Source organism: Bacillus tequilensis KCTC 13622, assembly GCF_000507145.1.
In the GTDB taxonomy this organism is placed as follows: Bacteria; Bacillota; Bacilli; order Bacillales; family Bacillaceae; genus Bacillus; species Bacillus tequilensis.
In genome coordinates this window covers 230,687-346,029 of sequence record NZ_AYTO01000041.1, presented here as the reverse complement: position 1 = coordinate 346,029, position 115,343 = coordinate 230,687, and the positions used below count along the sequence as shown (strand labels likewise).

At 43.9% G+C, this 115,343-nt stretch carries 117 protein-coding genes, 2 pseudogenes, 2 riboswitches and 1 other annotated feature (2 of these 122 running past the window's edge); of the genes and pseudogenes, 95 read left to right on the top strand and 24 right to left on the bottom strand.

What is annotated here, in order from left to right; translation table 11 throughout:
• On the bottom strand, nt 1-1,431 hold the 5' portion of the coding sequence (gene rnjA, locus V756_RS0119890) for a ribonuclease J1 (protein ID WP_024716208.1). The gene continues 237 nt to the left of window position 1, outside the view; only the first 1,431 of its 1,668 coding nucleotides appear in the window; the start codon lies at nt 1,429-1,431; its stop codon lies off the left edge, out of view.
• 5 nt (nt 1,432-1,436) lie between these two features.
• Nucleotides 1,437-1,646: an RNA polymerase subunit omega 1 gene (gene rnpZA, locus V756_RS0119885; protein WP_024716207.1), complete on the bottom strand. Its 210-nt coding sequence runs from the start codon at nt 1,644-1,646 to the stop codon at nt 1,437-1,439.
• A gap of 382 nt (nt 1,647-2,028) precedes the next feature.
• Between rnpZA and V756_RS0119880 the strand changes: the two genes are divergently transcribed.
• Nucleotides 2,029-2,802, top strand: a complete 774-nt coding sequence (locus tag V756_RS0119880) for a Cof-type HAD-IIB family hydrolase (protein ID WP_024716206.1) — start codon at nt 2,029-2,031, stop codon at nt 2,800-2,802.
• A 29-nt stretch (nt 2,803-2,831) separates the two neighbouring features.
• On the opposite strand, the gene def is transcribed toward V756_RS0119880, so the two are convergent.
• Together def and V756_RS01000000122820 are read right to left on the bottom strand one after the other, a co-directional pair.
• Entirely contained in the window at nt 2,832-3,386 is a 555-nt protein-coding gene (gene def, locus V756_RS0119875) for a peptide deformylase (protein ID WP_024716205.1), read from the bottom strand.
• A gap of 109 nt (nt 3,387-3,495) precedes the next feature.
• On the bottom strand, nt 3,496-3,654 hold the full coding sequence (locus tag V756_RS01000000122820; RefSeq protein WP_032682171.1) for a YjcZ family sporulation protein: 159 nt from the start codon (nt 3,652-3,654) through the stop codon (nt 3,496-3,498).
• A 214-nt stretch (nt 3,655-3,868) separates the two neighbouring features.
• Here V756_RS01000000122820 and V756_RS0119865 point away from each other — a divergent pair, with 214 nt between their 5' ends.
• The 5 genes from V756_RS0119865 (at nt 3,869) to lpdA (ending at nt 9,914) form a co-directional block, all read left to right on the top strand.
• Complete coding sequence (locus V756_RS0119865) at nt 3,869-4,540, top strand: YkyA family protein (protein ID WP_024716204.1); 672 nt, start codon at nt 3,869-3,871, stop codon at nt 4,538-4,540.
• A 418-nt stretch (nt 4,541-4,958) separates the two neighbouring features.
• Nucleotides 4,959-6,074 (top strand): pyruvate dehydrogenase (acetyl-transferring) E1 component subunit alpha, encoded by a 1,116-nt coding sequence (gene pdhA / locus V756_RS0119860; protein ID WP_024716203.1) that lies wholly within the window; start codon nt 4,959-4,961, stop codon nt 6,072-6,074.
• Between the two features lie 3 nt (nt 6,075-6,077).
• A complete protein-coding gene (gene pdhB, locus V756_RS0119855) occupies nt 6,078-7,055 on the top strand; it encodes a pyruvate dehydrogenase complex E1 component subunit beta (RefSeq protein WP_024716202.1) in 978 nt (325 codons plus the stop codon).
• 113 nt (nt 7,056-7,168) lie between these two features.
• A complete protein-coding gene (gene pdhC, locus V756_RS0119850; RefSeq protein WP_024716201.1) occupies nt 7,169-8,497 on the top strand; it encodes a pyruvate dehydrogenase complex dihydrolipoyllysine-residue acetyltransferase in 1,329 nt (442 codons plus the stop codon).
• 4 nt (nt 8,498-8,501) lie between these two features.
• Complete coding sequence (gene lpdA / locus V756_RS0119845) at nt 8,502-9,914, top strand: dihydrolipoyl dehydrogenase (protein ID WP_024716200.1); 1,413 nt, start codon at nt 8,502-8,504, stop codon at nt 9,912-9,914.
• Nucleotides 9,915-9,958: 44 nt separating this feature from the next.
• Here lpdA and slp read toward each other — a convergent pair whose 3' ends face one another.
• Nucleotides 9,959-10,333, bottom strand: coding sequence for a peptidoglycan-associated lipoprotein Slp (gene slp / locus V756_RS0119840; protein ID WP_024716199.1), 375 nt, complete (start codon nt 10,331-10,333; stop codon nt 9,959-9,961).
• Nucleotides 10,334-10,743: 410 nt separating this feature from the next.
• Here slp and V756_RS1000000123740 point away from each other — a divergent pair, with 410 nt between their 5' ends.
• Nucleotides 10,744-10,863, top strand: coding sequence for a GapA-binding peptide SR1P (locus V756_RS1000000123740; protein ID WP_015383564.1), 120 nt, complete (start codon nt 10,744-10,746; stop codon nt 10,861-10,863).
• A gap of 32 nt (nt 10,864-10,895) precedes the next feature.
• Here V756_RS1000000123740 and speA read toward each other — a convergent pair whose 3' ends face one another.
• Nucleotides 10,896-12,368: an arginine decarboxylase gene (speA, locus tag V756_RS0119830; RefSeq protein WP_024716198.1), complete on the bottom strand. Its 1,473-nt coding sequence runs from the start codon at nt 12,366-12,368 to the stop codon at nt 10,896-10,898.
• 183 nt (nt 12,369-12,551) lie between these two features.
• Between speA and V756_RS0119825 the strand changes: the two genes are divergently transcribed.
• The gene (locus V756_RS0119825) at nt 12,552-12,818 is read left to right on the top strand and encodes a UPF0223 family protein (protein ID WP_014663837.1); all 267 of its coding nucleotides are present in this window, start codon (nt 12,552-12,554) and stop codon (nt 12,816-12,818) included.
• A gap of 32 nt (nt 12,819-12,850) precedes the next feature.
• Here V756_RS0119825 and V756_RS0119820 read toward each other — a convergent pair whose 3' ends face one another.
• Nucleotides 12,851-13,489: a YktB family protein gene (locus tag V756_RS0119820; RefSeq protein WP_024716197.1), complete on the bottom strand. Its 639-nt coding sequence runs from the start codon at nt 13,487-13,489 to the stop codon at nt 12,851-12,853.
• A gap of 239 nt (nt 13,490-13,728) precedes the next feature.
• On the opposite strand from V756_RS0119820, the gene V756_RS0119815 reads away from it, so the two are divergent.
• From V756_RS0119815 to V756_RS0119805, 3 genes are all read left to right on the top strand, one after another.
• A complete protein-coding gene (locus tag V756_RS0119815) occupies nt 13,729-13,917 on the top strand; it encodes a YkzI domain-containing protein (RefSeq protein ID WP_024716196.1) in 189 nt (62 codons plus the stop codon).
• Nucleotides 13,918-14,054: 137 nt separating this feature from the next.
• A complete protein-coding gene (gene suhB, locus V756_RS0119810; RefSeq protein ID WP_024716195.1) occupies nt 14,055-14,852 on the top strand; it encodes an inositol-1-monophosphatase in 798 nt (265 codons plus the stop codon).
• A gap of 25 nt (nt 14,853-14,877) precedes the next feature.
• Nucleotides 14,878-15,306 (top strand): GNAT family N-acetyltransferase, encoded by a 429-nt coding sequence (locus tag V756_RS0119805; RefSeq protein WP_081719948.1) that lies wholly within the window; start codon nt 14,878-14,880, stop codon nt 15,304-15,306.
• Nucleotides 15,307-15,368: 62 nt separating this feature from the next.
• Here the strand turns inward: V756_RS0119805 and V756_RS0119800 are convergent, their stop codons facing one another.
• The 3 genes from V756_RS0119800 to nprE all read right to left on the bottom strand — a co-directional run bounded on the left by V756_RS0119800 (nt 15,369) and on the right by nprE (nt 18,211).
• The gene (locus V756_RS0119800) at nt 15,369-16,283 is read right to left on the bottom strand and encodes a class I SAM-dependent methyltransferase (RefSeq protein WP_024716193.1); all 915 of its coding nucleotides are present in this window, start codon (nt 16,281-16,283) and stop codon (nt 15,369-15,371) included.
• Nucleotides 16,284-16,385: 102 nt separating this feature from the next.
• On the bottom strand, nt 16,386-16,511 hold the full coding sequence (locus tag V756_RS1000000124640; protein WP_255210053.1) for a hypothetical protein: 126 nt from the start codon (nt 16,509-16,511) through the stop codon (nt 16,386-16,388).
• 134 nt (nt 16,512-16,645) lie between these two features.
• Nucleotides 16,646-18,211, bottom strand: coding sequence for a neutral metalloprotease NprE (nprE, locus tag V756_RS0119785; RefSeq protein WP_024716192.1), 1,566 nt, complete (start codon nt 18,209-18,211; stop codon nt 16,646-16,648).
• 283 nt (nt 18,212-18,494) lie between these two features.
• Here nprE and V756_RS0119780 point away from each other — a divergent pair, with 283 nt between their 5' ends.
• From V756_RS0119780 to V756_RS0119765, 4 genes are read left to right on the top strand one after another with little or no spacing between them, the layout of a single operon-like run.
• Nucleotides 18,495-20,429: a hypothetical protein gene (locus V756_RS0119780; protein WP_081719931.1), complete on the top strand. Its 1,935-nt coding sequence runs from the start codon at nt 18,495-18,497 to the stop codon at nt 20,427-20,429.
• Nucleotides 20,419-20,688, top strand: coding sequence for a hypothetical protein (locus tag V756_RS0119775; RefSeq protein WP_024716190.1), 270 nt, complete (start codon nt 20,419-20,421; stop codon nt 20,686-20,688). The genes V756_RS0119780 and V756_RS0119775 overlap by 11 nt, the downstream gene beginning before the upstream one ends.
• Nucleotides 20,688-21,209 (top strand): sigma-70 family RNA polymerase sigma factor, encoded by a 522-nt coding sequence (locus V756_RS0119770; protein WP_024716189.1) that lies wholly within the window; start codon nt 20,688-20,690, stop codon nt 21,207-21,209. Before V756_RS0119775 ends, V756_RS0119770 begins: the two co-directional genes overlap by 1 nt.
• Nucleotides 21,206-21,499, top strand: coding sequence for a zf-HC2 domain-containing protein (locus tag V756_RS0119765; protein WP_024716188.1), 294 nt, complete (start codon nt 21,206-21,208; stop codon nt 21,497-21,499). The genes V756_RS0119770 and V756_RS0119765 overlap by 4 nt, the downstream gene beginning before the upstream one ends.
• Before the next feature lie 41 nt (nt 21,500-21,540).
• On the opposite strand, the gene V756_RS0119760 is transcribed toward V756_RS0119765, so the two are convergent.
• Together V756_RS0119760 and V756_RS0119755 are read right to left on the bottom strand one after the other, a co-directional pair.
• Nucleotides 21,541-22,152: a hypothetical protein gene (locus tag V756_RS0119760; protein WP_024716187.1), complete on the bottom strand. Its 612-nt coding sequence runs from the start codon at nt 22,150-22,152 to the stop codon at nt 21,541-21,543.
• A gap of 275 nt (nt 22,153-22,427) precedes the next feature.
• Entirely contained in the window at nt 22,428-22,616 is a 189-nt protein-coding gene (locus tag V756_RS0119755; RefSeq protein WP_024716186.1) for a YlaF family protein, read from the bottom strand.
• Nucleotides 22,617-22,728: 112 nt separating this feature from the next.
• On the opposite strand from V756_RS0119755, the gene typA reads away from it, so the two are divergent.
• Together typA and V756_RS0119745 are read left to right on the top strand one after the other, a co-directional pair.
• Entirely contained in the window at nt 22,729-24,567 is a 1,839-nt protein-coding gene (gene typA, locus V756_RS0119750; RefSeq protein WP_003232278.1) for a translational GTPase TypA, read from the top strand.
• Between the two features lie 56 nt (nt 24,568-24,623).
• Nucleotides 24,624-24,941, top strand: a complete 318-nt coding sequence (locus tag V756_RS0119745; protein WP_024716185.1) for a YlaH-like family protein — start codon at nt 24,624-24,626, stop codon at nt 24,939-24,941.
• 53 nt (nt 24,942-24,994) lie between these two features.
• Here the strand turns inward: V756_RS0119745 and V756_RS1000000124635 are convergent.
• Together V756_RS1000000124635 and V756_RS0119730 are read right to left on the bottom strand one after the other, a co-directional pair.
• Nucleotides 24,995-25,390: pseudogene (locus V756_RS1000000124635) on the bottom strand (oxidoreductase); the annotation flags it as partial.
• 591 nt (nt 25,391-25,981) lie between these two features.
• Nucleotides 25,982-26,614: a helix-turn-helix domain-containing protein gene (locus tag V756_RS0119730; protein ID WP_024716183.1), complete on the bottom strand. Its 633-nt coding sequence runs from the start codon at nt 26,612-26,614 to the stop codon at nt 25,982-25,984.
• 147 nt (nt 26,615-26,761) lie between these two features.
• On the opposite strand from V756_RS0119730, the gene ytaF reads away from it, so the two are divergent.
• Entirely contained in the window at nt 26,762-27,397 is a 636-nt protein-coding gene (gene ytaF / locus V756_RS0119725; RefSeq protein WP_024716182.1) for a sporulation membrane protein YtaF, read from the top strand.
• A 155-nt stretch (nt 27,398-27,552) separates the two neighbouring features.
• Here the strand turns inward: ytaF and V756_RS0119720 are convergent, their stop codons facing one another.
• Nucleotides 27,553-27,762 (bottom strand): YlaI family protein, encoded by a 210-nt coding sequence (locus V756_RS0119720; RefSeq protein WP_072183306.1) that lies wholly within the window; start codon nt 27,760-27,762, stop codon nt 27,553-27,555.
• 83 nt (nt 27,763-27,845) lie between these two features.
• Nucleotides 27,846-28,475 (bottom strand): YhcN/YlaJ family sporulation lipoprotein, encoded by a 630-nt coding sequence (locus V756_RS0119715; RefSeq protein WP_024716181.1) that lies wholly within the window; start codon nt 28,473-28,475, stop codon nt 27,846-27,848.
• Between the two features lie 154 nt (nt 28,476-28,629).
• Here V756_RS0119715 and V756_RS0119710 point away from each other — a divergent pair, with 154 nt between their 5' ends.
• A complete protein-coding gene (locus V756_RS0119710) occupies nt 28,630-29,958 on the top strand; it encodes a PhoH family protein (protein WP_024716180.1) in 1,329 nt (442 codons plus the stop codon).
• A 2-nt stretch (nt 29,959-29,960) separates the two neighbouring features.
• Here the strand turns inward: V756_RS0119710 and V756_RS0119705 are convergent, their stop codons facing one another.
• Entirely contained in the window at nt 29,961-30,446 is a 486-nt protein-coding gene (locus V756_RS0119705; RefSeq protein WP_024716179.1) for a hypothetical protein, read from the bottom strand.
• A gap of 102 nt (nt 30,447-30,548) precedes the next feature.
• Here V756_RS0119705 and glsA point away from each other — a divergent pair, with 102 nt between their 5' ends.
• From glsA to pyc, 4 genes are all read left to right on the top strand, one after another.
• Entirely contained in the window at nt 30,549-31,478 is a 930-nt protein-coding gene (glsA, locus tag V756_RS0119700) for a glutaminase A (protein ID WP_024716178.1), read from the top strand.
• A 97-nt stretch (nt 31,479-31,575) separates the two neighbouring features.
• Complete coding sequence (locus V756_RS0119695) at nt 31,576-31,857, top strand: Fpa/YlaN family protein (RefSeq protein ID WP_024716177.1); 282 nt, start codon at nt 31,576-31,578, stop codon at nt 31,855-31,857.
• A gap of 199 nt (nt 31,858-32,056) precedes the next feature.
• Nucleotides 32,057-33,268 carry a cell division protein FtsW gene (gene ftsW, locus V756_RS0119690; RefSeq protein ID WP_024716176.1) on the top strand — a complete coding sequence of 404 codons (1,212 nt, stop codon included), beginning with the start codon at nt 32,057-32,059 and terminating at the stop codon, nt 33,266-33,268.
• Nucleotides 33,269-33,342: 74 nt separating this feature from the next.
• Nucleotides 33,343-36,789, top strand: coding sequence for a pyruvate carboxylase (gene pyc / locus V756_RS0119685; RefSeq protein ID WP_024716175.1), 3,447 nt, complete (start codon nt 33,343-33,345; stop codon nt 36,787-36,789).
• Nucleotides 36,790-37,096: 307 nt separating this feature from the next.
• On the opposite strand, the gene ctaA is transcribed toward pyc, so the two are convergent.
• Nucleotides 37,097-38,017: a heme A synthase CtaA gene (ctaA, locus tag V756_RS0119680; RefSeq protein WP_024716174.1), complete on the bottom strand. Its 921-nt coding sequence runs from the start codon at nt 38,015-38,017 to the stop codon at nt 37,097-37,099.
• Between the two features lie 357 nt (nt 38,018-38,374).
• On the opposite strand from ctaA, the gene cyoE reads away from it, so the two are divergent.
• From cyoE to ctaG, 6 genes are all read left to right on the top strand, one after another.
• Nucleotides 38,375-39,292: a heme o synthase gene (cyoE, locus tag V756_RS0119675; RefSeq protein WP_024716173.1), complete on the top strand. Its 918-nt coding sequence runs from the start codon at nt 38,375-38,377 to the stop codon at nt 39,290-39,292.
• Between the two features lie 241 nt (nt 39,293-39,533).
• Complete coding sequence (coxB, locus tag V756_RS0119670) at nt 39,534-40,604, top strand: cytochrome c oxidase subunit II (RefSeq protein WP_024716172.1); 1,071 nt, start codon at nt 39,534-39,536, stop codon at nt 40,602-40,604.
• 32 nt (nt 40,605-40,636) lie between these two features.
• The gene (gene ctaD / locus V756_RS0119665) at nt 40,637-42,505 is read left to right on the top strand and encodes a cytochrome c oxidase subunit I (protein ID WP_024716171.1); all 1,869 of its coding nucleotides are present in this window, start codon (nt 40,637-40,639) and stop codon (nt 42,503-42,505) included.
• Nucleotides 42,505-43,128 (top strand): cytochrome c oxidase subunit III, encoded by a 624-nt coding sequence (gene ctaE, locus V756_RS0119660; RefSeq protein ID WP_024716170.1) that lies wholly within the window; start codon nt 42,505-42,507, stop codon nt 43,126-43,128. The genes ctaD and ctaE overlap by 1 nt, the downstream gene beginning before the upstream one ends.
• A gap of 2 nt (nt 43,129-43,130) precedes the next feature.
• Nucleotides 43,131-43,463 (top strand): cytochrome c oxidase subunit IVB, encoded by a 333-nt coding sequence (gene ctaF, locus V756_RS0119655; RefSeq protein ID WP_024716169.1) that lies wholly within the window; start codon nt 43,131-43,133, stop codon nt 43,461-43,463.
• 26 nt (nt 43,464-43,489) lie between these two features.
• The gene (ctaG, locus tag V756_RS0119650; protein ID WP_024716168.1) at nt 43,490-44,386 is read left to right on the top strand and encodes a cytochrome c oxidase assembly factor CtaG; all 897 of its coding nucleotides are present in this window, start codon (nt 43,490-43,492) and stop codon (nt 44,384-44,386) included.
• A gap of 28 nt (nt 44,387-44,414) precedes the next feature.
• Here ctaG and V756_RS0119645 read toward each other — a convergent pair whose 3' ends face one another.
• Nucleotides 44,415-44,777 carry a YugN family protein gene (locus V756_RS0119645; protein WP_081719930.1) on the bottom strand — a complete coding sequence of 121 codons (363 nt, stop codon included), beginning with the start codon at nt 44,775-44,777 and terminating at the stop codon, nt 44,415-44,417.
• Between the two features lie 139 nt (nt 44,778-44,916).
• Here V756_RS0119645 and V756_RS0119640 point away from each other — a divergent pair, with 139 nt between their 5' ends.
• The 8 genes from V756_RS0119640 to coaD all read left to right on the top strand — a co-directional run bounded on the left by V756_RS0119640 (nt 44,917) and on the right by coaD (nt 49,587).
• Nucleotides 44,917-45,363 (top strand): CBS domain-containing protein, encoded by a 447-nt coding sequence (locus tag V756_RS0119640; protein WP_024716166.1) that lies wholly within the window; start codon nt 44,917-44,919, stop codon nt 45,361-45,363.
• Nucleotides 45,364-45,447: 84 nt separating this feature from the next.
• Nucleotides 45,448-46,488 (top strand): CAP domain-containing protein, encoded by a 1,041-nt coding sequence (locus tag V756_RS0119635; protein WP_024716165.1) that lies wholly within the window; start codon nt 45,448-45,450, stop codon nt 46,486-46,488.
• A 185-nt stretch (nt 46,489-46,673) separates the two neighbouring features.
• Complete coding sequence (locus tag V756_RS0119630) at nt 46,674-47,072, top strand: YlbD family protein (RefSeq protein ID WP_024716164.1); 399 nt, start codon at nt 46,674-46,676, stop codon at nt 47,070-47,072.
• A 15-nt stretch (nt 47,073-47,087) separates the two neighbouring features.
• On the top strand, nt 47,088-47,327 hold the full coding sequence (locus tag V756_RS0119625; RefSeq protein ID WP_024716163.1) for a YlbE-like family protein: 240 nt from the start codon (nt 47,088-47,090) through the stop codon (nt 47,325-47,327).
• Nucleotides 47,328-47,441: 114 nt separating this feature from the next.
• On the top strand, nt 47,442-47,891 hold the full coding sequence (gene ricF / locus V756_RS0119620; RefSeq protein WP_003221370.1) for a regulatory iron-sulfur-containing complex subunit RicF: 450 nt from the start codon (nt 47,442-47,444) through the stop codon (nt 47,889-47,891).
• A 54-nt stretch (nt 47,892-47,945) separates the two neighbouring features.
• A complete protein-coding gene (locus V756_RS0119615; protein WP_003221373.1) occupies nt 47,946-48,218 on the top strand; it encodes a YlbG family protein in 273 nt (90 codons plus the stop codon).
• A 324-nt stretch (nt 48,219-48,542) separates the two neighbouring features.
• Nucleotides 48,543-49,097: a 16S rRNA (guanine(966)-N(2))-methyltransferase RsmD gene (gene rsmD, locus V756_RS0119610; RefSeq protein WP_024716162.1), complete on the top strand. Its 555-nt coding sequence runs from the start codon at nt 48,543-48,545 to the stop codon at nt 49,095-49,097.
• Nucleotides 49,098-49,101: 4 nt separating this feature from the next.
• Nucleotides 49,102-49,587: a pantetheine-phosphate adenylyltransferase gene (gene coaD / locus V756_RS0119605; RefSeq protein WP_024716161.1), complete on the top strand. Its 486-nt coding sequence runs from the start codon at nt 49,102-49,104 to the stop codon at nt 49,585-49,587.
• A 9-nt stretch (nt 49,588-49,596) separates the two neighbouring features.
• On the opposite strand, the gene spoVV is transcribed toward coaD, so the two are convergent.
• Entirely contained in the window at nt 49,597-50,823 is a 1,227-nt protein-coding gene (gene spoVV, locus V756_RS0119600; RefSeq protein WP_024716160.1) for a dipicolinic acid transporter SpoVV, read from the bottom strand.
• Nucleotides 50,824-51,003: 180 nt separating this feature from the next.
• Between spoVV and V756_RS0119595 the strand changes: the two genes are divergently transcribed.
• Nucleotides 51,004-51,786: a patatin family protein gene (locus V756_RS0119595; protein ID WP_024716159.1), complete on the top strand. Its 783-nt coding sequence runs from the start codon at nt 51,004-51,006 to the stop codon at nt 51,784-51,786.
• 1 nt (nt 51,787) lies between these two features.
• Complete coding sequence (gene ddcP, locus V756_RS0119590) at nt 51,788-52,813, top strand: protease DdcP (RefSeq protein WP_024716158.1); 1,026 nt, start codon at nt 51,788-51,790, stop codon at nt 52,811-52,813.
• Nucleotides 52,814-52,828: 15 nt separating this feature from the next.
• Here the strand turns inward: ddcP and V756_RS0119585 are convergent, their stop codons facing one another.
• The gene (locus tag V756_RS0119585; RefSeq protein WP_024716157.1) at nt 52,829-54,076 is read right to left on the bottom strand and encodes a nucleotidyltransferase; all 1,248 of its coding nucleotides are present in this window, start codon (nt 54,074-54,076) and stop codon (nt 52,829-52,831) included.
• Nucleotides 54,073-54,258 (bottom strand): annotated as a pseudogene (locus V756_RS1000000124200) (hypothetical protein). The gene V756_RS0119585 and the pseudogene V756_RS1000000124200 overlap by 4 nt, the downstream one beginning before the upstream one ends.
• 27 nt (nt 54,259-54,285) lie before the next feature.
• On the opposite strand from V756_RS1000000124200, the gene V756_RS0119575 reads away from it, so the two are divergent.
• The 3 genes from V756_RS0119575 to gerR all read left to right on the top strand — a co-directional run bounded on the left by V756_RS0119575 (nt 54,286) and on the right by gerR (nt 55,732).
• Nucleotides 54,286-54,804 (top strand): YceD family protein, encoded by a 519-nt coding sequence (locus V756_RS0119575; RefSeq protein WP_024716156.1) that lies wholly within the window; start codon nt 54,286-54,288, stop codon nt 54,802-54,804.
• Between the two features lie 21 nt (nt 54,805-54,825).
• A complete protein-coding gene (gene rpmF, locus V756_RS0119570) occupies nt 54,826-55,005 on the top strand; it encodes a 50S ribosomal protein L32 (RefSeq protein WP_003154457.1) in 180 nt (59 codons plus the stop codon).
• 145 nt (nt 55,006-55,150) lie between these two features.
• Nucleotides 55,151-55,732 (top strand): sporulation-specific transcriptional regulator GerR, encoded by a 582-nt coding sequence (gene gerR / locus V756_RS0119565; RefSeq protein ID WP_024716155.1) that lies wholly within the window; start codon nt 55,151-55,153, stop codon nt 55,730-55,732.
• A gap of 53 nt (nt 55,733-55,785) precedes the next feature.
• Here the strand turns inward: gerR and V756_RS0119560 are convergent, their stop codons facing one another.
• Complete coding sequence (locus V756_RS0119560) at nt 55,786-56,268, bottom strand: N-acetyltransferase (protein ID WP_024716154.1); 483 nt, start codon at nt 56,266-56,268, stop codon at nt 55,786-55,788.
• Nucleotides 56,269-56,427: 159 nt separating this feature from the next.
• Between V756_RS0119560 and V756_RS0119555 the strand changes: the two genes are divergently transcribed.
• The 53 genes from V756_RS0119555 (at nt 56,428) to sirC (ending at nt 115,101) form a co-directional block, all read left to right on the top strand.
• Nucleotides 56,428-57,324 carry a 2-dehydropantoate 2-reductase gene (locus V756_RS0119555; RefSeq protein ID WP_024716153.1) on the top strand — a complete coding sequence of 299 codons (897 nt, stop codon included), beginning with the start codon at nt 56,428-56,430 and terminating at the stop codon, nt 57,322-57,324.
• Between the two features lie 70 nt (nt 57,325-57,394).
• The gene (bshC, locus tag V756_RS0119550; RefSeq protein ID WP_024716152.1) at nt 57,395-59,014 is read left to right on the top strand and encodes a bacillithiol biosynthesis cysteine-adding enzyme BshC; all 1,620 of its coding nucleotides are present in this window, start codon (nt 57,395-57,397) and stop codon (nt 59,012-59,014) included.
• Between the two features lie 125 nt (nt 59,015-59,139).
• Nucleotides 59,140-59,571 carry a division/cell wall cluster transcriptional repressor MraZ gene (mraZ, locus tag V756_RS0119545; RefSeq protein WP_010328053.1) on the top strand — a complete coding sequence of 144 codons (432 nt, stop codon included), beginning with the start codon at nt 59,140-59,142 and terminating at the stop codon, nt 59,569-59,571.
• A gap of 69 nt (nt 59,572-59,640) precedes the next feature.
• The gene (gene rsmH / locus V756_RS0119540; RefSeq protein WP_024716151.1) at nt 59,641-60,576 is read left to right on the top strand and encodes a 16S rRNA (cytosine(1402)-N(4))-methyltransferase RsmH; all 936 of its coding nucleotides are present in this window, start codon (nt 59,641-59,643) and stop codon (nt 60,574-60,576) included.
• A gap of 39 nt (nt 60,577-60,615) precedes the next feature.
• A complete protein-coding gene (gene ftsL / locus V756_RS0119535; protein WP_024716150.1) occupies nt 60,616-60,969 on the top strand; it encodes a cell division protein FtsL in 354 nt (117 codons plus the stop codon).
• Between the two features lie 5 nt (nt 60,970-60,974).
• The gene (gene pbpB / locus V756_RS0119530; RefSeq protein WP_024716149.1) at nt 60,975-63,116 is read left to right on the top strand and encodes a penicillin-binding protein 2B; all 2,142 of its coding nucleotides are present in this window, start codon (nt 60,975-60,977) and stop codon (nt 63,114-63,116) included.
• Nucleotides 63,117-63,232: 116 nt separating this feature from the next.
• On the top strand, nt 63,233-65,173 hold the full coding sequence (locus tag V756_RS0119525; protein ID WP_024716148.1) for a stage V sporulation protein D: 1,941 nt from the start codon (nt 63,233-63,235) through the stop codon (nt 65,171-65,173).
• Nucleotides 65,174-65,348: 175 nt separating this feature from the next.
• Nucleotides 65,349-66,833 carry a UDP-N-acetylmuramoyl-L-alanyl-D-glutamate--2,6-diaminopimelate ligase gene (locus tag V756_RS0119515; RefSeq protein ID WP_024716147.1) on the top strand — a complete coding sequence of 495 codons (1,485 nt, stop codon included), beginning with the start codon at nt 65,349-65,351 and terminating at the stop codon, nt 66,831-66,833.
• Between the two features lie 111 nt (nt 66,834-66,944).
• Nucleotides 66,945-67,919, top strand: a complete 975-nt coding sequence (mraY, locus tag V756_RS0119505) for a phospho-N-acetylmuramoyl-pentapeptide-transferase (protein ID WP_003238695.1) — start codon at nt 66,945-66,947, stop codon at nt 67,917-67,919.
• The gene (gene murD / locus V756_RS0119500) at nt 67,920-69,275 is read left to right on the top strand and encodes a UDP-N-acetylmuramoyl-L-alanine--D-glutamate ligase (protein ID WP_024716146.1); all 1,356 of its coding nucleotides are present in this window, start codon (nt 67,920-67,922) and stop codon (nt 69,273-69,275) included.
• A gap of 60 nt (nt 69,276-69,335) precedes the next feature.
• Nucleotides 69,336-70,436, top strand: a complete 1,101-nt coding sequence (gene spoVE / locus V756_RS0119495; protein WP_024716145.1) for a stage V sporulation protein E — start codon at nt 69,336-69,338, stop codon at nt 70,434-70,436.
• Between the two features lie 122 nt (nt 70,437-70,558).
• Nucleotides 70,559-71,650 carry an undecaprenyldiphospho-muramoylpentapeptide beta-N-acetylglucosaminyltransferase gene (gene murG, locus V756_RS0119490; RefSeq protein ID WP_024716144.1) on the top strand — a complete coding sequence of 364 codons (1,092 nt, stop codon included), beginning with the start codon at nt 70,559-70,561 and terminating at the stop codon, nt 71,648-71,650.
• 31 nt (nt 71,651-71,681) lie between these two features.
• Nucleotides 71,682-72,593 carry a UDP-N-acetylmuramate dehydrogenase gene (gene murB, locus V756_RS0119485; protein ID WP_024716143.1) on the top strand — a complete coding sequence of 304 codons (912 nt, stop codon included), beginning with the start codon at nt 71,682-71,684 and terminating at the stop codon, nt 72,591-72,593.
• Nucleotides 72,594-72,722: 129 nt separating this feature from the next.
• Nucleotides 72,723-73,514 carry a cell division protein DivIB gene (gene divIB, locus V756_RS0119480; RefSeq protein WP_024716142.1) on the top strand — a complete coding sequence of 264 codons (792 nt, stop codon included), beginning with the start codon at nt 72,723-72,725 and terminating at the stop codon, nt 73,512-73,514.
• Entirely contained in the window at nt 73,511-74,206 is a 696-nt protein-coding gene (locus V756_RS0119475; protein ID WP_024716141.1) for a DUF881 domain-containing protein, read from the top strand. Before divIB ends, V756_RS0119475 begins: the two co-directional genes overlap by 4 nt.
• 22 nt (nt 74,207-74,228) lie before the next feature.
• The gene (locus tag V756_RS0119470; RefSeq protein WP_024716140.1) at nt 74,229-74,936 is read left to right on the top strand and encodes a DUF881 domain-containing protein; all 708 of its coding nucleotides are present in this window, start codon (nt 74,229-74,231) and stop codon (nt 74,934-74,936) included.
• A 17-nt stretch (nt 74,937-74,953) separates the two neighbouring features.
• Nucleotides 74,954-75,319, top strand: coding sequence for a small basic family protein (locus tag V756_RS0119465; protein WP_024716139.1), 366 nt, complete (start codon nt 74,954-74,956; stop codon nt 75,317-75,319).
• A gap of 173 nt (nt 75,320-75,492) precedes the next feature.
• Complete coding sequence (gene ftsA, locus V756_RS0119460; RefSeq protein ID WP_024716138.1) at nt 75,493-76,815, top strand: cell division protein FtsA; 1,323 nt, start codon at nt 75,493-75,495, stop codon at nt 76,813-76,815.
• A gap of 35 nt (nt 76,816-76,850) precedes the next feature.
• Nucleotides 76,851-77,999, top strand: a complete 1,149-nt coding sequence (gene ftsZ / locus V756_RS0119455) for a cell division protein FtsZ (protein ID WP_024716137.1) — start codon at nt 76,851-76,853, stop codon at nt 77,997-77,999.
• Between the two features lie 302 nt (nt 78,000-78,301).
• On the top strand, nt 78,302-82,603 hold the full coding sequence (locus V756_RS0119450; RefSeq protein ID WP_024716136.1) for a S8 family peptidase: 4,302 nt from the start codon (nt 78,302-78,304) through the stop codon (nt 82,601-82,603).
• Nucleotides 82,604-82,796: 193 nt separating this feature from the next.
• Complete coding sequence (gene spoIIGA / locus V756_RS0119445) at nt 82,797-83,726, top strand: sigma-E processing peptidase SpoIIGA (protein ID WP_024716135.1); 930 nt, start codon at nt 82,797-82,799, stop codon at nt 83,724-83,726.
• A 62-nt stretch (nt 83,727-83,788) separates the two neighbouring features.
• Nucleotides 83,789-84,508 (top strand): RNA polymerase sporulation sigma factor SigE, encoded by a 720-nt coding sequence (gene sigE, locus V756_RS0119440; protein ID WP_024716134.1) that lies wholly within the window; start codon nt 83,789-83,791, stop codon nt 84,506-84,508.
• A 139-nt stretch (nt 84,509-84,647) separates the two neighbouring features.
• The gene (sigG, locus tag V756_RS0119435) at nt 84,648-85,430 is read left to right on the top strand and encodes an RNA polymerase sporulation sigma factor SigG (RefSeq protein WP_024716133.1); all 783 of its coding nucleotides are present in this window, start codon (nt 84,648-84,650) and stop codon (nt 85,428-85,430) included.
• A 138-nt stretch (nt 85,431-85,568) separates the two neighbouring features.
• Nucleotides 85,569-86,360, top strand: a complete 792-nt coding sequence (locus V756_RS0119430) for an ABC transporter ATP-binding protein (protein WP_024716132.1) — start codon at nt 85,569-85,571, stop codon at nt 86,358-86,360.
• 12 nt (nt 86,361-86,372) lie between these two features.
• Nucleotides 86,373-86,474: riboswitch (TPP riboswitch) on the top strand.
• 84 nt (nt 86,475-86,558) lie between these two features.
• On the top strand, nt 86,559-87,845 hold the full coding sequence (gene ylmB, locus V756_RS0119425) for an N-formyl-4-amino-5-aminomethyl-2-methylpyrimidine deformylase (protein ID WP_024716131.1): 1,287 nt from the start codon (nt 86,559-86,561) through the stop codon (nt 87,843-87,845).
• A 77-nt stretch (nt 87,846-87,922) separates the two neighbouring features.
• Complete coding sequence (locus V756_RS0119420; RefSeq protein WP_024716130.1) at nt 87,923-88,168, top strand: YlmC/YmxH family sporulation protein; 246 nt, start codon at nt 87,923-87,925, stop codon at nt 88,166-88,168.
• Nucleotides 88,169-88,330: 162 nt separating this feature from the next.
• Entirely contained in the window at nt 88,331-89,167 is an 837-nt protein-coding gene (gene pgeF, locus V756_RS0119415; RefSeq protein ID WP_024716129.1) for a peptidoglycan editing factor PgeF, read from the top strand.
• A gap of 6 nt (nt 89,168-89,173) precedes the next feature.
• Entirely contained in the window at nt 89,174-89,866 is a 693-nt protein-coding gene (locus tag V756_RS0119410; RefSeq protein WP_024716128.1) for a YggS family pyridoxal phosphate-dependent enzyme, read from the top strand.
• A complete protein-coding gene (gene sepF / locus V756_RS0119405; RefSeq protein ID WP_024716127.1) occupies nt 89,863-90,318 on the top strand; it encodes a cell division protein SepF in 456 nt (151 codons plus the stop codon). The genes V756_RS0119410 and sepF overlap by 4 nt, the downstream gene beginning before the upstream one ends.
• 6 nt (nt 90,319-90,324) lie before the next feature.
• Nucleotides 90,325-90,597, top strand: a complete 273-nt coding sequence (locus tag V756_RS0119400) for a YggT family protein (RefSeq protein WP_003221463.1) — start codon at nt 90,325-90,327, stop codon at nt 90,595-90,597.
• 61 nt (nt 90,598-90,658) lie between these two features.
• Nucleotides 90,659-91,432, top strand: coding sequence for a YlmH family RNA-binding protein (locus V756_RS0119395; RefSeq protein ID WP_024716126.1), 774 nt, complete (start codon nt 90,659-90,661; stop codon nt 91,430-91,432).
• Between the two features lie 93 nt (nt 91,433-91,525).
• Nucleotides 91,526-92,020 (top strand): septum site-determining protein DivIVA, encoded by a 495-nt coding sequence (gene divIVA, locus V756_RS0119390; RefSeq protein ID WP_003221468.1) that lies wholly within the window; start codon nt 91,526-91,528, stop codon nt 92,018-92,020.
• Between the two features lie 62 nt (nt 92,021-92,082).
• Nucleotides 92,083-92,309: a binding site (T-box leader), on the top strand.
• A 52-nt stretch (nt 92,310-92,361) separates the two neighbouring features.
• Nucleotides 92,362-95,124, top strand: coding sequence for an isoleucine--tRNA ligase (gene ileS, locus V756_RS0119385; RefSeq protein WP_024716125.1), 2,763 nt, complete (start codon nt 92,362-92,364; stop codon nt 95,122-95,124).
• A 148-nt stretch (nt 95,125-95,272) separates the two neighbouring features.
• Nucleotides 95,273-95,647, top strand: a complete 375-nt coding sequence (ylyA, locus tag V756_RS0119380) for a sporulation-related RNA polymerase-binding protein YlyA (RefSeq protein WP_024716124.1) — start codon at nt 95,273-95,275, stop codon at nt 95,645-95,647.
• A 102-nt stretch (nt 95,648-95,749) separates the two neighbouring features.
• A complete protein-coding gene (gene lspA / locus V756_RS0119375) occupies nt 95,750-96,214 on the top strand; it encodes a signal peptidase II (RefSeq protein WP_024716123.1) in 465 nt (154 codons plus the stop codon).
• A gap of 1 nt (nt 96,215) precedes the next feature.
• Entirely contained in the window at nt 96,216-97,127 is a 912-nt protein-coding gene (locus tag V756_RS0119370) for an RluA family pseudouridine synthase (protein ID WP_024716122.1), read from the top strand.
• A 181-nt stretch (nt 97,128-97,308) separates the two neighbouring features.
• Nucleotides 97,309-97,854, top strand: a complete 546-nt coding sequence (gene pyrR / locus V756_RS0119365; RefSeq protein WP_024716121.1) for a bifunctional pyrimidine operon transcriptional regulator/uracil phosphoribosyltransferase — start codon at nt 97,309-97,311, stop codon at nt 97,852-97,854.
• 180 nt (nt 97,855-98,034) lie between these two features.
• Entirely contained in the window at nt 98,035-99,348 is a 1,314-nt protein-coding gene (pyrP, locus tag V756_RS0119360) for a uracil permease PyrP (protein WP_024716120.1), read from the top strand.
• 145 nt (nt 99,349-99,493) lie between these two features.
• The gene (locus V756_RS0119355; RefSeq protein WP_024716119.1) at nt 99,494-100,408 is read left to right on the top strand and encodes an aspartate carbamoyltransferase catalytic subunit; all 915 of its coding nucleotides are present in this window, start codon (nt 99,494-99,496) and stop codon (nt 100,406-100,408) included.
• Entirely contained in the window at nt 100,392-101,678 is a 1,287-nt protein-coding gene (gene pyrC, locus V756_RS0119350) for a dihydroorotase (protein ID WP_024716118.1), read from the top strand. The genes V756_RS0119355 and pyrC overlap by 17 nt, the downstream gene beginning before the upstream one ends.
• Nucleotides 101,675-102,769, top strand: a complete 1,095-nt coding sequence (locus tag V756_RS0119345) for a carbamoyl phosphate synthase small subunit (protein WP_024716117.1) — start codon at nt 101,675-101,677, stop codon at nt 102,767-102,769. The genes pyrC and V756_RS0119345 overlap by 4 nt, the downstream gene beginning before the upstream one ends.
• Nucleotides 102,754-105,969 (top strand): carbamoyl-phosphate synthase (glutamine-hydrolyzing) large subunit, encoded by a 3,216-nt coding sequence (gene carB, locus V756_RS0119340; RefSeq protein ID WP_024716116.1) that lies wholly within the window; start codon nt 102,754-102,756, stop codon nt 105,967-105,969. The genes V756_RS0119345 and carB overlap by 16 nt, the downstream gene beginning before the upstream one ends.
• On the top strand, nt 105,966-106,736 hold the full coding sequence (pyrK, locus tag V756_RS0119335; RefSeq protein WP_024716115.1) for a dihydroorotate oxidase B electron transfer subunit: 771 nt from the start codon (nt 105,966-105,968) through the stop codon (nt 106,734-106,736). Before carB ends, pyrK begins: the two co-directional genes overlap by 4 nt.
• Nucleotides 106,736-107,671 (top strand): dihydroorotate dehydrogenase, encoded by a 936-nt coding sequence (locus V756_RS0119330; protein WP_024716114.1) that lies wholly within the window; start codon nt 106,736-106,738, stop codon nt 107,669-107,671. Before pyrK ends, V756_RS0119330 begins: the two co-directional genes overlap by 1 nt.
• Entirely contained in the window at nt 107,640-108,359 is a 720-nt protein-coding gene (gene pyrF, locus V756_RS0119325) for an orotidine-5'-phosphate decarboxylase (protein ID WP_024716113.1), read from the top strand. The genes V756_RS0119330 and pyrF overlap by 32 nt, the downstream gene beginning before the upstream one ends.
• Nucleotides 108,356-108,988: an orotate phosphoribosyltransferase gene (gene pyrE / locus V756_RS0119320; protein ID WP_024716112.1), complete on the top strand. Its 633-nt coding sequence runs from the start codon at nt 108,356-108,358 to the stop codon at nt 108,986-108,988. Before pyrF ends, pyrE begins: the two co-directional genes overlap by 4 nt.
• 144 nt (nt 108,989-109,132) lie before the next feature.
• A riboswitch (SAM riboswitch) is annotated at nt 109,133-109,238 on the top strand.
• Between the two features lie 154 nt (nt 109,239-109,392).
• Nucleotides 109,393-110,094: a phosphoadenylyl-sulfate reductase gene (locus V756_RS0119315; RefSeq protein ID WP_024716111.1), complete on the top strand. Its 702-nt coding sequence runs from the start codon at nt 109,393-109,395 to the stop codon at nt 110,092-110,094.
• Nucleotides 110,095-110,105: 11 nt separating this feature from the next.
• The gene (cysP, locus tag V756_RS0119310) at nt 110,106-111,170 is read left to right on the top strand and encodes a sulfate permease (protein WP_024716110.1); all 1,065 of its coding nucleotides are present in this window, start codon (nt 110,106-110,108) and stop codon (nt 111,168-111,170) included.
• A gap of 48 nt (nt 111,171-111,218) precedes the next feature.
• A complete protein-coding gene (gene sat, locus V756_RS0119305; RefSeq protein ID WP_024716109.1) occupies nt 111,219-112,367 on the top strand; it encodes a sulfate adenylyltransferase in 1,149 nt (382 codons plus the stop codon).
• 12 nt (nt 112,368-112,379) lie between these two features.
• Nucleotides 112,380-112,973, top strand: coding sequence for an adenylyl-sulfate kinase (gene cysC / locus V756_RS0119300; protein ID WP_024716108.1), 594 nt, complete (start codon nt 112,380-112,382; stop codon nt 112,971-112,973).
• A 98-nt stretch (nt 112,974-113,071) separates the two neighbouring features.
• Nucleotides 113,072-113,845, top strand: a complete 774-nt coding sequence (cobA, locus tag V756_RS0119295; RefSeq protein ID WP_024716107.1) for a uroporphyrinogen-III C-methyltransferase — start codon at nt 113,072-113,074, stop codon at nt 113,843-113,845.
• A gap of 1 nt (nt 113,846) precedes the next feature.
• Complete coding sequence (gene sirB / locus V756_RS0119290) at nt 113,847-114,632, top strand: sirohydrochlorin chelatase (RefSeq protein ID WP_024716106.1); 786 nt, start codon at nt 113,847-113,849, stop codon at nt 114,630-114,632.
• Nucleotides 114,613-115,101 carry a precorrin-2 dehydrogenase gene (gene sirC, locus V756_RS0119285; RefSeq protein ID WP_024716105.1) on the top strand — a complete coding sequence of 163 codons (489 nt, stop codon included), beginning with the start codon at nt 114,613-114,615 and terminating at the stop codon, nt 115,099-115,101. The genes sirB and sirC overlap by 20 nt, the downstream gene beginning before the upstream one ends.
• Nucleotides 115,102-115,139: 38 nt before the next feature.
• On the opposite strand, the gene rqcH is transcribed toward sirC, so the two are convergent.
• A protein-coding gene (gene rqcH / locus V756_RS0119280) for a tRNA modification protein RqcH (protein WP_024716104.1) crosses the window boundary here: on the bottom strand, nt 115,140-115,343 show its end. Its footprint extends 1,509 nt past the window's final position; only the last 204 of its 1,713 coding nucleotides appear in the window; the start codon falls outside the window, past its right edge; its stop codon occupies nt 115,140-115,142.

Here is a 115,343-nt window from a genome sequence, read left to right as displayed (position 1 = left end):
GCCATCCATGTCAATGCTTACAACCACGATGACAAGTCCTTCTTCAGAAAGAATTCTGCGGTCGCGAAGTACGATGTTGCCAATATCACCAATGCCGCTTCCGTCAATGTAGACAGAACCGGACGGGATTTTGCCGGCGACTGAAGCTTCATCGCCTTTAAGCGCCAATACTTCACCATTATCCATGATAAAGCAGTTTTCTTCAGGGATGCCGCAATCTGTTGCAAGTTTAACATGCATCTTTTGCATTCTGTACTCACCGTGAATCGGCATGAAGAATTTAGGCTTGATTAAACGAAGCATCAGCTTCTGTTCTTCCTGTCCGCCGTGACCGGATGTATGAATATCGTTTAGAGGTCCGTGAATAACCTCTGCCCCTGCGCGATACAGCTGGTTAATCGTCCGGCTCACGCTGATTGTGTTGCCTGGGATTGGAGATGAAGAAAATACGACTGTATCCCCGGGATTGATTGAAATCTGACGGTGTGTGCCGTTTGCAATTCTTGATAACGCCGCCATCGGTTCCCCTTGGCTTCCTGTACATAGGATCGTTACTTTATTGGCAGGTATGCGATTGATTTCGTTATGCTCAATAAACGTATTTTTAGGACAGTTAATATATCCGAGAGTTTGTCCGATTTCGATAGCCGATTCCATACTGCGTCCAAATACGGCAACTTTTCTTCCATTTAATACAGCGGCCTCAATTACTTGCTGCAAGCGGTGGATATTCGACGCAAATGTAGCGAAGATAACTCGGCCGTCTACCTTGCGGAAAATGTCATGAATGCTTTCTCCAACTCGGCGCTCAGACATAGTGAACTCAGGGTTTTCACTATTTGTGCTGTCAGAAAGGAGGCACAGAACGCCTTCTTTTCCGATTTCGGCCATTTTCGTCAAGTTTGCCGGCTCGCCGACTGGAGTAAAGTCGAATTTAAAATCTCCAGTATGTACAATGTTTCCTGGCGGTGTTTTTACAACAATACCGTAGGAATCAGGAATACTATGTGTAGTTCTGAAGAATGACACAGCCGTTTTGCGGAACTTTACGATATCATCTTCACCGATAATATTCAGTTTCGTCTGTCTTAATAATCCATGCTCTTCAAGTTTATTCCGAAGTAAGCCGATCGCGAGTTTACCGCCGTAAACAGGAATATTCACTTGTCTGAGCAGGTATGGTATACCACCGATGTGGTCTTCGTGTCCGTGGGTGATAAAAAGCCCTTTAATTTTATCTTCATTTTTGACTAAATACGTGTAATCAGGGATAACGTAGTCAATACCGAGGAGTTCGTCCTCGGGGAACTTGATCCCTGCATCAATCAGCACAATTTCATCCTGAAATTGAACTGCATACGTATTTTTACCGATTTCGCCCAAACCTCCGAGGGCGAAAACAGCAGTCTGATCATTTTTTACAAATTTCATACCGCTCATAACTCCAATACTTTAAAATTTTCGCTCTGTTGTTCATATTCTAAATATGCACCATCAACAGGTGTGATAAACTCAATATTAAATTTCTTTTCTTTCAGTTTTGTTCTGACGTCACGTTCAGATACGCCTTCAATAAAAAGTGAATCTGTCTTTTCCCGAACAGGTACTTCAGCAGCCTTTTCTTGATAAAATACCTTATAAATCATCCAAATCTCTCCTTAAATGCCGTATGTTAGACTCGCTTCCTCTATTATATTCGAAAACGGAATATAAGGAAAGCCTTGAGCAAAATAAGGGCCTACCGAAAAGTGAAGAATCCCTTGTCAGGCAATCGCTTTCTTGCGGAGCATTCCGTTCCATTGTCTTCTGAGTTTCTTTCTTAATTTGCGCAGCATTTGCCTTTCCTCCTTTAATAAACATTTGTCCAGAGTTCTTTTATACACATAGTATACGGAGATTGAGGAAGACTTTTCGTGGTTATTAATGGAATATAATATGATTTTTTGAATGAATGAGTTTGCTGAAAGACAATCTTTTTGTATGATGGGGGTGGGAATTGCAGACCAAGACGATAAAGGGGAAGTTGCGATGGATTCTAAATTAATCTTTTTTGATATTGACGGTACGATATATGATCATGACAAGAATATACCGGAAAGTACGAGAAAAGCGGTGGCGGAGCTGCAGCGCCAAGGTCATCATGTGTTTATCGCAAGCGGGCGGTCTCCGTTTTTGGTTAAGCCGATTTTGGAAGAATTGGGTATACACTCATTCATTTCCTATAATGGGCAGTATGTTGTTTTTGAAAATCAAGTGATTTATAAAAATCCACTCCCTGAAGAGGCAATCAGACGATTACTAAAGCAGGCAGGAGAGGGCAAACATCCTGTTGTGTTTATGGCAGAGGATACGATGAAAGCGACTGTGGCGGATCATCCTCATGTTCTGGAGGGAATCGGCAGCCTTAAAACTGATTATCCAGAAACCGACGAGCTTTTTTATGAAGGAAAAGAAATTTTCCAGCTCCTTTTATTTTGCCAGGATGAAGAAGAAAAAGCTTATGCCGCTTTTCCTGAATTTGATTTAGTGCGCTGGCACGAGTTTTCGACTGATGTTCTGCCGCACGGAGGTTCGAAAGCGGAAGGGATTAAAAAAGTCATCGAGCGTCTCCCGTTTGATATCAGTGAGACATATGCTTTTGGCGACGGATTAAACGATCTGCAAATGATTGAATATGTCGGGACAGGCGTAGCTATGGGAAATGCTGTTCCTGAATTGAAAGAAATCGCAGACTTTGTAACAAAGCCGGTAGACGAGGATGGAATTGCGTTCGCTGTCAAAGAACTGGGCCTTTTAAAATGAAACGGCTGGCACTGTGCCAGCCGTTTTTTTTAGCGATCAATCGCGATTGCATTCTCAGGTTCTTTGAAAGGATTCTCCTTATCGATATGATCATAAAACATAACACCGTTCAAATGATCAATCTCGTGCTGAAACACAATAGCCGGAAATCCTTTTAAACGGATGTCAATGCTTTCGCCTTCAAGCGTTGTTGCCTTTACTCGGATTCGAGCATAGCGGGGAACATAGCCGGGAATGGCTTCGTCGACAGACAGGCAACCTTCACCGCTTGTTAAGTAGCTTTTTTCAACAGAATGGCTGACGATTTTCGGATTAAACAGAGCATAGCTGTATAACTTACCGGAAGCATCCTCAGCATGAACGGCGATCATTCGTTTTTTAATATTAATTTGAGGGGCAGCGAGCCCTACGCCCGGGCGTAAATTGTGTTTTTCGGCTAATTCAGGATTTTGGCTGTTCTTCACAAATTCGATCATGTCGGCCAGCTGCTGTTTTTCTGCATCGGTTGCAGGCAGCTCAACAGGTTTGGCTGTCTCTCTTAGGGCTGGATGGCCGTCACGTACGATGTTTTCCATAGTAATCAAGAAAATTCACTCCTAAAGCTTAATATGTAAATTATATCGGATTTGTTCACAGTGGTGCAACGAAATGAATGACCAGCCGTAGATGGCTGGTCAATTTCATGCTGTGTGGTTAGCAACAGCCTCCGCCTAAATAAGCAGCTCCGACAATGATTAACAGAATGAATAAAACAACGATTAACGCAAAGGTGCGGCCATGTCCGTAACCGCAACCGCCATATCCGTAACCACCATAACCGCAGCATCCTCCGCCGAAACCATATCCAAACATATTGCATTACCTCCTCTTTTAATTACGCCAGAGCCTTTAGAAGTAGGCATAGCGTCTACTATAACCTATGTAAAAACAAAAAAGTTGTATGGTCATCTGCCCTGATTTTTCACTATTTTTGATTTGATTTTAACGTTGCATTCATAAAGTACATCTATTGCCAAATGTGCTTTTGGATTCTATAGTAGAAATTGTCAAGATTGGGGGATTTAACGTGAAAGACGCAATAAAACGGCGGTTCGGAATGAAAATCGGAGCTTTTTGTGCGATGACACTGATGATTACAGGATGCACGGGACAGGACCCGGTTGATTCTCTTCATCATTCATTAGAAAAAGCCGCAGAATCGGAAAAGCCGTTTCAAGAGGAACAGAAAACACTCGAGGATTTAGAGGCGAAAGAAAATCAGCTTTATGGTGATGTCATGAAGCTCAACATGGATGATTATAAGAATATCGTTGCTTTATCTAACGAGGCGCTTGAAAATGTCAATAAGCGCGAAGAACATCTAAAGATTGAAAATGACAGCATGAAAAAATCAGAATCGGAATTTGAGGAAGCAAAAACGTCAGCTGAACATATTAAGGATGAAAACATAAAAGAAAAGGCTGATGCCGCAGCAAGCCATATGGAGAAAAGATATACATCATATGGGTCCATGTATGAAGAATATAAAAAAGCGCTTCAGTTTAATAAAAAGCTGTATAATCAGCTGAAAGACAAAGACTTGACACGAGATGACCTGGAGCGGCAGATCGATAAAGTCAACGCCTCTTATGAAAAGGTCCTCAAATACAGCGGTGAATTTAATGAACAAACAGAAAAATATAATAAAGCCCGGAATGATCTTTATGATGCCGCCGGCTACCACGTGAAAAAGAGCTGATTGATCAGCTCTTTTTTTAATAAACACGATGCCAATTTAGTTCAAAATTTTGAATTCTATTGTAGTACAGTATATCGGTGTATACTAGTACAGTTTTGACTGCCGTCAGCATCTGTTTTTTTTGTAAAAATGTAAAGCGAATACATTTATTTAAAATCAACGATGAAAACGATTGACGGTTCTTCTTGATCTGGTGTAAACTAATCCATGTTAAGCGGTGTTGTATTAGTTTTTTACAACTTCGAAATAATACAGTTCAAAGCAGAGTGTAACCATCCTACATAAAAGGTTTTGGCAAACTGGGGATCGGCTAAATATATACGACTTACTGCTGATACTTTAGGGTACCCTAAGTTTGTATGTATAAAAGGAATGCACGTCTAATGACTGTTTAAAAGAAAGGAAGAGGTGACTTAGTATGGCTGCAAAAACGAAAAAAGCTATCGCTGACAGTAAGAAGCAATTTGATGCCATTAAAAAGCAGTTCGAAACGTTCCAAATTTTAAATGAAAAGGGAGAAGTCGTGAATGAAGCGGCAATGCCTGATTTATCTGATGATCAATTAAAAGAGCTCATGCGCCGCATGGTATTTACGCGTGTGCTTGATCAGCGCTCTATCTCATTAAACCGTCAAGGACGTCTCGGATTTTACGCTCCTACTGCGGGTCAAGAAGCTTCTCAGATCGCAACGCATTTTGCGCTTGAAAAAGAAGACTTTGTTCTTCCAGGATATCGTGATGTGCCTCAGTTAATTTGGCATGGTCTCCCGTTATATCAAGCGTTCCTTTTCTCTCGCGGACATTTCAGAGGAAACCAAATGCCTGATGATGTGAATGCCCTTTCTCCACAAATCATTATCGGTGCTCAATACATTCAAACTGCCGGTGTTGCGCTAGGTCTTAAAAAACGCGGTAAGCAAGCTGTCGCAATCACTTACACTGGTGACGGCGGAGCTTCACAAGGGGACTTCTACGAAGGAATTAACTTTGCCGGCGCTTATAAAGCACCTGCAATCTTCGTGGTACAAAACAACCGCTACGCGATTTCAACTCCGGTTGAAAAACAATCAGCGGCTGAAACAATTGCACAAAAAGCTGTAGCTGCAGGTATTGTCGGCGTACAAGTAGATGGAATGGATCCGCTTGCTGTATACGCTGCAACTGCTGAAGCACGCGAGCGCGCAATCAACGGCGAAGGCCCGACACTGATTGAAACACTTACTTTCCGTTACGGTCCGCACACAATGGCCGGCGACGATCCGACTAAATATCGCACAAAAGAAATCGAAAATGAATGGGAACAAAAAGACCCGCTTGTACGTTTCCGCGCGTTCCTTGAAAACAAAGGCTTATGGTCTGAAGAAGAAGAAGCAAAAGTAATTGAGGATGCGAAAGAAGAAATTAAGCAAGCGATCAAAAAAGCTGATGCTGAGCCGAAGCAAAAAGTAACTGATTTAATGAAAATCATGTACGAAAAAATGCCTCACAACCTTGAGGAGCAATTTGAAATTTATACACAGAAGGAGTCGAAGTAAGCCATGGCGCAAATGACAATGATTCAAGCAATCACGGATGCGTTACGCACAGAACTGAAAAATGACGAAAATGTCTTAGTTTTCGGAGAAGACGTTGGTGTTAACGGCGGCGTATTCCGTGCGACAGAAGGATTGCAAAAAGAATTCGGTGAAGACCGTGTGTTTGACACGCCACTTGCTGAATCTGGTATCGGCGGTCTTGCCCTTGGTTTAGGCTTAAACGGCTTCCGTCCGGTTATGGAAATCCAATTCTTCGGATTTGTTTACGAAGTAATGGATTCAGTTTCCGGCCAAATGGCTCGTTTGCGCTACCGTTCTGGCGGACGCTGGACTTCACCTGTAACAATTCGTTCTCCATTCGGCGGCGGTGTTCACACTCCTGAGCTTCACGCTGACAGCTTAGAAGGTCTTGTTGCACAGCAGCCTGGTATCAAAGTTGTTATTCCATCAACTCCTTACGATGCCAAAGGACTTTTAATTTCTGCGATCAGAGACAATGATCCAGTTGTTTTCTTAGAGCACATGAAGCTTTACCGTTCTTTCCGTCAGGAAGTTCCTGAAGAAGAATACACAATCGAGCTTGGCAAAGCTGACGTAAAACGTGAAGGTACTGACCTTTCAATCATCACTTACGGCGCAATGGTTCATGAATCATTAAAAGCTGCCGAGGAGCTTGAAAAAGACGGCATTTCTGCTGAAGTTGTCGACCTTCGCACTGTAAGCCCGCTTGATATCGATACAATCATTGCATCTGTAGAAAAAACAGGTCGCGCGATTGTGGTTCAAGAGGCACAAAAACAAGCCGGTATTGCTGCAAACGTAGTAGCCGAAATTAATGACCGCGCAATCTTGAGCTTGGAAGCACCTGTCCTTCGCGTGGCTGCGCCTGATACAGTATTTCCTTTCTCACAAGCTGAGAGTGTATGGCTTCCAAACCATAAAGACGTTCTTGAAACTGCAAGAAAAGTACTTGAATTTTAATCAAACTGCATAATCGAGAGGGAAGATGAACGTTTTCCCTCTATAATATATCTGTTTTCAATGCTTACGATGTAAACTGTAAAATTGCTTAATCAACTAGGAGGTCGAGAACTGTGGCATTTGAATTTAAACTTCCGGATATCGGGGAAGGTATCCACGAAGGCGAAATCATAAAATGGTTTGTCAAGCCTAACGATGAGGTAGACGAAGATGATGTACTGGCTGAAGTCCAAAATGATAAAGCAGTAGTAGAAATTCCTTCACCTGTTAAAGGAAAAGTATTAGAATTAAAAGTTGAAGAGGGAACGGTTGCAACTGTTGGACAAACGATCATTACGTTTGATGCACCTGGTTACGAAGACCTTCAATTTAAAGGCAGCGATGAGTCTGACGATGCGAAAACTGAAGCACAAGTTCAGTCAACTGCAGAAGCGGGACAAGACGTTGCGAAAGAAGGGCAAGCTCAAGAGCCTGCAAAAGCAACTGGCGCTGGACAGCAGGATCAAGCTGAAGTTGACCCGAACAAACGCGTGATCGCTATGCCTTCTGTACGTAAATATGCTCGTGAAAAAGGCGTAGACATCCGTAAAGTAACTGGTTCAGGCAACAACGGACGTGTTGTGAAAGAAGATATCGACAGCTTTGTAAACGGAGGAGCACAAGAAGCTGCGCCGCAAGAAACGGCTGCACCGCAAGAAACAGCTGCTAAACCGGCTGCTGCTTCAGTTCCAGAGGGTGAATTCCCAGAAACACGCGAAAAAATGAGCGGTATCCGTAAAGCAATTGCGAAAGCGATGGTTAACTCTAAACACACAGCTCCTCACGTAACATTAATGGACGAAGTGGACGTAACAAACCTTGTTGCACATCGTAAACAGTTCAAACAGGTTGCTGCTGATCAAGGAATCAAGCTGACTTATTTGCCTTACGTTGTAAAAGCTCTTACATCTGCACTGAAAAAATTCCCTGTTTTAAACACGTCAATTGACGATAAAACAGAAGAAGTAGTCCAAAAACATTACTTCAATATCGGTATCGCAGCTGACACTGAAAAAGGCTTGCTTGTTCCGGTTGTGAAAAATGCAGATCGTAAATCTGTCTTTGAAATCTCTGATGAGATCAATGGCCTTGCTACAAAAGCTCGTGAAGGCAAGCTTGCTCCAGCTGAAATGAAGGGCGCATCTTGCACAATTACAAACATCGGTTCTGCTGGCGGACAATGGTTTACTCCGGTTATCAACCATCCAGAAGTTGCGATTCTTGGTATCGGACGCATTGCAGAAAAAGCGATTGTTCGTGATGGCGAAATCGTAGCAGCTCCAGTCTTAGCTCTTTCTCTCAGCTTCGACCACCGTATGATCGACGGAGCAACTGCGCAAAATGCTTTAAATCACATCAAGCGTTTACTGAACGATCCACAATTAATTTTAATGGAGGCGTAATGTTATGGTAGTAGGAGATTTCCCTATTGAAACAGATACTCTTGTAATTGGTGCGGGACCTGGCGGCTATGTAGCTGCCATCCGCGCTGCACAGCTTGGACAAAAAGTAACTGTCGTTGAAAAAGCAACGCTTGGAGGCGTTTGTCTAAACGTTGGATGTATCCCTTCAAAAGCGCTGATCAATGCAGGCCACCGTTATGAGAATGCAAAGCATTCTGACGACATGGGAATCACTGCTGAGAACGTATCAGTTGATTTCACTAAAGTTCAAGAATGGAAAACTTCTGTTGTAAATAAGCTTACTGGCGGTGTAGCAGGTCTTCTTAAAGGCAACAAAGTAGATGTTGTAAAAGGTGAGGCTTACTTTGTAGACAGCAATTCAGTTCGTGTAATGGATGAGAATTCTGCTCAAACATATACGTTCAAAAACGCAATCATTGCAACTGGTTCTCGTCCTATCGAATTGCCAAACTTCAAATATTCTGAGCGCGTCCTAAATTCAACAGGCGCTTTAGCTCTTAAAGAAATTCCTAAAAAGCTCGTTGTTATCGGCGGCGGATACATCGGAACTGAGCTTGGAACTGCGTATGCTAATTTCGGTACAGAGCTTGTTATTCTTGAAGGCGGAGATGAAATTCTTCCTGGCTTCGAAAAACAAATGAGTTCTCTTGTTACACGCAGACTGAAGAAAAAAGGCAACGTTGAAATCCATACAAATGCGATGGCTAAAGGTGTCGAAGAAAGACCAGACGGCGTAACAGTTACATTTGAAGTAAAAGGCGAAGAAAAAACTGTTGACGCTGATTACGTACTGATTACAGTAGGACGCCGTCCAAATACTGATGAGCTTGGTCTTGAGCAAGTCGGTATTGAAATGACGGACCGCGGTGTCGTAAAAACTGATAAACAGTGCCGCACTAACGTACCTAACATTTATGCAATCGGTGATATCATCGAAGGACCGCCGCTTGCTCACAAAGCGTCTTACGAAGGTAAAATCGCAGCAGAAGCTATTGCTGGAGAGCCTGCAGAAATCGATTACCTTGGTATTCCTGCGGTTGTCTTCTCTGAGCCTGAACTTGCGTCAGTCGGTTACACTGAAGCACAGGCGAAAGAAGAGGGGCTTGACATTGTTGCAGCTAAATTCCCATTTGCAGCAAACGGCCGTGCGCTTTCTCTTAACGAAACAGACGGCTTCATGAAGCTGATCACTCGTAAAGAGGACGGTCTTGTGATCGGTGCGCAAATCGCCGGCGCGAGTGCTTCTGATATGATTTCTGAATTAAGCTTAGCGATCGAAGGCGGCATGACTGCTGAAGATATCGCGATGACAATTCACGCTCACCCAACATTGGGCGAAATCACAATGGAAGCAGCTGAAGTGGCAATTGGAAGTCCGATTCACATCGTAAAATAATGCTCGTATAAAAAACAGCCCTCGCTTTAAGCGGGGGCTGTTTTTTATTTTGGCAGCACATGCTGCAATGGTTTAATGATGTCTTCTTTCTTTTTCACACATCCCTCGATTTTCACCACGACATGGCGCTGATCTACAACCATAAGGGTAGGGACGGTTTTGATCTCATCTTCCCAGCCTTTTTTGTTATCATAGACCTTCATTTTATCAATTTGCTCGGGATAATCTTTTTCTAAATCCAGCAGGGCATCGTAATATGGCGCTTCCTGATCAATTTGGTTCTCATCAGAAAAAAACAAGATTTGTGTATGATGAATGTTATCAATCCGGTTTTTTTTCATCGGGTTGATGGTGGAAAGTGTACAGCCCGATAAAACAAATACTATTATCAGCATGGGGAATATCACGCGGTATCGCATCTATCTTCTCCTCTGTATAAACAATAGTAAACTAGCTTTAGTTTATCATGAGATACAGCTTAATCTGCTCCTTGTTACCTAATTGTTATATAATTGAAACCGTTTTTAAAGTATGATTACATTCCGTATCACTCGGTTAAAATAGCGAATCTGAGGGTGTATAGGATTTATTGCTGAAAAGTTCAAGATAGCATGAAATCTTATGATAGGTTTTGGCATATGTATCAGTTAAAGCGGTTACAAGAAGAAGGTAATGTATGATGAAGAATGAAAAAACACGTGATATATATCGATATTCACCTTAAATGTGTTATACAATTTATTGTTGACATTTCAAATGTGACATATTAATATAATAACAACAAAAGAAATTAAGCGTTTTCAAAATTCAAAGAAATGGGGAATGAGAGATGGGTACGATCGTTTGTCAAGATTGCAACGAAGCCATTCATTACTTTGAAGATGAGAAAGTGACAACATTATACGGAACGTGCTGCGGACAATGCCAATGTCCTGTTGAAGAAGAGTAAAGAAAGCATGCGGCTTAAGCCGCATGCTTTCTTTATTGAATCGCTTTTTGTTCTTTAATGACCCGGATCATCGTGAGGGTCGAGTCCTCAGGTCCTTGAACAGGGAGACCCGCGTCAAGATTCTTGAAAATGTAGCTGATATTTTCTTCAGTAATGATCTCACCCGGAATAAAGATTGGAATACCAGGAGGATATACCATGACGAATTCAGCGATAATCCGTCCTGATGCTTCTTTTAAGGGGATGACTTCCGTATTTGCATAGAAAGCATCACGAGGCGTCATTGCCAATAAAGGTATTTCCGGAAGCAGAACCTCAGTTTGCCGATGTGTGACATCTTTCTCTGCCATATGATGTGCAATCTCTGTTAAAGCCTCTACAAGCCGGTCTGCATCATTTTGGCTGTCACCAGGGGTAAAAATACACAAAATATTGTATAGATCCGAAAGCTCAACTTCAATATTAAAGGATTCACGAAGCCATTTTTCCACGTCATGGCCTGTAAGCCCAAGATTTTTAACAGAGATAATCAATTTTGTCGGGTCATAGCTGTAAGCTGCTTTTGACCCGAGAATCTCCTCACCGACACAATAAATACCTTCAATCTGATTGAGGCGGTTTCTCGTCTGGTTGGCAAGCTTCAGTGTCTCCTCAGCAAGCTGATGCCCTTCTGTTGCAAGGCGTTTTCTAGCGACATCCAGTGAGGCGAGAAGCAAGTAAGAAGTCGACGTCGTTGTCAGCATGCTCAGGATGGATTGCACTCTGTCTTTGGAAACAAGGCCCTCTCTCATGTTTAAAATAGAGCTTTGCGTCAGTGAGCCGCCCAGCTTGTGTACACTAGTTGCTGCTATGTCCGCTCCTGCCTGCATGGCTGAAAGCGGCAATTCGCTGTGAAAATGAATGTGCACGCCGTGTGCCTCATCGACAAGCACAGGTACATCAAACGAATGGGCAAGCTCTACAATGCTTTTTAAGTCGGCTGCAACCCCGAAATATGTCGGATTGATGACGAGCAGCCCTTTTGCATCTGGGTGCTCCGTAAGCGCCCGTTTAGCAGAATCAAGTGTAATACCATGGGAGATGCCCAATTCATTGTCAATTTCAGGATGAATAAAGATTGGGATCGCTCCGGAAAATACAATAGCTGTCATAATTGATTTGTGCACATTTCGCGGAATAATAATTTTATCTCCAGGTCCGCAAACAGCCATCACCATTGTCATAATGGCGCCGCTTGTTCCTTGGACAGAGAAAAATGTGTGGTCCGCGCCAAATGCTTCAGCCGCAAGATCCTGTGCTTGTTTGATGATGCCTTTTGGCGCGTGCAGGTCATCTAATGGTTCAATATTGATTAAATCTATGCTTAATGCGTTTTCACCGATAAATTGTCTGAATTCTGGGTCCATCCCTGCCCCTTTTTTATGGCCGGGAATGTGGAATTGAACAGGCTGTCTGCTTGCATGCTTTTTCAGTCCTGTGTATAAGGGTGTTTCGTGTTGCGACAATTGTTTTCCCACCTTTGTAATCATACCTATGCATAATAGTGTGTATTAAAATCAGTTTCTCAACCGTTTTTTAGACGTAAAACAAATGAATTATATTATGAACTTGAAAGAATGTAAAGAACAATTTATGATCAAATGAAGATGCTTTTTCTTAAAGGAAGCAAATGATAAGGAGTGAAGAAAATGGAGTACCAATATCCGATGAATGAAGATTGGACAACCGAAGAAGCAGTGGATGTGATCGCGTTTTTCCAGCAGGTTGAGCTTGCATATGAAAAAGGCGCTGATCGCGAAGAACTGCTTAAAGCTTACCGTCGTTTTAAGGAAATTGTCCCGGGGAAGGCCGAGGAAAAAAAGCTATGCGGCGAGTTTGAGGAACAAAGTACATATTCGCCTTACCGCACTGTCAAACAGGCGAGAGAATCTGATCAGGCGAAGATTAAGATGTAGGAAAAAGAGCCGGGGAATATCCCGGCTCTTTTTTATGCTTGTGACACTTTTTGGGTGAGACGGTACAGAAAAGCAAGTTTCTGAAACGCATCATCGATACGCTGAAGGAATTCCTGGTTATTCATCTTCAGCACTTCTTCCTTTTGAAGCTGGATGCCGCATAAAAGCTCAGCTTTTTTTACAGTCTGCAAACGCTCAAACAGCGTCTTCAGCTGTTCCTTGTCCATATCAGACTGCTTATGTACTCCCGGTTTGGTGTGATCTGCGGACCAAACGAAGCTGTCTGGAATATTTCTGGTGATGGTTTCCTGGTTTGTTTCAAGCAATTTGCCGTATTCTTCTTTGATAGGAGATTCATAAATAATCGCGAACCACACAAATACGTGGCTTTCCCATAGACCAATTTGAAAATGCGGCAGTTTTTTATAGCCTCTTTTGCTGTTTGCGAACGCCACCCAGCTGTCAGCAGGAGGATTGACGGATCTTCTTGCGTGCTTTGCCACATGCGGAAACATTTCATCTCCCGTTAAAGCTGATAAAGTCGGGGCAAAATGTTCGCCTAGTGCTGTAAGCTTCGGGCGGACCGTCTCTTTTAAAACCTCCATGCGCGCGTCTAAGCCTTCTATTGTAAATGTGTTAAAGTCTTCTTCAGTAAAACGCATTTGTGTCATGATTTTCCTCCTTCATGCTCAGTATACATATTTTATCACAGTTAGGACGAGCGGCAAAAAGATTGCGCGCGTTTTAAGAAAGGGGAAATGTGGTAATGAACGAATAGGTAAACACACAATTTTTAGAATCCTGTTACGCGTAAATAGAACAATCATACGATATAAGAAGTCATCATTGTTGAATGGCAAAATGGGATGCTTTTTTACAAACAAATGATCTCTGGAAGGGGCGAAAGACAATGAGGCAAGTTGTAAAAGAGGGATTTAAGGAAGAGAAAAACAATCGTGTAGCTGTCTGGAGACTAGAGGTTGATTATGAATTGGCAACCCTATATGAAGCGATGCAAAAAGAAAATGAAGAACAGATCGAACAAAGCAAAAACAAACTTGAGCGACTCAGAAAAGAATGGAATCGGATTAACGGGTAAAAAGCGATAGTGAAAACGAACCGCATGAATGGTTCGTTTTTACATGAGAAGGCATATTTTTCATTTCCCTTGCTTTTTCACCGCCGTTATCAGTATCCTATAAAATAAAGGTCTACATAGAAGAGAGGTACACATGAATGACAAATTGGACGGAAATTGATGAGATTGCAAAGAAATGGATAAGAGAAGCAGGCACAAGAATTAAACAATCTATGCATGAAAGCCTGACGATTGAAACGAAATCAAATCCGAATGATTTAGTCACCAATATTGACAAAGAAACGGAAAAGTTTTTTATTGAACGCATTCAGGAAACGTTTCCGGGACACCGCATACTCGGCGAAGAAGGTCAAGGAGACAAACTCTATTCACTTGAGGGAGTCGTCTGGATTATTGACCCAATTGACGGGACGATGAATTTTGTGCACCAGCAAAGAAACTTTGCGATTTCTATTGGGATTTTTGAAAACGGAGAAGGAAAAATCGGTTTGATCTATGATGTGGTGCATGATGAGCTGTATCACGCATTTAGCGGAAGAGGAGCTTATATGAATGAAACAAAGCTGGCTCCTTTAAAAGAAACTGTCATTGAAGAAGCGATTATTGCCATTAATGCGACATGGGTAACGGAAAACAGAAGAATTGATTCAAGTGTACTGGCGCCCCTTGTGAAAAGAGTCAGGGGCACACGCTCCTACGGATCTGCCGCTTTAGAGCTGGCGAATGTCGCGGCAGGAAGAATCGATGCTTACATCACAATGCGGCTTGCGCCATGGGATTATGCAGCGGGCTGTATTCTGTTAAATGAAGTAGGAGGCATTTATTCGACCATTGAGGGAAAGCCGTTTAGCTTTTTAGAAAATCACAGTGTGCTTGCCGGAAACCCATCCATACATAAAACGATATTTGAAGAGTATCTTCATGCTGAGAAATAGGCCGTTTGAACAGGACGACCTCTGCTTGTTAGAGAAGCTCGCAAAGGCTCATCCTGAATGGAAAGAGGAGGAGTTTGGAGAAAAAGATGCAGAAAGCTATATTATCTCCTACTCTATGTACAACGGGTCATGGCTTGTATGGGAAACAGCCGGTCATCCTGTTGCCGTCAGCTATCATCTTGAGTGGGCGCCTTCAAACGGAAAGCCGTGGCTTGGAACGGTACTGGTCGATCCGGCTGAAGAAAACAAGGGGTATGCGAGGATGATCATTGAACAGATCAGCAAATCGCTCAGAGACAAGCATAAAGCGATGTTTGCCGGAGTTCCCATTGATCGCAGTGAATGGATCCTGTTTTTGAGCCAATGCGGCTTTGAACAGCTGAAAACGGAGAAAGATGAAAGAGGCAAATCGTTTATGATCTTTGTGAAGCCTTTAGCGGAAGCGGCCGTTTGATGACGGCAGTTTCTTTTTATAAAAGCCTCCCGAAAAAGGGGAGGCTTTTGTTGAATAAAATATTATTTTTTCACCGCATGAATATAATGAATTGTTTCAAAAGCTGACAAATCGTCGGTTCGATTGCAAAAGAAAAGGTCATGAATGTCGTCCGGTGATAAATGCTCATAGATCAGTAATCCCGATGACTCTAACATATGTTCAATTTCTTGATAGGTGAAACACGATTGCATCGGTTCACCGCCTGCGGCAGCCATCTTCACCATATGTTCAACTCGGTTTGACGTTCCTTTTGCTGTAAAGAGTGTTTCGTCCCCATAATCAAAAACGATCGAGCTGCCGGATGGGACATGCGAAAATAAATGGCTGATCAAGTTTGCATTTTCTTCTCGGGTTAAATAATAAGACACTCCGAGAAGGCTGAAGAATGTTTTTGTGCTCTTAAATCCTTTATCTAAGAGAGGCTCATATGAAAACATTTTGGTGAAATCCATAGGAACAAAGTGAAGATGTCCCGGAATTGCCAGATTTGCATCCTGCAGCTTATCTTTTTTGACTTGCTGTGTAGCCGGATGATCAACCTCGAAAATTTGCAGGCTGTTTTCTAATTCTGGATGCCGGATACAGAAAGTATCCAGCCCGGCCCCAAGAATGACATACTGTTTTGCTCCCAGCATCAATTCGTTGTGTAAGACTTTTTCGCAATACGCAGCACGTGCTAAGGGCGTGGGCGACAGCTGGATTTGTATAACCCATTTTAATATTTCTTCAGGATCATGTTGCAGACGTTCAGCAATCTCTTTGTTGAAAAACGAGATTCCTTGAATCATGTTCTCACTGATGCTTGTAAACTCTTTTTCATTTATGAGATCTTTTGCAATAAAATCATCAAAAATGAGAGGCGTATCATATCGGCTGTGATACGCACGGGCAAAAGCTGAAATCAAAGACGTTAAACTGGACTCATTTTTTTTCATGAAATGATCCTCCATAAAAAAATAAGATTCCCCTGGCCAGGAGAATCTTATTATACACATAAATATATTAATAGTAAATTTTAGCATAAATAAGTTTTTTTGTCAATGTTTTTGCTCTTTTCTGAACGCGCAATCCTTCACATAGCTAGTGTCCGCTAGAAGAATTTCTCTATCAATCTTGTGCCCTGAGTCAGGAAGATCGACCGCCGCTTTCCCTTTGCTGCACACTTGGAGCTGTACCTCCTCTTTTTTGCAAATCAGAAGCGGTTTCTGTTTTTTAACATTATCTTTTCGTTATTACTGCTGAAGAGAGAAATACATGTAACAGAAAAAGCCTGAGATTTCTCAGGCTTTTCCTAACATTACAATCCAACAGCATTCCAGGCTGCTTCAACTTTAGCGGCATCAGTGGAGCCGTAAAGATCACGGGCAGATTGAAGGAGAGCCGCCTTAGCATCTTTGAACGTGGAAGAAGGCGTGAGGTACGTTGTTAACGCACGGTAATAGATCTGCTGTGATTTAGAGACACCAAGCTTTGTAATGGTATTGTAAGCGGCTTTGTTTGGAATTCCGCTGTTTGTGTGTACACCGCCGTAATCGCCTTCATCTGTGTTTGGGAGGTTTTGGTAATCAGCGTAATTGTCAGGCTGATCGTATTTTGTCGGATTGGACAGGCTGCGGAGAGCAGGCTGGCTGACTGTAATGTCTTCACCGATGTCCCAGTCTTCTGTATCGTTAAAATAACCGAATACGTCAGAGAATGATTCGTTTAATGCCCCCGGCTGCTTTTCATAAATCAAGTTGGCCGTTTCTTGAGTGACGCCGTGAGTCATTTCATGTGCAGTCACATCTAATGAGCCGGAAAGCGGAGAGAAGAATGAACCGTCGCCGTCACCGTAAATCATTTGGTCTCCTATCCATGCGGCATTGTTGTACTTAGTGCCATAATGAACGGAAGAAACGATTTTACTGCCTTTGTTATCATAGCTGTTTCGTTTAAAGTTTGAATAAAAATAATCGTACACTTTACCGAGGTTATAGTGTGCGTCAACGGCTGCCCGCTGTGATGAAGAGGTAAATGTTTTCGTTGTGCTTGAGACAAGCGTGCCCGGAAGGCTGCTTTTTCTGTTTTGCAAGTCATATGTGATGATTTGGGTGCCTGTTGGTTTTGAAAGATCTCTTAGAACGTATTTTCCGCTTTCATATGAGATGTTCAAAGGAACAGTTGCGCCCTTTAGAGTTGTTCCGCTTCCAGTGGCAGCAGCATGTTCTACCTTATTTTGCTGTTTTAAAATGCTGCCTGTTTCAGCGTCAACTAAGACTTCCCAGTTTGCAGGTTCAGGCTCGATATAGCGAATCGTCACATCATAAGCAAGACGATAGCTGCCGTCCTTTGTCTCTACAGCTTTTAATTCAGCTTTATTGCTGTTTTTGGCCGCTCCGTTAGAAACAGCGTCTGGTGATTTGCCGATGGCTTTGAAAGCAAGTGCCAGCGCTTTTTCAGAAGAGACTTTTTTGCTGTTTTCTGTTTTTGCCGCTGATTGATTGTGTAATTCACCATTGATCGCATAGACATTATCGGATTTATCAACGTGAACGATCACTTGTGAATCTTTAACAGGCACTCCGTTCACCACAGGCGCATATCGAAAGTGCTTGTACCCAAGGGCATCAGTCGTGCTTTCGACAAGCTTCAGCCTTTTAGCGGGGTCGCCTTTAAAAATGCCGCTGTTCTTTTTCAAAAACTGTTTGACAGCCTTGTCATTTGGTGCAGGCAGCTCTGATTGCGCAATTGCGTTTTTGGACAGGAAATGTGTTTGATTCTCTTTAAGCTGATGACTTTCAGCAGCCTGAACACCTGGAAGGCTGATTGACAAACTCATAAACGAAGCGGCGACAGCAACAGACAATTTCTTACCTAAACCCACATTAAATCCCCCTTTTTGAAAATACTGAATAATCTTTATTGTTATATTAAACTAGCATTCTGGATTACTCAACAAAAACTAACATAACTAGACAAAATTGATAGTATTGTCCTGCGTTTGTTTTTTTTGAATAATATCAAGATGAGTCAAGTGTCATGTGATGGTTCATTACGGAGTTATGTTTTTACATATCAAGGGGAAGATGAGATATTTTTGTTTCTTCTTGAAACTTTTTGAAAATCCCGCTGTCTAACCGAATGAGGCCTTAATAAGAAGAAAAGGATTGTTGTTCGTGTTGGAGTTATTCAGTCATTATGTATTGCATTTCGAACGTTATTTTATATTAAGCCGACAAAGCACCTTGCTGATTCAATGGGCAGTTGTAGTTCTTGCGGGCTTATATGTTGTGGTGCACCATCCCAAGATAAACCGGTGCCGCACAATGTTCTTAGCTGGTGTCTTATTGCGGATTGTGCTGCTGGCTGGGGTGTCAGTTGAACTCATTCATCAGGTGCAGGCGACAAACTTTACCAGCGCTTACTTAAGAGAGGACGACAAAGAACTGCTGCCGCTGGTGCATTTTTTGTTATACGGGTATGTACTGCTGACGGCTTTTCACTACATGCTGATGCCGCGTGATCATGGCGGAAAAGGCATGTTTTATACATTCGATCTGGCCGTTGTCAGTTTGCCGATCGTACAAATGATATTCAGTTTCTTTTCATATTGGAAGGAATATCCTGATGGAGTCGAGCGAACTGAATTCGTGTTCCTGTTTTTTATCATCATTCTTCCTATTTTATTGAATGTACTGTTTTTCAAGCTGTATTGGAGAACAAATAAGATTTTACTAGGTTTGTTTTATACGCTGATTATCGGACTGCTTGTCAAGCTGCTTGTTCCATTTTCCCATCAAATCACCATAGATTATGGTGCAGTAATGCCTTATACGATTTATTTGGCAATGGCGGGATTTTTGATGAGCTATCATCTCTTCCAAAAGTCAGACAAGTTTTATATGCGTGTGAATAAGCGGCTGACGATGGCTGTCGTTGTGTTTTTTGTCTTGCTCTTAAATCCGATATATAACGCAGGAACCGCCGCTTTTGCTGTATCAAAGCCTTTAGATGTCCATGATTCATTCAATTTTATCGGGGAGCACATTTCATCTAAAAAAGCGGAACAGATTGTGAAGTCATTTTTTCCTACGAATGAAACACTTTATTTGCACGATACAAACATGGATGTGCATTATTTCTACTCATTTGAAAGCAAGAGCTATAAAGCTGAGGTAGATGAAGTCTCACAGCTGATTCGTAATTATCAATACGTAAAAAAACCGCATGGAAAAAAGCTGACGGATCAAGAGTACATGCGGAGGTCTATCGCTTTTCTCGAACGGCACGGCCGTGTGTTAAATAAGGACCAGATCGAAACTAAGGTATCTAAAGAAAACGGTCAGACAGTCGTTCGTATATATCTGAAAAATCAACTTCATAAAAAAGATAATGATGATGGAACGCTATTTTATTGGGAAAAAGAAACTTTAATGAGCTTTAGTGAAGACCCTTCTATTTATCAGCTTGATTCTCTTTTTCATGTTCATGTGACAGAACAAGACATACAAGACAAATTGAATCAAATGTTTACAGCTTTGAACATACCGAAACAGCCTTATCAGATCACTGATATTGAAAGCGACAGCCTGCTCGGGAGCTTGGTGCGTGTGGAAACGAGAGGCGCGATTGTGTTGGAATTTGAGAGTGAATCCGGTTCTTTACATAGCCTTTCGCTTCCGATGAAGAAGAATATTTCAATGGACAACAACCAATTGCAGCAGCAGATATTATCGATCTTCGATGCTCATGGAGCTGAAATAAAGAAAAAAAGTCAGAGTGACATGGTGATGTATACTGATTCTTCTAAAACATATAATTTTTTTGAAGATCAGGGTCAGCTAAACGTTAATGTGTACAGTGATACACCCGAGCAGCCTTTCCCATATACGTATCGTAACGGAACATTGGCTTATGAAAAAGTAGCTTCTCGATATCAGGATGTCATTTACAAAAAACGCATGCGTCCAATTATCGTTTACAGAGGGGATGAACGGCATTATGCATGGCTGATCATTATTCAGCCGTTCGGCTCAAACCGCCATGACGCTTATGTGGTGGATGGAGAAACACGAGAGGTGAAAAGTCTTTATGAATCATAAAGAAAAAGAGTCTGTTTTTTTAGATTTATATGACCTATATAAAGAAGGAGAGCTAGAGGGTGAATCAATGGAATGGATGAAACAGCATGAGCCCCTATACCAAAAGAATGCGGAATTCTTAAGGAGTGATTCTAGTTCAAAGAGAAGCCCGGGGGCTGAAGAAGAGAGCCAAATCAGACATATGAAAGTATACCTGTCTTCCATGTATATCTGTTTTATTTTATTGGCTATTTGGATGACGGTGTGGTTTTACTTTTAATGAAGCATAGTGATTCTATTGAGGACTTGTATCGACAGTATTACCAAGAAATTTTGAATTATTTATATAGAAGGACACGTCACCTTGAAACAGCAAAGGACTTAGCGCAGGATACGTTTGTGAAAGCACTTAACGGTCTGGCTTCGTTTAGGGGCCATTCTTCCATCAGAACGTGGCTTTACACCATTGCACATCACACCTTCGTCAATTGGTACCGCAGGAATGCCAAATACCAATTTTCTGATATCAGCAAAAATGAAGGATTAACGCAAACAACTTATGAGCAGCCTAAAGAGTATTTGTCGCGGACGGTAAAAAGCGAGACCATAAGACGTGAGATCCTGCGATTAAAAGATCAGTATCAATCCGTTTTGATTTTAAGAGAATTCCAAGAGCTTTCTTATGAGGAAATTGCAGAGATATTAGGATGGAGTCTTTCAAAGGTGAAAACTACACTGCACCGGGCCAGATTAGAGCTAAAGAAAAACGTGATGAAAAGAAGAGAGGAGGAGCGGATATGACCTGCTTTCTAGTAAGAGACCTGCTTCCTCTGTATCTTGAAGGTGATTGTAAAAGAGAAACGGAACACGTGATTAAAGAACATTTAAAGACCTGCGGCAGCTGCAGAGACATGTATGACATGATGGCTGAGCCCTTTGAATGGGAAGACGGACAGGCTGTTGAGGAGGCCTTTCTGCCGGAAGAAGAAAGGCGGTTTAAACAGAGGTATTATGGTTTGATGATCGTTAAAGCTGCCTGTTGGTTTGGAGCGGCGGCTGTCGTGATGCTGATCATCAAATTGCTGTTATAAAGAAAAGCGCCTGCCGGAAAACGGACAAGCGCTTTTGTAGATTAAGCTTTTGGATGAATCATATCATAGATTGCGGCAAGTTGTTCTTGTGACAGAGCACCGAAAAGCTTTTCGTAAATGTCAGCTTGCTGAGGTGTCGCGCCTGCTTGTACGGCTGCATCTTTGTCATAGCTGTACACGCCGTCTTGTAATACAATTGCTGCTTGAAGAATGTGTATCTTTACGGAAACAGCAGAGAAAAATTGGTCGAGTGCGAGTGCTTCTTTTTCTGTGAAGCCAAGTTCAACTGCTTTTTCTGTATCAAATTTGTAATTTCCATCTTCAATATATACACACTGTGAAACAATATTGAAAAATTCCGATGTCGACTCCCATAATTTTGCGATGACTTGAGCCTCTTCTTTTGTCATTCCTAACTCGACAGCTTTTTTGCTGTCAAAATAATATACACCGTCTTTTTCGTATATAGATTGATTTAAAATATCAATAAATGCATTGATATCTTCGGTTGTGACTGTCTGATGCTGAACATAAACATCAGTGTGACCAGCCGGTGTTTTTGCGCTGGCTGTATCAGGGCCGAACGTGAATAGAGCTGCTGAGGTCATTGCGGCAGTCGTTAGCATCGCTTTTTTTACAAATGTTTTTTTCATGTTTCTTCTCTCCCTTTTATGAACTGTGATGCAGATTCCATTATAGGGATATATTGGTGTGATAAAAATAGGCTCTATGGTATTTTATGTATAACATTGCCGAACTGCTTTTTTCGGGTCTCATGTGTCATCGTAAGCACGATTATCTAGGTATACAGGCTGTTTTGTATCTTCCCGACTAAAAAACAGGGGAGATAAGACTTAAAGACATGAAAAAAAACACCGCTTTCTTTGCGGTGTTTTTTGATTACAACGTCTCCGGCCGGGCAATGCTTTTAATCAAGCAAGCCCTGCTCGCGCATTTTCTTTTTCAATGTAAATCCGCCGCCCATCACGGCGCAAACAAGTACAATGCTGGCGATAATGCCAAGAGCGCTTTTTTCAGCGATAAAGACGCCGATCAGCATAATACTGAAAACCGCTGCAAATGCAAATAATAGTAAAAGCCCATTCATTTTTTTCATATTTCCCATCCCCTTTTACGTCTTATAATAAGTTTACTGAAAAACGTGACGCTTTTAAAGAGGATGTGTGGTATAATATGAAAGTTATCTAATTTTTTTAGGAGATGAAAAAGTGAAACTTCGAAACGATCTTCGCAACATCGCGATTATTGCCCACGTTGACCATGGGAAAACGACTCTAGTCGATCAGCTTTTACATCAGGCTGGTACATTCCGTGCCAACGAGCAGGTTGCTGAACGCGCAATGGACTCTAATGATCTTGAACGCGAACGCGGCATTACAATTTTGGCGAAAAATACTGCGATTAACTATAAAGATACACGCATCAATATTTTGGATACCCCTGGACACGCAGACTTTGGGGGAGAAGTAGAACGGATTATGAAAATGGTAGACGGCGTAGTGCTTGTCGTTGACGCATACGAAGGCTGTATGCCTCAAACTCGTTTCGTTCTGAAAAAAGCTCTTGAGCAAAACCTGAATCCGGTTGTTGTTGTAAACAAAATTGACCGTGACTTTGCCCGTCCTGAGGAAGTGATCGATGAGGTTCTGGATCTGTTCATTGAGCTTGATGCCAATGAAGAGCAGCTCGAGTTCCCAGTGGTATATGCTTCTGCGATTAACGGAACAGCGAGTCTTGATCCAAAACAGCAGGATGAAAACATGGAAGCTTTATATGAAACGATTATTAAGCATGTTCCGGCACCTGTTGATAATGCAGAGGAGCCGCTTCAATTCCAAGTTGCCCTTCTTGACTACAACGACTATGTAGGCCGTATTGGTATCGGACGCGTATTCCGCGGCACGATGAAAGTTGGTCAGCAGGTTTCTCTTATGAAGCTTGACGGAACGGCTAAGTCATTCCGTGTTACAAAGATTTTCGGTTTCCAAGGCTTAAAGCGTGTGGAAATTGAAGAAGCAAAAGCGGGAGACCTTGTTGCGGTTTCCGGCATGGAAGACATTAACGTTGGTGAAACGGTCTGTCCTGTAGACCATCAAGATCCGCTTCCAGTGCTTCGCATTGATGAGCCGACACTTCAAATGACATTTGTCGTGAATAACAGTCCTTTTGCAGGCCGTGAAGGCAAATATGTAACGGCTCGTAAAATTGAAGAGCGTCTTCAGTCTCAGCTTCAGACAGATGTGAGCTTGCGTGTCGAGCCAACAGCTTCTCCTGATGCTTGGGTTGTTTCCGGACGCGGTGAGCTGCACTTGTCCATTTTAATCGAAAATATGCGCCGTGAAGGCTATGAGCTTCAAGTTTCAAAACCTGAAGTTATCATCAAAGAAATCGACGGCGTACGCTGTGAGCCTGTTGAGCGTGTGCAAATTGATGTACCTGAAGAGCATACTGGCTCTGTCATGGAATCAATGGGTGCCCGCAAAGGCGAAATGGTTGATATGATCAACAACGGAAACGGCCAAGTCCGACTCATCTTTACAGTTCCTTCCCGCGGATTGATCGGTTACTCTACAGAGTTCCTATCATTAACACGCGGATTCGGTATTCTGAACCATACGTTTGACAGCTACCAGCCGATGCAGGCGGGCCAAGTCGGCGGACGCCGTCAGGGTGTACTTGTGTCAATGGAAAACGGAAAAGCGACATCATACGGTATTCAAGGAATTGAGGACCGCGGTGTCATCTTCGTTGAGCCTGGTACTGAAGTATATGAAGGAATGATCGTTGGAGAGCATAACCGTGATAACGACCTTGTTGTTAACGTCAGCAAAATGAAACAGCAAACAAACGTCCGCTCTGCGACAAAGGATCAGACAACTACAATTAAGAAAGCGCGCATCATGTCTCTTGAGGAGTCTCTAGAGTACTTAAACGAAGATGAATATTGTGAAGTCACACCAGAATCCATCCGTTTAAGAAAGAAAATCCTCAATAAGAACGAACGTGAAAAAGCGGCTAAAAAGAAAAAAACAGCAGGATTGTCTTAATCTCGTGCAGAATTTGAAAAGATAGAACCCGTACGTTTACAGGGGAGGGAATCTTTTTGAATGACGTAAGCGAACGCCTGTCGTTCTTCGCCGCTCTATATCAAGTAGACCGGCAGCCTGCGGCAGGCATGTGGCTGCTGTACGGTACGATTTTTGTATTGGCTGTTATTGTATTTAAGCTTGGATTTGCTAAACGGCTTCCGTTATTAAAATCAGCGGTGGTGTATGTGTTTCTTGCTTTGGGCTGCACTGTTTTGACTTTTTTAGGAGTGTTTTTGCCCGTTGCAGAGGGATTGGTTGTCGCTGCTCTGATTTTAATTATTTACAAAATCCGGCTGTATCAGTCGAAAAAAGGACAGTCTGCAAATTCATAAAAAGACTCAGCTTGTAGAAAATTCTACAAGCTTTTTTTGTTTTGCGCTTTTTTAAAGCCGGCTTCGATCGCCCTGGTGTCACTTCACCGCATGCTTTTACAATAGTCTCAACTTCTTGTTCGGTAAGAGCCAGGAAAGTGCTGCTCGGACCGACGACGTCTATGTTAGGAACAAGTTTAGGGAAGCCTCTCATTCCGCCATGGTGGATCTGTACAGTGGCTTTCGTTCCTTGAGATTGGATTGCCTGAGAGATTTTTTTTCAATCCCGGTATGTGAGAATCATCATAGGCCGTGCTGGCTGGGAAACGCTTTGCCGTTAGGTATGTTTGTTTGCGCATGCAATAATGGCCATGCTCATTTCGTTTGAACGGAGGCGCAATTCAGCTTAATTCACGGTCGGAAATCATTCCGTTATCGTTTGAAGAATAGTGTGTCATTGGTGCGACAGAGGTCGGTTTAGTATGGTGACGACGCCGCTTTAGAACGTAATAGGCTCAGCGGTTTATCAGTTTACTTCATCATTTCGCCTTCTTCCTTAGGGAGTTAACTCGCCCGTTTTCTAGCTTGTGTTTTAATTGTATGCAATTATTTTGTTTGTCTTTCATCATGAGGTTCTGGCCGGCTGAACCATTTATTGAAACGAAAGGAACGGTTCTCCGTTCCTTTTCAGGATCTTTATATCCGCCTGAAAGTTGATGCTGATCAAAATATATGTGACAGAGGTGGCAAAGAGGAGAATGATTTTTAATACGCATATCTTCTTTCTATCTTTTACAAGGTTATTTATAAGCATCCGTTTGTGTGAAAAAACCCTCAATTTGTTTTTTATTCTTTTTTCCACTTTCCCGCGGCAAATATCGTTCCGATCTGAATTACCACACTTAACAGAGCGCATACTGCCACAACTGTGTTGCTGTCCATAGAAGACACCTTCCTTTTTGTTAGGTTGATGTATCATATGACAGCTGTCTCTGTTTTGACAAAACCGCAATGCGGTGTTTCATATTTTTCAACAAAAAAGGGCGCTTTTTTAAGCGCCCTTACTTTTTTTTCAGCCGGTGCAAAGCGATTTGAACGGCAATGGCGTCATCCAGATAGCCGATCGGAAACATATAATCCGGAATGACGTCCGTCGCTAAAATATAATACAGCAGCGCGCTCCCGAGAATCACACGGTCTTCAGCTGGTGTTGCTCCGTCCATATACTGACAATACATGTTTTTTAAATGATCAATAAAAGGGCCGACGCTTTCTTCGTTATCCATTTTCTTTTGAAATTCATCGCAAATCAGGCGATGGCCCTGCTGGGTTTTGGCATATTGTTCATATCTGGTCAGCTCGCGTTCAATTTGCTCCCGAGAAAAAGGCTGTTCAAACATCTCCGCCATATTCAGCATATCCTGAATCGCGTGCATCGGGTCTTGCAGTGCAGTTTCTTTTTCATGGCCGATAGATATGCCCGATGCCTCAAGTAATTCCTCCAGCGGGGTGCGGAGGTGTTTAGAAAATTCCTGAAGATGCTTTAAATTGGCCTTTTGCTTGCCGTTTATAATCCGGGAGATGGTAGCTGCATCAATGTTGGTTAAGGCACCGAGTTTTCTCATGGAGAGCGAATGCTTATCAAGCAGTGATTTTAAAAGGGGGCCCAATGTCTTTTTTTCATTTTCTTCCAAGGGTGTCACCTCGTTTCCGCCGGAATGATGATAATCAGTCAATAATTTTTGCAGAAAAGGTACCTTTTCTGTGCTGAGGAATAGGATAGTGTAGATTGGAACAGCACAATATGTTGAAAAGACATCAAAGAATGGAGAGAACATAACATGGGTTGGTTATTGATTTTAGGTCTGGCAGTGTCTTCGAGCATTGATAATTTAGGAGTAGGAATGTCATACGGCATCAGAAAGATCAAAATATCTCACGCGTCAAATATGATGATCGCTTTTATCTGTTTTTTATTCAGCTATATGGGGATTTATTTCGGTAAATGGATTTCAGTCGTTTTACCCGGTTTTCTTCCTGTGTTGCTGGCGGCTTTTATTTTGTCTGTCATTGGCATCCGCATCATCCTGCTGGCTGTGCCGAGAAAAGAAGAAAATTCAGCGCGTGTTGATGTGTCATCAAGAAAAAAAAGCCGTATTGCCGGTCTGTTACAAAATCCGGAGACAGCGGATGCTGATGGTTCGGGAGAAATCAGTATATTGGAATCTATAGTTCTCGGGGTGGCCGTATCTGCAAATGCGCTGACCAATGGATTAAGCGCGGGCCTGATCGGGTTTAATCCCGCTGCAATTTCAATCACTGCGGCACTCGGAAGTTTCCTGACCATATGGATCGGCTGCTCGCTAGGAAAAAAAGCTGCGTCATTACGCATAGGATCTTTTCGCGTCGGACAGTTCAGCACGATGCTGAGCGGAGTCATTATTCTCATTATTGCCGTCAATACGCTGCTTTTTTAAGTTGTCCCGTTCATTTTATGAAAAGCACAACATAAATATGAACGTTCTTATTCGTGAGAGCGCATGACGCGCTCTCAAGCTGTCGAGATTTTCTCGACAGCTTGACTCAGCTTCTCAGCTGAGTCTTTTTTGTTCTGTATGGTAAAGCGGCCGCTTTATTTTTTAACTTTTTCTTTCTTCTGCTGTCCCGGGTGAAAAGTGAATTTTCCCGTTTTCAGCCGTTCTTCTGTTTTCTGGGCAATCCGGTCGTGGCATTCCTGACACATATATGTATGGATTGGGCGGTTTCGAAGCCGTTTCGCGATCAGGGTATCATCATCAATTGTTTCAATTTTATCGCAAATAGAACATTGGACCCTCATCATATCACCTCTTTCACTAACATGTATTATAGCACGGATCAGAAGCTGTCTAAAATAAGAAAAAGCTAAAGCGCCGAGGCTATAGCTTAATCATTGGTATTCTTTTTCATATGATGATCAGATTGATCGTTTTGCTCCTGATCCATTTCCTGCCGCTGTTTTCTGTTTAATTGGTCATTTTGCTGCTTTGTTTGCGGCTCGTCTTCATTGTTAATCACATTGTTAGGCATTTCGGGAAGCACTCGGCCGACAATTGCCGCTAATTCATCTAGTATGCCAGTTATCGGATGACCTTCACTGATTTCCCTGCTCATTTCCCTCAGGCGGCTGACTGTATCTGGATCGGCAATGACAACTGCATTAGCGCCGTATCGATCATTTTTTAAACCCTGTGCCACAGAATATTTAATGGTTTCCACTTTGCTTCTGTCCAAAGTATCATCGACATCAATCCCAATAACGGCATAACCGCCCAGCACTACGGCTGTTGCGTCCTTGACATCAGGGTTTTTTTCAGCAACGCTGACAAGATGCCTGGCAATATCCGTCCTTGTTCCATTGTCTTTTGTCTCTTGAGCTGTGTCCTTTACGTGAATCGGTTTAGTCTCCTGCTGTCTTGTTGATTCTTTTTCAACATTCTGATCCTGTCTTCCTTGCTGGTAGGCACATGCGGACAAGATAAGCGTCAGCTGTATCAAAATGAAAAGAATTCGCACTTGCGGGTTCCCTCCTTGAAATGCATTTATTAATTTTATTGTTGAATTAACCTTCTATCTTTATGCACAAAAACATATATTTTAGCAGGCATTCACCTTTTTTATCGTAAGAGAAGCAGGAAGAACTTTGACCCTTATATCAGGAGGCTGAGACTTGAGTAAAATTTATGTGTTAGATACGAATGTGTTATTACAGGATCCTAACGCGATATTTTCTTTTGAAGAAAATGAGGTTGTCATCCCTGCTGTCGTATTAGAAGAGGTTGATTCAAAAAAGCGGTATATGGACGAGGTTGGGAGGAATGCAAGGCACGTATCTAAACTGATCGATGCGCTAAGGCAAAAGGGCAGGCTGCATGAGCATGTTCCGCTTGATACCGGCGGCACACTGAGAATTGAACTGAATCATCGTTCGTTTCACCAGCTGCAAGAGATCTTTATTGAAAAGACGAACGATAATCGCATATTAGCCGTTGCGAAAAATCTAAGCCTTGAGGAAGAAACCAAAGAAAATGGCAGGCCGGTTATCCTCGTCAGCAAGGATGTACTGGTAAGGGTTAAAGCGGACGCAATCGGACTGCTTGCCGAAGATTTTCTGAATGACCGGGTTGTGGACAATAATGAAATGTACAGCGGTTATAAGGATTTATATATCAGCCAGCAGCTGTTCAGCTCTTTTTATGGGAAAAACCAAATTTCAGTAAATGATATCAAACAGCATGCTTTTTATCCGAATCAATTCGCGTTAATGAAGGATGAGCTGGGAGGTTCCGCCTCGGCAGTCGGAATTGCGGATAAAACCGGAACGGTATTAAAAAGACTCGTATTTGATGATGAACATATATGGGGGATCAGGCCGAAAAATGTACAGCAAACAATGGCATTAGAGCTTTTGCTGCGGGAAGATATTCCACTTGTGACCCTGATCGGAAAAGCGGGAACCGGCAAGACGCTTTTAGCATTAGCGGCGGGGCTATTGCAGACTGAAGACTTGGGAATATACAAAAAGCTGGTCGTGGCGAGACCGATTGTTCCCGTTGGCAAAGACATCGGGTACCTGCCGGGCGAAAAAGAGGAAAAGCTAAAGCCTTGGATGCAGCCGATTTTTGACAACTTAGAGTTTCTGTTTAATGCGAAAAAACCGGGGGAGCTTGAGGCCATTCTGGCGGGGATTGGCTCTATTCAGGTAGAGGCGCTGACATATATCAGAGGGAGAAGCATTCCAGATCAATTTATTATTATTGATGAAGCGCAAAATTTGACCAGGCATGAGGTGAAAACGCTGCTGACGAGAGTCGGTGAAGGCAGTAAAATTGTCCTAATGGGCGATCCTGAACAAATTGATCACCCATACTTAGACAGTCTGAACAATGGGTTGGCCTATGTGGTGGAGCGGTTTAAAGGACAACCCGTCTCAGGCAGCGTGAAGCTGTTAAAAGGCGAGAGGTCAGGTCTCGCCCAGCTTGCCGCTGACTTGCTGTAATATTACATGATTTCGATTTCTTTTATATCGGTGATCGGCTGTTCGTGATTAACTGGGTCTTCAAAGTAAATATGAACGGGACCGCCTTCTTGAATCGGCTTGCCTGCCTCACTGAAATGGACAATACTGTTAAGAGCGGCTTCCAGAGGGACGGCGGCTTTCCCTGAACTTGTCACAAATACGCATTGTGTCGCAGAACTGAGCGGCTCGGCATTTTTAAGCACCATCCCAAGTTTCATTGCAAAACTGCCATTCATTAGCTTTTGCTTCTCGTATTGTTTTTCTGTCTTTAAGGTCGGCGGAGTAATCCGGCCCTCTCTAATGACACGTTCAGGATCAAGATCGGATTCATCCCCGGCTGATTGGAAATGTGTGTCTTGACCTTCCCCTTTGCGGTCAAGCGAAAATTTGCGGTCATCAAAAATCCATACGCTAGGATCAATGGTGATCGGATATGTAACATTGCCTTTTACTTGTATAACGCTCATGACATAACCCCCTTCTCTCAAAATTATAAAAGTTTTCGCATGAATTGTCACTTTGTGTACAAATTATGTGTATTGAATTGCTCAAGGAGCGAGGGTGGTTGTATGGTATGCCGGCATAATGATGAGCTTGAAGCCTTAGTGAAAGAGGCAAAAAAAGTGACGGACGAGGGGGAGGTTGCCAGCTATATTCCCGCCTTGGCAAAAGCCGATAAACACGATCTGTCAGTGGCGATTTATTATTCCAATAATATTTGTCTGTCAGCAGGTGACGTAGAAAAAACATTTACGCTTCAAAGTATATCGAAAGTTCTCTCGCTTGCTTTGGTGTTAATGGAATACGGCAAAGATAAGGTCTTCAGCTATGTCGGACAGGAGCCGACCGGTGATCCGTTTAATTCAATTATCAAGCTGGAAACAATGAATCCAAGCAAGCCGTTAAACCCTATGATCAACGCAGGGGCATTGGCAGTGACAAGCTTGATTAGAGGGAAAACGGCGAAAGAGAGACTTGATTATTTGCTGTCTTTTATCAGAAGGCTGACAAACAACCAAAAGATTACATACTGCCGAGAAGTGGCTGAATCCGAATACAGCACATCAATGATTAATCGGGCATTGTGTTACTATATGAAGCAGTACGGCATTTTTGAGGATGAGGTAGAAGCGGTAATGGATTTGTACACGAAGCAATGCGCGATTGAGATGAACAGCCTGGATTTGGCGAAAATCGGATCTGTATTTGCGCTGAACGGCAGACACCCTGAGACAGGGGAGCAAGTGATTTCAAAAGATGTCGCCAGAATTTGCAAAACATTTATGGTGACGTGCGGAATGTACAATGCAAGCGGGGAATTTGCAATTAAGGTCGGAATTCCGGCAAAAAGCGGCGTATCCGGAGGGATAATGGGCATTTCACCTTACGATTTCGGAATCGGTATATTCGGCCCGGCATTGGACGAAAAAGGCAACAGTATCGCAGGTGTGAAGCTATTGGAAATAATGTCTGAAATGTACAGGCTGAGTATTTTTTAATTTATGTCATGTGCTTAAATCCACTTGCATTTTCTGCTGATACCCTTTATGATAAATAGAAGAATTAGGTACTCGCCTGGGGAACGGAGGGATACTTTTGGCTTCAGAGATGATGGTTGACCATCGACAAAAAGCTTTTGAGCTCTTAAAAGTTGATGCTGAGAAGATTTTGAAGCTGATCCGAGTACAAATGGATAACTTAACGATGCCTCAATGTCCTCTATATGAAGAGGTCTTAGATACTCAAATGTTCGGGCTTTCGAGGGAAATCGATTTTGCTGTCCGCCTGGGATTGGTTGATGAAAAAGACGGTAAAGACCTTTTATACACATTGGAGCGCGAATTGTCAGCTTTGCATGACGCGTTTACAGGTAAATAAATGATAAAACTCAAACTTATTAACAGTTTGGGTTTTTTTATAACCGCTAATTTTCACTCTTAAAGACGGTCTTTTTTCACACATTCCTTCCGAATCGTATAGAGATTCTTCGTCTCGTTTGATAAATTGTAGTAAAATAAAAAAGATACATACTTAAAAACCATAGTTAATGGAAGTTAGAAGCAGGGAAGAGGATGTTATGTTAAAAAAAATGCTCAAATCTTATGATTACTCACTGATATTCGCAATTGTTTTACTGTGCGGATTCGGTTTGGTGATGGTTTATAGCTCAAGTATGATTACGGCTGTCTCTCGATATGGAGTAAGCAGTAATTTTTTCTTTATGCGGCAGCTGTTTGCCTTAATTGCGGGTGGTGCTCTGTTTATTCTCATGGCTTTGTTTCCTTATAAAGCACTGGCCCACCAAAAGTTTCAGAAAGGGATACTGCTTGCTTCTGTTTTGGCGCTTATTTCGCTGTTCGTATTCGGGCATGTTGCCGGAAACGCTCAAAGCTGGTTTAAAATCGGCGGAATGAGTATTCAGCCGGGGGAATTTGTGAAACTGGTCGTGATTTTATATCTTGCGGCCGTATATGCCAAAAAACAAAGCTATATCGACCATCTGTTAACGGGAGTGGCTCCTCCTGTTGTCATGACGCTTGTGATTTGCGGGTTAATTGCCATGCAGCCAGATTTAGGTACAGCCATGATTATCGGACTGATTGCGACATGTATGATCTTGTGCTCCGGTTTCAGCGGAAAGACGCTGATGAGGCTGGTTTTGCTGGGCGGAATTGTTTTCATTTTGGTCAGTCCAATTATCTATTTGAATCAGGACAACATTTTAACTAAAGGCCGTTTAGCGCGTTTTGATAGTTTTGAAGACCCGTTTAAGTACGCACAGACATCAGGTTTGCAAGTGATCAATTCTTATTATGCGATTGGCTCAGGCGGTATTTTTGGCCTGGGGCTCGGCGAAAGTATCCAAAAATACGGGTATCTTCCTGAATCACACACTGACTTTATCATGGCTGTCATATCCGAAGAACTTGGTATTTTTGGGGTTTTGTTTGTGATTTTCCTATTGGGTTTTGTCGTCATAAAAGGTTTTTATATAGCCAGAAAATGCGAGGACCCGTTTGGAAGTCTTCTAGCGATCGGCATTTCAAGCATGATAGCCATCCAATCGTTCATTAACCTCGGAGGCGTGAGCGGATTAATTCCGATTACAGGGGTTACCCTGCCATTTATCAGTTATGGGGGTTCTTCTTTAGTGCTCTTGCTCGGTAGTATGGGGATATTAGCGAATATCAGCATGTTTGTGAAATATTCAGAGAATAAGAAAAAGAAAGAGCCCATGCCGACAAAGGGAATGAAAAACAAGCAGCCTAAAAAAACTGTTTATCTGTAAAAAACAAGTGTGTACACAGGAAGGATATTCCGCTATGATAGATTATATTCCATTCGGGTAAGGGGGAGAAAAGTTTGTCTCAGCAATCGATACAAAAAGTATTAGTAGCAAACAGGGGAGAAATTGCAATCCGAATATTCCGTGCATGCACCGAATTGAATATTCGTACAGTTGCGGTTTATTCAAAAGAAGATTCCGGTTCCTACCACCGGTACAAAGCGGACGAAGCATACCTGGTCGGTGAAGGGAAAAAACCGATTGATGCTTACCTGGATATTGAAGGAATCATTGATATTGCGAAAAGAAACAAAGTCGATGCGATTCATCCGGGATACGGTTTCTTATCCGAAAACATCCATTTCGCGAGACGATGTGAAGAAGAAGGGATCGTGTTCATTGGTCCAAAGTCCGAACATCTAGATATGTTTGGTGACAAGGTAAAAGCGCGTGAGCAGGCAGAAAAAGCTGGAATTCCTGTGATTCCGGGAAGCGACGGACCTGCAGAAACGCTTGAAGCAGTCGAACAATTCGGACAAGCTAACGGCTATCCGATTATCATTAAAGCTTCGCTGGGCGGCGGAGGACGCGGTATGCGGATTGTCAGATCTGAAAGCGAAGTCAAAGAAGCATATGAGCGTGCAAAATCAGAGGCGAAAGCAGCCTTTGGCAATGATGAAGTTTATGTAGAAAAATTGATTGAAAATCCAAAACATATTGAGGTTCAGGTTATTGGAGACAAGCAGGGCAATGTCGTTCATCTATTTGAGAGAGATTGTTCTGTTCAAAGACGCCACCAAAAAGTCATTGAAGTGGCGCCGAGTGTCTCGCTGTCCACTGAATTAAGAGATCAAATCTGTGAAGCGGCAGTTGCGCTTGCGAAAAATGTAAATTATATCAACGCGGGCACGGTCGAATTCCTTGTTGCGAACAACGAGTTCTACTTTATTGAAGTAAACCCCCGCGTACAAGTTGAACACACGATTACAGAAATGATTACGGGTGTTGATATTGTTCAAACACAGATCCTTGTTGCTCAAGGGCACAGCCTTCACAGCAAACAAGTAAATATTCCTGAGCAAAAGGACATTTTTACAATCGGCTATGCGATTCAATCACGCGTGACGACTGAGGATCCGCAAAATGATTTCATGCCTGATACCGGGAAAATCATGGCCTACCGCTCAGGCGGCGGATTTGGTGTCCGTCTTGATACCGGAAACAGCTTCCAAGGCGCCGTGATCACACCGTATTATGATTCGCTTCTCGTTAAGCTCTCAACCTGGGCTTTAACGTTTGAACAGGCGGCGGCTAAAATGGTCCGGAATCTTCAGGAGTTTAGAATCAGAGGCATTAAAACAAACATTCCGTTCCTTGAGAACGTTGCAAAGCATGAAAAATTCCTGACGGGACAATATGATACGTCTTTCATTGATACAACACCTGAATTATTTATTTTCCCTAAGCAGAAGGACCGCGGAACGAAAATGCTTACTTACATCAGCAATGTGACAGTGAACGGCTTCCCTGGAATCGGGAAAAAAGAAAAGCCGGCGTTTGACAAGCCGTTAAATGTAAAAGTAGACGTTGATCAGCAGCCTGCCAGAGGAACAAAGCAAATTCTCGATGAAAAAGGTGCTGAAGGGCTTGCAAATTGGGTGAAGGAACAAAAATCTGTCCTTTTAACTGATACGACATTCAGGGATGCTCACCAATCATTATTGGCGACGAGATTCAGATCGCATGATTTGAAAAAAATCGCGAATCCGACAGCTGCGTTATGGCCTGAACTATTCAGTATGGAAATGTGGGGAGGCGCGACATTCGATGTAGCCTATCGATTCCTGAAAGAAGATCCATGGAAGCGTTTGGAGGACCTTCGCAAGGAAGTGCCGAATACCTTATTCCAGATGCTCCTTCGTTCATCAAACGCAGTCGGCTATACGAATTATCCGGATAATGTGATTAAAGAATTTGTGAAGCAATCTGCTCAAGCCGGTATTGATGTGTTCCGTATTTTCGACAGCTTAAACTGGGTAAAAGGTATGACGTTAGCCATTGATGCTGTTCGGGATACCGGTAAGGTGGCAGAAGCTGCGATTTGTTATACAGGAGATATCCTTGATAAAAATCGCACGAAATATGATCTTGCCTATTATACGTCGATGGCGAAGGAGCTTGAGGCTGCCGGAGCCCATATTCTCGGAATTAAAGATATGGCGGGGCTGTTAAAACCGCAGGCTGCCTATGAGCTTGTTTCTGCGCTGAAAGAGACGATCGATATTCCTGTTCACCTTCATACGCATGATACGAGCGGCAACGGCATTTATATGTATGCGAAAGCCGTTGAAGCCGGCGTTGATATCATAGACGTTGCGGTCAGTTCTATGGCGGGATTAACGTCTCAGCCTAGCGCGAGCGGATTTTATCATGCGATGGAAGGCAACGACCGCCGTCCGGAAATGAATGTTCAAGGCGTTGAATTGCTGTCTCAATATTGGGAGTCAGTTCGTAAATACTATAGCGAATTCGAAAGCGGCATGAAGTCTCCGCATACAGAAATTTATGAACATGAGATGCCTGGCGGCCAATACAGCAACCTGCAGCAGCAGGCCAAGGGAGTAGGCTTGGGCGATCGCTGGAATGAAGTCAAGGAAATGTACAGACGCGTCAACGATATGTTTGGCGACATTGTAAAGGTCACGCCTTCCTCCAAAGTAGTCGGAGATATGGCGCTTTACATGGTGCAAAACAACCTGACTGAAAAGGACGTTTACGAAAAAGGCGAACAATTAGATTTCCCTGATTCTGTCGTGGAGCTTTTCAAAGGAAACATCGGCCAGCCTCATGGCGGATTCCCGGAAAAACTGCAAAAGCTGATTTTAAAAGGACAGAAGCCGATTTCGGTCAGACCGGGAGAACTGCTTGAGCCGGTATCCTTTGATGCGATCAAACAGGAATTTAAAGAGCAGCATAACATGGAGATTTCAGATCAAGATGCTTTGGCATATGCACTTTATCCTAAAGTCTTCACTGATTATGTGAAAACGGCAGAAAGCTATGGCGACATTTCAGTATTAGATACGCCGACATTTTTCTATGGCATGACATTAGGTGAAGAAATAGAAGTGGAGATTGAGCGCGGAAAAACGCTGATCGTTAAGCTGATCTCAATCGGTGAGCCTCAGCCTGATGCCACTCGTGTCGTATATTTCGAACTGAACGGGCAGCCGCGTGAAGTTGTCATCAAAGATGAAAGTATCAAATCTTCTGTTCAGGAAAGGCTGAAAGCGGACCGGACAAACCCAAGCCACATCGCAGCTTCCATGCCTGGAACGGTTATTAAAGTTTTGACGGAAGCAGGCACAAAAGTCAATAAAGGTGATCATTTGATGATCAATGAAGCGATGAAAATGGAAACGACGGTTCAAGCGCCTTTCTCAGGAACAATCAAGCAGGTTCATGTGAAAAATGGCGAGCCGATTCAAACGGGAGATCTGCTTCTCGAAATTGAAAAAGCATAATAAAACAAGAGTGTATGTCTTTTGACATACACTCTTGTTTTATAGAAAAAACGGGGTGAAACAGGTGAAGATAGGTTGGGATTTATGGTTCAAAAGAGATTTTAAGGCTTCCAAGCTATTTCTTATTTAAAGCAAAAAATGCTTATCTGCTGCCGATGTTTCATATCCATCCGTACTTGCTGGATGTGAAGTATGATACGAGCCATAAATATTTCTTTCGGACATTATCTGTTTTCTTATTGAGGCACAGTAAAAAAAACATGCCGTAAAAAAAGACCAAAGCACTGAAGGCTTTGGTCTAGAGTCATTATGATTGTCTTGATTCATAACGGAAACGTGCAATTAATAATAAGAAGTAGCATAGAATGCCAAACAGGCAGGCAATAAAGAAGGAGTGGGCAAGCGCAAAGCCCAGAGCCAGTTCAGAGTATACGATCATGATACCTGACAGTGCCTGCAATGTGATAAAAACAAGACATGAAATCCAGCCCCAAAAGATCTGCTTTTGATCTTTATAGAAAGTCATTGCATGAACAGCGGCCACAATAATCCATACAAACAACAGCAATGCTGCTGTTCTGTGGCCCATTTGCACCCATTCATGGAATTGAGTCGGAAGTCCATTGTGCAGCGGACTGCACAGAGGCACATCCGGACATGCCAGACTTGATTCTGTATGTCTTACATAAGCGCCTGTATACACAACGATATAGGAGTAGATTAAAATCCCTATCATGTGAAATTGCATTTTTTTGCCGATTTCAAGCGGCTTTACCAGCTTTCTGACTGATTTATCAGCTTCAAATATGAGCAACGTCAAAATGAGCACTGAAGCGAAAGATATCAATGAGATACCAAAGTGAAGCGCCATAATCAGCGCGTTTGAACCGAATACGACAGCCAATGCGCCAAGCAGTGCTTGTAAAAATAAAAAGATAATTGACATAATCGCGAGAAACGTTGTTTCACGGAAAATCGGCGTGATTTTTCTCCATGACCAAAATGCAAGGCTTAACACAAGGATAATGGAGATCCCGCTTGCGAATCTGTGGCTCCACTCAATAATTGAAGCCGGATTCAGTTCAGGGAAAAAACGGCCGTGACACAGCGGCCACTGTCTGCCGCAGCCTTGGCCGGAACCTGTTTTTGTAACGAGGGCTCCCCCGATTAAAACAATAAGCATGACAAATGTTGTCAGAACACCGAGAGCTTTTAATGCTTTATTCATACAATAATCACCTTCTCAACATACTGCTGCAATTTTATATACGTTCCAAGTGTAAGCGAATATGTGTTTTGTGGCAATTCTTAGCGCATTTTGTTCACAAAAATATAATAGAATGACGGCTTCCGTAAAATGTACACTTGATTATTCATGCCGGGTCTGATAGAAATAAGGTAAACGCACTGCCGATTTGGCGATTGCCTTCATCTTTGGTAAAATTCATAAAAAGTTCACAAATAAATTCCTATTTGTCGTTTAATATTTAATAGGATGTTTTTTTACAAGATGTTATCTTGTATGATAGAAAGAGTTGCAGGTTTTTCATTCTCCTGCGTTAGGTTTGTAAGGGAGGTTTACGTTATGGCTAACTCCAGAATCTTAAATGATACAGCTATAGACGGACAAATTGAAGAAACAACGGCATGGAAAGATTTTCTGTCCCTTATTAAAATAGGGATCGTCAATTCTAATCTTATCACGACTTTTACTGGAATGTGGCTTGCACTGCATATTTCCGGTCTGAGTTTTTTAGGCAATATAAACACCGTTCTTCTTACATTAATCGGGTCTTCTCTGATTATTGCGGGCTCATGTGCAATCAATAACTGGTATGACCGAGACATTGACCATGTTATGGAGCGCACGAAAGTAAGACCGACGGTTACGGGTAAAATTCAGCCGAATCAGGCGTTGTGGTCTGGAATTTTGCTAGTTGCATTAGGATTGATCATGCTGCTGATGACAACTGTCACGGCTGCTGTTATCGGGTTTATCGGAGTATTTACGTATGTTGTATTGTACACAATGTGGACGAAACGCCGCTATACGATTAACACAGTAGTAGGAAGTGTTTCCGGTGCAGTGCCGCCGCTTATTGGATGGACGGCAGTGGAAGGCAATATCGGTGTCGTTGCATGGGTCTTATTCATGATTTTATTTATTTGGCAGATTCCTCACTTCTTAGCATTGGCTATTAAGAAAACGGAGGATTACAGAGCTGCAAATATTCCGATGCTTCCTGTCGTATACGGATTTGAAGTGACAAAAAGACAAATTATTGTATGGGTTGCATGTCTGATGCCGCTTCCGTTTTTCCTTGGAAGCCTTGGCCTTCCGATTGTCATCCTTGGCTTGCTGTTAAATATCGGCTGGCTGATTCTCGGTTTAATGGGCTTCCGCTCTAAAAATATCATGAAGTGGGCAACGCAGATGTTCGTTTACTCGCTTAACTACATGACAATCTATTTCGTTGCCATGGTTGTCTTGACTCTTTTCTAAAAAAATAGATACGTTGCTTGTTTTATTGCTTCAAAATAAACGATGACAACTAGTAAATGCCGCCTTGACCTCTTGTTTAATCAGGCGGCTTTACTTTTATACATAGATGGCATTTTGAGTAAAAAAACTCATAATTTAAGAGAAGAGGAAATGTAAGTGCTTTATTGGCGATAGGCTGGATTGCGATGATCTTCAAGTCTGCTCTCCGCCTTTGTATTGACCAGAAAAGGGGTTGGGTGAAATGGTAAAGCATTGGCGTCTTATTTCATTATTAGCCTTAGTGCCGCTTCTATTAAGCGGATGTGGAAAACCTTTTTTATCCACGCTCAAGCCTGCTGGCGAGGTGGCTGATAAACAGTATGACCTGACAGTGCTCAGCACATTGATTATGGTGGTTGTTGTTGCAGTAGTTTCTGTTATCTTCTTTTATGTGATTGTGAGATTCAGAAGATCTCGGGTCGGTGAGAACACGTTACCGAAACAGGTAGAGGGGAACAAATTTTTAGAAATCACATGGACCGTGATCCCGATTTTGCTGCTCGTTATTCTTGTGATCCCTGTCGTATTATATACGCTTGAGCTGGCGGATACATCACCAATGGATAAGAAAGGCCGCAAAGCAGAGGATGCTCTTGTCGTCAATGTCCGGGCAAATTTATATTGGTGGGAGTTTGAATATCCTGATTACGGCATTATCACAAGCCAAGAGCTTATAGTGCCGACAGACCAGCGTGTATATTTTAATTTAAAAGCTTCAGACGTAAAACATTCCTTCTGGATTCCTTCAGTTGGAGGAAAACTTGATACGAATACGGATAATGAAAATAAGTTCTACCTGACATTTGATTCAAAACGAAGCAAAGAGGCAGGGGATATGTTTTTTGGGAAGTGTGCAGAACTTTGCGGTCCTTCACACGCGCTGATGGATTTTAAGGTCAAAACCATGTCTGCAAAAGAATTTCAGGGCTGGACAAAAGAAATGAAAAACTATAAGTCCACAACAGAGAGCGATTTGGCTAAGCAGGGCGAAGAACTGTTTAAACAGAAGAACTGCCTGAGCTGTCATGCGGTAGAGCCGAATGATAAGCGTGCAGAAGCTGCTAGAACGGCTCCCAACTTGGCGACCTTCGGTGATAGGGCAAAAGTGGCAGGAGTGAAAGACGCCAACAAAGAAAATGTGAAGGCTTGGCTGAAGGACCCTGACAGCATAAAGCCGGGCAACAAAATGACAGGCACATATCCGAAGCTCTCGGACAGTGAAACTGATGCGCTTTATGAATACTTAAAAGGCTTAAAAGCAGAAAGCAAGTAGGGAAGAAAGGGAGATATTGGGGGAGGTCACATATGTTGAATGCGCTTACAGAAAAGCGGACGCGCGGATCTATGCTTTGGGATTATTTGACGACGGTGGACCATAAAAAAATCGCGATTCTTTACTTAGTGGCAGGGGGATTCTTCTTTCTTGTCGGGGGAATTGAAGCGATGTTTATCAGAATCCAGCTAGCAAAGCCGGAAAATGCGTTTCTCAGCGCCCAATCGTACAATGAAGTGATGACGATGCATGGAACGACGATGATCTTTCTGGCTGCGATGCCGCTCTTATTTGCCTTGATGAATGCGGTCGTCCCTTTGCAGATTGGGGCTCGGGACGTTTCGTTTCCATTTTTAAACGCTCTTGGTTTTTGGCTGTTCTTTTTCGGAGGGATCTTCTTAAATTTAAGCTGGTTTTTGGGCGGAGCGCCAGACGCGGGCTGGACGTCTTATGCCTCACTTTCGCTTCATTCTAAAGGGCACGGCATAGACTTTTTCGTCCTTGGACTGCAAATATCGGGGCTCGGGACGCTGATAGCCGGGATTAACTTTTTGGCCACGATTATCAATATGAGGGCTCCGGGCATGACGTACATGAGGCTGCCTTTGTTTACATGGACGACATTTGTGTCCTCGGCATTGATTTTGTTCGCATTTCCGCCGCTAACGGCCGGATTGGCCTTGATGATGCTGGACCGGCTGTTCGGCACCAATTTCTTTAATCCAGAGCTTGGCGGAAATACGGTCATTTGGGAGCATTTATTTTGGATCTTCGGTCATCCGGAGGTTTATATCTTAATTTTGCCTGCGTTCGGTATTTTTTCCGAGGTCATCCCTGTTTTCGCCAGAAAGCGTTTGTTCGGCTATTCTTCAATGGTTTTTGCAATCGTGCTCATCGGCTTTCTAGGCTTTATGGTGTGGGTGCATCACATGTTCACGACTGGTCTGGGCCCGATCGCAAACGCGATTTTTGCGGTTGCCACAATGGCTATCGCGATTCCGACCGGGATTAAAATTTTCAACTGGCTTTTGACGATTTGGGGAGGAAATGTAAAGTATACGACCGCTATGCTGTATGCTGTCTCATTCATCCCATCCTTTGTGCTTGGCGGTGTGACGGGTGTCATGCTGGCCGCGGCTGCTGCTGATTATCAGTTCCATGATACGTATTTTGTGGTGGCGCACTTCCACTACGTCATTATTGGCGGCGTCGTATTCGGCCTTTTAGCCGGAGTGCATTTCTGGTGGCCGAAAATGTTCGGTAAGATGCTGCATGAGACGATGGGGAAAATTTCATTTGTGTTGTTTTTTATCGGCTTTCACCTCACGTTTTTCATTCAGCATTTTGTCGGTTTAATGGGGATGCCGCGCCGGGTTTATACGTTTTTACCAGACCAGGGTCTGGAAACCGGCAACTTGATCAGCACAATCGGGGCGTTTTTTATGGCGGCGGCTGTTATTATTCTGCTGATCAATGTCATTTGGACATCAGTAAAAGGCGAATATGTCGGAGCTGATCCATGGCAGGACGGACGTACGCTTGAATGGACCGTTTCTTCTCCGCCGCCTGAGTATAACTTTAAACAGCTTCCTTTTGTCAGAGGACTTGATCCGCTTTGGATCGAAAAGCAGGCAGGACACAAATCAATGACACCGGCAGAACCAGTTGATGATATTCATATGCCGAACGGCTCAATCCTGCCGTTTGTCATTTCCTTCGGCCTTTTTGTCGCAGCGTTCGGGCTGCTGTACAGAAGTGATTATGCTTGGGGCCTGCCGGTGATCTTTATCGGGCTCGGCATCACATTTATTACGATGCTGCTTCGTTCAATTATTGATGATCACGGCTATCATATTCATAAAGAGGAACTGCCGAACGATGATAAAGGGGTGAAGGCATAATGCAAATTCAAGAAAAATTCACCGCAGAAACCTTTCCGGCTTCTCCCGAAAAAGTAACACTGGAAGGGAAAAATAAATTTTTAGGCTTTTGGCTTTTTCTTGGGGGAGAGACAGTTTTGTTCGCGTCTCTCTTCGCCACGTTTCTTGCACTCCGGAATTCAAACGCCGGTGATCCGCCTACGACGGAAATGTTTGATGTGACGCTTGTATTTATCGCCACAATGCTGCTATTAACGAGCAGTTTAACAAGTGTGTATGCGATGTATCACATGAAGAACTTTTCCTTTGGCAAAATGCAGCTTTGGCTGGGAATTACGATTTTATTGGGGGCGGGCTTTTTAGGACTTGAAATCTATGAGTTTAAGCATTACATCCATGAATTTGGATTTACTATCACAAGCTCTGCGCTCGGTTCTGCGTTTTACACGCTTGTCGGTACGCACGGCGCACACGTGGCATTTGGGCTTATGTGGATCAGCACACTGATGATCCGCAATGCCAAGAGAGGGCTGAACCTGTATACGGCGCCTAAGTTTTATGTTGCCAGTCTTTATTGGCACTTTATTGATGTCGTGTGGGTCTTCATCTTTACCGTTGTATATTTAATGGGGATGGTGGGATAAACATGGTCGATAAAAAAAGCAGGGAGCATGTCAACAGCGGCCTTGAATTTAAGAAAAAGAAGCACGCCCAGGAGATGAAATATCAGGTTCTGTCTTTTGGTTTAATGATCGGGCTTACGATTGTTGCATTTCTGACTGTGGCAACAGACGGTGTCGGCAGCTGGTTTACGATCCCTTTCATTATTTTGCTTGCTGCGATTCAAGTCATCTTCCAGCTGTATTATTTCATGCATATGAATCAAAAAGGGCATGAGGTGCCGGCACTGTTTTTGTATTCAGGCATGTTTGTCGCGTTTATCACTGTACTTGCGTTTGTCACAATTATATGGTGGTGATTTGAGCAGCCGCCGGAGGTGAAGAGATGAATCAGTTAGACGTGTTTGGGTTTCGCGCGATGTGGAGCCCTTATCTTTTTTGTATTCTGTTAGGCATTACGGCACTTTATCTTTATTTTTACAGGCGAATGTCTTCAAAGCCGAATCGAATAACTGGTAAAGAGATGGTGTGCTTTCTGTCGGCGATGCTGTTTTTGTATGCGGCCGAGGGAAGCCCGGTTGATTTGCTCGGACATATTATGTTCAGCGCGCATATGGTGCAGATGGCTGTCCTGTATTTGGTTGTCCCGCCGCTGTTAATCGCGGGAATTCCTGCATGGCTCTGGGAAAAAATCATTTTCAGGCCTGCCGTTAAACCGTTTTTTTCCTTTTTTACAACACCTTTAATTGCTTTGGTTTTGTTTAACGGGATTTTTTCTTTATATCATGTTCCGCTTATCTTTGATACGGTCAAAACGGATCCATTTTATCATACAGTAATCACCTGGTTTATCTTTGTGCTTGCGTTTTTGATGTGGTGGCCGCTTGTTCATAAGGTAGAGCGTCTTCGGCAGCTCAGCGGCTTGATGAAGCTGGGGTATATTATGGCGGACGGTATGCTGCTCACACCGGCTTGTGCCTTGATTATGTTCAGCGGCGCGCCGTTATACGCCACCTATACAGATCCGTCTGCGTGGGCTGAGGCAATGAGGCTTTGTGTGCCTGCGGATATGATGGGGCAGGTCCCATTAACAGGACCGGAGATATTGAATACACTGCCTTTATTAGAGGATCAGCAGCTCGGAGCCGTTATGATGAAGATCATTCAGGAAATTGTGTACGGTACTTTTTTGGCCATTATCTTTTTCCAATGGGTGAAGAAAGAAAGAGAAAAGGACGGGCAGGAGGAGCCGCCGCCGTATATTCAGCAAACGATATCATAAAAGGTACAGCAAATGCTGTACCTTTTCATTACATTTGAACGGTTTTTAACATGTCAGATAGTTCCTGAATCAGTGCCTTGCTTTTTGTGACAACCTGTACGGGAAACTCTTCCGTTTCTCCATATTCTACGCCGTGCGGGTAGTAATGCTTGCCTAAGAGAGGGGACATTAATTGAATCACGGCGCGGCCGCTTCCAACGTCGCCCTCTGCCGCAATGCCCTGTATCCGCAGATAAAACGTACCCTCGATCGTCGAAAACTTCCTGTCGTAGGTGACTCTTTCGTAATCCCATTGACCTGCTCTGATGAGGCCTTTGCTTTCCATCAAGTCGTCCAGCAAGCTGAGCTCAGCCTTTACCCCTTCAAGTCCGCTTTCAGTAAACTTCAACACTGACCCCTCCTTATAAAAATTACCTTTCCTGACAATCATAGTATGAAAGCGTTAAACTTTCAATGAATCTTCTTCTTTTGAAAGTATGCAAAAATCAAATTTTGACGACAATAGCACTAGACTAAAGGAGGTTTTACGGATGGCAAAAATAAAAGATCTGATGACAGCCGACTTGCAATATTGCACGGTATTAGATAATGTATATGAAGTTGCAGTAAAGATGAAAGATGCGAATGTAGGTGCGATTCCCGTCGTTGATGAGGATGGAGAAACTCTGGTTGGCATTGTGACTGATCGTGATCTCGTATTAAGAGGAATCGCCATAAAAAAACCAAATTCGCAAAAAATCACTGACGCAATGACCGAAAAACCTGTCAGTGTGGAGGAAGATGCTTCAGTTGATGAGGTTCTTCATTTGATGGCATCTCATCAGCTCAGAAGGATACCTGTTACAAAAAACAAAAAGCTTATTGGCATTGTCACGCTTGGTGATCTTTCTTTATCTGAACAAACGGATAAACGTGCGGGCAGCGCCTTATCGGATATTTCCGAGGGTGATAATAGAGAAGAAGGCTTTTTTCATTAACACATAAATCATTGACTTGTTAAATAGGCTGTATTGGAATGAGATGTAAGGCAAGACATTGTGATTCGCCACGGGGGTGATAGATTGAAAAATATATTGAGAGCATTGGTTATCCTCTTGATTATCTGCGGAACCTACGTTCTGTTTATTCAATATGGATCTGTTCCTGAAAAAAAATCAACTGACAGTGAGCCGCAGGTGTCGAATGAGGAAGCGCAAAGCGGCAAACGAATACATATGCCGACTTCAGGATTGTTGTCCTTTATGGGCAAGTCCGCCGATGATGTAACGAAAAAGCTTGGGGAACCTGAACGCATCGACCCGTCAGCTTATGATTACGATTGGTGGGTGTACAATCAAGGAAAGGACCAATATATCCAAATCGGGGTATTACACAATAAAGTCGTCACATTATTTGCGGCTGGGAATGACATTAACGCAAAGCCTTTCAAAATTGGTGAATCAACCGGAGATGTATTTAAGACGACCCAGGTGGCACCGTTTGTGAATGTAGAATATAAAGGAAATTCCTACCGGTTTGAGTTTTCTGAAGAGGATATAAACACCAGGCCGACTGTAAAGGTAGGAAAGATGTATGTCCAGCTGTACATGGACAAATTTGAAGGGAAGCTATCCAGCATCAGGGCGTTTGATGCGCAAACCTTTGTAAAGCAAAGGCCTTATGAGGTTGTATACCGCGGTGAATTAATAAAACCGGAAGCTGTTTCAGATGATAAGTGGAAAAAAATCCAAACGACGAGCGAAAAGCAAATACTTGATTTGACGAATGTCATTCGCGTCAAACATGGGCTTGCGAAGCTTGAGTGGGATCAGCCGACGGCAGAAGTAGCTTTTGGACATAGCGAGGATATGAAGGATAATAATTATTTCTCCCATGACTCTAAAAAATACGGCACACTGAAAGACCGCTTAGAAGACGGACATGTTGACTTTCAGCAAGCGGGAGAAAATATTGCGTACAATTATGTCGACGGCCCGGCTGCTGTAGAAGGCTGGCTCAATAGCGAAGGACATCGAAAAGCGCTTCTGCATCCAGATTATACGCATCTTGGTGTCGGGGTAGATCGAAAATATTACACTCAAAATTTTATTAAGCGATGGTAATGAAAGCCGCGGGTGAATGGTTCCGCGGCTTTTTTGTTTTCATACAGGCTGGTCTGGATAAGTGAGCAACAGATGAGGCCGTTTCCTTTTTCGTAAAGCTAATTCGCGAATGAATATAGGCGAACACAATGCTTCACAAAACGATACATTGTAGTAGGCAGCGATTTTCGGAGGGGGTGAGGATTGTGGCAAATCAACATGCCAATCATTCAATCAATGACTTTAAACAATTCGTCAAAAAGCATCCCAAGCTGATAAAAGAAGTACGTAAAGAACAAAGAAGCTGGCAGGACGTATATGAAAATTGGGTTCTCTTCGGGGAGAGCGACCCGATTTGGGATCCATATCGTGAACCGGAAGAAGCGGCTGAAGAAGTGCCTGAAACAGAGCCAAAAAATGATTTTGTCTCGAAAATGGTGACAGCGGTGAAAAAGATGGATGTCAATCAAATGAACGAACAAATCAATAAAATGAGTCAGTCAATCTCATCTTTGCAAAACCTTCTTAATACATTTTCCGGGAGCGGCCAGAAGCAATCTCAGCCAGGCTCTGTACAGCATCCTTTTTCTTTTCGAAAGGATTAAAAAAGGAGAGCTCATATGCGCAAAGAGGTACAGGAATTTATTTCAGCAACTGAAGAACGCAAGCGATTCATCAGAGAACAGCCGATATGGTACCGCAGGCTTTCGAGAAAACCGGATGATTTGTCCTCCTTTCAGCTTGAGATGATGAACTTTTATGAAAAAACCATACCGCACCGGGTGAACCAATTTACGAGCGGGATTCAAATGGCGCAAATGATGATGCAAATGTTCCAAGCGATGCGGACAAAAGATTAAAAGGCCCGAAAGAGGGTCTTTTTTCGTGCGGTCATATGGAGATTGTTTGGGCGGAGATTAAGCATTTTCCAATTGGCTGGTTTCATGGTAAACTAACAACTGGAGGTGCGTGCTATGTATGCGACGATGGAATCCGTGCGGCTTCAAAGTGAAGCTCAGCAGCTTGCCGAGATGATTTTGCAGTCGGAGACGGCTGAGAACTACCGCAATTGTTACAAGCGTCTCCAGGAAGATGAAGAGGCAGGGCGGATTATTCGTTCTTTTATCAAAATAAAAGAGCAGTATGAGGATGTACAGCGTTTTGGCAAATATCATCCTGACTATAGAGAAATATCCCGAAAAATGAGGGAGATCAAACGCGAGCTGGACCTGAACGATAAGGTGGCTGACTTCAAGAGAGCTGAAAATGAGCTCCAGTCCATTCTTGATGAGGTCAGCGTCGAGATCGGGACAGCTGTTTCGGAGCATGTGAAAGTTCCGACGGGGAACCCTTATTTTGACGGTTTGTCTTCATGCGGAGGCGGCTGCGGTTCAGGCGGAAGCTGCGGATGCAAAGTGTCATGACGAGACTGGCCGTCTCGTCTTTTACATATAAGAGAAATCAGGCAGGTGATTGTATTGGAGAATAGGCGCCAGGGTATGATTGTGTATCTGCATTCCCTCAAGCAAAGCAAAATGCTGAGAAAGTTCGGAAATGTGCACTATGTATCAAAACGCTTAAAATATGTTGTGCTGTATTGCGATATGGACCAGATTGAAAAAACAATGGACAAGATCGCATCGTACTCGTTTGTGAAAAAAGTGGAGCCTTCTTATAAACCATTTTTAAAATTGGAATTCGAGTCAAAGCTTGATAAAGCAAAAGAATACGATTATAAAATCGGCATATAGCAGTATAAAAAAATCCCCGCAGACATCTGCGGGGTCCTTCTATTCCTTAACATGTTAAGGAGAAGGCAAAGGGAGAGGAGAAACCGGAGGAAGAACTTATGGGGAAACGTAAGTCTTCTCCGCGGTTGGCAACAACATCCTCTAGATGCTGTTGCTAATAGTATGGACAAGGATCAGTCTGGCTATACACCTGTTTATCAAGATGAGTGTTCGTTGTTTGAAAGAATGCTTTATGTTAAGATAGGATTGATTTTTTTCTATGTACATAGCGGCGTCCGGCCGAACAAGAAAACAAAATAGCTTTTAGAAAAAGTGGTGTGGAACATGAGAGTAATTTCTGGATCAAAAAAAGGCCGTTCACTAAAGGCTGTGCCGGGAACATCAACAAGACCGACAACCGACAAAGTGAAGGAATCCATTTTTAATATGATCGGCCCTTATTTTGACGGGGGCAGGGGACTTGACTTATTCGCAGGTAGCGGAGGTCTAGGAATTGAAGCGCTTTCGCGCGGGTTTGAGCATTGTATTTTCGTTGACCGGGATTTTAAAGCGATTCAAACGATAAAATCAAATGTAAAAACGCTGGAGCTTGCAAAACAGGCACAGGTATACCGCAATGATGCGGAACGGGCATTGCACGCCGCTGCGAAAAGAGAATCAGGCTTTCGCGGAATTTTTCTTGATCCGCCGTATAAGGAACAAAAGCTAAAAGCGCTTTTAACGATGATAGACGAATATCAAATGCTGGAGGAAGACGGCTTTATCGTTGTTGAGCATGACAAAGAAGTCGAGCTTCCTGAAACCGTAGGAGATCTTGAGATGACAAGAAAAGAAACCTATGGAATTACAGGAGTGGCGATTTATAAAAAGAGGGGGTAGCGATATGGCGAGTATAGCTGTCTGTCCCGGCAGTTTTGATCCGGTGACCTACGGGCATCTGGACATCATCAGACGCGGGGCGAATATTTTTGAACAGGTGTATGTATGTGTGCTGAATAATTCTTCAAAAAAGCCTTTGTTCAGTGTCGAAGAGCGGTGTGAGCTTTTGAGAGAAGTGACAAAAGACATTCCGAACATAACAGTTGAAACGTCGGAGGGGCTGTTAATTGATTATGCGAAAAAAAAGAATGCGAAAGCGATTTTAAGAGGCTTGAGAGCGGTATCTGATTTTGAATACGAGATGCAGGGGACATCCGTAAACCGTGTGCTTGATGAATCCATTGAGACGTTTTTTATGATGACAAATAACCAATATTCATTTTTAAGTTCAAGCATTGTAAAAGAAGTGGCAAAATACAATGGCCCGGTATCAGAGTTTGTGCCGCCGGAAGTAGAGCTTGCGCTTCAGCAAAAATTCAGACAAGGATGAGGGGATAACTCATCCTTTTTTTGTACCGTTTGTCAGTCTGTAAGAGAAAATGATAATGTACGCAAACAGCGCGCATAATGTGACAGCAGGTCCAATCTGCACAAGCAGATTCCAGCCGTGTATAAAAGCAGTTGGCATTTCGCCGCTATGAAGAGACTTGAATACATACCGATACGGGTCATGCCATGCGGTGTAAAGCGGTTTCCATAAAAGCATGACGAAGACGGCGGCATAAATGCCCTGAAGCACTCGGGCGATAAAGAACGGCTTAAATCTGATGTCGGTATCCGATAAAATACCCGCCACCTGTGCTTGCACGGAAAAGCCGCTAAACCCGAGAATAAAGCTGACGACAATGGCTTTTTGCAGAAGAGACACATCTGTCTCGCTGACGAGCTTGCTCCCTAACGTGATTTCAAACATTCCTGATAAAAGGGGAATGTCCAGTTGAGCCGGGAGCTGAAACAAAGTCAGCGCTCCTTTTGTAAAAACAGACAGCATATCAGTCATCTGAACAACCGAGAGCAGCCGGTTAAAGACAGAAAATAAAATAATAAAGCCGCCCACCATAAGAAGTGTTTGAACAGAAGACGTCACAGCGTCGCCTAAAATTTTGCCCAGAGGCCGTTTTTCCGCAAGTCTGGCGGTATGCAAAGCATGTAAAGCATCTTTGAGCGAAGGAAAAGGTATCGTTTTCTTCCTTATAAGCTGCTGCTCTTCCTTGCGGCCGTAGGAACGCATCGTTAAACCGACAGCCAGGTTCCCCAAATAGTGTGCAGAAGCTAATAAAATGCCCAGTGATGCGTTTTGAAAGAAACCGACGGCAACAGCGCCGAAAATAAAGAGCGGGTTTGAAGAATTAGTAAACGATGCAAGCCGTTCTGCTTCTACTCTTGAAATCTGTTTTTCCTGACGAAGACGGGCGGTGAGTTTTGCTCCAGCTGGGTTTCCTGATGCCATTCCCATAGCGAGGACGAAGCCGCCGACCCCCGGTACGCGAAAGATCGGCCGCATAAAAGGCTCAAGCAAAACACCGACAAACCGCACAATGCCAAAACCGATTAACAGTTCAGACAGAATAAAAAATGGCAGCAATGACGGAAATACAACCTCCCACCACATAGAAAGCCCGGTTTTAGAGGCTTCGAATGAGGCCTGCGGATGTGAGATGACAGTTGCTGTTAAAAAAAGAAAAAACGAAGCAATCAAAAGTGTATGAATCTTCGACAAGTTCATTCTTACCTCCCCGATGCTAAAAATGCCCAATGACATGTATATCATGATAAAATAATGTATGACACGAACCGGCCAAGCAGTACCTGTCCGCTTGATTCTTTGTACTAATATACGAGCATAGGGGTTCAGTTTAGACCATAGAATTCGGTATACAGGGAATTCAGGCAGGAGGTTAACGTGTTGGCCAAACCTAAAATCGGGTTAGCGTTAGGATCGGGCGGGGCCAGAGGGCTTGCTCATCTCGGTGTGCTTTCCAGTTTACATAAGCATCAAATTGAAGTGGATATGATTGCGGGGAGCAGCGTGGGCGCTTTGGTGGGCAGTTTCTATGCCGCGGGCCATGATGTGGAAACGATGAAAAAAGTGGCCAAAGCCTTTAAACGGCGGTTTTATGCTGATTATACGGTCCCCAGACTTGGGTTTCTAAAAGGTGACCGCGTCAGGCAGCTTGTGCACGCTTATACTTTCGGGAAACCGATCGAAGAGCTTCAAATCCCGTTGGGCATTGTGGCGTGTGACTTGCGGACGGGAGAAAAAGTTGTGTTCCGCAAAGGATCAGTGTCGGATGCGGTGCGGGCGAGCATCAGCATACCGGGTATCTTTATTCCGCAAAGGCTGGACGAACGGCTTTTTGTAGATGGAGCGGTCGTCGACCGAATTCCGGTTTCTGTTGTAAAAGACATGGGGGCTGATATCATCATTGCCTCGGATGTCTCTAAAGTTCGAAAAACCGAAACGGCGGCGCATATTTTTGATGTGATTATGCAAAGTATGGATATACTGCAAAATGAATTGGTGCGACATCAAACGATCGCCGCGGATATCATGATTCGCCCTTCTCTTGAAACATACAGCTCAAGCTCGTTTGCCAATATTGAAGCAATGATATCGGCAGGCGAGGAGGCCACAGACCGAATGATCAGCAAGATAAAAAAAGAAATAGAGAATTGGGAGGGCTCATAATTTGCTACGTAAAAAACATTTTAGCTGGATGCTTGCCATCCTCATTCTGATTGCCGTTTTATCATTTATAAAACTTCCATACTATATTACAAAACCGGGAGAAGCGACAGAGCTTGCTTCGCTGATAAAAGTGGAGGGAGGCTACCCGGAAACAGGGAGTCTGTCCTTAATGACTGTCAAAGTGGGACCGGCTAATCCGTTCACATATGTGTGGGCAAAGATGCACTCTTATTATGAAATTGTTCCTGATGAGAGCATCAAGGAAGAAGGCGAATCAGATAAGGAGTATATGAAAAGGCAGCTCCAAATGATGCAAAGCTCACAGGAAAACGCGATTATTGCCGCCTATCAAAAGGCAGGAAAAAAAGTCAGCTATTCCTTTAACGGCATATACGCAAGCTCAGTCGTTGAAAACATGCCTGCAAAAGGGAAAATAGAAGTCGGCGATAAAATCATCAGCGCAGACGGCAAAAACTATCAGTCTGCTGAAAAGCTGATTGATTATATCAGCAGCAAAAAAGCGGGAGAGAAAGTCACGTTAAAAATGGAAAGAGACGAAAAAGAAAAGCGTGTCACTCTTACGTTAAAACAATTTCCTGACGAACCGGATCGAGCAGGAATCGGAGTTTCGCTTTATACGGACAGAAACGTGAAGGTAGAGCCTGATATTGATTTTAAAATTGAAAATATCGGCGGCCCGTCAGCAGGGTTAATGATGTCACTTGAAATCTATAATCAGCTGACAAAACCAGACGAAACAAAAGGCTACGATATTGCAGGAACAGGTACGATTGATGTTGACGGAAAAGTAGGCCCGATCGGCGGCATTGATCAAAAAGTCGTTGCTGCAGACAAAGCCGGAAAAGACATTTTCTTCGCGCCAAATCAAAACGGCGCCAGCAATTCAGATTATAAAAACGCAGTAAAAACAGCAAAAGATATTGATTCACATATGAAGATTGTGCCTGTTGACACGATGCAGGATGCGATTGATTATTTGAATAAGCTTAAAGCGAGAAGCACCTGATACCAGGTGCTTTTTCTATATACTTAAAAAACACTCTTCATCCTCATCATATCGAATCGGCGTATGTCCATATTCCTGCAGGTCAAACTCAGTTCTCCGCGGCTCTTCTATCGGCAGGCTGTAAATTCTGCTTGCTTTTATGTCCAGATCGAGAGCTGGATGGGAGAATGAGGACAGTTTGCTGACAAGCGGAACGGACAGCGTTTTTTTCTTTTGGGATAAATAAGCCTGTCCTTTTTTCGTCATGCCGAGAAGCCTGATATAAGGCGCTTCTTCGTCATCAAGCAGTTTATGCATATCCTGTTTTTTCGTTCTGGTTAAAATGTGTGTGTTCATTCGCTGAAGCCTTGTCCACGTATAACGTTTCGTTTTCAGCAGCTCCATAAATTCCTGATAGGAGCTGGCATTTCTGATCGAGCGAAGAATTCTGTGCTCAATGCCCTCCTCCACCTCGTATATTTGCTGTAATTCCTGTGCTGTTACAGTTGAAAGGCTGTATTTCAAGTAAGAAAAATAGCTTTCAGGTGAATGCCACAATCCGAAAGATTTGCGGTAATGTGCTAATTCACGCGCAGATGCAGCAGGAAGAAAACGAAGGCAGGCTTCTAGATTCTGTTCAATCATCGCTTTTCTGATGCCCGTTGCGCTTGCGATATGGTTTTCACTTTCAGGGAGATCGGCATCATGATAGTCTGAGGAGACGCGCGCTGTCGTATATGGTTTCATCGGATAGCTTCCAGAAAGAATGGAAGTCACATAATGGTATCCCAAAATGTTATTTGGTTTTGACAAATCAAGTGCATTTTCGGTATGTAAAATGGAGCTGAAGGCGATAGCTGCCGCAGCCGGATAACTGGCACCCTTTTTAAGCTCTTCTTTAATGCGCTCATCAAATGTAAGTTTTTGCTCATCAATAAGCTTTGCTGTTTGTAAAAACGGCTCAATATCACCATGTTCACTTCCGAAAAACAGCGCCTCGCATCCGAGTTTGTTGAGGAGGGAAACACTGCCGCGTGCAAAAATCTCCGCTTTTTGCACCGCATAAAGATAAGGCAGCTCAATGACAAGATCGACTCCGCTTTGCAGCGCCATTTTGGTTCGGGCCCATTTTGACACAACGGCAGGCTCTCCGCGCTGTAAAAAATGTCCGCTCATGACCGCGACAGCTATGTCGCATCCGGTTTGCCGCTTAGCTGTTTGGGCATGATAAAGGTGACCGTTATGAAAGGGATTATATTCAACAACCAGTCCGACAGCTTTCATATTTTTTCCGCCTTTCTTGCTATGTTTAAAAACGTATGGTACATTTGCAAATGAAAACTCTTACGTCTTATTTTTATTTTAAGTGTATGCATCGCCTATTCCGCTGTCAACGATACTTGAATGGCAGCATTATGCTGTAAAGAAAAAATATTGACAAAAACAATCTTAAAAGCTATAATCATGTTTGTTGCTTTCCTGAGGTGATACAAATGAAATGGACGATTTATCAGCTGCATCAAATGTCGAAACAAAGTTTTGAGTTTGATGAAACAGTTGAGTTAAACGAGCTGACAAAGCTGAATTCTGACATTCGCCGCATTTCTCCCGTCCGGGTGAAGGGCAGAGCGGATATCAAATCAAAACAGGTTTCGTTTGATTTTACAATTTCAGGCGAAATGATTTTGCCATGCTCAAGAACACTCGTTGATGTTCCGTATCCATTTGAAATTTCAACAAAAGAACTGTTTATATTTCATCAGACGGATGATATAGAAGATGAGGACGTTCACGTTGTCGAGGACGATACTGTCGACTTAACTCCGATCGTGAAAGAAGAAATTCTTTTAGAAATCCCTATGCAAATCTTTTGTGAATCTGAACAAGAAAAAGGAGCTGCTCCTCAAGAAGGAAAGGACTGGCAAGTCATTTCGGAGGAAGATAAGAAGAAACAAGTTGATCCGAGACTTGCAGCCCTCGAGAAGCTCTTAAAACAAGATGATGAATCTTAACTCTTTAAGGAGGTGGGAATAATGGCTGTACCTTTTAGAAGAACTTCTAAAATGAAGAAAAGATTGCGCCGTACACATTTCAAACTTAATGTACCTGGTATGACAGAATGTCCGTCATGCGGAGAGATGAAATTGTCTCACCGTGTATGCAAAGCATGCGGATCATACAACGGCAAAGACATAAATGTAAAAAGTAACTAATAAGAAAAGCGCAGGGTGAAAACCCTGCGCTTTTTCTTTTTCTCCTCCTGTCAGCTTGCGGAAAATTTGTGAGTGCAAATAGTCTATCTAATCTATTACCGGCATATGTATGAGATAAATAAGCTGACATGGAGGGAGATTGAATTTGACCATTACAAGACAAGATGCTTGGACTCAGGATGAGGATTTGCTACTGGCAGAAGTTGTGCTTCGCCATATTCGAGAGGGAGGAACACAGCTTTCCGCCTTTGAGGAGGTGGGAAGGGCGCTGACCAGAACTGCGGCAGCCTGTGGTTTCAGATGGAACTCGTATGTGAGAAAACAATACCAGTCAGGCATAGAGCTTGCGAAAAAACAGAGGAAAGAATTGAGGAAGCAAATCGGCGTTCATTCGGTCAATATGCCGAATTCCGTGAAGCAGACTGCCGCGGCAGCTTCAGAAGGAAAACGAGATTTGTCCATTCAGGATGTGATTCAATTTCTTGAACAATTCAAAGAAACACCGTCTGCACAAGAATTTCAGCTTGAAAGGGAAAAATTGAAGGAGCAAGTTCAGTCGCTTCAAAAAGAGCTAGAGGATTTACGGAGTGAAAATCAAACATTGAGGAACCAGCTGGAAATGACCGAAGAGGATTACAAGGCACTGATCGATATCATGGATCGGGCCAGAAAAATGGTTGTTTCAAAAGAAGATGGAAGAATGAAAAAAGCGGCTCAAGAAACGTAAGACGCCTGAAATGAACCGGCCCTAGAGTGAAAATAGGCCGGTTGTTTTTATTTCTATGCAGACTCTCCCGGCGTCATTTCGTGATCCATATCAGGATGCCAGATGAGCGGGTTTTCCCCTTTATCCCGCGCCATGTCGTACTTAACAGTTTTAAAGTTCATTTTATTCCAAAATTCCGCTGATTTCATTCGCGGATTTGTTCGAATCGGCATTTTGAATGATTTTGCGAATTCAACCAAGGCTCTCCCGTAACCCCGGTTCTGGTAGCCTGGAAGAACTTCAAGCTTCCACAGTTCCAAATAATCCTGGCGGCTGTCGAAATAAGGATTCGATTTGCCGTTAACTTGATACAGGCTCATTCGCGCTACAAGTTTATCGCCAAAATAAATCCCGTAAAAAGGCGATGTGCTGTCATTTTCAATAATATTATCCTGAAGATCTTCAAGCATTGAAAGCTCCTGAATGCCGTATTCTTTGAATTCCTTGAATTCTTCCAGCGTTTTATAGTTAATGAGCAGACGTTCTACCTTTACCACTTCAATCTCCCCCTTTGTTGTTACTACCTATATTGTAAACGCTTTATTTAAAAAATCCAAATATTTAAACTTTAATTTTAACCACACAGAATCTTTGAGAAGTAATTTCTTCGTACTTCTGCTATGATAATACGTAAATGCTAAATTGGGTGTGACATCATGAAAATTGGAATTATCGGCGGAGGTTCCGTCGGTCTTTTATGTGCCTATTACTTGTCGCTTCATCACGAGGTGACGGTTGTGACAAGACGAAAAGAACAGGCTGCGGCTATTCAGTCTGAAGGGATTCGGCTTTATAAAGGCGGAATAGAACTCAGTGCTGATTGCAGTGCGGACACGAGTATCAATTCGGATTTTGATCTTCTTGTCGTGACGGTGAAGCAGCATCAGCTTCAGTCTGTTTTTCCGTTGCTTGAACAGGTTGCGAAAACGAATATATTATTTTTGCAAAACGGCATGGGGCATATTCACGACCTAAAAGACTGGCGCGTCAAGCATTCCATTTATGTTGGAATCGTTGAACACGGAGCTGTAAGAATATCAGATACAGCTGTTGATCATACGGGCTTAGGTGCGATAAAATGGAGCGCGTTCAACAATGCTGAACCAGATTGTCTGAATGGTTTACTTCAGCATATCCATGCGGATTTTCCGATTCGTTATGTGACGGATTGGTATCGCCTGCTGACGGGCAAGCTGATTGTAAATGCCTGTATCAATCCGTTAACCGCCTTATTGCAGGTGAAAAATGGGGAACTGCTGACAACACCGGCTTATCTTGCTTTTATGAGGCTGGTTTTTCAGGAGGCGTGCCGCATTTTAAGGCTTGAAGACGAAGAAGAGGCTTGGGAAAGGGTTCGGACCGTTTGCAGGCAAACGAAAGAGAATCGCTCTTCAATGCTGGTTGACGTCACTGAAGGCCGTCAGACAGAAGCTGATGCTATTATCGGATATTTATTGAAAGAAGCAAGCCTTCACGGCCTTGATGCCGTCCATTTGGAGTTTTTATACGGCAGCATCAAAGCTTTGGAGCGAAATACAAACAAAGTCTTTTGAGCTTTTTCTGTAACATGCTATACTCATTTCGGATCACTAACTATTTATTGGAGAAAGGAAGTTCTAGAAGATGCAGCTAACTGAACTTTCCATCAAAAATCAAAATGTGTTTGTACAGCACTATATAGATGGCAAAGAAGAAATGTCTTCTTTTTTTGATTACAGCATTCATCATAAGGACATGTGGCGCGAAAGACTGCAAGACTTGTCTTCTCGGTTTTTCGCAAGAGAGGAATTGGCGGCGTACTTATCCTCTTACCATAACAAATTCGGATCAAATGCGATGCAGTCTGCTATTGAGAAGCTGAAGGACCCGTCAAGTGCCGCTGTTGTCGGCGGACAGCAGGCGGGACTTTTAACAGGGCCGCTATACACCATACATAAAATCATTTCAATCATTGTGTTAGCAAAGGAACAAGAAAAGCAACTGCAAGTGCCCGTCGTACCGATCTTCTGGGTGGCCGGAGAAGACCACGATTTGGATGAGATTAATTTTATCCATACATCTGAAGAGAATGGGCCTGTGAAAAAAAAGCTGCCTCAGTCTTACTGGAAGAAGTCTTCGGCAGCGAGCACATCGCTTGATCAGGAAAAATGTGCCGCATGGATAGATGATGTATTTGCCGCTTTTGAAGAAACAGACCACACGAATTCATTACTAGACAATGTAAAGCGATGTTTAAGGGAATCTGTGACGTTCACCGACTTCTTTGAACTGCTGGTCGCGGATCTGTTCCAAGAGGAGGGGTTAGTTTTATTAAATTCTGGAGATCCGGGAATTAAAAAGCTGGAAACGGCCATGTTCCAAAAGATTCTCCGGGAAAATGATAAACTCGCCAGCGCTGTTTCAGATCAGCAGGCTCTTATGCGTGAAGCAGGCTACAAACCGATTATCGAGTCCGGAAAAGAGCAGGCGAATCTGTTTTATGAATATGAAGAAGAGCGCTTTTTAATTGAAAAAGACAACGGCCGTTTTGTCATCAATGAGCTTAATCTCGAATGGACGCCTGATGAACTTTTTACACACATGGAAGAAAAACCGGAGCGCTTCAGCAACAATGTTGTCACGAGACCGTTAATGCAGGAGTACCTCATTCCGACTTTAGCATTTATTGCGGGGCCCGGAGAAATCAATTATTGGGGTGAGCTCAAACAGGCTTTTGCTGTGATGGGCTTTAAAATGCCGCCTGTGATGCCGAGGCTGAACATTACGATACTTGAACGCCATATTGAGAAAAAATTGCTGGAACGGAATATCTCATTACAAGATGCTATAGAACGCGGAACGGAGAATCAAAGAGAGACATACTTTGAGCGCCAGATCCCGGAAGAGTTTACCGAGGTGATGGATCAGGCGAAGAGCCAAATTGAAACGATTCACAAAACGGTTCGGCAAGAGGCATTAAAGGTTGATCAAAGCTTGGAGCCTTTACTCTTGAAGAATGCCGCTTTTATTCAGGATCAGCTTCAATTTTTAGAGCGTACGGTGACAAAGCGAATTGAAGAAAAAGAAGGCTATGTCCTGAAGGATTATGAGAGAGTCCAAAATAGCATTAGGCCGCTCCTTGCTCCGCAAGAACGAATTTGGAATATTATGTATTACTTGAACAGATATGGTCCAAAATTCTTCACATCATTCAAGAATCTGCCATTTTCTTTTCAAAATCAACACCAAGTTGTCAAACTTTGAAATAAAGTTTTAAAGAACCCTGAATAGTTCAGGGTTTTTTTTTATGGGTAAACAGTGTAAAATGAATTTGTGGAGAGAAGTGGTGGATAGTGGTGAGTCAAGGAGAGAAAGTGGGGCAAGAGATCATGTTTATGGGTGAATATCAGCATACCATCGATGCGAAGGGCCGCATGATCGTACCCGCTAAATTCAGAGATGGACTTGGTGAGCAGTTTGTGCTGACCAGAGGCCTTGACCAATGTCTCTTCGGCTACCCTATGCACGAATGGAAACAAATTGAAGAGAAACTAAAAGCTCTTCCTCTCACTAAAAAAGATGCGCGTGCGTTTACCCGTTTCTTCTTTTCAGGGGCTACTGAATGCGAACTGGACAAGCAAGGCAGGGTAAATATCGCATCATCTCTATTGAATTACGCCAAACTGGAAAAAGAATGTGTTGTTATCGGGGTTTCTAATCGAATTGAATTGTGGAGTAAAGTAATTTGGGAACAATACACAGAAGAGCAAGAAGATTCATTTGCTGAAATTGCTGAAAACATGATTGGGTTTGATATATAATGATTCTTCGTGTATAACACTCTAAAAACAATTTCAATTCATCCTGATAAAAGGTGGGACCAACACATTATGTTTCAACACAAGACAGTACTTCTTCGTGAAACCGTAGACGGGCTCAATATTAAACCGGACGGTACATATGTAGACTGCACACTCGGCGGAGCCGGGCACAGTACATATTTATTGCAGCAGTTATCCGAGAAGGGGCGTTTAATCGCTTTTGACCAAGATGATACTGCATTACAGCATGCGAAAGAAACGCTGTCCGATTACAAAGGGCAGCTCATTCTGATGAAAAGCAATTTCAGGTATTTAAAAGAATGTTTGAATGAACAAGGCATTACAGAAGTAGACGGTGTTTTATTTGACTTAGGGGTGTCTTCTCCGCAGCTGGATACACCGGAACGCGGATTCAGTTACCATCATGACGCACCGTTGGACATGAGGATGGACCAGTCGGCCACGCTTACGGCGAAAGAAGTCGTGAATGAGTGGCGCTATGAGGATCTCGTCCGTATCTTCTTTAAATACGGCGAAGAGAAATTCAGCAAACAGATCGCCAGAAAAATTGAGGAGGCAAGAATCAAATCTCCTATTCAAACTACGGGCCAACTGGTCGATCTAATAAAAGACGCGATTCCCGCTCCGGCCAGAAGGAGCGGCGGACATCCCGCTAAACGCGTGTTTCAGGCAATCAGAATTGCCGTGAACGATGAACTTAAGGTGTTTGAAGAGGCATTGGAGCAGGCAATTGAGGTTCTGAAGCCAGGGGGAAGGGTATCAGTCATTACCTTCCACTCGCTTGAAGACAGAATTTGCAAAACTACTTTTAAAGAAAAATCGTCACTTCCGGAACTTCCTCCGGGTCTTCCAGTCATACCGGAAGAGTTTGAGCCGGAGCTGAAGCTCATCACACGAAAACCGATTACTGCATCTCAAGAAGAGCTTGAAGAAAACAACCGGGCTCGTTCTGCGAAGCTTCGGATTGCCGAAAAAAGAAAATAACAAAACGCGAACGAATATTTAAAAGGAGGTCATCAGCCTATGAGCAATTTAGCTTACCAACCAGAGAAACAGCAGCGGCATGCGATCAGTCCTGAGAAAAAAGTGATTGTCAAGAAAAGGGCTTCCATTACTCTCGGAGAAAAAGTGCTCCTTGTCCTCTTTGCTGCGGCGGTGCTCAGCGTATCGCTTTTGATCGTATCAAAGGCGTATGCGGCATATCAGACCAATATTGAGGTGCAAAAGCTTGAAGAGCAAATTTCATCCGAAAACAAGCAAATTGGTGACCTCGAAAAAACCGTTGCTGATTTAAGCAAACCGCAGCGCATGATGGACATTGCGAAAAAGAAGGGCTTGAATTTAAAAGATAAAAAAGTGAAAAACATACAGGAATGATTCAAATGCCAAAAAAGAATAAATTTATGAATAGAGGAGCGGCGATTCTAAGTATTTGTTTCGCTCTCTTTTTCTTTGTCATCCTTGGGAGAATGGCATATATTCAAATAACCGGAAAAGTGGACGGCGAAGTGCTTGCGACAAAAGCGACAGAGCAGCATGAAAAGAAACGGACCATCGAAGCAAGCCGCGGCTCGATTTTAGATCGAAAAGGAAAAGTGATTGCAGAGGATACGGCGACGTATAAGCTGATCGCGATTCTCGATAAAAAAATGACCACTGATCAAAAGCATCCTCAGCATGTCAAAAACAAAGAAAAAACAGCGGAAGCATTGTCTAAAGTGATAAACATGGACAAGGCCGATATCCTTGATATCTTAAATAAGGATGTAAAACAAGTTGAGTTCGGCTCAGCGGGCCGGGATATTACGTATGCACAAAAGCAAAAAATCGAAAAGCTGAAACTCCCGGGCATTTCATTTTTACGGGATACGAAACGGTACTATCCAAACGGTATTTTCGCATCCAATTTAATCGGCTATGCCGAGGTTGACCAAAAAACAAATGAAATTTCCGGCGCGATGGGATTAGAAAAAGTGCTGGATAAGTATTTGAAGGAGCGGGACGGATATGTGACATATGAAAGCGACAAATCCGGCTGGGAGCTCCCGAACAGCAAAAATAAAATTACAGCGCCAAAAAATGGTGACAAAGTATATTTAACCATTGACCAGAAAATTCAAACCTTTTTGGAAGACAGCATGACAAAAGTGGCGAAAAAGTATAAACCGAAAAAAATCATGGCCGCAGTCGTCGATCCGAAAACAGGAAAAGTGCTTGCTATGGGGCAGCGCCCAAGCTTTGATCCGAACAAACGCGATGTGACAAACTACTATAATGATTTGATTTCATATGCGTATGAACCCGGATCAACGATGAAGATTTTTACACTCGCTGCCGCGATGCAGGAAAACGCGTTTCCTGCGAATGAAAAATATAAATCAGGTACGTTTGAAGTTGGCGGGGAGCCTGTTAAGGATCACAATAACGGTGTAGGCTGGGGGCCGACAACCTATCATGACGGTGTCTTAAGATCGTCAAATGTCGCATTTGCGAAACTGGCGAAAGGAAAGCTGGGTTACGACCGCCTCAATCAATATTTACACAAATTCAATTTTTATCAAAAAACAGGTATTGATTTGCCTGGAGAAGTCTCCAGTAAAATCAACTTTAAATATGAATTTGATAAGGCGTCAACCGCATATGGCCAAGCGTCTGCAGTCACACCGATCCAGCAGCTTCAGGCCGCAACGGCAATTGCGAATGACGGCAAAATGATGAAACCTTATGTCATTGACCATATCGTTGATCCCGATAAAGATAAAACCGTCTATCAAAATAAGCCGGAATCAGCCGGAACTCCAATATCTGCAAGCACGGCGAAAAAGGTGCGGGATATATTGGGAGAAGTCGTTACATCGAAGATCGGAACAGGTCAAGCCTATAAAATCGAAGGTTTTGATGTTGCCGGGAAAACCGGTACTGCGCAAATAGCAGGTAAAGGCGGATATTTAGACGGAACAGATAACTATATCTTCTCGTTTATGGGAATGGCGCCAAAGGATAATCCTGAGCTTTTAATTTATGTCGCAGTACAGCAGCCGCAGTTAAAGGCGGGACAAAGCAGTTCAGAACCAGTATCTGAAATCTTTAACCCGACAATGAAAAACAGCCTGCATTACCTGAACATTGAACCAACTGAAAAAACTGATTCAGATAAGGAAGAAACAAAAGCGCAGACGATGCCTGATTTAACAGATCAAACCATTGTCAATGCCCAAAAGAAAGCAAAAGAAGAGAATCTCACACCGATCGTCATCGGCAGTGATATCGCTGTAAAAGAGCAGTATCCGAAAGCGGATGAGGAAGTTCTCACCAATCAGAAGGTTTTCCTGAAAACGGGCGGCAAAATCAAAATGCCTGATATGACAGGCTGGTCGAGAAGAGAGGTTCTTCAGTACGGCGAGCTGGCGGGAATTCATATCGAAGTAAGCGGACAAGGCTACGCTGTCAGTCAAAGCGTAAAGAAAGACAAAGAAATAAAAGACAAAACCGTAATCAAGGTTAAGTTTAAAAATCCTGATTAAAAAGAAAGCTTGCGATATGCAGGCTTTCTTTTTTTATGCCTTCAGAGGAGCATCGTTCTACCTGTCCAATGACAGGCATAAAATGAAACAAGCCTAAATAAGGAGTGAACGGTCTCTTGCGCGTCTCGAATGTAACGGTTAGAAAACGTTTATTATTTGTTTTGCTTTTTGGCGTGATCGTGTTTCTGATCATTGATACAAGGCTGGGGTATGTTCAGTTTGTGATGGGTGAGAAACTGACTTCGCTGGCGAAAGATTCCTGGAGCAGGAACCTGCCGTTTGAGCCGGAGAGAGGCGAAATTCTGGATCGGAACGGCGTAAAGCTTGCAACAAACAAAAGCGCGCCGACCGTATTCGTCGTGCCGCGCCAAGTTCAGAATCCGATGAAAACGAGCAAGCAGCTTGCGGCGGTTTTAAACATGTCAGAAGAAAAAGTATATAAGCATGTGACAAAAAAAGCGTCAATCGAAAAGATAACGCCGGAAGGAAGAAAAATTTCCAATGAGAAGGCGAAAGAAATCAAAGCGCTGGATTTAAAAGGTGTGTATGTTGCGGAGGACAGTATCCGCCATTACCCGTTCGGCAGCTTTTTATCTCATGTGCTTGGATTTGCCGGCATTGACAACCAAGGGCTCCTTGGACTTGAAGCCTATTACGACGATGATCTAAAAGGAGAAAAGGGCTCTGTTAAGTTTTATACAGATGCCAAGGGGAAGAAAATGCCTGATGAAGCGGATGACTACACGCCGCCTAAGGATGGGCTTGATATGAAGCTGACGGTCGATTCAAAAGTTCAGACGATACTGGAAAGAGAGCTTGATAACGCTGAGGCCAAATATCATCCGGACGGTATGATTGCTGTGGCCATGAATCCGAAAAACGGAGAAATATTGGGAATGGCAAGCAGGCCTGACTTTGACCCGGCTGATTATCAATCAGTCGATCCGTCTGTCTACAATCGGAATCTGCCGGTGTGGAGCACGTATGAGCCTGGATCTACATTTAAAATTATTACACTGGCAGCAGCCCTTGAAGAACAAAAAGTAAATTTAAAACGTGATCAATTTTATGATAAAGGGCACGCGGAAGTGGACGGAGCGAGGCTGCGGTGCTGGAAAAGAGGCGGACACGGAATGCAGACGTATCTAGAAGTTGTGCAGAATTCCTGCAACCCGGGGTTTGTGGAATTGGGCGAGCGTTTAGGGAAGGATAAGCTTTTCAAATATATCAAAGGTTTTGGTTTCGGCCAAAAAACAGGAATTGATCTGCAAGGCGAGGGGACAGGAATCTTATTCCCGCTTGACAGAGTAGGTCCGGTCGAGCAAGCGACTACGGCTTTCGGGCAGGGGGTATCTGTCACGCCGATTCAGCAGGTTACAGCCGTATCCGCCGCAGTAAACGGAGGGACGCTTTACACACCTTATATTGCAAAGGAATGGATCGACCCTGTAACGAAAAAAACAGTCAAAAAACAATCACCGATCGCTAAGAAACAAGTCATTTCTGAGGAAACATCTAAACAAATCCGTTATGCACTAGAAAGCGTCGTCGCAGAAGGCACCGGCCGCAACGCATTTGTTGAAGGGTATCGTGTCGGCGGAAAGACGGGAACTGCACAAAAAGTTAAAGACGGGAAATATCTCGAAAACAACCACATTGTATCATTTATCGGTTTCGCGCCTGCTGACGATCCTAGTCTTGTCGTCTATGTTGCGGTGGATAACCCGAAAGGCACGATTCAATTTGGCGGAACCGTTGCAGCGCCTATTGTCGGGAATATTATGAGAGACAGCCTGCCGGAGCTTGGTGTGAAGCCTCGGAAAAACCAAATCGAGAAAAAATATCAATGGAACGACACAAAAACAATAGAAGTTCCGAATGTTGTAGGGATGTCTGTCTCAGATCTTGAGTCACTTTTGGTGAATCTTAATGTCGATGCTTCCGGGAAAGGAAGCAAAATCGTAAAACAATCGCCAGCTGCCGGAACAAAAGTAAAAGAGGGCTCAAAGATACGCGTTTATTTGACTGAAGAAGATGAAAAGGAGGCAGCCGATTGATTTGGGCTGCCTATTCTTTTATTGCAGAAAAAATGCTGATATCTTTCAAGATTAGCTGGATGTATCCTTTTATTTACGCTAAAATATGAACTGTATGCTTAAAATCATTATCACTTCATTTGACGTGACTTCAATGATAAAGAGAACGAATTAGAATGTTGAGAGGTTTGATACGATGAAACTTACAAAGCTGCTTACATACTTAACAACCGAACCTTCTGTAAACGACACACAAGACCCTGACATAACTTCAATTGAGATGGACTCCAGGGAAGTAAAGAAAGGGAGTCTTTTTGTATGTGTAAAAGGGTATACGGTGGATGGCCATGATTTTGCCCAAAAAGCAGTAGAAAGCGGCGCAGCGGCTATTGTGGCAGAAAGAGAGCTCGATGTGGATGTGCCTGTCATTATTGTCCGCCAGTCTCTGCGTGCGCTCAGCGTTTTGTCTGATGCGTTTTACGGACAGCCGACAAAGAAGCTTCAGCTGATCGGAATCACAGGCACAAACGGCAAAACATCAACGACCCACATGGTCGATGAGATTCTGAAAAAAGCGGGAAAACGAACAGGTTTAATCGGCACTATGTACATGAAAATCGGCGATGAAACACTTCCTGTTAAAAACACAACGCCTGAAAGCGTCACGCTGCAGAAAACGTTTAAGAAAATGAATGACAAGCATGTAGACACTGCCATCATGGAAGTTTCTTCTCACGCTTTGTCTTTAGGACGGGTTCATGGCTGCGATTACGATATTGCCGTGTTTACGAATTTAACGCAGGACCATCTGGACTATCATAAAACGATGGATGAGTACCGACATGCAAAAAGCCTGCTCTTTTCTCAGCTTGGCGGAGCTTTCAACCATGAACATCCAAAGCGTGCCGTGCTGAACGCTGACGATGAGGCGAGCGCTTATTTTGAAAAGGTAACAGCAGCGCATATCTCTACATACGGAATTAAAAACAACGCTGATGTGATGGCGAAGAACATCACGATCACTGCACAGGGCACAAGCTTTGATCTTGTGACAAACAAAGGCACTAAGCACATTACGATGTCGCTCGTCGGACAATTTAACGTGTATAACGTGCTGGCAGCGGTCGCAACATGTATTGCAGCAGGCGTCCCGTTTGAAATTATCACTGAAGCTGTTGAAGAATTGCATGGCGTAAGAGGCCGATTTGAATTGGTCAATCAGCAGCAGGAGTTTCCGGTCATTGTAGATTACGCGCACACGCCGGACAGCCTTGAAAATGTGCTGAACACTTGCAGAGACATGACGGAAGGAAAACTTTTCGTCGTTGTCGGCTGCGGGGGAGACAGAGACAAGACGAAGCGCCCTAAAATGGCTAAAATCGCTGTAGAGCTCGCTGACGAGCCGATTTTCACTTCAGATAACCCGAGAAGCGAAGATCCTCGCGCGATTTTAAGAGATATGGAAGCTGGAGTAGTGAACGCATACTACCACAGCATCGCAAACCGCGAGCAGGCGATCTTTTTCGCGATTGCCAATGCTAAAAAAGGCGACGTTGTCCTCATAGCCGGAAAAGGGCATGAAACCTATCAGCAGATCGGAAACAAAACGTTCGATTTTGATGATGCTGAGGTGGCGGCGAGAGCCATTGTCGAACTCAATAAAAATAAGACGAATTCATAGGAAAGAGATGTTATTGAATAATGGAGCTCGAAAAGATTTTTCATATGGAAAAAAATCATGAATATGATAACTACGTATGTCGTTTGAAAGAAACAGGAGGAGAAAAGGACAATGCTTGAGCAAGTCATTCTATTTACAATTTTAATGGGGTTTTTAATTAGTGTTCTGCTCTCTCCGATTCTTATTCCGTTTTTAAGAAGATTAAAATTCGGCCAAAGTATTAGAGAAGAAGGACCGAAATCACATCAAAAAAAATCAGGGACGCCGACAATGGGCGGGGTTATGATCATACTTTCTATCATTGTGACAACAATTGTGATGACACAGAAGTTTTCAGAAATAAGCCCGGAAATGGTGCTGCTTCTGTTTGTTACACTCGGCTACGGTCTGCTTGGCTTTTTAGATGATTACATCAAGGTCGTCATGAAGCGCAACCTTGGATTGACGTCAAAGCAAAAGCTAATCGGACAAATTATCATTGCGGTTGTATTTTATGCCGTGTATCATTACTACAATTTCGCGACGGATATTCGCGTACCTGGAACTGATTTATCATTTGATCTTGGCTGGGCTTACTTTATCCTTGTGCTCTTTATGCTTGTCGGAGGATCAAACGCGGTTAACCTGACTGACGGCCTTGACGGTTTATTATCGGGTACGGCTGCGATTGCTTTTGGCGCCTTTGCCATCCTGGCATGGAATCAGTCCCAATATGACGTAGCGATTTTCTCAGTTGCAGTTGTCGGCGCAGTGCTTGGCTTCCTTGTATTTAATGCTCATCCGGCCAAAGTCTTTATGGGAGATACGGGATCACTTGCATTGGGAGGAGCTATCGTTACCATTGCGATTTTAACGAAATTAGAAATCCTGCTGGTTATCATCGGCGGTGTATTCGTTATCGAGACACTATCCGTTATTCTGCAGGTTATCAGCTTTAAAACGACGGGTAAACGAATCTTTAAAATGAGTCCGCTTCATCACCACTATGAGCTTGTCGGCTGGTCTGAATGGAGAGTAGTCGTGACATTTTGGGCTGCGGGACTTTTGCTTGCCGTTTTAGGAATTTACATCGAGGTGTGGTTATAAGTGGAAAACGATCAATTTTTACAGAATCAGCATTTTTTAATCCTTGGGCTCGCGAAAAGCGGGTATGCGGCGGCATCCATTCTTCATGAAAAAGGCATGTATGTGGCAGTTAACGACCAAAAGCCTTTTGAAGAAAACGAACCAGCGCAAAAGCTTTCTGAAAAAGGAATTGAGGTTGTTTGCGGAGAGCATCCGGTTTCTCTGTTCGATCAGCATAAAATCACGGTTCTGATCAAAAACCCGGGTATTCCTTATGAAAACATTATGGTTCAGGAAGCGGAAAAAAGAGGGATCCCGGTTTGGACGGAAATTGAGCTTGCTTACTACCTGACAAACGCAAAGTTTATCGGGATCACCGGATCAAACGGAAAAACGACCACGACAACGCTGATTTATGAAATGCTAAAAGCCGACTCGCAAAAAGCATTGATTGCCGGCAACATCGGCACAGTCGCAAGTGAGGTTGCCCATCATGCTGATGGGGATGAATGGATCGTTACTGAACTGTCTTCGTTTCAGCTGATGGGAACACACGCCTTCAGACCGGAAATCAGCTTGATTTTAAACATATTTGACGCCCATTTGGATTATCACCATACGCGAGAAAATTATGAAAAAGCGAAACAGAAAGTGTACCTTCATCAAACTGCTTCAGATAAAGCCATTGTGAACCAGGATGATGCAACCGTCGTGCGTCTGGCTGAAGCTGGAAAAGCCGAAATCGTCCCGTTTTCTGTCAGTGAAACCCTTGAGCAGGGCGCTTATGTAAAAGACGGTGTGATTATGTTCAACGGCGAAGCCATTCTTCCTCTTGAAGAGGTTGTGCTGCCCGGCGCTCATAACATGGAGAACATTTTAGCTGCCATAGCGGTTGTGAAAACGGCTGGAGCGTCCAACGAAGCAGTCAAAAAGGTGCTGACAAGCTTTACAGGCGTGAAGCACCGTCTCCAATATGTCACAACAGTGAAAGACCGCAAGTTTTATAATGACAGTAAAGCAACAAACATTTTGGCGACAAGCAAGGCGCTTTCCGCTTTTGACAAACCGGTCATTCTGCTTGCGGGCGGACTGGATCGCGGAAATGGTTTTGACGACTTAAAACCGTATATGAAGCATGTCAAAGCGGTGCTTACATTTGGCCAGACAGCACCGAAGCTCGAGAAGATCGGCAATGAGCTGGGAATACAACATGTCAAACGTGTCGATAATGTTGAACAAGCAGTATCTGCGGCGTTTGCGCTCTCAGATGAGGGAGATGTTATCCTGCTTTCACCTGCGTGTGCGAGCTGGGATCAATTCAAAACATTTGAAGAACGCGGTGACATGTTTATAGATGCCGTGCATATGCTTAAGTAAGGGCTTGTCTTGAAGTGAATCAGCAGCCCTAATGACTTTAAGCTTGGGGTGTCGATTGCTTTGACTACTAAAAAAACATCGCCTGATTTGTTATTGGTCATCATTACGCTATTATTATTAACAATCGGTTTAATTATGGTGTACAGTGCGAGTGCGGTTTGGGCGGATTATAAATTTGACGACTCATTCTTTTTCGCGAAACGGCAGCTGCTGTTTGCGGGAATCGGCGTCATTGCCATGTTTTTTATCATGAATGTCGATTATTGGACTTGGAGGACATGGTCCAAAATGCTCTTGGTTATCTGTTTTTTCCTTCTTGTGCTGGTTTTGATACCGGGCGTCGGCATGGTGCGGAACGGTTCAAGAAGCTGGATCGGGGTCGGAGCATTCAGCATTCAGCCTTCAGAGTTTATGAAGCTTGCGATGATCGCATTCCTTGCTAAATTTCTCTCTGAAAAACAAAAAAACATCACATCGTTCAGACGGGGATTCATCCCGGCACTTGGTATTGTGTTTTCAGCGTTTTTGATTATCATGTGCCAGCCTGACCTTGGAACGGGGACCGTAATGGTCGGAACTTGTATTGTCATGATTTTTGTAGCCGGCGCGCGAATCGCCCATTTCGCCTTTCTAGGGCTGATTGGCCTCAGCGGATTTGTCGGGCTCGTATTATCGGCTCCATATCGGATTAAGCGGATTACTTCATACTTAAATCCGTGGGAAGACCCGCTCGGAAGCGGTTTTCAAATCATTCAATCGCTTTATGCAGTGGGGCCCGGCGGATTGTTCGGAATGGGACTCGGACAAAGCAGACAGAAGTTCTTTTATCTGCCTGAGCCGCAGACAGACTTTATTTTTGCCATCTTGTCTGAGGAACTTGGCTTTATCGGAGGAACACTTATTTTGCTCCTCTTCAGCGTTCTGCTGTGGAGAGGGATCAGAATCGCGCTCGGTGCGCCTGATCTGTACGGGAGCTTTGTCGCAGTCGGTATTATTTCAATGATTGCCATTCAAGTCATGATTAATATCGGTGTAGTCACTGGCCTGATTCCGGTAACAGGGATCACCCTCCCGTTTCTCAGCTACGGAGGCTCTTCCTTGACCCTAATGCTGATGGCTGTCGGTGTGCTGCTGAACGTGAGCCGCTACTCGAGGTATTAATGAATGGATTGCCAAAGCTCTTTGTGAAACAGGGGGCCTGAGAAACAATTGATGTGATAACCCTGTCTAACTAAACAGGGTTATCGCTATGTTATAGAGAAACTTAGACTGGGGGAAGAGATATGCGTATTGCAATAAGCGGAGGCGGCACAGGAGGACATATTTATCCTGCGCTTGCTTTTATTAAAGAAGTGCAGCGCCGTCATCCTGATGTAGAATTTTTATATATCGGAACAGAAAACGGGCTGGAGAAAACAATTGTTGAGCGGGAGAATATTCCGTTTCGGTCAATTGAAATTACAGGATTTAAAAGAAAGCTGTCATTTGAAAACGTCAAGACTGTAATGCGTTTTCTGAAGGGCGTAAAAAAGAGCAAATCGTATTTAGCGGAATTTAAGCCTGATGCCGTGATTGGAACGGGCGGTTACGTATGCGGGCCGGTTGTCTATGCCGCTGCGAAAATGGGCATTCCGACTATCGTTCATGAACAAAACAGCCTGCCGGGCATCACGAATAAGTTTCTTTCAAAATATGTTAATAAAGTAGCGATTTGTTTTGAAGAAGCCAAATCACATTTTCCTAGCGAGAAAGTTGTATTTACAGGAAACCCGAGAGCCTCTGAAGTCGTCTCAATAAAGACGGGCCGATCAATGGCTGAATTTGGGCTTGCTGAGGAGAAGAAAACGGTCTTGATTTTTGGCGGAAGCCGAGGTGCAGCACCGATTAACCGTGCTGTCATTGAGATGCAGGATGCGCTGAAAACAAGAGACTACCAAGTGCTGTATATCACAGGCGAAGTTCACTATGACAAAGTGATGAATGAGCTGAAAAGCAAGGGTGCCGCTGATAATATGGTCACAAAGCCGTTTCTTCACCAGATGCCTGAGTATCTAAAAGCTATTGATGTCATTGTAGCCAGAGCCGGTGCGACGACGATTGCCGAAATCACTGCTCTTGGAATCCCAAGTGTGCTGATCCCAAGCCCGTATGTAACAGCGAATCACCAGGAGGTCAATGCGAGATCTCTCGGCCAGCATGATGCGGCGATTGTTCTAAAAGAAACAGAGCTCAGCGGGGAAAAACTGATTGATGCGCTTGACCGGATTGTACTGAATGAGCAAACGTTAAAGGAAATGAGCGAACGGACAAAGTCACTCGGTGTTCCTGACGCGGCTGCCCGTTTATACAGCGTACTCGAAGAATTGAAAAAATAATAGAAAAGCAAATGGAATGCGGAGGTTTACGATGGAGAAAGTGATACAGGAATTAAAAGAACGCGAAGTCGGCAAGGTTCTTGCAAACGAACCGCTCGCGAATCATACCACGATGAAAATCGGCGGACCTGCGGATGTATTGGTCATTCCAAGCAGTGTAGATGCTGTCAAAGATATCATGGACGTTATTAAAAAACATGATATGAAGTGGACAGTCATCGGCCGCGGATCAAATCTTCTTGTTTTAGATGAAGGAATCAGAGGCGTAGTGATCAAGCTTGGCGCGGGCCTTGATCATTTGGAGCTTGACGGGGAACAAGTGACGGTCGGAGGCGGTTATTCAGTGGTTCGTCTTGCTACATCATTGAGCAAAAAAGGCCTCTCTGGCTTGGAATTTGCTGCGGGTATTCCGGGATCAGTCGGCGGAGCGGTTTATATGAATGCCGGCGCTCACGGTTCTGATATGAGCGAAATCCTAGTTAAAGCCCATATTTTATTTGAAGACGGCACGATTGAGTGGCTGACAAATGAGCAAATGGATTTCAGCTACAGAACATCTGTATTGCAAAAGAAACGCCCGGGCGTTTGCCTTGAAGCTGTTTTGCAGCTGGAGCAGAAGGATAAGGAATCAATCGTTCAGCAAATGCAAAGCAACAAAGACTATAGAAAAAATACACAGCCGTATTCAAGCCCTTGTGCGGGAAGCATATTCAGAAACCCGCTACCAAATCATGCCGGAAACCTTGTTGAAAAAGCAGGCTTGAAAGGATATCAAATCGGCGGTGCAAAGATTTCGGAGATGCACGGAAACTTCATCGTCAATGCGGGCGGAGCGTCAGCAAAAGATGTGCTTGATCTCATCGACCATGTGAAAAAGACAATCCGTGAAAAATACGAGATTGATATGCACACAGAGGTTGAAATCATCGGAGACAATCGCTGATTCAAGTTCTGACTGAAGCAGTTCATGTGATATACTGTAAGCAAACGACAAACGGCATCATAGTATGCCGTTTGTTTTGGAGTAGACAGACTTTTAACAGCTGTTTCATTTGAATGAGGTGAACAGGCAATGAACCCAGGTCATGACCGAGAAAAAATCGTAAACATTGAAGAACGGATTCCTAAAATTAAAGAGCAGCGGAAACAGAAGGCAAACCGCCGTCTCATTTCATTTATTATGCTCTTTTTTGTGATGGTGCTGGTCATCGTGTACCTGCAGACGCCAATCAGCAAAGTATCAACAATTTCTGTTACAGGGAATGAGAATGTATCCAAAAAGGAAATTATCGATCTTTCCGATATTAACAGCGGAGATACTGAGTTTTGGAGTTTGGACAAGAAAAAAACAGAAAAGAAGATTCAGCAAAATAAATTAGTGAAAAAAGCGGAAATCAGCAAATCGCTTCCTAATAAAATCAACATTGTGATCGAAGAATATAAAGCGATTGCTTATTTAGAAAAAGACGAAGTTTACTATGAAGTGCTTGAAAACGGTTCAGTTTTGCCAAACGAAGTAACGCCGGATGATGCCGGACCGATTTTGGTCAATTGGACAAACGCGAAAAAACGGTCTCAAATGGCCAAGCAGCTTGATGCTCTTTCGAATTCTTTAAAACAGTCGATTTCAGAAATTTATTATACACCTGTAAAAATGGATAAAAACCGCATTAAATTGTATATGAACGACGGTTATGTCGTCACTGCGTCTATTAAAACCTTTGCAGACCGAATGAAAACGTATCCTTCTATCATTTCGCAGCTTAGCAGCAATAAGAAAGGAATTATTCATTTAGAAGTTGCAACCTATTTTGAAGAGTTTGGAAAAAATGGGAAAGCTGCTAAAAAGGAAGAGGAAAATTGAGAGGCAAATCAGCAGTCCTTCTTTCTTTGATTATGCTTGTCGCAGGCTTTTTGATTTCATTTTCGTTTCAAATGACAAAGCAAAACAACAAAAGCGCGGCTGAGACGGAAGAGTGGAAAAAAGAATATACGCTGAGAGATGAACTGCTCAAGCAGGAGAAAGAAAATAAAAATCTTGAAAAAGAATTATATCAAAAGCAGAACAAAGTCCGTCAGGCGGAAAACAAGCTGAAGAAAGAAAAGACGGAATACTATAACGATCTCGAAGATACAGAAAAATACAGAATGTATATTGGCGAAGTCGGTGTACAGGGAGAGGGCGTTGAAGTGACCCTGGAAGATGCGTCGTACATACCGGAAGGGGAGAATGTGAACAGCTACATCGTTCACGAAAGCCATATCTTTCAAGTGGTGAACGAACTGTATATCTCGGGTGCGGCGGCCGTCGCTGTGAATGGACAGCGTCTGACACATGACTCCTATATCAAGTGCAACGGCCCTGTTGTAACGGTAGACGGGGTTCAGCATCCCGCTCCGTTTACGATATCTGCTATTGGAGATCCTGATGTCCTGCTGCCCTCGTTAAATATAGCAGGAGGCCTGGTTGATCAGCTGTCAATCGATCATATTTCTGTTTCCGCAGAAAAAGAGAAAAACGTACAAATGAAACCCATTCTGAAAACGAAGGAATGACGGAAAAAGCGGGTGAAACAGATTGAAAATAAAGCGTTCCTTCATAAGCATCAGTGTGCTTATGGTCATCTTCGGCCTCATGATAGCTGTTCAGTTTAACTCGTTACAGCACCCTAAAGTCAGAGACACAAGAGATATGTGGGATATAAGGGAAGAGCTGACTTCAGAACAGAAAAAGCAGGAAAAGCTGCTGGCTGAAATAAACAAATATGACAAATTGCTGAATAGCTATTCACAAACAAAAGAAATGACAAAAGAAACCGCGATCAATAATACATTGCAAACCTTAAAAAAAACAGCCGGCATGACCGATATAACAGGTAGCGGAATTGTCATCACCATTTCCCCGCTTTTTTCGGAAAGCTTAACAGGAGAGCCGATCGAACATCCGCCTCCGGATTTGCTGAAGAAGCTGATCAATGAACTTAACTCTTTCGGTGCGGAGCATATCTCGATTAATGAGCGAAGAGTTGTAAATCATACAGTCATAAGGGATATAAACGGCATAACAAAAATAGACGGATACAGCCTTGACGATTATCCTTTAACAGTAAAAGTGCTTGCCGAAGACCCGGACATGCTGTACAGCAGAGTAAAGGGGTCAGGCCTTGAGGATCTCTTTGCATCTGAAAATTTAGCATTAAAAGCCGGTCAATCTAAAAGCAAACTGACATTAAAAGCATATGACAGACCATTGGACGTACAACAGCTGAAACCGCTTAAAGACTGAAAAGGAGGAGAGTTGTCATGTGGCTGCCCGTGCTGGGACTGGTGCTCGGAATTGCGATAGGACTGATGACAAACTTAACGATACCGAGTGAATACTCAAACTATTTATCGCTTGCCGTGCTTGCCGCACTTGATACATTAATTGGCGGAATCAGAGCGCATTTACAAGGTACATATGATGAAATGGTATTTGTTTCCGGTTTCTTTTTTAATATTATATTGGCAATAAGTTTAGCTTTTCTGGGAGTCCATCTTGGTGTAGACTTGTATTTAGCAGGTATTTTCGCATTTGGAGTCAGATTATTTCAGAATATAGCCGTTATCAGAAGAAATCTACTAACAAAGTGGTCTCTGACTAAAAAAAATAAAAAAAATGTGATATAAAAGAGGATATACATAGGATATAACGAATATTTTCAATAAACATAAAATGTGAAAAACACATAGGAATATTCCGTTGTTATTTTTTGTTACACACTTGTAAAGCCACATTCATTGTATTGTTGTTCCGCAAATAATAGAATAGAAATGATCGAAATGTGAGGAGGTGCCATAGAATGAACAACAATGAACTTTACGTCAGTCTTGACATCGGTACGTCCAATACAAAAGTGATCGTCGGAGAAATGACAGATGATTCCCTTAATATTATCGGTGTGGGAAATGTACCGTCCGAAGGGTTAAAAAAAGGCTCAATCGTTGATATAGATGAGACCGTTCATTCTATAAGAAAAGCGTTTGACCAAGCTGAAAGAATGGTAGGTTTTCCGCTAAGAAAAGCGATTGTCGGCGTTAATGGAAATTATATCAATATTCAAGATACAAATGGTGTTGTAGCAGTTTCCAGTGAAAATAAAGAAATTCAAGTTGAAGATGTGCGCCGTGTCATGGAGGCGGCCCAGGTGGTTTCAATACCGCATGAACAGCTGATTGTGGACGTCGTACCTAAACAGTTTATCGTTGATGGAAGAGATGAAATCACTGATCCGAAAAAAATGCTGGGTGTGCGTTTAGAAGTAGAGGGCACCTTGATCACCGGTTCAAAAACAATCTTACATAACTTGCTCCGCTGTGTTGAAAGAGCCGGTATTGAAATAACTGACATTTGTCTTCAGCCGCTGGCAGCCGGTTCTGCTGCATTATCAAAGGACGAGAAAAACCTTGGTGTGGCTCTCATTGATATAGGGGGAGGGTCAACAACCATTGCCGTATTCCAGAACGGACATCTCACTTCTACCCGTGTCATTCCTCTCGGAGGCGAAAATATCACCAAAGATATCTCCATCGGATTGAGAACGTCAACAGAAGAAGCAGAACGCGTGAAAAAGCAATTTGGACATGCCTACTATGACGAAGCTTCTGAAGATGAAGTCTTTGAGGTAACCGTTATAGGCACCAATCAAAAACAAACATTTACACAGCAGGAAGCAGCGAATATCATTGAAGCAAGAGTAGAAGAAATTCTTGAAATTGTTTCAGAAGAACTTCGCAGTATGGGAATTACCGATCTGCCGGGAGGCTTCGTGCTGACAGGAGGACAAGCAGCAATGCCGGGTGTCATGTCATTGGCACAGGATGTGCTGCAAAACAATGTCAGGGTGGCAAGCCCGAATTATATCGGTGTAAGAGATCCTCAATATATGACGGGAGTAGGCCTGATCCAATTCGCCTGCCGAAATGCAAGAATCCAAGGCAGAGCAATAGGCTTCAAGATGCCTGAAGAAGCGGTGCAGGAAATTGCAGTCTCATCATCAGAGGAACAAGAGCAGCATCATCACCAAAATAAGGTGCAGCAGCGGCCAAAAGGAAAACAAAAAACACAAGCCGAACAACATAAACAGAGCAAAATGAAAAAACTATTAAGCATGTTTTGGGAATAGATAGATAGTCATTCGGCAGATTAGGAGGATTTAGCATGTTGGAGTTCGAAACAAACATAGACGGCTTAGCATCAATTAAAGTAATCGGAGTAGGAGGCGGCGGTAACAACGCCGTTAACCGAATGATTGAAAATGAAGTGCAAGGAGTAGAGTACATCGCGGTAAATACAGACGCTCAAGCTCTTAACCTGTCAAAAGCAGAAGTGAAAATGCAAATCGGTGCAAAGCTGACTAGAGGATTGGGAGCAGGTGCGAATCCGGAAGTCGGAAAAAAAGCCGCTGAAGAAAGCAAAGAGCAGATTGAAGAAGCGTTAAAAGGCGCTGACATGGTATTCGTGACAGCTGGTATGGGCGGCGGAACAGGAACAGGTGCCGCACCGGTTATCGCGCAAATCGCGAAAGACTTAGGCGCACTAACAGTCGGAGTCGTCACAAGACCGTTTACATTTGAAGGACGCAAAAGACAGCTTCAAGCTGCAGGCGGAATCTCGGCAATGAAAGAAGCGGTGGATACACTGATCGTGATCCCGAACGACCGTATCCTTGAAATTGTTGATAAAAACACACCGATGCTTGAAGCATTCCGTGAAGCAGATAACGTACTCCGCCAAGGGGTTCAAGGGATTTCTGACTTGATTGCTACGCCTGGTCTTATCAACCTTGACTTTGCTGATGTGAAAACAATCATGTCAAACAAAGGATCTGCTTTGATGGGCATCGGTATTGCAACTGGAGAAAACCGCGCGGCAGAGGCAGCGAAAAAAGCGATCTCCAGCCCGCTTCTTGAAGCGGCCATTGACGGTGCACAAGGCGTCCTCATGAACATCACTGGGGGAACAAACCTCAGCCTATATGAAGTTCAGGAAGCAGCAGACATTGTCGCTTCAGCGTCTGACCAAGACGTCAACATGATTTTCGGTTCTGTTATTAACGAGAATCTAAAAGACGAGATTGTGGTGACAGTGATTGCGACTGGTTTTATCGAACAAGAGAAGGACGTGACAAAACCTCAGCGTCCAAGCTTAAACCAAAGCAGCAAAACACATAATCAAAGTGTTCCAAAGCGTGAGCCAAAACGTGAGGAGCCTCAGCAGCAAAACACAGTAAGCCGTCATACTTCACAGCCGGCTGATGATACGCTTGACATCCCGACATTCTTAAGAAACCGTAATAAACGCGGCTAATGTAAAGGACAAAATCGTTTCCGATTTTGTCCTTTTTGTTTTTCTCCAAAACCTTTTCTTCTTGTAAAATCTTTTTCTCCATGTCTTCCTTCGTATAGCAACAAATCAGGCTATTAGACCTATTATTGTTTCGTGACGATTTTATCATTTTCATATATTTGGAAATTCGGTGACATAAAACGACAATATCTGTAATGCAGATTGTCTACAGTTAACATACAGCGATGTTCTGACAAACCACACATTTTTAAAAGGAGGGACGACATATTTTTTACAACGCATGTTGAATAAGGGGGATAAAAATGAGGAAAAAAACGAAAAACAGACTCATCAGCTCTGTTTTAAGTACGGTTGTCATTGGTTCACTGCTATTTCCGGGTGCAGCCGGAGCAAGCAGCAAAGATGCCTCAACTTCTGTTAAACAGGAGCTTCAATCTGCTGAAACCATTCAGAACAAGATCTCAAGTTCATTAAAGAAAAGCTTTAAAAAGAAAGAAAAAATGACCTTTCTGATTAAATTTAAAGATCAAGCCGACACAGAAAAAGCGGCAAAAGCAGCTGCTAAAAAAGCGAAAGCGAAGAATCTGACTGCCGCTAAGACAGAATATCAAAAGCGCTCTGCCGTTGTGTCATCTTTAAAAGTCACAGCCGATGAATCCCAGAGTGACGTCTTAACATACTTGAACAGCCAGAAAAATAAGGGGAATGCAGACCAGATTCACTCTTATTATATCGTGAATGGGATCGCTGTCCATGCCTCAAAAGAGGTGATGGAAAAAGTGGCGCAGTTCCCTGAAGTGGAAAAGGTGCTTCCAAATGAGAAACGGCAGCTGTTTAAGTCAGCCTCACCATTTCATATGAAAAAAACGCAAAAAGCTGTCAAAGCAACTGACGGTGTGGAGTGGAATATAAACCAAATCGATGCCCCGAAAGCTTGGGCACTTGGATACGATGGAACTGGCACAGTTGTTGCGTCCATTGATACCGGTGTGGAATGGAACCATCCGGCGTTAAAAGAGAAATATCGCGGATATGATCCGGCAAATCCTGATAAGCCTAATCATGAAATGAACTGGTACGATGCAGTAGCAGGGGAAGAAAGCCCTTACGATGATCTGGCTCACGGAACCCACGTAACAGGTACGATGGTGGGAGCTGAACAGGATGGGAAAAATCAAATCGGTGTAGCGCCTGGCGCAAAATGGATTGCGGTTAAAGCGTTCTCCGAAGATGGCGGCACTGATGCTGACATTTTGAAGGCTGGCGAATGGGTTTTAGCTCCAAAGGACGCAGAGGGCAAACCACATCCTGAGATGGCTCCTGATGTTGTCAATAACTCCTGGGGCGGGGGATCAGGACTCGATGAATGGTACAGAGACATGGTCAATGCCTGGCGTGCGGCCGATATTTTTCCTGAGTTTTCAGCGGGGAATACGGATCTCTTTATTCCGGGCGGACCTGGTTCTATCGCAAATCCTGCCAACTATCCGGAGTCGTTTGCAACTGGAGCGACTGATATCAATAAAAAGCTCGCTGACTTTTCCCTTCAAGGACCCTCTCCATATGATGAAATAAAGCCGGAAATTTCTGCACCGGGCGTCAATATCCGCTCTTCCGTTCCCGGTCAGACATATGAGGACGGATGGGACGGCACATCAATGGCAGGTCCGCACGTATCCGCTGTTGCCGCACTGCTGAAACAGGCGGATGCCTCACTTTCTGTTGATGAGATGGAAGATATATTAACCAGTACAGCTGAACCGCTGACGGATTCTACATTTCCTGATTCACCGAATAACGGATACGGCCATGGTTTGGTGAACGCTTTTGATGCTGTATCCGCTGTTACAGACGGATTAGGAAAAGCAGAAGGACAAGTTTCTGTTGAGGGCAATGATCAAGAGCCCCCTGTCTATCAGCACGAGAAGGTAACAGAAGCCTATGAAGGCGCGAACCTGCCGCTGACATTGACAGCTGAGGATAATGTAAGTGTGACATCAGTAAAGCTGTCCTATAAGCTGGATCAAGGTGAATGGACACAAGTAACGGCTAAACGAGTCAGCGGTGATCACTTGAAAGGAACGTATCAGGCAGAGATCTCAAACATAAAAGGGGCTGCACTAAGCTATAAGTGGATGATTCAGGATTTTGGCGGCCATGTCGTTGAGTCTGACACATACGATGTAACAGTGAAACCAAGCATCACAGTGGGATATAAGCAGGATTTTGAAGCTGCCCCCGGCGGCTGGATAACGAGCGGAACCAATAATAACTGGGAATGGGGAGTTCCGTCTTCAGGCCCAAATAAAGCGGCATCAGGAGAAAAAGTGTACGGAACAAACCTGGCGGGAAACTATTCCAGTTCAGCAAACATGAATCTCATCATGCCTCCTGTTAAAGTGCCGGATTCAGGAAATCTGTTTTTGCAATTTAAGAGCTGGCACAATTTAGAGGAAGATTTTGATTACGGCTATGTTTTTGTTCTTCCGGAAGGTGAAAAGAATTGGGAGCAGGCTGGTGTCTATAATGGAAAGACAGCAAGCTGGACGGAAGAAGAAATTGATTTAACTGCTTATAAAGGCCAGAACATTCAAGTGATGTTCAACCTTCAATCTGATGAAAGCATTGAAAAGGAAGGCTGGTACATTGATGATGTGGTGCTTTCTGACAAATCGTCCGGAAAAACAGCCAAAAAGAATAAGCTGGGTGTTGAAAAGCCGTCTGGAAAGCAAAAGAAAAAAGCAGTGAATCCGAAAGAAGCTAAGCCATCTCAACATACAGCTGTAAAAACCGAGGGTAAAGATATACAGCCTCAAGTTTTGCCGCTGAGAGCACAAGTCAGTGTAGTAGAAACAGGAAAATCAACATATTCGGATCAATCTACAGGGCAGTACAAGCTGATGCACAAAGCCGGAGACTATACACTGATGGCAGAAGCGTACGGCTATCAATCAAAAACACAAAAAGTTTCTCTGCAAGCAGATCAGACGACACAAGCTCATTTTACGTTAGAAGAAATGAAGAAGGGTACATTAAAAGGCATGGTCATTAATAAAACGACAGGTGAGCCGGTAAAAGGTGCCTCCGTTTATGTGGTGGAGGATGCTGCGGTTGAACCGGCTACAACAAACGACAAAGGTGAATATACGCTTGAGGCCTATGAAGGCGCTTATACGATTAAAATCGCTGCACCGGGTTATTACAGCGATGAATTTTCCGTTGATTTAAAAGGTGATGTGACTAAAGAAACTGTACTGAAGCCTTTCGTCGGTTATCCTGGTGAGATAGCATATGATGATGGAACGGCGGAGAATGCCAATTCCTATTTTGCGGCCGGTAACGGATGGGCGGTCAAAATGACGCTGGCTGACGGCAAGGACAAAGGTATGCTTACAGGAGGGCTGTTCAGATTCTGGGATTCGGAGTTCCCTGATCCCGGCGGCACGGAGTTTAAGGTTGAGGTATATGATGCTACAGGAGAAGATGGCGCACCAGGCAAAAAAATTGCCGGGCCATTTGACGCTGAAGCCCTTCGCAATGGTGAATGGACAAAGGTAGATCTCAGTTCAAAAGGGATTATGGTCGATAAAGACTTTTATCTCGTGTATATCCAGTCCAAACCTGATCCATATTCACCTGGACTGGCATTGGATGAAAACGGTAAGAACTCCGGCCGCAACTGGCAGTATATAGGCGGCCAATGGCAGCCAGGTGACAAAGCTGACGGCAACTATATGATTCGCGCCTTAGTTGATTATGAAGCTGCTGTACCTGAAATTACTTCACCGGCGGACAAATCATACACAAATAAAGAGAATGTTACGGTAAAAGGAAAAGCCTCTCCTGGCACAACGGTACACCTTTATAATGGAAAGAAAGAAGCAGGAGAAACGAAAGCTGCTGAGGATGGCACGTTCCAGGCAGACATATCACTCAGCAAGGGTGAAAATGAGCTGACGGCCGCTGCATCAACAGACAACGGGACTACGGATGCCTCCAGTCCAATCACAGTCACGCTTGATCAAGACAAACCTGAAGTGACGCTGGACAATCCAAAGGATGGCGAAAAAACAAATAAAGAAACACTGACTGTCAAAGGGTCTGTATCAGATAAACACCTGAAAGAAGTCAAGGTGAACGGCAAAAAAGCGACAGTTACAGATGGTTCATACTCAGCCCGTATTCTCTTGGAGAACGGAACCAATGAAGTCAAGGTGACTGCCTCTGACTTAGCCGGCAACAAAACGACGAAAAAGGCTGTCATTGACGTTAACTTTGACCAGCCCGTCATTTCCGGCTTGATTCCTGGGGAGGACAAAACCTTAAAAGCCGGTGAATCTGTGAAAATCGCTTTCTCAAGCGCTGAAGATTTGGATGCAACATTTGTCATTCGCCTGCCGCTGACAAATGCAAGAGCGAATGTGCAAAACGCCACCGAGCTCCCGCTGAGAGAAGTGTCTCCAGGGAGATATGAAGGCTATTGGACAGCCACATCTTCTATTAATGCAAACGGAGCAAAAGTAGAAGTGATTGCACGTGATGCTTATGGAAATGAAACGAGAAAAACAGCGAATGGAAAACTTTATATCAATACTAAAAAGTAAGTATGAAAAAGCTGCCGCCACAGGCAGCTTTTTTATATATACTCTCATTTATTTCCTCGACAAATTAAGCAGATATCCCTTAAAAATTGTAGTTATCTCTCAACATTAATTGACAGACTTTCCCACAGAGCTTGCTTTATACTTATGAAATAAGAAGAGGAACAGCGTGACGCGAGAAAGAAGGGAGTCAGATGTGAAAATCTATTTAGATGTCATTTGGCTGTTAAACTTTTGTTTTGATGCACTTTTGCTTTTGCTCACGGCATTTATTTTAAAACGGCATGTGAAAAAAAGAAGACTGATAGGCGGAGCGTTCATCGGTTCCAGTATTGTCCTTTTGATGTTTACTCCTTTTTCGCCGATCGTTGAACACCCGGCAGGCAAGCTGGCTTTTTCAGTTGTTATTGTGATGGTGACATTTGGCTTTAAGAGATTCCGTTATTTCTTTCAAAATTTGTTTTCCTTTTATTTTGCCACTTTTTTAATGGGGGGAGGAATGATTGGAGCCCATTCTTTGCTGCAGTCAAATTCGATCGTGCGCAATGGTGTTATGATGACGAATCAAACCGGATTTGGAGACCCAATCAGCTGGTTGTTTATTGTTGCTGGCTTCCCGGCGTTATGGTTTTTTTCTAAAAGAAGAATTGATGATATTGAAACAAAAAACATTCAATATGAAGAACGAGTCAGCGTACAGGCGGATTTGGGGGGCCAAACACTTCATGTCAGAGGGCTGATTGATTCCGGTAATCAGCTGTACGATCCTCTCACAAAAACGCCGGTTATGATTATTTACATTGATAAGCTGGAGCCGATATTCGGAGCAGCCGAAACGATGATCATCAAAAACACAGATCCATTGGAAGCCATCCAACAGCTCGATGATTCGTTTCGCTTTTTAGATAAAATGAGGCTGATTCCGTACAGGGGAGTAGGTCAGCAAAATCAATTTTTATTATGCATAAAACCGGATCACGTAACGATTATGACAAAAGAAGAAATGATTTCTGCAGATAAATGTTTAATTGGCATCAGCGCAACAAAGCTATCGGCAGATGGAGAATTTGATGCGATTATTCATCCGAAAATGCTTTCGGGCAAGGCCATCAAACACGTTTCATAAAGTTCGCAAATGTCCGTTACTTATCATACTCAAACGGCGTGACATTTAGAAGGGAGAGGAAGATGAAAAAACTGAAATTGCGATTGACGCACCTCTGGTATAAGCTGCTGATGAAACTGGGGCTGAAAAGTGATGAAGTTTATTACATAGGCGGGAGTGAAGCCCTGCCGCCGCCATTATCTAAGGATGAGGAGCAGGTACTGTTAGCGAAGCTCCCAAACGGCGATCAGGCGGCTCGCGCCATTTTGATTGAACGCAATCTGCGTCTGGTTGTTTATATCGCCCGTAAATTTGAAAATACGGGAATCAATATAGAGGATTTAATCAGCATCGGCACCATCGGATTAATCAAAGCTGTAAATACGTTCAATCCAGAAAAGAAAATCAAGCTGGCGACCTATGCCTCCCGCTGTATAGAAAACGAAATCCTGATGTATTTAAGGAGAAACAACAAAATACGCTCAGAGGTTTCCTTTGATGAGCCGCTAAATATTGATTGGGACGGAAATGAGCTTTTGCTTTCTGATGTGCTCGGCACTGACGACGACATTATCACAAAGGACATAGAAGCTAACGTAGATAAAAAGCTTTTGAAAAAAGCGCTTGAACAGCTCAATGAAAGAGAAAAGCAAATCATGGAGCTGCGGTTTGGGCTAGTCGGCGAAGAAGAAAAAACCCAAAAGGATGTAGCAGATATGATGGGAATTTCTCAATCCTATATTTCGCGTTTGGAAAAAAGAATTATAAAAAGATTGAGAAAAGAGTTCAACAAAATGGTGTAAAAATTTTTATGGTTAGAACCCCTTTATTTTACAGGGATTTCCCAATTTCGATTATTTTTCGGTCTGAGTGCAGTGCATATTTTTCCCACCCGAGGAGATACTTAACGTTGTACAGCAGCTCCTGTAGGGAGGGAAAAAAGTGTCGAGAAATAAAGTCGAAATCTGCGGGGTTGATACCTCCAAGTTACCAGTACTCAAGAATGAAGAGATGAGAAGGCTGTTTCGGCAGCTGCAGGATGAAGGTGATGATTCAGCAAGAGAAAAGCTTGTAAACGGGAACTTGCGTCTTGTCTTAAGTGTCATTCAAAGATTTAATAACAGAGGAGAGTATGTTGATGACTTATTTCAGGTCGGCTGTATCGGACTAATGAAATCCATTGATAATTTTGATCTAAGCCACAATGTGAAGTTTTCAACATACGCTGTACCTATGATTATCGGCGAGATCCGCAGGTATTTACGCGATAATAACCCGATCCGCGTCTCAAGATCGCTCCGGGATATCGCTTACAAGGCACTTCAGGTCAGAGAGCGGTTAATTAGTGAGACAAGCAAGGAGCCGACTGCCGAAGACATCGCAAAAGTTCTTGAAGTACCGCATGAGGAAATCGTATTTGCGCTTGATGCCATCCAGGATCCGGTCTCTTTATTTGAACCGATCTATAACGACGGCGGAGACCCGATTTATGTGATGGACCAAATCAGCGATGAGCGCAATAAAGATTCACAATGGATTGAAGAGCTTGCTTTAAAAGAGGGCATGAGAAGGCTGAACGAGAGGGAAAAAATGATTTTGAGAAAGCGATTCTTCCAAGGGAAAACTCAAATGGAAGTAGCCGAAGAAATCGGCATTTCCCAAGCGCAAGTGTCCAGGCTTGAAAAAGCGGCTATCAAACAAATGAATAAGAACATTCATCAATAATGAGAAGCCTTTAAAACAATTTTGTTTTAAAGGCTTTTCTATTGATTTCGGGCGGTTTACGTTTTGGGAAAAATGAGGTATCCTAGTCCATACAGAGTTTTAAGAAAATTAAAACAATTACAAAAGGAGTAACTCAAGATGATTTTGCAGCTAGACAATGTCTCACTAAAACGAAATGGAAAATGGATATTAAAGGATATTGATTGGGAGGTGAAAGAAAAGGAAAATTGGGTGCTTTACGGGCTGAATGGCGCTGGAAAAACAGCACTGTTAAATATGCTTTGTTCTTATTATTTTCCAACAGCAGGCGAGATGCAGGTGCTTGGCCATGAATTTGGCAAAACGGAGCTTGGGGAGAAACTCAGACGGAAAATCGGCCTCGTCTCTGCGGCTCTTCAGCAAAAATTTTATCCCACAGACTCAGCATTTGAAATTGCTTTGAGCGGAGCTTACGCTTCGATAGGATTATATGAAACACCAAGTGCGGAAACGAGGGAAAAAGCGATTGGTTTGTTAGAGGACTTGGGAGCGATTGAATACGCCGACCGCCGCTATGAAACCCTGTCTCAAGGAGAAAAACAAAGAGCTTTGATCGCAAGAGCGCTAATGGCTGATCCAGAGCTTCTGATACTTGACGAACCAGTCACAGGTTTGGACTTTATTGCCCGGGAAAAATTGTTAGATACGATTACATACATTGCAAACAAAGAAAATGCGCCATCGATCCTTTATGTGACACATCATGCGGAAGAAATTTTGCCGGTCTTTGACAAAGCCCTTTTGCTAAAACAGGGAGAGGTCTTTAGATCAGGGGAAATAAAGGAAATGCTTACTGATCACATACTTTCCGCTTTTTTTGATACGGCAATCCATGTATTATGGAACCGGGATCGGCCGTTTTTAACAAGAGCCGAGCCGATAAATGCCTGACAAACACATATCGATTCATCCTAGGGGTGCTTTGCGAAGCTGAGAGAGACATTGTCTCAACCCTTATGACCTGATCTGGATCATGCCAGCGGAGGGAAGCGGTGAAAAGCAGAGTACAAAGGACTCTGTTTGTTTTGATTAAGCCGTTTCACAACATGTGAAACGGCTTTTTATTTTTAGAAATAGGAGCGGATTCGATTGGATCAACAAATAGACTCTTTGCTCAAAAAAGTGGAAGAACAAAAGGAGGAGCTTATTCAGCTGGCTAAAACGCTGATTTCTTATCAAACACCTGCTCCTCCTGCAAGAAATACAGAGGGGATTCAGTCATGGATTTCGGGATTTTTAAATAAATTAGGATTCTTGATCGACAAATGGGATGTGTACCCTGGAGATCCCAATGTTGTAGGCCACCTAAAGGGAACTGGCTCAGCAGATTATCATAGCCTGATCATCAATGGTCACGTAGATGTGGCAGAGGTAAAAGAGGATGAAGAATGGGAGCATGACCCGTTCCATCCAATTGAAAAAAACGGTCTCTTAATCGGGCGAGGCGCTTCTGATATGAAAGGCGGGATGGCGTGTGTGCTGTTTGCTGTCAAACTGATTCGTGAAGCTGGCATTGAACTTCCCGGTGATCTGATTCTGCAATCGGTTATCGGGGAGGAAGTTGGAGAAGCCGGCACGCTTGAATGCTGCAAGAGGGGCTACAACGCTGATTTTGCAATTGTCGCGGATACGAGCGATATGCATATTCAAGGCCAAGGCGGTGTCATTACAGGATGGATTGAAATCAAAAGTAGTCAAACATTTCATGATGGAACGAGACGGAATATGATTCATGCAGGCGGAGGAACATTCGGAGCAAGCGCAATTGAAAAAATGGCGAAAATCATTGCGGGCCTCGGTGAACTTGAACGCCACTGGTCCATTATGAAAAGTTATCCCGGCTTTACACCGGGCACAAATACAATTAACCCGGCTGTTATAGAAGGCGGCAGACATGCGGCTTTTATAGCGGATGAATGCCGGCTGTGGATCACAGTCCATTTTTATCCGAATGAAACCCATGACCAAGTGGCTGCGGAAATAGAAGATTACATCAATCGGCTGAGTGACAGTGACATTTGGCTTAGGGAAAACCGCCCTGTCTTCAGGTGGGGAGGCTCCTCTATAATTGAAGACAGGGGAGAAATTTTTCCGTCACTGGAAGTTGATCATGGCTACCCGGGCGTCTTAGCGCTTACTGCCTCCCATGAGAAAGTGAAACGGGAGTGTCCAATTATTGACGTTTCTCAATCGGTTACAGATGGCGGATGGCTGTATGATGCCGGTATTCCATGCGTCATATACGGCCCTGGCGATCTGCACAATGCACACTCCGTGAACGAGAAGGTAGCGATTGAGCACCTGGTAGAGTATACAAAAATCATACTCGATTTTATCATCAGCTGGTGCAGCAGTAAAAAAGAACAGCGGCCATGAAAATTTCTTCTTGCTGACAAGGTTCAGCCTGCCCGTTCATATACTTGAACAAAAGGACGGGAAAGGGACGTGATGGAATGATCAGCATTTCAGAATTTCAGGTGAAAGATGTCGTCAATGTCTCAAACGGAAAAAAGCTGGGGAGTATTGGTGATATTGATATCAATGTGACCACTGGCAAAATTCAGGCGATCATACTAGGGGGAAATGGGAAAATTCTCGGATTTTTTGGAAAAGAAGAGGAATTGGTCATTCCATGGCGAAATATAGTAAAAATCGGGGAAGATGTCATCTTGGTCCGATTAAATGAACCGCATACATAACCTGCTTGTTTGCTGTCGATTGGAAATTGCCGGAAGTCTCGATTCTTCCGGCACATTTCATTTTAGAAATATGTAAATCGGCGCTCAACGAATGCAGAAAGATGTGGTAAAATAAGTGGGAAATTTCGCTTTTTTAAATGTTTGTCGAAAGGTTGGATCATCATGAATACATATCACCCATTCAGTCTTACCACACCCTCGACACTCATGATACAAGACTGGACAAAAACGAATCAAAACAATAGGGAAGTCATTGCCGGATTTACGACGAAAAACGGCGGTGTCAGCCAAAAGCCTTTTGAATCGTTAAATACAGGATTGCACGTTCATGACAAAGATGCAGATGTAGTTAAAAATCGCGAATATATTGCCGATATGTTTAATATTGATTTGCAGTCTTGGGTATTTGCTGATCAGACACATGATAACCGCGTTCAGAAAGTGACGCAGAGGGATAGTGGAAAAGGCGCACGTGAGTATCACACGGCTCTAAAAGCAACGGACGGGCTTTACACAAATGAAAAAAATGTGTTTTTGGCATTATGCTTTGCTGATTGTGTGCCTCTTTTCTTTTATGATCCGGTTAAATCGCTTGTCGGGGTCGCCCATGCCGGGTGGAAAGGCACCGTCAAACAGATTGGCAGAGAAATGGTGAAGCAATGGACTGAGAAGGAAGGGTCAAATCTCTCAGATATTCATGCAGTTATTGGGCCGTCTATCAGCGGGGCATGCTATACAGTAGACGACCGTGTCATGGATGCTGTCCGGGCATTGCCGATTTCAGCAGACCGTGCCGTGAATCAGACGGGACAGGCACAATATCAGCTTGATCTGAAAGAGCTGAACCGGCTTATACTGATCAATAGCGGTTTGGCAAATGAACAGATTTCTGTCAGCGGTTTATGCACGGAAAGTGAGCCGTCTCTTTTCTATTCTCACCGCCGCGATCAGGGGAAAACTGGACGGATGATGTCCTTTATCGGAATGAAGGAGGCATAAAAGATCGTGCGTGTTGCTGATCAATTACGACATATAAACGAGCGAATAAACGAAGCATGTAACAGATCGGGCCGCAGCTCCGATGAAGTTACGGTTATAGCAGTCACAAAATATGTATCGCCTGAAAGAGCACAGGAGGCAGTGGATGCGGGCATCACCTGCCTTGGAGAGAACAGGGATGCGGAACTGCTCCGCAAACAGGAAATAATCAAAGGGAATCCGGAATGGCATTTTATCGGCAGTCTGCAATCAAGAAAAGCAAAAGCTGTCGTCCATTCTGTTTCCTATATCCATTCCTTAGACCGGCTCTCATTAGCGAAAGAAATTGAAAAACGTGCTGAAGGTACTGTCCGATGCTTTGTGCAGGTCAATACCTCGCTTGAACCTTCTAAGCACGGCATGAAAAAAGAAGAAGTCATTCCATTCATACAGGAGCTTTCCGGCTTCAAACACATCGTTGTGGCCGGACTGATGACAATGGCTCCGCTGACTGATGATCAAGGTCAGATCAGAAGCTGTTTCCGGGCGCTGAGAGAGCTCCGCGATCAGGTTCAGGAGCTGAAACAGCCAAACGCTCCATGTACTGAACTGTCGATGGGCATGTCAAATGATTTTGAAATTGCAATTGAAGAAGGGGCTACTTATATTAGGATCGGCTCATCGTTAGTCGGAAATGAAACAGGGGGTGTACAGCAATGAGTATGAAAAATAAACTGAAAAACTTTTTCTCAATGGATGATGAAGAATACGAATATGAATATATTGAGACAGAGCGGGAGTCTCATGAAGAGCAGGAGCAAAAAGAAAAGCCGGCTTATACCGCAAACAAACCTGCGGGCAAACAGAATGTAGTGAGCTTGCAAAGTGTTCAGAAATCCTCTAAAGTGGTGTTGAGTGAGCCGCGCGTGTATGCGGAGGCGCAGGAAATAGCCGACCATTTGAAGAATCGGCGGGCAGTTGTCGTCAATCTTCAGCGGATACAGCATGACCAGGCTAAGCGGATTGTTGACTTTTTAAGCGGAACCGTTTATGCCATCGGCGGCGATATTCAAAGAATCGGCTCAGATATTTTTCTCTGCACGCCTGACAACGTAGATGTATCAGGCACAATTTCTGAGCTCATATCTGAAGACGAACATCAGAGGTGGTAAAGCGAGATGATCCTTTATCAAGTTTTTTCAGTTTTAAGCTTATTAATCACAATATACTCATTTGCCCTGATTATATATATTTTTATGTCATGGGTGCCGAGTACAAGGGAAACAGCAGTCGGGCGTTTTTTAGCTTCGATTTGTGAACCATATCTCGAACCATTTAGAAAAATCATCCCTCCGATCGCAATGCTGGATATTTCACCGATTGTAGCCATTCTTGTGCTTCGGTTTGCGACAACCGGCTTGTGGGGGCTCTATCGCATGATTGCGTTTTAATGTGACAGTTTGATAGGGGGCTTGGCAGTAGCCAAGCCTCTTTACATAGAAGGGAAAGACGATGAGCGATATCTATCAGCATTTCAGAAAAGACGAGCGGGCCTTTGTTGATCAGGCGCTCGAATGGAAAAGTATTGTCCAGGAGCAGTACAGGATGAAGCTGACCGACTTTTTAGACCCCCGAGAGCAGGTCATCCTCTCTGCTGTTACGGGACAGGCCGATGTCGGGCTTGCTTTTTCCGGCGGCTATGACAGAGCGGAGCGAAAACGGGCGATTCTCTATCCGGAGTACATGACGCCGGAAGAGGCGCATTTTGAACTGCAGGCTTTTCACGTCCGCTATGCAGAAAAGTTTGTCTCAGTAGATCACCGTTCTCTGCTTGGTGCATTAATGGGCATAGGCTTAAAGCGGCAAAAGTTTGGTGATATTGTGTTTTCTGAGACAGCAGTGCAATTGATTGTCTCAGCCGATACCGCTGATTTTGTGGCTGCGCAGCTGACCCAAGCAGGCAAAGCGGCGGTCAGCTTAGAGAAAATTGACTTGTCAGACCTTAACATTCCGGCAGTTGATGTCGAAATAAGGGATGACACGGTTTCTTCTTTGAGGCTTGACGCCGTCTGCGCCTCTATGAGCAGGCAATCCCGCCAGAAATCGCAGACGCTCGTAAAAAACGGGCTCGTAAAAGTGAACTGGAAGGTAGTTGAAGATCCTTCCTATATGGTGGCAGAAGGGGACATGCTGTCTATCAGAGGTTTTGGCCGCTGCAGCTTAACAAAAATCGAAGGAAAAACCAAAAAAGACAAATGGAGAGTGACGTTTGAACGACAAAAATAGTCGGTTTTTCAGTTTTTTTCTCCATCTGTGCGAAATTTGTTTTATAATGTGAACTAGATAACCGTACTGAAATGTAAAAATGGAGGTGGCATCATGCCATTAACGCCAAATGATATTCACAACAAGACGTTTACAAAAAGTTTTCGCGGATATGATGAAGATGAAGTAAATGAATTCCTAGCGCAAGTCAGAAAAGATTACGAAATTGTTCTCCGTAAGAAAACTGAGCTTGAAGCGAAAGTCAATGAACTTGATGAAAGAATCGGACACTTTGCCAACATTGAGGAAACGTTGAATAAATCAATTTTAGTTGCCCAAGAAGCGGCTGAAGACGTAAAACGCAATTCTCAAAAAGAAGCAAAGCTGATCGTTCGGGAAGCGGAGAAAAATGCTGATCGCATTATCAACGAGTCTTTATCAAAATCCAGAAAAATCGCTATGGAAATTGAAGAGCTGAAAAAACAGTCTAAAGTTTTCAGAACACGTTTCCAAATGCTGATTGAAGCGCAGCTTGATCTTCTGAAAAATGACGATTGGGATCATCTGCTTGAGTATGAAGTCGACGCAGTATTTGAGGAAAAGGAATAAATTCTCTGATTATCTTGACATTTTCTTAGCTTGTCGAATATAATACGTTCATAAATTCAGATGAAAAAACGGTTGAAAGGGACAGTCATGTTTCATTCAGGCCTTCATAGCGACCCGGAGATGGTGAAAGTCCGGGATGGCCGGAATCATGTAGATCAGCCCTTAAGTTTCCTTTCTGAACTCACAGTAGGTTAGGACGTTCATCACGTTACGATGCTCGAGAGGAAAAAGCGTATGGTGGCTTTTTCTAAAAGGGTGGTACCGCGAGATAAGCTTTCTCGTCCCTTATGGGATGAGAGGGCTTTTTTTATTTTCTGAAAAAATGCAGTGGAGGAATGAAAATGGATTTTAAAGATACGCTCTTAATGCCGAAAACAGATTTCCCGATGCGGGGAAATTTGCCAAACCGTGAGCCTGACATCCAAAAGAAATGGGAGGAAGAGGAGATCTACCGTCTTGTGCAGGAACGGACGAAAGACCGCCCGAAATTTGTTTTACATGATGGACCTCCGTATGCAAACGGTGATATCCATATGGGTCACGCGCTTAACAAAATTTTGAAGGATTTCATTGTCCGCTACAAATCAATGAGCGGCTACAATGCGCCGTATGTACCAGGCTGGGATACACATGGATTGCCGATTGAAACGGCTCTCACAAAAAATAAAAAAGTCAACCGCAAAGAAATGTCAGTAGCGGAATTCCGCAAACTGTGCGAAGAGTACGCTTGGAAGCAAATCGAGGGACAGCGTGAGCAGTTTAAACGCCTTGGTGTCCGCGGTGATTGGGAAAACCCGTATGTGACTTTAAAACCGGAATACGAAGCGCAGCAAATTCGCGTATTTGGTGAGATGGCAAAACGAGGCTACATTTATAAAGGCCTTAAACCAGTCAACTGGTCACCTTCAAGTGAGTCTGCTTTGGCTGAAGCCGAAATCGAATATCAAGATAAACGTTCAGCATCTATTTACGTTGCTTTCGGTGTGAAAGACGGAAAAGGCGTTCTGGAAAACGGCGAGCGTATCATCATTTGGACAACAACGCCGTGGACAATTCCGGCGAACCTCGGAATTTCAGTGCATCCTGATCTTGAGTACAGTGTGATTGCAGTGGGTGAAGACCGCTTTGTCGTAGCCAGTGCTTTAGTCGAAAATGTTGCGGCTGCATGCGGATTTGATCAATATGAAGTGACAAGAACGATCAAAGGGAAAGACCTTGAGAATATTGTCGCTGAACACCCGCTCTATGGCAGAGACTCTCTCGTTATGCTTGGTGAACACGTAACAACTGATGCCGGTACAGGCTGCGTTCATACAGCCCCGGGACATGGGGAAGACGACTTTATCATCGGCCAAAAATACGGTTTAGACGTGCTTTGTCCTGTTGATGCAAAAGGTGTTATGACAAGCGAAGCGCCCGGCTTTGAAGGCATGTTTTATGATGATGCGAACAAAGCGATCACACAGCAGCTTGATGAAAAAGGCGCGCTTGTAAAACTTGAATTCATTACTCACTCTTACCCGCACGATTGGAGAACGAAGAAACCAACCATTTTCAGAGCGACAGCTCAATGGTTTGCGTCTATTAAAGATTTTAGATCAGATCTCCTGAATGCCATTAAAGAAACCAAATGGGTTCCTGAATGGGGCGAGCAGCGTTTGCACAACATGGTGCGTGACCGCGGAGACTGGTGTATTTCCAGACAGCGCGCATGGGGTGTTCCGATTCCGGTATTTTATGCTGAAAACGGAGAACCGATTATTACAGATGAAACCATTGAACATGTTTCTGAATTATTCAGACAGCACGGATCAAACATTTGGTTTGAAAAAGAAGCGAAAGATCTTCTTCCGGAAGGCTTTACGCACCCTGGAAGCCCGAACGGCACATTTACAAAAGAACAGGACATCATGGATGTGTGGTTCGATTCGGGATCTTCCCACCAAGCCGTGCTTGAAGAACGTGAAGATCTCGTTCGCCCGGCTGATTTATATCTAGAAGGGTCAGACCAATACCGCGGCTGGTTCAACTCATCTCTTTCTACAGGAGTAGCCGTGACAGGGAAAGCGCCGTATAAAGGCGTGCTCAGCCATGGATTTGCACTGGATGGAGAAGGGCGCAAGATGAGTAAATCAATCGGTAACGTCGTTGTTCCAGCTAAAGTCATGAAACAGCTTGGCGCCGACATCTTGAGATTATGGGTGTCTTCAGTTGATTACCAGGCGGACGTTCGTGTGTCTGACGCGATTTTGAAACAGGTTGCTGAAGTATACCGTAAAATCCGCAACACGTTCCGTTTCCTTCATGGCAACCTATTCGATTTTGATCCAAAAACGAATGCGGTGGTTGTCGAAGATCTTCGTGAAGTGGATCAGTATATGCTGATTAAGCTGAACAAACTGATTGAAAAAGTGAAAAAAGCGTACGATGAGTACGAATTTGCGGTTGTGTATCACAGCATCCATAATTTCTGCACAATCGAATTGAGCTCATTCTATCTTGATTTCGCAAAAGATATTGTGTACATCGAGCATGCCGATCATCCGGATAGACGCAGCATGCAAACCGTATTCTACGAGACGCTTCTCGCATTAGTGAAGCTGTCAGCGCCTATCCTTCCGCATACGGCTGACGAGCTATGGACTCATTTAACATTTGTAGAAGAGCAGAGCGTACAGCTGACAGACATGCCGGAAACAACTAAGGTTCCAAACAGCGAAGCGACTGAAGAGAAGTTTGACCGCTTTATGGCTATTCGTAATGATGTGCTAAAAGCGTTAGAAACTGCGCGGAATGAAAAAATCATTGGTAAATCATTGGAAGCGAACCTGAAATTGTATCCGAACAAAGAAAACCAAGAGCTCTTGGCTTCCATTAAAGAAAATCTTTCTCAGCTGTTTATTGTTTCTGAACTGACAATCGGCGAGGAAAATGAAGCGCCGAATGATGCGCAAAGCTTTGCGACAGGCAAAATCATTGTCGAAAAAGCAGAAGGCGAAATGTGTGAGAGATCGCGTGTGATTTCAAAAGATGTGGGTGCAAATCCGAAATACCCTACACTTTCGCTGCGAAACGCTGAAATCGTTGAAAAATACTATCAATAATAAAGGAAAAGGGCCCGGCGGAAAAAGCCGGGCTTTTTTCGTGCCAAGAGTGACATCGTTTAGAACGGCAGGAAAAATCTTATGGGCTTTAGATCATCATTCACAGGCAACAATATAGGTACTACGTTAAGAGCAGGAGTTGTGATGAATGAATGATCAACTGACCGCAATTTATACGGAACTTCTTCTAATGAAAGAAGAACTACAGTCGAGATTATTTGAGTATTCTTGCTTTCAAGTTTCAACAAGCCCGCAAGCCGCAATCAATCATAAACAAAAAGCAACTCTGATCTATCACATTAAAGAAGAGCTTCAAGATGTTCTCCTGGCATTGTCCAAAATCGAAAACGGCACATTTGGATACTGTGAAGAAACCGGGGATGCCATTCCTCTCTCAAAGCTGGCGGTGCTGCCGACTGCCCGAACAGCAAATGATTTTGTTTATTCTGTCCAATTTGAAAAAAAAACGCTTCCGCTGTGGAAATCGACGGATCTCGAATATGGTCAGGCACTGTATGAATAACAGTGTCTGGCCGGCTAATATGCCTGATATATCTTTACTCCGGGGCTTTTTATTGATAAAATGCATAATGGATTAAAGTAACCGTAAACTGGAGGAACGTTTGTGCTGTATTATGTGATCGCACTACTTATTATTGCAGCTGATCAATTGACAAAATGGCTTGTCGTTAAGAACATGGAGCTTGGCCAAAGCATTCCGATCATTGATCAGGTATTCTATATCACCTCCCATCGCAATACGGGTGCTGCATGGGGGATATTAGCCGGTCAGATGTGGTTTTTCTACCTCATTACAACCGCGGTTATTATTGGCATTGTTTATTACATACAGCGTTATACAAAAGGACAAAGGCTTCTTGGCGTTGCCCTCGGACTTATGCTTGGCGGTGCCATCGGCAACTTTATCGATCGGGCTGTCAGACAGGAAGTTGTTGACTTTATCCACGTGATGATTGTGGATTACAATTACCCGATTTTTAACATCGCGGACTCTTCACTATGTGTCGGCGTCATGCTTTTATTTATACAAATGCTGTTGGACAGCGGGAAAAAGAAAAAGGAGCAATAGCATGAATCAATTTGATATAACCGCTTCAGAAGAACAAAAAAGTGAGCGGATTGATAAATTTCTGGCATCGGCCGAAAATGATTGGTCGAGAACCCAGGTGCAGCAATGGGTGAAAGACGGACAAGTTGTCGTAAACGGAAATCCTGTAAAAGCGAATTATAAAATTCAGCCGGGTGATCAGGTGACCGTCACTGTGCCTGAGCCGGAAGCGCTCGACGTATTGGCAGAACCGATGGATCTGGATATTTACTATGAAGATCAGGATGTGCTGGTCGTCAATAAACCTCGCGGAATGGTTGTGCACCCGGCTCCCGGGCATCTTACCGGCACACTTGTAAACGGCCTTATGGCTCATTGTACGGATCTATCTGGAATTAATGGCGTGATGCGTCCGGGAATCGTTCACAGAATCGATAAGGACACGTCCGGCTTATTAATGGTGGCGAAAAATGATATGGCGCATGAGTCACTCGTAAACCAATTGGTCCACAAAACGGTTACGCGGAAATATACGGCGGTTGTCCACGGGCTTATTTCTCACGATGACGGCACAATTGATGCGCCGATCGGACGGGACAAGAAAGATCGTCAAAGCATGACTGTCACGCGTGATGGCAAAAACGCCGTCACTCATTTTCATGTGCTTGAGCGTTTTCAAGATTTTACGTTGGTGGAATGCCAGCTTGAAACAGGAAGAACCCATCAAATCCGTGTGCATATGAAATATATCGGATTTCCATTAGCGGGTGATCCAAAATATGGTCCAAGAAAAACGATCGATTTTAACGGACAGGCACTTCACGCCGGAATTTTAGGCTTTGATCACCCTCGCACCGGTGAGTATGTCGAATTCGAAGCGCCGCTTCCGAAGGATATGGCAGAATTAATCGAAAACCTCAGGAAAAACGGTTGACAGACTGTTCCTTTTCTGAAATAATAAACGAAGCTGAATAGATTCTTTAAAACAGTCCAGAGAGGCTGAGAAGGATAACGGATAGACGGGATGCGTGTATGTGCACGCACCTTGTCCTAAAACCCCTCTATGCTCTGACAGGAGGGTTTTTTCTTCTATATGAACTGTGAGGTGTCACACATTGAATCAAAAAGCTGTCATTCTCGACGAACAGGCAATCAGACGGGCGCTGACCAGAATTGCCCACGAAATGATTGAACGCAATAAAGGAATGAATAATTGCATCCTTGTCGGCATCAAGACAAGAGGGATTTACTTGGCCAAACGCCTTGCGGAACGAATCGAACAGATTGAAGGAAACCCTGTAACAGTTGGTGAAATCGATATTACTCTTTATAGAGACGATCTTTCCAAAAAAACGAGCAATGAAGAACCGCTTGTGAAAGGTGCAGATATTCCGGTAGACATCACAGATCAAAAAGTCATTCTCGTTGACGATGTCTTGTTCACCGGAAGAACGGTCAGAGCGGGTATGGATGCGCTTGTTGATGTAGGTAGACCTTCCTCCATTCAGCTGGCTGTGCTTGTTGACAGAGGACACCGGGAGCTGCCGATCCGAGCGGATTATATTGGGAAAAACATCCCGACATCAAAAGCTGAAAAGGTTATGGTTCAGCTTGATGAGGTGGATCAAAACGATCTCGTCGCCATTTATGAAAATGAATAATAGATCACCTTTTTAAAGGCAATCCAGAGAGGTTGCAAAGAGGTGCACAACGAAGATCCAGCCCCGAAAGAATTCGGCAGGTCTTTGTATGCCTCTTTGCGTAAAAACAGCAAAGAGGTTTTTTTATGCAGTCATTGAGTCATCCTAATATAAAAGTTCACAATCAGGGGGAAAATCATCATGAGTAAGAAAAAAGTAAATTTAGGAGTCAGAGATGTCCCGACACCTTTCTCTTGGGTTTCATTCAGCCTGCAGCATTTGTTTGCCATGTTTGGTTCAACAATTTTAGTTCCGAAGCTGGTCGGAATGAGTCCTGCTGTAGCATTGGTCACAAGCGGCATCGGGACACTTGCTTACCTTCTGATTACGAGAGGGCAAATTCCGGCGTATCTCGGTTCATCCTTCGCCTTTATTTCTCCGATCATACTTGTAAAAGCGACCGGCGGGCCGGGAGCGGCAATGATTGGAGCGTTTCTGGCAGGATTAGTGTACGGGCTGATTGCCTTATTGATCAGGCAGCTTGGAACAGGATGGCTGATGAAGATTCTCCCGCCTGTAGTTGTAGGACCTGTTATTATCGTCATCGGGCTGGGACTGGCAAGCACTGCGGTAAATATGGCGATGTACGCTGATCCGAATGCGAGTGAATTGGTCTACAGCTTAAAGCACTTCAGTGTCGCAGGGGTTACGCTGGCCATCACGATTATTTGCGCGATTTTCTTGCGGGGGTTTCTAAGCCTGATCCCGGTTTTGATCGGAATTATCGGCGGATACCTGTTCGCCCTTACTCAAGGGATTGTCAACTTTCAGCCGGTGCTTGACGCGAAATGGTTTGCAGTGCCTGAATTTGTCATCCCGTTCAAAGACTATTCACCAACAGTAACACTCGGCATCGCAGCGGCAATGGTACCCGTCGCGTTTGTGACAATGTCAGAGCATATCGGCCACCAAATGGTGCTGAGCAAAGTTGTCGGACAAGATTTCATTAAAAAGCCGGGGCTTCACCGCTCCATTATGGGTGACAGCGTGGCGACAATCCTTGCTTCCCTGATCGGCGGCCCTCCGACGACAACTTACGGGGAAAACATTGGCGTGCTGGCCATCACAAGAGTATTCAGCGTCTTTGTTATCGGCGGCGCAGCGGTGATTGCCCTTTGCTTCGGCTTTATCGGCAAAATCTCAGCCCTGATCAGTTCAGTGCCGTCAGCGGTCATGGGAGGCGTCTCCTTCCTGCTGTTTGGAATCATCGCTTCGAGCGGTCTGAGAATGCTGATTGACAACAAAATTGATTATGAAAACAACAGAAACCTCATCATTACATCGGTCATCCTGGTGATCGGTGTAGGAGGCGCTTTTATCCAAGTGTCTCAAGGAGGATTCCAAGTGTCAGGAATGGCGCTTGCCGCAATTGTCGGTGTCATCTTAAACCTGATTCTTCCGCAGGCGAAGGAGGAGCAGGAGCAGGCTGACACATCTGAACAACATCATATCTAAAACCTTTTAATGAAAGTCCAGAGAGGCTTGGAAGGGTTATGAAGAGAAGGAAGCTTCAATGCTGCCCTCTATTTAACCGCACCCCGAGTCTATCTAAGACCGGGGTTTTTTTCAGCCTAAAAGTTGAAATGAGAGGGGAAAGAACATGAAGCATTTAACGACGATGAGCGAACTCAGTATTGAGGAAATCAAAGATTTGCTTCAAACAGCACAAGATCTCAAAAGCGGAAAAACAGACAATCAGCTGACAGGAACGTTTGCAGCTAACCTGTTTTTTGAACCAAGCACGAGAACGCGATTCAGCTTTGAAGTGGCGGAGAAAAAGCTCGGCATGAATGTCCTGAATCTTGATGGAACAAGCACAAGCGTGCAAAAAGGCGAAACCTTATATGACACCATCCGGACGCTTGAATCAATCGGTGTGGACGTTTGTGTCATCAGGCACAGTGAGGATGAATACTATCAAGCGCTTGTCAGCCAGGTGAATATCCCGATTCTGAATGCGGGAGACGGATGCGGCCAGCATCCGACACAATCACTGCTGGATTTAATGACGATTTATGAAGAGTTTAATACGTTCAAAGGGATTACCGTTTCCATTCACGGCGATATCAAGCACAGCAGAGTGGCAAGGTCTAATGCGGAAGTGTTGACAAGATTGGGTGCCCGCGTCCTGTTTTCAGGTCCTTCTGAATGGCAGGATGAAGAGAATACATTCGGCACATATGTCTCAATGGATGAAGCGGTTGAGGCTTCCGATGTCGTCATGCTGCTGCGCATTCAAAATGAAAGACATCAGTCTGCTGTCAGCCAGGAAGGTTATTTAAATCAATACGGCTTGACCGCAGAACGGGCTGAGCGCATGAAGCAGCATGCGATCATTATGCATCCTGCTCCGGTAAACAGAGGAGTGGAGATTGCTGACAGCCTAGTAGAAAGTGAAAAATCAAGAATCTTCAAGCAAATGCAAAATGGCGTCTTTATCAGAATGGCAGTGATACAGCGTGCCTTACAAACCAAAGTGAAAAGAGGAGAAGCAGCGTATGTCATATCTCATTAAAAACGGCTGGATACTTAACGAAAACGGTGAAAAAACAGAAGCGGACATTCGAGTGACAGGAGAAATCATCTCAGAAATCGGCAAGCTTGATGCAGCTGAGGAAGAAATGGTCATTGACGCAAAAGGATTGCTCGTTTCACCTGGGTTTGTGGATCTCCACGTACACTTTAGAGAGCCGGGCGGAGAGAAAAAAGAAACCATTGAAACCGGAGCAAAAGCAGCAGCACGCGGCGGTTATACAACAGTAGCGGCAATGCCGAATACGCGTCCGGTTCCTGACACGAAGGAGCAGATGGAATGGGTGCAAAACCGAATAAAAGAAACTTCATGCGTCAGGGTTCTTCCATATGCATCCATTACGATCAGGCAAATTGGCGATAAGATGACAAACTTTGAAGCGTTAAAAGAAGCAGGGGCATTTGCCTTTACAGATGACGGCGTCGGTATACAGACTGCAGGAGTGATGTATGAAGCGATGAAACAGGCAGCTGCTATTGACAAAGCGGTTGTTGCGCATTGTGAAGACAACTCCTTAATTTATGGAGGAAGCGTGCATGAAGGGACATTCTCCAAAGCAAACGGCCTCAACGGCATTCCTTCTGTATGTGAATCGGTTCATATTGCCCGCGATGTATTGCTGGCTGAGGCGGCAAACTGCCATTACCATGTATGCCATATCAGTACAAAAGAATCTGTCAGGGTCGTACGCGATGCGAAAAAAGCGGGAATCAGGGTGACAGCAGAAGTGACACCGCATCATTTGCTCCTTAGTGATGAGGACATTCCAGGTCTGGACACAAACTATAAAATGAATCCTCCGCTTCGCAGTGCGGAAGACAGAGCGGCTTTAATCGAAGGCCTTTTAGACGGAACGATCGATTTTATCGCAACAGACCATGCGCCGCATACAGAAGAAGAGAAAAACACAGACATGAAGCTGGCACCATTCGGGATTGTCGGTTTAGAAACAGCGTTTCCGCTTCTATACACACACTTTGTTAAAAATGGTAGCTGGTCTCTGAAACAGCTGATTGACTACATGACAATCAAGCCTTGCGAAGCTTTCGGTCTCCCATACGGAACTTTACAAACGGGTCAGGCTGCAGACATTACGTTAATCGATTTAGAAAAAGAAGCAGTGATAGACAAAGAAACATTTTTATCAAAAGGAAAAAACACACCATTCAACGGCATGAACTGCACCGGCTGGCCGGTCGCTACAATGGCGGCGGGGAAGCTTGTTTATGAAGAAGGGAGACTTGTCAAATGAAAAGACGATTAGTACTGGAAAACGGAGCGGTGTTCGAGGGAGAAGCCTTCGGAAGCTTAGAACACAGCATGGGAGAAGTCGTTTTTAACACTGGAATGACAGGCTATCAGGAAATTTTGTCTGATCCTTCTTACTGCGGGCAGATCGTAACATTAACGTATCCGCTTATCGGAAATTACGGCATCAACCGTGATGATTTTGAATCCATTACGCCTTTTGTAAAAGGGCTGATCGTCAAAGAATTATGTGAACTTCCTTCCAATTGGCGTTCAGCATACACATTAGACGAGTATTTACAAATGAAAAACATTCCGGGACTGCAGGGGATTGATACGAGAAAGCTGACAAGAATGATCCGCACGGCAGGCGCGCTGAAAGGAACATTCGCTTCACCTGATGAAGATATAGAAGCAGTGCTGAAAAGATTGAACGAAACGGAACTGCCGAGAAATCAAGTCTCCCAAGTATCTGCCAAAACAGCATATCCGAGCCCGGGAAGAGGCAAACGCATTGTCTTGGTTGACTTCGGCATGAAGCACGGTATTCTCAGAGAGCTGAACAAACGGAAATGTGACGTTATCGTTGTGCCTTACAATATTACAGCGGAAGAGATGCTTCAGCTGAAACCGGACGGCATCATGCTTTCTAACGGACCTGGAGACCCGAAAGATGTGCCTGAAGCGATTGAAATGATTAAAGGTGTTCTCGGAAAAGTGCCATTATTCGGAATATGTCTCGGCCATCAATTATTCGCGCTGGCGTGCGGAGCGAATACTGAAAAAATGAAATTCGGCCACAGGGGTTCAAACCACCCGGTAAAAGAGCTGGCTACCGGAAAAGTCGCCTTAACATCTCAAAACCATGGCTATACAGTGTCCTCCATCAGCGAAACAGAACTGGAAGTGACGCATATCGCAATTAACGACGATACGATTGAAGGGCTGAAGCATAAAACACAACCGGCATTTACGGTTCAATATCATCCTGAAGCCTCACCTGGCCCTGAGGATGCCAACCATCTATTTGACAGATTCATCGAAATGATTGACACAACAGAGAAAGAAGGGGAAGCGGTATGCCAAAACGCGTAGACATTAACAAAATTTTAGTGATCGGATCTGGGCCGATCATCATCGGCCAAGCAGCAGAATTTGACTATGCGGGAACACAAGCCTGTCTTGCTTTGAAAGAAGAAGGCTATGAAGTCATCCTTGTCAACTCAAACCCTGCCACGATCATGACAGATACAGAAATGGCTGACCAGGTTTACATCGAACCGCTCACTCCTGAATTCCTGACGCGAATCATCAGAAAAGAGCGCCCAGATGCCATTCTTCCTACTCTTGGAGGCCAAACCGGGTTGAATCTTGCGGTTGAGCTTTCTGAAAGAGGTGTGCTGGAAGAGTGCGGCGTCGAAGTGCTTGGCACGAAGCTGTCTGCGATTCAGCAGGCTGAAGACCGTGAATTGTTCAGAACATTAATGAACGAATTGAATGAACCGGTGCCTGAAAGTGAGATCATCCACTCTCTGGAGGAAGCAGAAAACTTCGTCAATCAAATTGGATTCCCTGTCATTGTCCGCCCGGCATATACACTAGGCGGAACAGGCGGAGGTATCTGCTTGAATGAAACTGAGCTGAAAGAAATTGTTGAAAACGGCTTAAAATTAAGCCCGGTTCACCAATGTCTGCTTGAAAAAAGCATCGCCGGATATAAAGAAATCGAGTATGAAGTCATGAGAGACAGTCAGGATCACGCCATCGTCGTTTGTAACATGGAGAACATTGATCCAGTCGGAATCCACACGGGAGACAGTATTGTTGTTGCGCCGAGCCAAACGCTCAGCGACCGCGAATATCAGCTCTTAAGGAACGTGTCGTTAAAATTGATCCGCGCGCTTGGAATCGAAGGCGGATGTAACGTACAGCTCGCTTTAGATCCCGACAGCTTCCAATATTACATTATTGAAGTAAATCCGCGTGTCAGCCGTTCATCAGCTCTTGCGTCAAAAGCGACGGGATATCCGATTGCGAAGCTCGCTGCTAAAATTGCAGTCGGCCTTTCATTAGATGAAATGATGAACCCTGTGACAGGAAAAACATATGCAGCATTTGAACCGGCTCTTGACTATGTCGTATCCAAAATTCCGCGCTGGCCGTTTGATAAGTTTGAATCAGCAAACAGAAAGCTCGGCACGCAAATGAAAGCGACAGGAGAGGTCATGGCGATTGGCCGCACGCTTGAGGAGTCATTACTGAAGGCTGTGCGTTCACTTGAAGCAGATGTGTATCATCTTGAATTGAAGGATGCCGCTGACATTTCCGATGAGCTGTTGGAAAAACGAATTAAAAAGGCCGGTGACGAACGCTTATTCTACTTAGCTGAAGCGTACAGAAGAGGCTACACGGTAGAAGACCTCCATGATTTTTCCGCGATCGATGTCTTCTTCCTGCATAAGCTGTTCGGAATCGTACAGTTTGAAAAAGAACTGAAGGCAAATGCGGGCGATACAGATGTGCTGAGACGGGCAAAAGAACTCGGATTCTCTGATGAATACATCAGCCGTGAGTGGGAAATGAAAGAATCGGAGCTTTACAGCTTAAGAAAGCAAGCGGGAATTGTACCGGTATTCAAAATGGTAGATACGTGCGCTGCGGAATTTGAATCAGAAACGCCATACTTCTACAGCACATACGAAGAAGAAAATGAGTCTGTCGTTACGGATAAGAAAAGTGTGATCGTGCTTGGCTCCGGTCCGATTCGAATCGGTCAGGGTGTTGAATTCGACTACGCGACTGTTCACTCTGTGTGGGCAATTAAACAGGCAGGCTATGAAGCCATTATTGTCAATAACAATCCGGAAACCGTTTCAACTGATTTCAGTATCTCAGACAAGCTGTACTTTGAACCGCTTACGATTGAAGATGTCATGCACATCATTGACCTCGAACAGCCAATGGGCGTTGTCGTACAGTTCGGCGGACAAACTGCGATTAACCTCGCTGACGAGCTTTCTGCACGCGGAGTGAAAATCCTTGGGACTTCTTTAGAAGATTTAGACCGCGCGGAAGACCGGGATAAATTTGAACAAGCGCTTGGAGAACTTGGTGTACCGCAGCCGCTAGGCAAAACAGCGACATCCGTTGACCAGGCGGTAAGCATCGCAAGTGATATCGGCTATCCGGTACTTGTTCGCCCGTCCTATGTGCTTGGCGGCCGGGCGATGGAGATTGTATACCAAGAAGAAGAACTGCTTCATTATATGAAAAATGCAGTCAAAATCAATCCGCAGCACCCTGTATTAATTGACAGATATTTAACGGGGAAAGAAATTGAAGTGGATGCCATATCTGATGGTGAAACAGTCGTCATTCCGGGAATTATGGAGCACATTGAACGTGCGGGCGTTCACTCCGGAGACTCAATCGCTGTTTATCCGCCTCAGTCTCTCACAGAGGACATTAAGAAAAAAATTGAACAATACACGATTGCATTAGCCAAAGGACTGAACATTGTCGGTTTGCTCAATATTCAATTCGTCTTATCACAAGGCGAGGTGTATGTGCTCGAAGTGAACCCGAGATCAAGCAGAACTGTACCGTTCTTAAGCAAAATTACGGGTATCCCAATGGCGAATCTCGCAACAAAAGTCATTCTCGGTCAAAAGCTGGCGGCGTTTGGCTATACAGAGGGCCTTCAGCCTGAACAGCAGGGTGTATTTGTAAAAGCGCCGGTCTTCTCCTTTGCTAAGCTGAGAAGAGTGGACATTACATTAGGGCCTGAAATGAAATCAACTGGTGAGGTTATGGGGAAAGATTCCACACTTGAAAAAGCGCTCTATAAAGCCCTGATTGCTTCAGGCATTCAAATCCCGAACTACGGTTCCGTACTTTTAACAGTGGCTGATAAAGACAAAGAAGAAGGACTTGCCATCGCTAAGCGGTTCCATGCGATCGGCTACAACATTTTAGCGACAGAAGGAACGGCAGGTTACTTGAAAGACGCTTCTATTCCGGCGAAGGTCGTCGGAAAAATCGGCCAGGACGGCCCGAACCTGCTTGATGTCATCAGAAACGGAGAAGCGCAGTTTGTCATCAATACGCTGACAAAAGGAAAGCAGCCGGCAAGAGACGGATTTAGAATCAGACGTGAATCAGTAGAAAATGGTGTTGCCTGCTTAACATCTTTAGATACGGCAGAAGCGATATTGCGAGTGCTGGAAAGCATGACTTTCCGTGCTGATCAAATGCCGGCAGTCAACACAAATCAGGAGGCGGCAGTCACTCTATGAAAAAAGCGTATTTGACAGTATGTTCTAACCAGCAAATTGCAGACCGGGTGTATCAAATGGTTTTGAAAGGGGAGCTTGTCCAAGGGTTTACAACCCCGGGACAGTTCCTTCATCTTAAAGTGAGCGAAGCAGTTACGCCTCTTTTGAGAAGGCCAATCAGCATCGCCGACGTCAATTTTGAAAAAAGTGAAGTCACCATCATTTATCGTGTAGATGGGGAAGGTACAAGGCTGTTGTCTCTAAAGCAGCAGGGTGAGCTTGTGGATGTCCTCGGGCCTTTAGGGAATGGTTTTCCTGTCAATGAAGTCCAACCAGGAAAGACGGCTTTGCTGGTGGGAGGCGGTGTCGGTGTCCCCCCTCTTCAAGAGCTGTCGAAACGCTTGAACGAAAAAGGGGTCAAGGTCATCCACGTTTTAGGATTCCAATCAAAAAAGGACGTTTTTTACGAGAAAGAATGCCGTCAGTACGGAGACACATACGTGGCAACAGCTGACGGAAGCTACGGGGAAACCGGGTTTGTTACAAATGTGATGAAACAAAAAAATCTAGCGTTTGATATTCTCCTCAGCTGCGGGCCGACCCCGATGCTGAGAGCGTTAAAACAAGAATATGCCCATAAAGAAGTTTACCTGTCCATGGAGGAGCGAATGGGCTGTGGAATCGGCGCATGCTTCGCGTGTGTGTGCCATACAAACGAAAGTGAGACATCGTACGTAAAAGTATGTCTCGACGGGCCTGTATTTAAAGCTCAGGAGGTGGCGCTGTAATGCTAGAGGTGAAATTGCCGGGACTTGATTTAAAAAATCCGATCATTCCGGCATCAGGCTGCTTCGGTTTTGGAAAAGAGTTTGCGCGTTTTTATGATTTATCTTGTCTCGGAGCAATCATGATCAAAGCGACGACAAAGGAGCCGCGCTTCGGGAATCCAACGCCGAGGGTAGCTGAGACTGGCGCTGGAATGCTTAATGCGATCGGCCTGCAAAATCCGGGCCTTGAAAGCGTTTTGCAAAATGAGCTGCCGTGGCTTGAGCAGTTTGATACGCCGATCATTGCCAATGTCGCAGGTTCTCAAGTCGAGGATTATGTTGAAGTCGCAGAACATGTCAGCAAAGCGCCTAATGTACATGCACTTGAGCTGAATATTTCCTGCCCGAATGTGAAAACAGGCGGAATCGCTTTTGGCACGAATCCTGAAATGGCTGCTGATGTAACGAAAGCGGTTAAAGAGGTTTCAGATGTCCCTGTTTATGTGAAGCTTTCCCCGAACGTAGCAAATATCACAGAAATTGCAACAGCGATTGAAGAGGCCGGAGCGGATGGTCTTACGATGATCAACACATTAATCGGCATGAGGCTCGATTTACAATCAGGCAAGCCGATATTAGCGAATAAAACAGGGGGACTTTCCGGCCCTGCTGTGAAGCCGGTTGCCATTCGCATGGTATATGAAGTCAGCCAGGCTGTCAATATCCCGATTATCGGCATGGGAGGCGTGCAGACGGCTGAAGATGCACTGGAATTTCTTCTCGCGGGAGCAAGCGCGGTTGCTGTCGGAACAGCAAATTTTGTGAATCCTTTTGCATGCCCGGACATCATTGACCAGCTCCCATCTGTTTTGCGCCAATACGGCTATCAATCCATTGAAGAATGCATCGGAAGGAGCTGGAACCATGAAAAACAACCTGCCCATCATCGCGCTTGACTTTGCATCAGCTGAAGAAACACTTGCGTTCTTAGCGCCTTTTCAAAAAGAACCGTTATTTGTAAAGGTTGGAATGGAGCTTTTTTATCAAGAAGGACCATCTATCGTGAAACAGCTAAAAGAAAGAAATTGCAAGCTGTTTTTAGATTTAAAACTTCATGACATCCCGACCACTGTAAACAAAGCAATGAAACGTCTTGCCGGTCTCGGAGTAGATCTCGTCAATGTTCATGCGGCCGGGGGGAAAAAAATGATGCAGGCAGCACTGGAAGGTTTGGAAGAAGGGACGCCGGCTGGAAAAAAACGCCCATCGCTTATCGCAGTAACCCAGCTGACAAGTACATCTGAACAAATAATGAAGGATGAACTGCTGATCCAAAGGCCTCTGATCGATACGGTTGTGCACTACAGCAAACTGGCGGAAGAAAGCGGGCTGGATGGAGTGGTCTGCTCTGTTCATGAAACAAAAGCTATTTATCAAGCAGTTTCTTCTTCATTTCTGACTGTCACGCCGGGGATTAGGATGTCAGAGGACGCTGCGAATGACCAAATCCGCGTAGCGACACCGGCAATTGCAAGAGAGAAGGGTTCATCAGCAATTGTAGTAGGACGCTCGATTACAAAAGCGGCAGACCCGGTAAAAGCCTATGAAGCTGTCAGACTTGAATGGGAGGGAATCAATCAATGAAACAAATCATCGCAAAACATCTATTAGACATCCAAGCTGTTTTTTTACGCCCGAACGAGCCATTTACATGGGCAAGCGGCATTTTATCGCCAATCTACTGTGACAACCGCCTTACATTATCTTTCCCAGAGGTCAGAAATGATGTCGCCTCAGGCATCAGCAGGCTTTTCAAAGAGCATTTTCCGGAAGCAGAAATGATTGCAGGCACAGCAACCGCCGGTATTCCGCATGCGGCTCTGGCGGCAGACCGTATGAATCTTCCGATGTGTTATGTAAGAAGCAAGCCGAAAGCGCACGGAAAAGGCAATCAGATTGAGGGAGCAGTTCAAAAAGGCCAAAAAACGGTCGTCATTGAAGACTTAATCTCCACAGGAGGCAGCGTGCTTGAAGCTGCGGCAGCTTTGCAAGCGGCTGGCTGTGAAGTGCTCGGTGTCGTCTCAATCTTTACGTACGGGCTACCTAAGGCGCAGGAAGCATTTTCGAAGGCAGAACTGCCATACTACTCATTAACTGATTATGATACGCTGACAGAGGTCGCGCTTGAAAACGGAAATATTCATTCAGACGATCTGGAAAAGCTGAAAACGTGGAAACGAAATCCCGAGTCAAAAGATTGGTTTAAAAAATAAAAATTAATTTTCGCTGATGTATAGGGGCTTAAAAGCCTTGCTATGCTTGAAAACAGGCCTTGAAGCCTGTTTTTTTATTAATCCTATCAAAAAAGTCGGGTTGACTTATGTTAGAATTGTGCTAAAATTTACTACAAATCTAAAAACTTATCAAGAGCGGCTGAGGGACTGGACCTATGAAGCCCGGCAACCTGCATAGTATGTAAGGTGCTACTTCCAGCAAAATGAATTCCATTTTGAAAGATAAGGGCTATATGCTGTTCCTGTCTTTCTTTCCGCTGGATTGAAAGTTTTTTATTTTACGAGGAAAAAGGCTGTTTGCGTTAACGGCAGCCATTACAATGAGGAAAAGACAACCGGCAGAAAGCTACTGTTTGTTTGTCTCCGAAAGGAGGAAAGAAGAAATGTTAACGTACGATAATTGGGAAGAACCAACGATTACATTTCCGGATGACGATCCTTATAAAGGAGCGCTGTCAGTTTTAAAGTGGGCATACGGCCATTACGGCAATGAACTTGTCTATGCCTGCAGTTTTGGAATTGAGGGAATCGTTCTGATTGACTTAATTTATAAAGTGAAAAAAGATGCAGAGATTGTGTTTCTTGATACAGGCCTGCATTTTAAAGAAACCTATGAAACGATTGAACGAGTGAAAGAGCGTTATCCGGGTCTGAATATCATCCTGAAGAAACCAGACCTTACCCTTGAGGAGCAGGCTGGAGAATATGGTGACAAACTGTGGGAAAGAGAGCCGAATCAGTGCTGCTATCTTAGAAAGATCGTTCCTTTAAGAGAGGCGCTTTCAGGACATCCGGCCTGGCTTTCCGGTTTGCGACGCGATCAAGGGCCAAGCCGTGCCAATACGAATTTCTTAAACAAAGATGAAAAGTTCAAATCAGTAAAAGTATGCCCGCTGATCCATTGGACGTGGAAAGACATCTGGAGATACACATCCCGGAATGAGCTGGACTACAACCCGCTTCATGATCAAGGGTATCCAAGCATTGGCTGTGCGCCTTGTACGGCTCCTGCTTTTACTGCCGATGATTTACGGTCAGGCAGATGGAATGGCATGGCGAAAACAGAATGCGGACTGCATGAATAAGGAGCTGCAAAATGGAACTAGCCGCTATTTTATTTAGCTTGTTTTTCGCGATGAATATTGGTGCAAGCGGCGCTGCAGCTTCGATGGGAGTTGCTTACGGCTCCGGAGCCATCAAAAAGAAAACGTACGCTTTGATCCTGTGCGCGGTTGGTGTGCTTGCCGGAGCGGTCATTGGCGGAGGCGAGGTTGTCAAAACCATCAGCTCCGGGATTATTCCCGAGCAGACGATAACCCTGACAATTGTTTGCATCATTATTGGAGCCGCTGCACTGTCGCTCTTTACAGCTAATCTCCTTGGCATTCCATTGTCGACAAGTGAAGTAACAGTTGGCGCGGTTGTCGGAGTGGGAGTGGCTTACAAAGTATTGTTTGTGAACAATCTTCTAGTCATTGTGGCGTTTTGGGTTTTTGTCCCGCTGTTTGCTTTCGGCTTCACCTATTTCGTTTCAAAGCTGTTTAGCTATTTGAAGATTGAAATTAAGTCTTCAAAAAAGCAAAAAATCCTTGGAGCTGTTTTGTTAGTTGCCGGATTTTTTGAAGCGTTCTCTGCCGGCATGAATAACGTGGCGAATGCCGTAGGCCCATTAGTAGCGGCCGGTGTGCTTGATGTCGCGAAAGGAACCTTGTACGGGGGAATTTTTGTCTCCCTTGGCGCGCTTTTATTAGGCAGGCGGGTGTTGGAAACAAACGGGAAGAAAATTACGAGATTCGCAAAAGGAGAAGGCATTCTCTTATCCGGCACAGGAGCCGGACTGGTGATCATCAGTTCTGTATTTGGGATGCCGGTGCCCTTAGCGCAAGTCACGTCATCGTCTATTATCGGAATAGGCATGGCGAAAAACGGTCCGAACGTGTTTCATAAACAAGTTGTTCAAACAATGCTGAAGGTATGGATCGTCTCGCCGTTTTTATCTTTATCGATTTCTTATCTGCTTGTTTCCTTGTTTTTAAAAGCGGATTATTACTCAATCTTTATCATGGTAAGCGTGCTGTTAGCAGCTGGCGGTGCCGTCAGCCTGATGAAGGCCATTCGTAAAGAGAGACGCTCTGTCCACGAACAAGGCGGGGGAATCTAATTATTATTCTGAGTTATTTTATATGTTAACTGGGAGGAAATAAATATTATGAGCTTAGCACCACACGGAGGAACATTAGTAAACAGAGTAGATGAATCATATAACGTGAGCGGCATTCAAAAAGAAATTGAACTTGATTTGATTTCTTTTGCGGATTTGGAATTAATAGGAATCGGCGCATACAGTCCGATCGAAGGCTTCTTTAATGAAAAAGATTACGTATCAGTTGTCGAAAATATGCGTCTTTCTTCCGGCATTGTCTGGTCCCTTCCAATCACGCTTCCGGTCAATGCGCAAAAAGCAGCGGAACTGTCAATCGGTGAAACGGTAAAGTTAACGTATGAAGGAGAAACATACGGTGTTATCCAAATCGAAGACCTGTACGTGCCTGACAAACAAAAAGAAGCGGTCAATGTGTACAAAACGGATGAGCAGGAGCATCCGGGTGTTAAAAAGCTGTTCAGCCGAGGCGATACATATGTCGGCGGACCGATCACTTTGATTAAAAAAGCTTCAAAACAATTCCCTGAGTTTACGTTTGAACCGGCGGAAACAAGACGCCAGTTTGCGGAAAAAGGCTGGGAAACGATTGTCGGTTTCCAAACAAGAAACCCCGTCCACAGAGCGCATGAATACATTCAAAAAACAGCACTTGAAACAGTAGACGGCTTGTTCTTAAACCCGCTGGTAGGCGAAACAAAATCTGATGACATCCCAGCTGATGTGCGGATGGAAAGCTATCAAGTGCTGCTTGACAATTACTACCCGAAAGACCGCGTGTTCCTCGGCGTCTTCTTAGCCGCGATGCGTTATGCAGGACCGAGAGAAGCAATTTTCCACGCGCTTGTCAGAAAGAACTACGGCTGCACGCATTTCATCGTCGGCCGCGATCACGCAGGTGTAGGTGACTATTACGGAACATACGAGGCGCAGGAGCTGTTTGACACATTTAAACCTGAAGAGCTTGGGATTACACCGCTTAAATTCGAGCACAGCTTCTTCTGCGAAAAATGCGGAAATATGGGAACAGCGAAAACGTGCCCTCACGGCAGAGAGCATCACGTCATCTTATCAGGCACTAAGGTAAGAGGCATGCTGAGAGACGGTGTGCTGCCTCCTGCAGAATTCAGCCGCGCAGAAGTCGTAGAAGTGTTAATCAGAGGGATGAAGAAAAAAGAAGAAGCAGGCGTATCTTAAGGAGGACTGGCAGTGACAAATCGCGATATTGTATGGCATGAAGCCTCTATTACAAAAGAAGAGTACCAGCAAAAAAACAAGCACAAAAGCTCAATTCTCTGGCTGACAGGGTTAAGCGGCTCTGGTAAATCAACGATTGCCAATGCCGCTGCGAGAGAATTATTTGAGCAAGGCTATCAAGTCATTGTGCTGGACGGGGATAATATTCGCCACGGCTTAAATAAGGACCTTGGTTTTTCTGATGAAGACCGGAAAGAAAACATCCGCCGAATCGGAGAGGTGGCAAAGCTTTTTGTTCAGCAGGGCACCATTGTGATTACTGCTTTTATCTCTCCTTTCCGCGAGGACAGACAACAGGTTCGCGAGCTTGTGGAAGCAGGCGAATTCAATGAAGTATACGTTAAATGCGACCTTGACATTTGTGAAAAAAGAGATCCGAAAGGACTCTACAAAAAGGCAAGAAACGGGGAAATTCCATTTTTTACAGGAATTGATTCTCCTTATGAAGAGCCGGAAGCACCGGAGCTCGTTCTTGATTCAGGACAGCATGACCGTGAAGCGTGCAAAAACCAGCTGATCGAGTTTGTCAAACAAAAATTGAGCTGAATATGATCGGCTGTGTTCTTCTCAGATGCCGGAATGCAAGCGAGAACAGCACCACAGCAAATGTTCTGGAAGAACTCGAATAGATCGGGGGAAATACGATGGGGAAAGTATATATTGTAGGAGCGGGTCCCGGAGACCCTGATCTGCTGACAATTAAAGCGTTGAAAGCCATTGAAAAAGCGGATGTCATCTTATATGACAGATTAGTAAATAAAGAGATTTTACAATATGCCAAAGAGCAAGCAGACCTGATCTACTGCGGGAAGCTTCCAGATTTTCATACAATGAAGCAGGAAACCATCAATCGATTTCTTGTGAAGTATGCGCAAAAAGGAAAAAACGTTGTCAGATTAAAGGGCGGAGACCCATTTGTGTTCGGAAGAGGAGGGGAGGAAGCGGAATGTCTGTCTGAAAACGGAATTCCGTTTGAAATCATCCCCGGTATTACATCAGGAATCGCGGCAGCCGCTTATGCCGGGATTCCTGTTACTCATCGGGACGCAGGCTCTAACGTCGCATTTGTAACGGGTCATTATCAAAAAGAAGAAGATTTTGATAAAAAGTGGAAAGCGCTCGCTACGGGAATTGATACACTTGTCATCTATATGGGTATCAAAAACGTGCAGCAGATTGAAAGAAAACTTCTTGAAAACGGCCGGGATGGTTCTACACCGGCAGCCTTTATTCATTGGGGAACAACGGATAAGCAAAAATCTGTTTTCTGTACGGTTGAGACCCTTTCAGAAACGGTGATAAAAGAAGACATTAAAAATCCTAGTTTAATTGTCATTGGAAATGTTGTAAATTATCACTATAAGCTGGATTGGTTTGAACCTGAACTGAAAAAACAAGATTTAAGCGAGGCGTTGTAAAATGAAACAAGCCATTTTATATGTCGGTCACGGCAGCCGGATAAAAAAGGCACAGCAAGAAGCGGCAGCCTTTTTGGAAGGATGCAAGGCGCACATCTCTGCGCCTATACAGGAAATCAGCTTTTTGGAGCTTCAGGAGCCGACAATTGAGACAGGGTTTGAAGCATGTGTGAAGCAAGGCGCCACTCATATCGCAGTGGTGCCTCTGCTTCTTTTAACAGCCGCGCATGCAAAGCATGATATTCCGGAAGAAATTGCGCGCGCAGCATTCCGGTATCCTTCGGTCGGCCTTTCATACGGAAAGCCGATCGGAATTGACGAAGAAGTAGTCAAAGCGGTATATCACCGAATGAAAGACATAGGTGTTCCGTATGAAAATGCCAGAGTTGTGCTTATTGGAAGGGGAAGTTCAGATCCTGATGTAAAAAGAGACGTAACCGGGATTGCCCATCTTCTTCAAAATATGCTTCCGGTCAAGGAAGTCATCCCGTGCTTTTTGACAGCATGCGGTCCGAACTATAAAGAGATTTTTTCAGAGCTGAAAAAAGATGACGGCCTAACAACCTTTATCGTTCCATACTTGCTCTTTACCGGTATGCTGATGAATGAAATTGAACGAGAGGTTCAGAAATTAAAAGCCGATAATCCGAATGTCTACCTCTCTTCCTATATCGGTTTTCATCCTCATGTGAAAAACGCATTTTTGAACCGCGTGAGAGAAACCGCCGCAAATCCGGAAGGGGCATTTGATTTTGACGGAGGTTCATATGCTTCCGCTGCACATTAGTCTGGAAAAGAAAAAGGTTGTCATTGCAGGGGGCGGCAGCATCGCTCTCAGAAGACTGAAAACGGTGCTTTCTGAGGGGGCTGATATTACGCTTGTCAGTCCGGATGTTGAACCGGAAATCAAGCAAATGGCAGACAATCACCGCATCAGGTGGGTCAGCCGCACGATTGAAAAAGAAGACTATCTCGATGCTTTTTTGATTATTGCCGCGACTGATCATCCGGCAGTGAACAAAGAGATTGCTCAAACCGCGGCGCCTTTTCAGCTTGTCAATTGTGCCAGTCATGCTGAACTTGGCAATGTATACATGCCGAAAATCGTAAAAAAAGGCCATGTCACGGTGTCAGTCTCGACAAACGGAGCCAGCCCGAAGCACACAAAGGAGCTCGCCGGAAAAGTGGATGAGCTGATTGACGGCGATTTTGTCGCTGAAGTGGACAGGCTTTATCAGGTAAGAAGAAAGAAATAAGCCAGAGCATCATAATGCTCTGGCTTTTTTTGTGCGGCTCAGCTTTTTTTCAGCTTGATGACAGTATCGGCATCAGGTGTGACAAAGACGGTATGCTGGCTGTCGTAGGTGACGAAGCCGGGCTTCGCGCCGTTCGGTTTTTTGACATGTCTGATTTTTGTATAATCGACAGGCACTGAACTTGATTCTTTCGCTTTTGAAAAATAAGCTGCAATTGTGGCTGCTTCTAGAATTGTTTGCTC

Coding starts and splice junctions, on each gene's coding strand:
- rnpZA (WP_024716207.1), bottom strand. CDS start 1,646: ATGATTTATAAGGTATTTTATCAAGAAAAGGCTGCTGAAGTACCTGTT.
- V756_RS0119880 (WP_024716206.1), top strand. CDS start 2,029: ATGGATTCTAAATTAATCTTTTTTGATATTGACGGTACGATATATGAT.
- V756_RS01000000122820 (WP_032682171.1), bottom strand. CDS start 3,654: ATGTTTGGATATGGTTTCGGCGGAGGATGCTGCGGTTATGGTGGTTAC.
- pdhA (WP_024716203.1), top strand. CDS start 4,959: ATGGCTGCAAAAACGAAAAAAGCTATCGCTGACAGTAAGAAGCAATTT.
- pdhB (WP_024716202.1), top strand. CDS start 6,078: ATGGCGCAAATGACAATGATTCAAGCAATCACGGATGCGTTACGCACA.
- lpdA (WP_024716200.1), top strand. CDS start 8,502: ATGGTAGTAGGAGATTTCCCTATTGAAACAGATACTCTTGTAATTGGT.
- slp (WP_024716199.1), bottom strand. CDS start 10,333: ATGCGATACCGCGTGATATTCCCCATGCTGATAATAGTATTTGTTTTA.
- V756_RS1000000123740 (WP_015383564.1), top strand. CDS start 10,744: ATGGGTACGATCGTTTGTCAAGATTGCAACGAAGCCATTCATTACTTT.
- V756_RS0119825 (WP_014663837.1), top strand. CDS start 12,552: ATGGAGTACCAATATCCGATGAATGAAGATTGGACAACCGAAGAAGCA.
- V756_RS0119820 (WP_024716197.1), bottom strand. CDS start 13,489: ATGACACAAATGCGTTTTACTGAAGAAGACTTTAACACATTTACAATA.
- V756_RS0119815 (WP_024716196.1), top strand. CDS start 13,729: ATGAGGCAAGTTGTAAAAGAGGGATTTAAGGAAGAGAAAAACAATCGT.
- suhB (WP_024716195.1), top strand. CDS start 14,055: ATGACAAATTGGACGGAAATTGATGAGATTGCAAAGAAATGGATAAGA.
- V756_RS0119800 (WP_024716193.1), bottom strand. CDS start 16,283: ATGAAAAAAAATGAGTCCAGTTTAACGTCTTTGATTTCAGCTTTTGCC.
- V756_RS0119775 (WP_024716190.1), top strand. CDS start 20,419: ATGAATCATAAAGAAAAAGAGTCTGTTTTTTTAGATTTATATGACCTA.
- V756_RS0119770 (WP_024716189.1), top strand. CDS start 20,688: ATGAAGCATAGTGATTCTATTGAGGACTTGTATCGACAGTATTACCAA.
- V756_RS0119765 (WP_024716188.1), top strand. CDS start 21,206: ATGACCTGCTTTCTAGTAAGAGACCTGCTTCCTCTGTATCTTGAAGGT.
- V756_RS0119760 (WP_024716187.1), bottom strand. CDS start 22,152: ATGAAAAAAACATTTGTAAAAAAAGCGATGCTAACGACTGCCGCAATG.
- V756_RS0119755 (WP_024716186.1), bottom strand. CDS start 22,616: ATGAAAAAAATGAATGGGCTTTTACTATTATTTGCATTTGCAGCGGTT.
- ytaF (WP_024716182.1), top strand. CDS start 26,762: ATGGGTTGGTTATTGATTTTAGGTCTGGCAGTGTCTTCGAGCATTGAT.
- V756_RS0119720 (WP_072183306.1), bottom strand. CDS start 27,762: ATGATGAGGGTCCAATGTTCTATTTGCGATAAAATTGAAACAATTGAT.
- V756_RS0119705 (WP_024716179.1), bottom strand. CDS start 30,446: ATGAGCGTTATACAAGTAAAAGGCAATGTTACATATCCGATCACCATT.
- glsA (WP_024716178.1), top strand. CDS start 30,549: ATGGTATGCCGGCATAATGATGAGCTTGAAGCCTTAGTGAAAGAGGCA.
- ftsW (WP_024716176.1), top strand. CDS start 32,057: ATGTTAAAAAAAATGCTCAAATCTTATGATTACTCACTGATATTCGCA.
- ctaA (WP_024716174.1), bottom strand. CDS start 38,017: ATGAATAAAGCATTAAAAGCTCTCGGTGTTCTGACAACATTTGTCATG.
- cyoE (WP_024716173.1), top strand. CDS start 38,375: ATGGCTAACTCCAGAATCTTAAATGATACAGCTATAGACGGACAAATT.
- coxB (WP_024716172.1), top strand. CDS start 39,534: ATGGTAAAGCATTGGCGTCTTATTTCATTATTAGCCTTAGTGCCGCTT.
- ctaD (WP_024716171.1), top strand. CDS start 40,637: ATGTTGAATGCGCTTACAGAAAAGCGGACGCGCGGATCTATGCTTTGG.
- ctaE (WP_024716170.1), top strand. CDS start 42,505: ATGCAAATTCAAGAAAAATTCACCGCAGAAACCTTTCCGGCTTCTCCC.
- ctaF (WP_024716169.1), top strand. CDS start 43,131: ATGGTCGATAAAAAAAGCAGGGAGCATGTCAACAGCGGCCTTGAATTT.
- ctaG (WP_024716168.1), top strand. CDS start 43,490: ATGAATCAGTTAGACGTGTTTGGGTTTCGCGCGATGTGGAGCCCTTAT.
- V756_RS0119640 (WP_024716166.1), top strand. CDS start 44,917: ATGGCAAAAATAAAAGATCTGATGACAGCCGACTTGCAATATTGCACG.
- V756_RS0119625 (WP_024716163.1), top strand. CDS start 47,088: ATGCGCAAAGAGGTACAGGAATTTATTTCAGCAACTGAAGAACGCAAG.
- ricF (WP_003221370.1), top strand. CDS start 47,442: ATGTATGCGACGATGGAATCCGTGCGGCTTCAAAGTGAAGCTCAGCAG.
- rsmD (WP_024716162.1), top strand. CDS start 48,543: ATGAGAGTAATTTCTGGATCAAAAAAAGGCCGTTCACTAAAGGCTGTG.
- coaD (WP_024716161.1), top strand. CDS start 49,102: ATGGCGAGTATAGCTGTCTGTCCCGGCAGTTTTGATCCGGTGACCTAC.
- spoVV (WP_024716160.1), bottom strand. CDS start 50,823: ATGAACTTGTCGAAGATTCATACACTTTTGATTGCTTCGTTTTTTCTT.
- V756_RS0119585 (WP_024716157.1), bottom strand. CDS start 54,076: ATGAAAGCTGTCGGACTGGTTGTTGAATATAATCCCTTTCATAACGGT.
- V756_RS0119575 (WP_024716156.1), top strand. CDS start 54,286: ATGAAATGGACGATTTATCAGCTGCATCAAATGTCGAAACAAAGTTTT.
- rpmF (WP_003154457.1), top strand. CDS start 54,826: ATGGCTGTACCTTTTAGAAGAACTTCTAAAATGAAGAAAAGATTGCGC.
- V756_RS0119555 (WP_024716153.1), top strand. CDS start 56,428: ATGAAAATTGGAATTATCGGCGGAGGTTCCGTCGGTCTTTTATGTGCC.
- bshC (WP_024716152.1), top strand. CDS start 57,395: ATGCAGCTAACTGAACTTTCCATCAAAAATCAAAATGTGTTTGTACAG.
- mraZ (WP_010328053.1), top strand. CDS start 59,140: ATGTTTATGGGTGAATATCAGCATACCATCGATGCGAAGGGCCGCATG.
- rsmH (WP_024716151.1), top strand. CDS start 59,641: ATGTTTCAACACAAGACAGTACTTCTTCGTGAAACCGTAGACGGGCTC.
- ftsL (WP_024716150.1), top strand. CDS start 60,616: ATGAGCAATTTAGCTTACCAACCAGAGAAACAGCAGCGGCATGCGATC.
- pbpB (WP_024716149.1), top strand. CDS start 60,975: ATGCCAAAAAAGAATAAATTTATGAATAGAGGAGCGGCGATTCTAAGT.
- V756_RS0119515 (WP_024716147.1), top strand. CDS start 65,349: ATGAAACTTACAAAGCTGCTTACATACTTAACAACCGAACCTTCTGTA.
- mraY (WP_003238695.1), top strand. CDS start 66,945: ATGCTTGAGCAAGTCATTCTATTTACAATTTTAATGGGGTTTTTAATT.
- murG (WP_024716144.1), top strand. CDS start 70,559: ATGCGTATTGCAATAAGCGGAGGCGGCACAGGAGGACATATTTATCCT.
- murB (WP_024716143.1), top strand. CDS start 71,682: ATGGAGAAAGTGATACAGGAATTAAAAGAACGCGAAGTCGGCAAGGTT.
- divIB (WP_024716142.1), top strand. CDS start 72,723: ATGAACCCAGGTCATGACCGAGAAAAAATCGTAAACATTGAAGAACGG.
- V756_RS0119465 (WP_024716139.1), top strand. CDS start 74,954: ATGTGGCTGCCCGTGCTGGGACTGGTGCTCGGAATTGCGATAGGACTG.
- ftsA (WP_024716138.1), top strand. CDS start 75,493: ATGAACAACAATGAACTTTACGTCAGTCTTGACATCGGTACGTCCAAT.
- ftsZ (WP_024716137.1), top strand. CDS start 76,851: ATGTTGGAGTTCGAAACAAACATAGACGGCTTAGCATCAATTAAAGTA.
- V756_RS0119450 (WP_024716136.1), top strand. CDS start 78,302: ATGAGGAAAAAAACGAAAAACAGACTCATCAGCTCTGTTTTAAGTACG.
- sigE (WP_024716134.1), top strand. CDS start 83,789: ATGAAAAAACTGAAATTGCGATTGACGCACCTCTGGTATAAGCTGCTG.
- V756_RS0119430 (WP_024716132.1), top strand. CDS start 85,569: ATGATTTTGCAGCTAGACAATGTCTCACTAAAACGAAATGGAAAATGG.
- V756_RS0119420 (WP_024716130.1), top strand. CDS start 87,923: ATGATCAGCATTTCAGAATTTCAGGTGAAAGATGTCGTCAATGTCTCA.
- pgeF (WP_024716129.1), top strand. CDS start 88,331: ATGAATACATATCACCCATTCAGTCTTACCACACCCTCGACACTCATG.
- sepF (WP_024716127.1), top strand. CDS start 89,863: ATGAGTATGAAAAATAAACTGAAAAACTTTTTCTCAATGGATGATGAA.
- V756_RS0119400 (WP_003221463.1), top strand. CDS start 90,325: ATGATCCTTTATCAAGTTTTTTCAGTTTTAAGCTTATTAATCACAATA.
- V756_RS0119395 (WP_024716126.1), top strand. CDS start 90,659: ATGAGCGATATCTATCAGCATTTCAGAAAAGACGAGCGGGCCTTTGTT.
- divIVA (WP_003221468.1), top strand. CDS start 91,526: ATGCCATTAACGCCAAATGATATTCACAACAAGACGTTTACAAAAAGT.
- ileS (WP_024716125.1), top strand. CDS start 92,362: ATGGATTTTAAAGATACGCTCTTAATGCCGAAAACAGATTTCCCGATG.
- ylyA (WP_024716124.1), top strand. CDS start 95,273: ATGAATGATCAACTGACCGCAATTTATACGGAACTTCTTCTAATGAAA.
- V756_RS0119370 (WP_024716122.1), top strand. CDS start 96,216: ATGAATCAATTTGATATAACCGCTTCAGAAGAACAAAAAAGTGAGCGG.
- pyrP (WP_024716120.1), top strand. CDS start 98,035: ATGAGTAAGAAAAAAGTAAATTTAGGAGTCAGAGATGTCCCGACACCT.
- V756_RS0119355 (WP_024716119.1), top strand. CDS start 99,494: ATGAAGCATTTAACGACGATGAGCGAACTCAGTATTGAGGAAATCAAA.
- pyrC (WP_024716118.1), top strand. CDS start 100,392: ATGTCATATCTCATTAAAAACGGCTGGATACTTAACGAAAACGGTGAA.
- V756_RS0119345 (WP_024716117.1), top strand. CDS start 101,675: ATGAAAAGACGATTAGTACTGGAAAACGGAGCGGTGTTCGAGGGAGAA.
- carB (WP_024716116.1), top strand. CDS start 102,754: ATGCCAAAACGCGTAGACATTAACAAAATTTTAGTGATCGGATCTGGG.
- pyrK (WP_024716115.1), top strand. CDS start 105,966: ATGAAAAAAGCGTATTTGACAGTATGTTCTAACCAGCAAATTGCAGAC.
- V756_RS0119330 (WP_024716114.1), top strand. CDS start 106,736: ATGCTAGAGGTGAAATTGCCGGGACTTGATTTAAAAAATCCGATCATT.
- pyrF (WP_024716113.1), top strand. CDS start 107,640: ATGAAAAACAACCTGCCCATCATCGCGCTTGACTTTGCATCAGCTGAA.
- pyrE (WP_024716112.1), top strand. CDS start 108,356: ATGAAACAAATCATCGCAAAACATCTATTAGACATCCAAGCTGTTTTT.
- V756_RS0119315 (WP_024716111.1), top strand. CDS start 109,393: ATGTTAACGTACGATAATTGGGAAGAACCAACGATTACATTTCCGGAT.
- cysP (WP_024716110.1), top strand. CDS start 110,106: ATGGAACTAGCCGCTATTTTATTTAGCTTGTTTTTCGCGATGAATATT.
- sat (WP_024716109.1), top strand. CDS start 111,219: ATGAGCTTAGCACCACACGGAGGAACATTAGTAAACAGAGTAGATGAA.
- cobA (WP_024716107.1), top strand. CDS start 113,072: ATGGGGAAAGTATATATTGTAGGAGCGGGTCCCGGAGACCCTGATCTG.
- sirB (WP_024716106.1), top strand. CDS start 113,847: ATGAAACAAGCCATTTTATATGTCGGTCACGGCAGCCGGATAAAAAAG.
- sirC (WP_024716105.1), top strand. CDS start 114,613: ATGCTTCCGCTGCACATTAGTCTGGAAAAGAAAAAGGTTGTCATTGCA.